85 protein-coding genes, 4 tRNA genes and 2 pseudogenes (1 of these 91 running past the window's edge) are annotated in these 115,343 nt (G+C 65.4%); 31 read left to right on the forward strand and 60 right to left on the reverse strand.

What is annotated here, in order from left to right:
* From ACY34H_RS01835 to ACY34H_RS01895, 13 genes and pseudogenes are all read right to left on the reverse strand, one after another.
* Window positions 1-386, reverse strand: a pseudogene (locus tag ACY34H_RS01835) (group II intron reverse transcriptase/maturase); the annotation flags it as partial.
* A gap of 454 nt (window positions 387-840) precedes the next feature.
* Window positions 841-2,775 carry a SurA N-terminal domain-containing protein gene (locus tag ACY34H_RS01840; RefSeq protein WP_464975782.1) on the reverse strand — a complete coding sequence of 645 codons (1,935 nt, stop codon included), beginning with the start codon at window positions 2,773-2,775 and terminating at the stop codon, window positions 841-843.
* 309 nt (window positions 2,776-3,084) lie between these two features.
* Window positions 3,085-3,161: transfer RNA gene (locus ACY34H_RS01845), tRNA-Asp, on the reverse strand.
* 46 nt (window positions 3,162-3,207) lie between these two features.
* Window positions 3,208-3,284 (reverse strand) — tRNA-Asp (locus ACY34H_RS01850).
* Window positions 3,285-3,374: 90 nt separating this feature from the next.
* A tRNA-Val gene (locus ACY34H_RS01855) sits at window positions 3,375-3,450 on the reverse strand.
* Between the two features lie 98 nt (window positions 3,451-3,548).
* Window positions 3,549-3,821 carry an HU family DNA-binding protein gene (locus ACY34H_RS01860; protein WP_107142294.1) on the reverse strand — a complete coding sequence of 91 codons (273 nt, stop codon included), beginning with the start codon at window positions 3,819-3,821 and terminating at the stop codon, window positions 3,549-3,551.
* Between the two features lie 243 nt (window positions 3,822-4,064).
* The gene (gene lon, locus ACY34H_RS01865; RefSeq protein WP_464975783.1) at window positions 4,065-6,476 is read right to left on the reverse strand and encodes an endopeptidase La; all 2,412 of its coding nucleotides are present in this window, start codon (window positions 6,474-6,476) and stop codon (window positions 4,065-4,067) included.
* 284 nt (window positions 6,477-6,760) lie between these two features.
* Window positions 6,761-8,029, reverse strand: a complete 1,269-nt coding sequence (gene clpX / locus ACY34H_RS01870; RefSeq protein WP_464975784.1) for an ATP-dependent Clp protease ATP-binding subunit ClpX — start codon at window positions 8,027-8,029, stop codon at window positions 6,761-6,763.
* A gap of 457 nt (window positions 8,030-8,486) precedes the next feature.
* Window positions 8,487-9,104 carry an ATP-dependent Clp endopeptidase proteolytic subunit ClpP gene (gene clpP / locus ACY34H_RS01875; RefSeq protein ID WP_371861255.1) on the reverse strand — a complete coding sequence of 206 codons (618 nt, stop codon included), beginning with the start codon at window positions 9,102-9,104 and terminating at the stop codon, window positions 8,487-8,489.
* Window positions 9,105-9,207: 103 nt separating this feature from the next.
* Complete coding sequence (gene tig / locus ACY34H_RS01880; protein ID WP_464975785.1) at window positions 9,208-10,548, reverse strand: trigger factor; 1,341 nt, start codon at window positions 10,546-10,548, stop codon at window positions 9,208-9,210.
* Window positions 10,549-10,580: 32 nt separating this feature from the next.
* Window positions 10,581-10,667: transfer RNA gene (locus ACY34H_RS01885), tRNA-Leu, on the reverse strand.
* A gap of 281 nt (window positions 10,668-10,948) precedes the next feature.
* On the reverse strand, window positions 10,949-14,038 hold the full coding sequence (locus tag ACY34H_RS01890) for an efflux RND transporter permease subunit (RefSeq protein ID WP_464975786.1): 3,090 nt from the start codon (window positions 14,036-14,038) through the stop codon (window positions 10,949-10,951).
* Complete coding sequence (locus ACY34H_RS01895) at window positions 14,035-15,138, reverse strand: efflux RND transporter periplasmic adaptor subunit (RefSeq protein ID WP_464975787.1); 1,104 nt, start codon at window positions 15,136-15,138, stop codon at window positions 14,035-14,037. The genes ACY34H_RS01890 and ACY34H_RS01895 overlap by 4 nt, the downstream gene beginning before the upstream one ends.
* A gap of 214 nt (window positions 15,139-15,352) precedes the next feature.
* Between ACY34H_RS01895 and hpnC the strand changes: the two genes are divergently transcribed.
* From hpnC to ACY34H_RS01920, 5 genes are all read left to right on the forward strand, one after another.
* Window positions 15,353-16,174, forward strand: a complete 822-nt coding sequence (gene hpnC, locus ACY34H_RS01900) for a squalene synthase HpnC (RefSeq protein ID WP_464975788.1) — start codon at window positions 15,353-15,355, stop codon at window positions 16,172-16,174.
* Between the two features lie 34 nt (window positions 16,175-16,208).
* Window positions 16,209-17,042: a presqualene diphosphate synthase HpnD gene (hpnD, locus tag ACY34H_RS01905; RefSeq protein ID WP_464975789.1), complete on the forward strand. Its 834-nt coding sequence runs from the start codon at window positions 16,209-16,211 to the stop codon at window positions 17,040-17,042.
* Window positions 17,043-17,055: 13 nt separating this feature from the next.
* Window positions 17,056-18,351 carry a hydroxysqualene dehydroxylase HpnE gene (hpnE, locus tag ACY34H_RS01910; protein ID WP_464975790.1) on the forward strand — a complete coding sequence of 432 codons (1,296 nt, stop codon included), beginning with the start codon at window positions 17,056-17,058 and terminating at the stop codon, window positions 18,349-18,351.
* 253 nt (window positions 18,352-18,604) lie between these two features.
* Window positions 18,605-19,378 (forward strand): DUF1700 domain-containing protein, encoded by a 774-nt coding sequence (locus tag ACY34H_RS01915; RefSeq protein ID WP_464975791.1) that lies wholly within the window; start codon window positions 18,605-18,607, stop codon window positions 19,376-19,378.
* Window positions 19,378-20,190, forward strand: a complete 813-nt coding sequence (locus ACY34H_RS01920) for a head GIN domain-containing protein (protein WP_464975792.1) — start codon at window positions 19,378-19,380, stop codon at window positions 20,188-20,190. Before ACY34H_RS01915 ends, ACY34H_RS01920 begins: the two co-directional genes overlap by 1 nt.
* A gap of 114 nt (window positions 20,191-20,304) precedes the next feature.
* Here ACY34H_RS01920 and ACY34H_RS01925 read toward each other — a convergent pair whose 3' ends face one another.
* The 9 genes from ACY34H_RS01925 to tssF all read right to left on the reverse strand — a co-directional run bounded on the left by ACY34H_RS01925 (window position 20,305) and on the right by tssF (window position 33,002).
* The gene (locus ACY34H_RS01925; RefSeq protein ID WP_464975793.1) at window positions 20,305-20,583 is read right to left on the reverse strand and encodes a PAAR domain-containing protein; all 279 of its coding nucleotides are present in this window, start codon (window positions 20,581-20,583) and stop codon (window positions 20,305-20,307) included.
* 117 nt (window positions 20,584-20,700) lie between these two features.
* Window positions 20,701-23,394 carry a type VI secretion system Vgr family protein gene (locus ACY34H_RS01930; RefSeq protein WP_464975794.1) on the reverse strand — a complete coding sequence of 898 codons (2,694 nt, stop codon included), beginning with the start codon at window positions 23,392-23,394 and terminating at the stop codon, window positions 20,701-20,703.
* 156 nt (window positions 23,395-23,550) lie between these two features.
* A complete protein-coding gene (locus ACY34H_RS01935; RefSeq protein WP_464975795.1) occupies window positions 23,551-24,402 on the reverse strand; it encodes an SEL1-like repeat protein in 852 nt (283 codons plus the stop codon).
* Window positions 24,403-24,575: 173 nt separating this feature from the next.
* Window positions 24,576-25,760, reverse strand: coding sequence for a phospholipase D-like domain-containing protein (locus ACY34H_RS01940; RefSeq protein ID WP_464975796.1), 1,185 nt, complete (start codon window positions 25,758-25,760; stop codon window positions 24,576-24,578).
* Between the two features lie 127 nt (window positions 25,761-25,887).
* Window positions 25,888-26,919: a tetratricopeptide repeat protein gene (locus tag ACY34H_RS01945; RefSeq protein ID WP_464975797.1), complete on the reverse strand. Its 1,032-nt coding sequence runs from the start codon at window positions 26,917-26,919 to the stop codon at window positions 25,888-25,890.
* Entirely contained in the window at window positions 26,916-28,880 is a 1,965-nt protein-coding gene (locus ACY34H_RS01950; protein WP_464975798.1) for a phospholipase D-like domain-containing protein, read from the reverse strand. The genes ACY34H_RS01945 and ACY34H_RS01950 overlap by 4 nt, the downstream gene beginning before the upstream one ends.
* Before the next feature lie 96 nt (window positions 28,881-28,976).
* Window positions 28,977-30,119, reverse strand: coding sequence for a hypothetical protein (locus tag ACY34H_RS01955; RefSeq protein WP_464975799.1), 1,143 nt, complete (start codon window positions 30,117-30,119; stop codon window positions 28,977-28,979).
* Between the two features lies 1 nt (window position 30,120).
* The gene (gene tssG / locus ACY34H_RS01960) at window positions 30,121-31,221 is read right to left on the reverse strand and encodes a type VI secretion system baseplate subunit TssG (RefSeq protein ID WP_464975800.1); all 1,101 of its coding nucleotides are present in this window, start codon (window positions 31,219-31,221) and stop codon (window positions 30,121-30,123) included.
* Window positions 31,185-33,002: a type VI secretion system baseplate subunit TssF gene (gene tssF / locus ACY34H_RS01965; RefSeq protein WP_464975801.1), complete on the reverse strand. Its 1,818-nt coding sequence runs from the start codon at window positions 33,000-33,002 to the stop codon at window positions 31,185-31,187. Before tssF ends, tssG begins: the two co-directional genes overlap by 37 nt.
* A 187-nt stretch (window positions 33,003-33,189) precedes the next feature.
* Here tssF and tssK point away from each other — a divergent pair, with 187 nt between their 5' ends.
* Complete coding sequence (gene tssK, locus ACY34H_RS01970) at window positions 33,190-34,557, forward strand: type VI secretion system baseplate subunit TssK (RefSeq protein ID WP_464975802.1); 1,368 nt, start codon at window positions 33,190-33,192, stop codon at window positions 34,555-34,557.
* Window positions 34,558-34,572: 15 nt separating this feature from the next.
* Here the strand turns inward: tssK and ACY34H_RS01975 are convergent, their stop codons facing one another.
* Window positions 34,573-35,832, reverse strand: a complete 1,260-nt coding sequence (locus tag ACY34H_RS01975) for a TIGR03862 family flavoprotein (protein ID WP_464975803.1) — start codon at window positions 35,830-35,832, stop codon at window positions 34,573-34,575.
* Window positions 35,833-35,903: 71 nt separating this feature from the next.
* Here ACY34H_RS01975 and ACY34H_RS01980 point away from each other — a divergent pair, with 71 nt between their 5' ends.
* Window positions 35,904-36,155, forward strand: a complete 252-nt coding sequence (locus ACY34H_RS01980; RefSeq protein WP_464975804.1) for a hypothetical protein — start codon at window positions 35,904-35,906, stop codon at window positions 36,153-36,155.
* A gap of 4 nt (window positions 36,156-36,159) precedes the next feature.
* Here the strand turns inward: ACY34H_RS01980 and moaD are convergent, their stop codons facing one another.
* The 6 genes and pseudogenes from moaD to kbl form a co-directional block, all read right to left on the reverse strand.
* The gene (moaD, locus tag ACY34H_RS01985; RefSeq protein ID WP_464975805.1) at window positions 36,160-36,417 is read right to left on the reverse strand and encodes a molybdopterin converting factor subunit 1; all 258 of its coding nucleotides are present in this window, start codon (window positions 36,415-36,417) and stop codon (window positions 36,160-36,162) included.
* Between the two features lies 1 nt (window position 36,418).
* Window positions 36,419-37,639 carry a molybdopterin molybdotransferase MoeA gene (locus ACY34H_RS01990; RefSeq protein WP_464976068.1) on the reverse strand — a complete coding sequence of 407 codons (1,221 nt, stop codon included), beginning with the start codon at window positions 37,637-37,639 and terminating at the stop codon, window positions 36,419-36,421.
* Window positions 37,640-37,760: 121 nt separating this feature from the next.
* Window positions 37,761-39,242 (reverse strand): annotated as a pseudogene (thrC, locus tag ACY34H_RS01995) (threonine synthase); the annotation flags it as partial.
* A gap of 273 nt (window positions 39,243-39,515) precedes the next feature.
* Complete coding sequence (locus tag ACY34H_RS02000) at window positions 39,516-40,892, reverse strand: L-serine ammonia-lyase (protein WP_464975806.1); 1,377 nt, start codon at window positions 40,890-40,892, stop codon at window positions 39,516-39,518.
* A gap of 45 nt (window positions 40,893-40,937) precedes the next feature.
* Window positions 40,938-41,900, reverse strand: a complete 963-nt coding sequence (locus ACY34H_RS02005) for an NAD-dependent epimerase/dehydratase family protein (RefSeq protein WP_464975807.1) — start codon at window positions 41,898-41,900, stop codon at window positions 40,938-40,940.
* Window positions 41,900-43,105, reverse strand: coding sequence for a glycine C-acetyltransferase (gene kbl / locus ACY34H_RS02010; RefSeq protein WP_464975808.1), 1,206 nt, complete (start codon window positions 43,103-43,105; stop codon window positions 41,900-41,902). Before kbl ends, ACY34H_RS02005 begins: the two co-directional genes overlap by 1 nt.
* 208 nt (window positions 43,106-43,313) lie before the next feature.
* On the opposite strand from kbl, the gene ACY34H_RS02015 reads away from it, so the two are divergent.
* The 3 genes from ACY34H_RS02015 to ACY34H_RS02025 all read left to right on the forward strand — a co-directional run bounded on the left by ACY34H_RS02015 (window position 43,314) and on the right by ACY34H_RS02025 (window position 50,700).
* Window positions 43,314-43,895 (forward strand): helix-turn-helix domain-containing protein, encoded by a 582-nt coding sequence (locus tag ACY34H_RS02015; protein WP_464976069.1) that lies wholly within the window; start codon window positions 43,314-43,316, stop codon window positions 43,893-43,895.
* 72 nt (window positions 43,896-43,967) lie between these two features.
* Window positions 43,968-44,555 carry a hypothetical protein gene (locus tag ACY34H_RS02020; protein WP_464975809.1) on the forward strand — a complete coding sequence of 196 codons (588 nt, stop codon included), beginning with the start codon at window positions 43,968-43,970 and terminating at the stop codon, window positions 44,553-44,555.
* 76 nt (window positions 44,556-44,631) lie between these two features.
* On the forward strand, window positions 44,632-50,700 hold the full coding sequence (locus ACY34H_RS02025; RefSeq protein ID WP_464975810.1) for a DUF3320 domain-containing protein: 6,069 nt from the start codon (window positions 44,632-44,634) through the stop codon (window positions 50,698-50,700).
* Window positions 50,701-50,747: 47 nt separating this feature from the next.
* Here ACY34H_RS02025 and ACY34H_RS02030 read toward each other — a convergent pair whose 3' ends face one another.
* The 7 genes from ACY34H_RS02030 to ACY34H_RS02060 form a co-directional block, all read right to left on the reverse strand.
* Window positions 50,748-51,002: a hypothetical protein gene (locus tag ACY34H_RS02030; RefSeq protein WP_464975811.1), complete on the reverse strand. Its 255-nt coding sequence runs from the start codon at window positions 51,000-51,002 to the stop codon at window positions 50,748-50,750.
* A 15-nt stretch (window positions 51,003-51,017) separates the two neighbouring features.
* The gene (locus ACY34H_RS02035; protein ID WP_464975812.1) at window positions 51,018-51,812 is read right to left on the reverse strand and encodes a DNA/RNA non-specific endonuclease; all 795 of its coding nucleotides are present in this window, start codon (window positions 51,810-51,812) and stop codon (window positions 51,018-51,020) included.
* A gap of 223 nt (window positions 51,813-52,035) precedes the next feature.
* On the reverse strand, window positions 52,036-52,380 hold the full coding sequence (locus ACY34H_RS02040) for a hypothetical protein (RefSeq protein ID WP_130189302.1): 345 nt from the start codon (window positions 52,378-52,380) through the stop codon (window positions 52,036-52,038).
* Between the two features lie 102 nt (window positions 52,381-52,482).
* Entirely contained in the window at window positions 52,483-53,460 is a 978-nt protein-coding gene (locus ACY34H_RS02045; protein ID WP_464975813.1) for a response regulator, read from the reverse strand.
* On the reverse strand, window positions 53,457-54,650 hold the full coding sequence (locus tag ACY34H_RS02050) for a hybrid sensor histidine kinase/response regulator (protein WP_464975814.1): 1,194 nt from the start codon (window positions 54,648-54,650) through the stop codon (window positions 53,457-53,459). Before ACY34H_RS02050 ends, ACY34H_RS02045 begins: the two co-directional genes overlap by 4 nt.
* Complete coding sequence (locus ACY34H_RS02055; RefSeq protein WP_464975815.1) at window positions 54,650-55,990, reverse strand: sensor histidine kinase; 1,341 nt, start codon at window positions 55,988-55,990, stop codon at window positions 54,650-54,652. The genes ACY34H_RS02050 and ACY34H_RS02055 overlap by 1 nt, the downstream gene beginning before the upstream one ends.
* Window positions 55,990-57,387 carry a class I SAM-dependent methyltransferase gene (locus ACY34H_RS02060; RefSeq protein WP_464975816.1) on the reverse strand — a complete coding sequence of 466 codons (1,398 nt, stop codon included), beginning with the start codon at window positions 57,385-57,387 and terminating at the stop codon, window positions 55,990-55,992. Before ACY34H_RS02060 ends, ACY34H_RS02055 begins: the two co-directional genes overlap by 1 nt.
* A 227-nt stretch (window positions 57,388-57,614) precedes the next feature.
* Here ACY34H_RS02060 and ACY34H_RS02065 point away from each other — a divergent pair, with 227 nt between their 5' ends.
* Complete coding sequence (locus ACY34H_RS02065) at window positions 57,615-58,685, forward strand: flavodoxin family protein (RefSeq protein WP_464975817.1); 1,071 nt, start codon at window positions 57,615-57,617, stop codon at window positions 58,683-58,685.
* Window positions 58,686-58,881: 196 nt separating this feature from the next.
* Window positions 58,882-59,259, forward strand: a complete 378-nt coding sequence (locus ACY34H_RS02070) for a hypothetical protein (protein WP_464975818.1) — start codon at window positions 58,882-58,884, stop codon at window positions 59,257-59,259.
* A gap of 18 nt (window positions 59,260-59,277) precedes the next feature.
* Here the strand turns inward: ACY34H_RS02070 and ACY34H_RS02075 are convergent, their stop codons facing one another.
* On the reverse strand, window positions 59,278-60,483 hold the full coding sequence (locus ACY34H_RS02075) for a glycosyltransferase (protein ID WP_464975819.1): 1,206 nt from the start codon (window positions 60,481-60,483) through the stop codon (window positions 59,278-59,280).
* 317 nt (window positions 60,484-60,800) lie between these two features.
* On the opposite strand from ACY34H_RS02075, the gene ACY34H_RS02080 reads away from it, so the two are divergent.
* The 5 genes from ACY34H_RS02080 to cphA all read left to right on the forward strand — a co-directional run bounded on the left by ACY34H_RS02080 (window position 60,801) and on the right by cphA (window position 67,829).
* Window positions 60,801-62,243: an iron-containing redox enzyme family protein gene (locus ACY34H_RS02080; protein WP_464975820.1), complete on the forward strand. Its 1,443-nt coding sequence runs from the start codon at window positions 60,801-60,803 to the stop codon at window positions 62,241-62,243.
* Between the two features lie 77 nt (window positions 62,244-62,320).
* A complete protein-coding gene (locus ACY34H_RS02085) occupies window positions 62,321-63,370 on the forward strand; it encodes a methyltransferase (protein ID WP_464975821.1) in 1,050 nt (349 codons plus the stop codon).
* A 21-nt stretch (window positions 63,371-63,391) separates the two neighbouring features.
* The gene (locus ACY34H_RS02090; RefSeq protein ID WP_464975822.1) at window positions 63,392-64,288 is read left to right on the forward strand and encodes an isoaspartyl peptidase/L-asparaginase; all 897 of its coding nucleotides are present in this window, start codon (window positions 63,392-63,394) and stop codon (window positions 64,286-64,288) included.
* The gene (locus ACY34H_RS02095) at window positions 64,285-65,187 is read left to right on the forward strand and encodes a cyanophycinase (RefSeq protein ID WP_464975823.1); all 903 of its coding nucleotides are present in this window, start codon (window positions 64,285-64,287) and stop codon (window positions 65,185-65,187) included. The genes ACY34H_RS02090 and ACY34H_RS02095 overlap by 4 nt, the downstream gene beginning before the upstream one ends.
* Window positions 65,184-67,829: a cyanophycin synthetase gene (gene cphA / locus ACY34H_RS02100; protein WP_464975824.1), complete on the forward strand. Its 2,646-nt coding sequence runs from the start codon at window positions 65,184-65,186 to the stop codon at window positions 67,827-67,829. Before ACY34H_RS02095 ends, cphA begins: the two co-directional genes overlap by 4 nt.
* 17 nt (window positions 67,830-67,846) lie before the next feature.
* Here cphA and ACY34H_RS02105 read toward each other — a convergent pair whose 3' ends face one another.
* Window positions 67,847-68,854, reverse strand: coding sequence for an AraC family transcriptional regulator (locus tag ACY34H_RS02105; RefSeq protein WP_464976070.1), 1,008 nt, complete (start codon window positions 68,852-68,854; stop codon window positions 67,847-67,849).
* The gene (locus tag ACY34H_RS02110) at window positions 68,854-69,720 is read right to left on the reverse strand and encodes a GGDEF domain-containing protein (protein ID WP_464975825.1); all 867 of its coding nucleotides are present in this window, start codon (window positions 69,718-69,720) and stop codon (window positions 68,854-68,856) included. The genes ACY34H_RS02105 and ACY34H_RS02110 overlap by 1 nt, the downstream gene beginning before the upstream one ends.
* A 297-nt stretch (window positions 69,721-70,017) precedes the next feature.
* Between ACY34H_RS02110 and ACY34H_RS02115 the strand changes: the two genes are divergently transcribed.
* The 6 genes from ACY34H_RS02115 (at window position 70,018) to ACY34H_RS02140 (ending at window position 81,351) form a co-directional block, all read left to right on the forward strand.
* Complete coding sequence (locus ACY34H_RS02115; protein ID WP_464975826.1) at window positions 70,018-72,519, forward strand: TonB-dependent receptor; 2,502 nt, start codon at window positions 70,018-70,020, stop codon at window positions 72,517-72,519.
* Complete coding sequence (locus tag ACY34H_RS02120; protein ID WP_464975827.1) at window positions 72,519-74,327, forward strand: phytase; 1,809 nt, start codon at window positions 72,519-72,521, stop codon at window positions 74,325-74,327. The genes ACY34H_RS02115 and ACY34H_RS02120 overlap by 1 nt, the downstream gene beginning before the upstream one ends.
* A 151-nt stretch (window positions 74,328-74,478) precedes the next feature.
* Complete coding sequence (locus ACY34H_RS02125) at window positions 74,479-76,200, forward strand: ATP-binding cassette domain-containing protein (protein WP_464975828.1); 1,722 nt, start codon at window positions 74,479-74,481, stop codon at window positions 76,198-76,200.
* Window positions 76,201-76,298: 98 nt separating this feature from the next.
* Entirely contained in the window at window positions 76,299-77,597 is a 1,299-nt protein-coding gene (locus tag ACY34H_RS02130; RefSeq protein WP_464975829.1) for an NCS2 family permease, read from the forward strand.
* A gap of 576 nt (window positions 77,598-78,173) precedes the next feature.
* Entirely contained in the window at window positions 78,174-79,961 is a 1,788-nt protein-coding gene (locus tag ACY34H_RS02135) for a glycoside hydrolase family 2 protein (RefSeq protein ID WP_464975830.1), read from the forward strand.
* A 100-nt stretch (window positions 79,962-80,061) separates the two neighbouring features.
* Window positions 80,062-81,351, forward strand: a complete 1,290-nt coding sequence (locus ACY34H_RS02140; RefSeq protein WP_464975831.1) for a glycosyltransferase — start codon at window positions 80,062-80,064, stop codon at window positions 81,349-81,351.
* A gap of 157 nt (window positions 81,352-81,508) precedes the next feature.
* On the opposite strand, the gene ACY34H_RS02145 is transcribed toward ACY34H_RS02140, so the two are convergent.
* From ACY34H_RS02145 to ACY34H_RS02155, 3 genes are all read right to left on the reverse strand, one after another.
* Complete coding sequence (locus ACY34H_RS02145) at window positions 81,509-82,432, reverse strand: NAD(P)/FAD-dependent oxidoreductase (protein WP_464975832.1); 924 nt, start codon at window positions 82,430-82,432, stop codon at window positions 81,509-81,511.
* Between the two features lie 9 nt (window positions 82,433-82,441).
* Window positions 82,442-83,233 (reverse strand): hypothetical protein, encoded by a 792-nt coding sequence (locus tag ACY34H_RS02150; protein ID WP_464975833.1) that lies wholly within the window; start codon window positions 83,231-83,233, stop codon window positions 82,442-82,444.
* Window positions 83,234-83,358: 125 nt separating this feature from the next.
* Window positions 83,359-84,519: a DNA topoisomerase IB gene (locus tag ACY34H_RS02155; protein ID WP_464975834.1), complete on the reverse strand. Its 1,161-nt coding sequence runs from the start codon at window positions 84,517-84,519 to the stop codon at window positions 83,359-83,361.
* Window positions 84,520-84,676: 157 nt separating this feature from the next.
* Between ACY34H_RS02155 and ACY34H_RS02160 the strand changes: the two genes are divergently transcribed.
* Window positions 84,677-85,423, forward strand: a complete 747-nt coding sequence (locus ACY34H_RS02160) for a DUF481 domain-containing protein (protein WP_464975835.1) — start codon at window positions 84,677-84,679, stop codon at window positions 85,421-85,423.
* 7 nt (window positions 85,424-85,430) lie between these two features.
* Here the strand turns inward: ACY34H_RS02160 and ACY34H_RS02165 are convergent, their stop codons facing one another.
* From ACY34H_RS02165 to ACY34H_RS02180, 4 genes are read right to left on the reverse strand one after another with little or no spacing between them, the layout of a single operon-like run.
* Window positions 85,431-85,733, reverse strand: coding sequence for a hypothetical protein (locus tag ACY34H_RS02165; RefSeq protein ID WP_464975836.1), 303 nt, complete (start codon window positions 85,731-85,733; stop codon window positions 85,431-85,433).
* Window positions 85,734-85,747: 14 nt separating this feature from the next.
* Entirely contained in the window at window positions 85,748-88,303 is a 2,556-nt protein-coding gene (locus ACY34H_RS02170; RefSeq protein ID WP_464975837.1) for a cbb3-type cytochrome c oxidase subunit I, read from the reverse strand.
* Complete coding sequence (locus tag ACY34H_RS02175; RefSeq protein ID WP_464975838.1) at window positions 88,300-89,322, reverse strand: cytochrome c oxidase subunit II; 1,023 nt, start codon at window positions 89,320-89,322, stop codon at window positions 88,300-88,302. Before ACY34H_RS02175 ends, ACY34H_RS02170 begins: the two co-directional genes overlap by 4 nt.
* Window positions 89,319-89,708, reverse strand: coding sequence for a c-type cytochrome (locus ACY34H_RS02180; protein WP_464975839.1), 390 nt, complete (start codon window positions 89,706-89,708; stop codon window positions 89,319-89,321). The genes ACY34H_RS02175 and ACY34H_RS02180 overlap by 4 nt, the downstream gene beginning before the upstream one ends.
* A gap of 82 nt (window positions 89,709-89,790) precedes the next feature.
* Here ACY34H_RS02180 and ACY34H_RS02185 point away from each other — a divergent pair, with 82 nt between their 5' ends.
* On the forward strand, window positions 89,791-90,651 hold the full coding sequence (locus ACY34H_RS02185; protein WP_464975840.1) for a c-type cytochrome: 861 nt from the start codon (window positions 89,791-89,793) through the stop codon (window positions 90,649-90,651).
* A gap of 32 nt (window positions 90,652-90,683) precedes the next feature.
* Entirely contained in the window at window positions 90,684-91,772 is a 1,089-nt protein-coding gene (locus ACY34H_RS02190) for an AI-2E family transporter (RefSeq protein ID WP_464975841.1), read from the forward strand.
* Window positions 91,773-91,855: 83 nt separating this feature from the next.
* Here ACY34H_RS02190 and msbA read toward each other — a convergent pair whose 3' ends face one another.
* The gene (gene msbA, locus ACY34H_RS02195; protein WP_464975842.1) at window positions 91,856-93,679 is read right to left on the reverse strand and encodes a lipid A export permease/ATP-binding protein MsbA; all 1,824 of its coding nucleotides are present in this window, start codon (window positions 93,677-93,679) and stop codon (window positions 91,856-91,858) included.
* Window positions 93,680-94,040: 361 nt separating this feature from the next.
* On the opposite strand from msbA, the gene ACY34H_RS02200 reads away from it, so the two are divergent.
* Together ACY34H_RS02200 and ACY34H_RS02205 are read left to right on the forward strand one after the other, a co-directional pair.
* Entirely contained in the window at window positions 94,041-95,072 is a 1,032-nt protein-coding gene (locus ACY34H_RS02200; RefSeq protein WP_464975843.1) for a choice-of-anchor J domain-containing protein, read from the forward strand.
* Window positions 95,059-96,489 carry a PA domain-containing protein gene (locus ACY34H_RS02205; RefSeq protein WP_464975844.1) on the forward strand — a complete coding sequence of 477 codons (1,431 nt, stop codon included), beginning with the start codon at window positions 95,059-95,061 and terminating at the stop codon, window positions 96,487-96,489. The genes ACY34H_RS02200 and ACY34H_RS02205 overlap by 14 nt, the downstream gene beginning before the upstream one ends.
* Before the next feature lie 73 nt (window positions 96,490-96,562).
* Here the strand turns inward: ACY34H_RS02205 and ACY34H_RS02210 are convergent, their stop codons facing one another.
* The 10 genes from ACY34H_RS02210 to cyoA form a co-directional block, all read right to left on the reverse strand.
* Window positions 96,563-96,961: a hypothetical protein gene (locus tag ACY34H_RS02210; RefSeq protein WP_464975845.1), complete on the reverse strand. Its 399-nt coding sequence runs from the start codon at window positions 96,959-96,961 to the stop codon at window positions 96,563-96,565.
* 123 nt (window positions 96,962-97,084) lie between these two features.
* Entirely contained in the window at window positions 97,085-98,074 is a 990-nt protein-coding gene (locus ACY34H_RS02215; RefSeq protein WP_464976071.1) for a 2-hydroxyacid dehydrogenase, read from the reverse strand.
* A gap of 143 nt (window positions 98,075-98,217) precedes the next feature.
* On the reverse strand, window positions 98,218-99,966 hold the full coding sequence (locus tag ACY34H_RS02220; RefSeq protein ID WP_464975846.1) for a putative bifunctional diguanylate cyclase/phosphodiesterase: 1,749 nt from the start codon (window positions 99,964-99,966) through the stop codon (window positions 98,218-98,220).
* A gap of 195 nt (window positions 99,967-100,161) precedes the next feature.
* Window positions 100,162-100,701: a response regulator transcription factor gene (locus tag ACY34H_RS02225; RefSeq protein ID WP_464975847.1), complete on the reverse strand. Its 540-nt coding sequence runs from the start codon at window positions 100,699-100,701 to the stop codon at window positions 100,162-100,164.
* A complete protein-coding gene (locus tag ACY34H_RS02230) occupies window positions 100,698-102,137 on the reverse strand; it encodes an ATP-binding protein (RefSeq protein ID WP_464975848.1) in 1,440 nt (479 codons plus the stop codon). Before ACY34H_RS02230 ends, ACY34H_RS02225 begins: the two co-directional genes overlap by 4 nt.
* The gene (locus tag ACY34H_RS02235) at window positions 102,121-102,954 is read right to left on the reverse strand and encodes an SURF1 family protein (protein ID WP_464975849.1); all 834 of its coding nucleotides are present in this window, start codon (window positions 102,952-102,954) and stop codon (window positions 102,121-102,123) included. Before ACY34H_RS02235 ends, ACY34H_RS02230 begins: the two co-directional genes overlap by 17 nt.
* Complete coding sequence (gene cyoD, locus ACY34H_RS02240; protein WP_464975850.1) at window positions 102,951-103,364, reverse strand: cytochrome o ubiquinol oxidase subunit IV; 414 nt, start codon at window positions 103,362-103,364, stop codon at window positions 102,951-102,953. Before cyoD ends, ACY34H_RS02235 begins: the two co-directional genes overlap by 4 nt.
* Window positions 103,361-103,996 carry a cytochrome o ubiquinol oxidase subunit III gene (gene cyoC, locus ACY34H_RS02245; RefSeq protein WP_464975851.1) on the reverse strand — a complete coding sequence of 212 codons (636 nt, stop codon included), beginning with the start codon at window positions 103,994-103,996 and terminating at the stop codon, window positions 103,361-103,363. The genes cyoD and cyoC overlap by 4 nt, the downstream gene beginning before the upstream one ends.
* On the reverse strand, window positions 103,989-105,992 hold the full coding sequence (gene cyoB / locus ACY34H_RS02250) for a cytochrome o ubiquinol oxidase subunit I (protein ID WP_464975852.1): 2,004 nt from the start codon (window positions 105,990-105,992) through the stop codon (window positions 103,989-103,991). Before cyoB ends, cyoC begins: the two co-directional genes overlap by 8 nt.
* Entirely contained in the window at window positions 105,973-107,028 is a 1,056-nt protein-coding gene (gene cyoA, locus ACY34H_RS02255; RefSeq protein WP_464975853.1) for a ubiquinol oxidase subunit II, read from the reverse strand. Before cyoA ends, cyoB begins: the two co-directional genes overlap by 20 nt.
* 329 nt (window positions 107,029-107,357) lie before the next feature.
* Between cyoA and ACY34H_RS02260 the strand changes: the two genes are divergently transcribed.
* Window positions 107,358-108,707 (forward strand): MFS transporter, encoded by a 1,350-nt coding sequence (locus ACY34H_RS02260; RefSeq protein WP_464975854.1) that lies wholly within the window; start codon window positions 107,358-107,360, stop codon window positions 108,705-108,707.
* A gap of 119 nt (window positions 108,708-108,826) precedes the next feature.
* Here ACY34H_RS02260 and ACY34H_RS02265 read toward each other — a convergent pair whose 3' ends face one another.
* Window positions 108,827-111,340 (reverse strand): sensor domain-containing protein, encoded by a 2,514-nt coding sequence (locus ACY34H_RS02265; protein WP_464975855.1) that lies wholly within the window; start codon window positions 111,338-111,340, stop codon window positions 108,827-108,829.
* A 150-nt stretch (window positions 111,341-111,490) separates the two neighbouring features.
* Here ACY34H_RS02265 and ACY34H_RS02270 point away from each other — a divergent pair, with 150 nt between their 5' ends.
* Window positions 111,491-112,078, forward strand: a complete 588-nt coding sequence (locus tag ACY34H_RS02270; protein WP_464975856.1) for a hemerythrin domain-containing protein — start codon at window positions 111,491-111,493, stop codon at window positions 112,076-112,078.
* Between the two features lie 4 nt (window positions 112,079-112,082).
* Here ACY34H_RS02270 and ACY34H_RS02275 read toward each other — a convergent pair whose 3' ends face one another.
* Window positions 112,083-113,471, reverse strand: a complete 1,389-nt coding sequence (locus ACY34H_RS02275; RefSeq protein WP_464975857.1) for an MFS transporter — start codon at window positions 113,469-113,471, stop codon at window positions 112,083-112,085.
* A 159-nt stretch (window positions 113,472-113,630) separates the two neighbouring features.
* Window positions 113,631-114,482 (reverse strand): class I SAM-dependent methyltransferase, encoded by an 852-nt coding sequence (locus ACY34H_RS02280; RefSeq protein WP_464975858.1) that lies wholly within the window; start codon window positions 114,480-114,482, stop codon window positions 113,631-113,633.
* 156 nt (window positions 114,483-114,638) lie between these two features.
* On the opposite strand from ACY34H_RS02280, the gene ACY34H_RS02285 reads away from it, so the two are divergent.
* Window positions 114,639-115,343, forward strand: the 5' portion of a protein-coding gene (locus ACY34H_RS02285; RefSeq protein WP_464975859.1) for an AraC family transcriptional regulator. 288 nt of this gene lie beyond the right edge of the window; 705 of the gene's 993 nt are visible here — the first part of the coding sequence; it begins with the start codon at window positions 114,639-114,641; its stop codon lies off the right edge, out of view.

Here is a 115,343-nt window from a genome sequence, read left to right on the forward strand (position 1 = left end):
CGATCCGTCACCGTCGGGATGCCGAGCTCACGCTCGCCACCGTCGGGCTTCGGGATCGTCACCCTTCGTACCGGGCTGGGCCGGTACGTCCCTGCCAGCAGTTGTTCGCGTATTTCCGGCCAGGCGACGGCCAGATAGCGCGAGGTTTCGTCAATGTCCCGACCATCCACCCCGGCTGCGCCCTTGTTGGCACGCACACGCTTGAACGCCTGCAGCAGATTTTCCCTTCTCGGCGCTGCTTGCAGCAGCGCCGATCCTGCGTTTCCTGACACATGTCGCGGACCACAGGCTTCGTCGCTGGAAGTTGCAGCCAAGGCTTCACCCTGACCTACGGCCTCCCGCCCCGCTGACGCGGGCATCTGACGCATTGCCTGTTGTATCGACATGCCGGAAAAAAGACACTCCTACTCGTTCGGTCCTTCGTTGGCGGAGTCGAGCCTTCCCGGCGCTACCTCCAACTACTATGACCTCTGCTGAGACCCTGCTACGGCAACGCCGCCGTCCTTTCAGACGTGAGGCAGGGCGTCCCCAGGTAAGGGCCGCATTCCTTCATCACACAACCGCCGCATCTACGCCGCTTCGCCTTGACCACAAGAGCTTCGCGGTCTTGGGCCCGCTCGCCCTGCTTGGCAGCGCCTTCTATGCGATTCGTGTTCCTCGGCTCATGATTTACGCTCCACGCTTCCTTCCCACGGTCGATTACTCTTCCGCAGTTGCGCTTCACTTCGCTCGCTGTGGTCAGCTCGCGGCGAGACTTTCACCCACAGGAGTGCGCCCATGCTGGGCGCACGCAATGAAAAAAGCCACCTCGCGGTGGCTTTTTTACGGGCTGTGCGGCACTTACTCCGCGCCGTTCGCTTTCGCGTCGGCCAGCGGACGCATGACCTTGACCTTCGCCTTGTCCTTCAACACCTCGACATAGTTCAGCATGTCCTGCTGGGCGACGATATTGCCGATCTGCTCGCGGGCCGATGCAAGGCGTGCCTCATCGGTCGCGGCTGGCTGGTGCACCTTGCCGATGCGGTAGATGCCATAGCCCATGCCCGGCAGTTCCACGCCCACGTAGGCCGGCAGCTTCGACGTGTCGGCTTTCAGCACGGCGCGCGCGACCAGTGGCGGCATGCCGTCGGCCTTGGCGCGCGACACGGTCTGCACGGGGCTGAAGCCGGTGGCGTCATCGGCCTTCTTCAGCGCGGCCAGCTTCGCCTCGCCGGCAGCCTTCGCGGCCTTCATCGCTTCCTCGAGCGTGACGCGCTGGCGGATCTCGGCGCTCACGTCGGCGAGTGGCTTCTGCGACGCCGGCTTGAACTCGACGATGCGGCCGGATACCAGCGTGCTCGGTGCGACTTCGACGGCTTCGGTATTGCGCTTGTTCTTGACGGCGTCGTCGGCGAACAGCGCAGCCAGGAACTTGGCGTTGTTGTACGGCGCGGGCGCGGCGCCCTGGGCCGGGGTCCGCGTGACGTTCTCGGCGGTCTCGATCTTCAGGGCCAGCTTGTCCGCCACCGGCTTCAGGCTGTCGGACTGTTCATACACGGTATTGGTGAAGGTCTCCACCACTTCCGAGTACTTCTTGCCGGCCTTCTGCTTGCGCAGGTCGGCGGCGATCTCCGTCTTCACGTCATCCAGCGGCTTGACGACGGCAGGCTTGACCGACGTGACGGTGATGACGTGATAACCGAATTCCGATTCGACCACGTTGCTGATCTCGCCCTGTTTCAGCGCGAAGATCGACTGCTCGACCGACGGTACCAGCGAGCCTTTCTCGATCACACCAAGGTCGCCGCCCTGCTCGGCCGAACCCGGATCTTCCGACTTGGCCTTGGCGACCTGGGCGAACGTGCCCGGCGCTTTCTTCAGGTCGGCCAGGATCGCCTCTGCCTTGGCCTTGGCGGCAGCCTTGTCGGCCGCTTTCGCATCCTTGTTGACGGCGACCAGGATATGGCTGGCGCGCCGCTCTTCCGGCGCGGTGTAGCGCGCCTGGTTGCCCTTGTAGAACGCGGCCACTTCCTCGTCGCTCACGCTGACCTGGCCTTCGATGGCCTTGGCATCGAGCACCACGTACTCGATGCGGGCCTGCGCCGGCACCGCGTACTGCTTGGCGTTCCTGTCGTAGTACGCCTTGATCATGTCGTCGGTGACTTTCACGTTGGCCACGAACTGCTGCAGCGGCATGGCCAGTTCCTGCACGTCGCGTTCCTGTTCGGTGAGGTCGGTGACCAGCTTGGTGACGGTGCGCGGCGCGAAAGCGGTTGCCTGGATGCCGCTGACCAGCTGCTGCACGGCCATGTCGTGGCGCATCGTCTGCTCGAAGCCTTCCGGCGTCAGGCCGCTGTTATTGGCCAGCATCGCGCGGTAGCGCTCGATGTCCACCTTGCCTTCCGGCGTGATCATGCCCGGAATGTCCTGGATGCTGTCGAGGATCGCCTTCTGCAGTGCCGCGTCGCTCACCGTGAGGTGGCCGCGCACGACTTCGGACGTAACCGCGCGCTGCGCGATCAGGTTGTCCAGCACGCTCTGGCGGAACTCGGGGGTGTCGAACATCTTCTGGTCGAACTGCTCGCCGAAACGCTGGCGGTACTGGTCCAGCTGGCGGCGCAACGCGTTATCGAACTCCTGCTGGGTCACCGGTTTGCCGTCGACCTTGGCGAGCGTGGTTGCGCTGTCGCCCATGCTGTCGTAGCCCTGCACGCCAACGAATACGAACGATGGAACGATCACGATCGCCAGCAAAATCTGCATCAGTTTCTGATGCGTACGTATGAATTCAAACATGGCCAATTTATCAGGTTATGCATTACAAAAAAAAGGCGAACGTTAGCGTTCGCCCCTTTCGCTGCTCACGCGATTATAGGGGGCACATTCCGCTATAGCAAGGTGAGCATTTGAAAAAACGGCAAGGGTGAGTGGAGCGAGGGAATGGAGGCGTCATGTTTCGCAGAGCGCGAGCTCGGCAAAGGGGGGAATGGCGAAGCAGGTGGCAAACTGGCGAGTGCCCGTCGCGCCGCCGGCAGGGAAAGCACTCCATGGCACCGGAATCAGGACGAAAAAAAGCCCGGCAAGCCGGGCTTTTTTTGCTGATTCTGGCGGAGCGGACGGGGCTCGAACCCGCGACCCCCGGCGTGACAGGCCGGTATTCTAACCAACTGAACTACCGCTCCCGGTAGCGATTCAAAAGAATCGGATCATCAGTATTCGCGCTTTTGCTGGCGGAGCGGACGGGGCTCGAACCCGCGACCCCCGGCGTGACAGGCCGGTATTCTAACCAACTGAACTACCGCTCCTGCAAAAACGCACATACTGTTTACTACGTTACTGCCACTACCTTTTTTTCACTGCTCTACTTCCAGCACATCCGCTTGCAGCAAGCTGGCTGGTGGGCGCTGAGAGGCTCGAACTCCCGACCTAATCCTTGTAAGGGATCCGCTCTACCAACTGAGCTAAGCGCCCCGCTTTGCAGCAACGGGATGCAGCAACCGCCTGCAGAAATTGCAGGCAGCGATCGCATGCAACGATCGGTGAACAGCCGGGCCGCTCACCGAAGGCCATTAGTTTACTGCATCCTTCAGGGCTTTACCAGCCTTAAATTTCGGCACCTTTGCTGCATCGATCGTGATCTCTTCCTTCGTGCGCGGGTTGCGGCCGGTACGGGCAGCGCGCTCGCTGACCATGAAGGTGCCGAAGCCGACCAGGGTAACGCTGTCGTTCTTGGCCAGGGTGGTGGTTACGCCATCGATCATCGCGTCCAGGGCACGCGCCGCGGCCGCTTTGGAGATATCGGCGGAAGTGGCGATATGGTCGATCAGTTCAGTCTTGTTCACAGCTAGTTCCCCGTCACAAAGGTTTAAATCGTTTATACCGTTTACTTCGTTTGTTTGCGAATGCACACGGTAATTTCAGGCAGAGAAAAATCTCAGGCCGTATTAAACAAGCCGGGCTTGCCCTGTGTCAAGGCGTCAACATGTAAAAAACACCCTCTGAAACGCAAAACGGGCACCTCAAGTGCCCGTTTTTCACAAACCGGGCGCCCGAAGGCGCCCTTTCTCAACTTGCTGAGCGAAACGTCAGTGCTTGACCACCTCGGTCGGCCCGTCCGCCTTCTGCGCGGCGGCCGCCACCGGCTCCACCGCCGGCACATCGGCAAGCGCTTCCGGCTGACGTTCCAGCGCGATTTCGAGCACCTTGTCGATCCAGCGTACCGGCACGATCTCGAGCTTGTTCTTGACGTTGTCCGGGATCTCGGCCAGGTCCTTCACGTTCTGCTCGGGGATCAGGACCGTCTTGATGCCACCTCGATGCGCCGCCAGCAGCTTCTCCTTCAGGCCGCCGATCGGCAGCACTTCGCCGCGCAGCGTGATCTCGCCCGTCATCGCGACATCCGCTCGGACAGGAATGCCGGTGAACACCGATACCATCGCCGTCGTCATCGCGATACCGGCGGACGGTCCGTCCTTCGGCGTCGCGCCTTCCGGCACGTGGATGTGGATATCCTGCTTCTCGAACACCTCCGCCTTGATACCCAGGCGCTGCGCCCGGCTGCGTACCACCGTGCGCGCCGCCTCGATGGACTCCTTCATCACATCGCCCAGCGTACCGGTGCGGATGACGGCACCCTTGCCCGGCACGGCGACCGATTCGATCGTCAGCAGGTCGCCGCCGACTTCGGTCCAGGCAAGGCCGACCACCTGGCCCACCTGGTTTTCCTTTTCGGCCACGCCGAAGTCGTAACGACGCACACCCAGGAACTTGTCCAGGTTCTTCGGCGTAACAGCGACCTTCTTCTCGGTCTTCTTCAGGAGCAGCAGCTTGACTACCTTGCGGCAGATCTTCGACACCTCGCGTTCCAGCGAACGCACGCCGGCTTCGCGGGTGTAGTAGCGGATCACGTCGCGGATGGCTGCTTCGCTGACCGTGACTTCGCCTTCCTTCAGGCCGTTGTTCTTGATTTGCTTCGGCAGCAGATAGCGCAGCGCGATGCTGGTCTTTTCATCTTCGGTGTAACCCGACAGGCGGATCACCTCCATCCGGTCCAGCAATGCCGGGGGGATGTTGTACGAGTTCGACGTGGCCACGAACATCACATCGGACAGGTCAAAGTCCACCTCGATGTAGTGGTCCGAGAACGTGTGGTTCTGTTCCGGGTCCAGCACTTCGAGCAGGGCCGACGACGGGTCGCCGCGGAAGTCCGCACCCATCTTGTCGATCTCGTCCAGCAGGAACAGCGGATTGCGCACGCCCACCTTCGACAGCGACTGCAGCACCTTGCCCGGCATCGAGCCGATATAGGTACGGCGGTGGCCGCGGATCTCGGCTTCGTCGCGCACGCCGCCCAGCGCCATCCGCACGTACTTGCGGTTGGTGGCGCGGGCGATCGACTGCCCGAGCGATGTCTTGCCGACGCCCGGAGGACCGACGAAGCACAGGATCGGCGCTTTCAGCTTGTCGACGCGCTGCTGCACCGCGAGGTATTCCAGGATGCGTTCCTTGACCTTGTCGAGACCGTAATGATCCGTTTCCAGCACTTTCTCGGCATTCGACAGATCGCTGGTGACCTTCGACTTCTTCTTCCACGGCAGCGACACCAGCGTATCGATGTAGTTGCGCACGACGGTCGCCTCGGCGGACATCGGCGACATCAGCTTCAGCTTCTTCAGTTCGGCATTGGCCTTGTCCAGTGCCTCCTTCGGCATCTTGGCGGCCAGCACCTTCTTCTCGAGCTCGTCGAAATCGGCACCGTCCTCGCCCTCGCCCAGTTCCTTCTGGATCGCCTTTACCTGTTCATTCAGGTAGTACTCGCGCTGCGACTTTTCCATCTGGCGCTTGACGCGGCCGCGAATGCGTTTCTCGACCTGAAGGATGTCCAGCTCGCCTTCCAGCTGGCCCAGCAGGTGCTCGAGGCGCTTGGCGACGTTGAAGATCTCCAGGATGACCTGCTTCTGCTCGAGTTTCAGCGGCAGGTGCGCGGCCACGGTATCGGCCAGGCGGCCGGCATCATCGATGCCCGACAGCGACGCCAGGATCTCGGGCGGGATTTTCTTGTTCAGTTTGACGTACTGGTCGAACTGCTGCACGATCGCGCGGCGCATCGCCTCGATTTCGGAATCGTCGCCGATTTCGGAATCCAGAGGCTGCAGCTCGGCCACGAAGTGCGTGGGAGTATCGGTAATCTTGCGGATGCGCGCGCGCTGCGCGCCTTCGACGAGCACCTTCACGGTACCGTCAGGCAGCTTCAGCATTTGAAGGATATTGGCGACGCAGCCGATTTCATAGATATCGGTAGGGGAAGGCTCGTCCTTGGCGGCGGCCTTTTGTGCGGCAAGCATAATGCTCTTGCCTTGCTCCATTGCCGCTTCCAGCGCCTTGATCGATTTTGGACGCCCTACGAACAGGGGTATCACCATATGCGGGAAAACGACGACATCCCGTAAAGGCAACAACGGCAGTTGGGTCTGCTCAGTTAATTTGGAAGTTGTCATGGCGTACCTTATGTAAAAGCATGTTTATGATGTAGGCACTCGCAGCCGAATCACAAGACCCGCCGCCAGAATAATTCTTCTCAACACATAATCTTGTTGGAAATATTGGCAGCGCTGCTCTAAAAGTCAGCAGCTACAAATAGAAAAAGCCACGCGCGACGAGCGCCGCGAGTGGCTTTCCGAATGAAGCCTGCTTCTCTTATTGGTTTCGATTGTACTGCGTTGCTCTACGGATGCAAAACGCTTTTTTCGACCGGTGTGCAGACTTCAATTGCACGCACCGATCAGTTTTCGCCGGATGCTTTCGGCGACTCCTGATAAATCAACAACGGCTTTGCACCCTGGGTAATGGTGTTTTCATCGATAACCACTTTGGTGACATTCTGCTGGTTCGGCAGGTCATACATGATATCAAGCAGCGCATGTTCCAGGATCGAACGCAGGCCCCGCGCGCCGGTCTTGCGTGCCAGCGCCTTGCGGGCAATGGCGTGCAATGCAGCCGGGCGGATTTCGAGTTCCGCGCCTTCCATTTCCAGCAGCTTGCCGTACTGCTTGATCAGCGCGTTCTTCGGCTCGACCAGGATCTGGATCAGTGCTTCTTCGGTCAGCTCCGCCAGCGTGGCGACCACCGGCAGGCGGCCGACCAGCTCGGGAATCAGGCCGAACTTGATCAGGTCTTCCGGTTCCGCTTCCAGCAGGATGTCGCTGTTGGAACGCTGTTCCTTGCTCTTCACGGTGGCCGAGAAGCCGATGCCGCTCTTTTCCGACCGGTTCGAGATGATCTTCGCCAGGCCATCGAAAGCGCCGCCGCAAATGAACATGATGTTCGTGGTGTCGATCTGCACGAAATCCTGGTTCGGATGCTTGCGGCCACCTTGCGGCGGCACCGATGCCATCGTGCCTTCGATAAGCTTCAGCAAGGCCTGCTGCACGCCTTCGCCGGACACGTCGCGGGTGATCGACGGGTTGTCGGACTTGCGCGAAATCTTGTCGATCTCGTCGATGTAGACGATGCCGCGCTGGGCCTTTTCCACATCGTAGTTGCAGCTCTGCAGCAGCTTCTGGATGATGTTTTCAACGTCCTCACCCACGTAGCCCGCCTCGGTCAGCGTGGTGGCGTCGGCGATCACGAACGGAACGTTCAGCATGCGTGCCAGCGTTTGCGCCAGCAGCGTCTTGCCGGAGCCGGTCGGGCCGACGAGCAGGATATTGCTCTTGGCCAGTTCGACGTCGTCTTTCTTGCCCAAGTGCTTCAGGCGCTTGTAGTGGTTGTACACGGCCACCGACAGGATGCGCTTGGCCGTTTGCTGGCCGATCACATACTGGTTCAGCAGCTCGGCGATCTCGTGGGGCGTCGGCAAGTCCGATTTGGCGCCCGTAACGGATTCGATGCTGGACGTCTCGTCGCGGATGATGTCATTGCACAAATCAATGCACTCGTCGCAGATGAAGACGGAGGGCCCGGCGATCAGCTTCTTGACCTCGTGCTGGCTCTTGCCGCAGAAGGAGCAGTACAGAAGTTTTTCGCCGCTGGAAGATTTTTTGTCGGACATGGGACGTTTTCTTTAGTTACAAGAATAGTGTTGCACAGGTTGCTGAACTGCCGCTGAATGTGTCGCTGGATGCATTACCGATCTAATCGATGAACCAAGTCAATGAGCAACCTGGTGAGCAAACTGCCACGCGGGTGAATCAATCATTACGCAGGCTATTACAAAATACACTACATAACACACTGCATGACGCATTACTCGAACCGCTGCATTACCCTGCAGGCCAACTTTCATATATCAGCATGCATGAATCCAGCCGTGCGGTCATCGAGACTCATGGATACCGATGGATCCAGCAGTACAACCCAACCGTGCAGACAGGGCGTGTGATGAGGCAAGAAGTCCTGCACACAACCACATGCTACCCGAAATAAAAATAAAACGCCCGGAACGGTGTGGCGTCCGGGCGTAATTTTCGCGTTTTCGCTGCGATGCGCTGGCCACCGCTTGGGTTAAATCAAGCGCGGGTCGTCAACACCTTGTCGATCAGGCCATACTCGGCGGCCTCGTCGCCCGACATGAAGCGGTCGCGGTCCGTGTCCTTGGCGATCTGGTCGATGGTCTGGCCGGTGCGCTCGGCCAGGATGCTGTTCAGGCGATGGCGCAGGTACAGGATTTCCTTGGCCTGGATTTCGATATCCGATGCCTGGCCCTGCGAGCCGCCGGACGGCTGGTGGATCATGATGCGCGAGTTCGGCAGCGAGAAACGCTTGCCCTTCGCGCCCGCGGCCAGCAGGAACGCGCCCATCGAGGCAGCCATGCCCGTGCACAGCGTCGAGACATCGGGCTTGATGAACTGCATCGTGTCGAAGATCGCCAGGCCGGCCGAAACGGAACCACCGGGCGAATTGATGTACAGCGAAATATCCTTGTCGGGATTTTCGCTTTCCAGGAACAGCAGCTGCGCCACGATCAGGTTGGCCATCTGGTCGTTGACCGGGCCGACCATGAAGATCACGCGTTCCTTCAGGAGGCGCGAGTAGATGTCATACGAGCGCTCGCCGCGGCCGCTCTGTTCGATGACCATCGGCACCAGGCCGAGCATTTCCGTGTCCAGTGCCGGATTGCGGTTCATTCCGATCATTCCTTTTCCTTGTGAAGCGCACCGGCCGGCTGCAGTATGCATTTTCACGCAACCGTCAGCCGGCCGGCGCCGGATGTTTTTACGACAGGGAGACTTAGCCCTGCGCTGCGCTTCCCATCAATTCGTCGAACGGCACTTCCTTCGCCGACGTCTTGGACAGGCCCAGGACATAAGTGACGACGTTTTCTTCCAATACAAGAGCTTCCACTTCGGCCAGGCGGCGGCGATCGCTGTAGTAGTACTTCAGCACTTCGCGCGGATCTTCATAGCTCTGTGCGAAGTCCTCGATCTGCGCCTTCACCTGTTCAGGCGTGGCTTGCAGTTCGTTGTCGCCGACCAGCTTCGACAGGATCAGGCCCAGGCGCACGCGGCGCTCGGCCTTGTCCTTGAACAGCTCCGGCGGGAATGGTACATCTTTTACGTTCATGCCGCGGGCGGCCATGTCCTGGCGGGTCATCTCGGCCAGGCGCTCGGTGTCCTGGTCGATCAGCGCTTGCGGCACATCCAGCGTGGCGGTATTGACCAGCGCGTCCATCACTGCTTCCTTGTTGCGCGCCTTGACGCGGCCGTTCACTTCGCGCTCCAGGTTGACCTTGATGTCATCGCGCATCTTGGCCAGGTCGCCGTCGGCTACGCCCAGCGATTTCGCGAACTCGGCATCCACCTCGGGCAGGTGCGCCCATTCCAGCTTCTTCAGCGTGATCGTGAACTCGGCGGTCTTGCCGGCCACGTCCTTGCCATGGTAATCCTCGGGGAAAGCCAGCGGGAACGTCTTGGCTTCGCCCACTTTCAGGCCGACCGTGGCTGCTTCGAATTCCGGCAGCATGCGGCCTTCGCCCAGTACGAACACGTAGTCCTCGGCCTTGCCGCCGGCGAATTCCTCGCCATCGATCTTGCCGACGAAGTCCACGGTCACGCGGTCGCCGTTGGCGGCAACGGCTTCGCCGCCGTCGCCATGCTCGCCGGCCTCACCCTTGGTGTGGAAGTGGACACGCTGCTTGCGCAGGATGTCGATGGTCTTGTCGATCTCGACGTCGGTCACGGACGATTTCACGGTCTCGATCTCGGCCTGGGACAGGTCGCCGACTTCCACTTCCGGGTACACCTCGAAGGTGGCATCGAAGGTCAGCTGGCCTTCCGGCGAACCTTCTTTTGGTTCGATCTTCGGGAAACCGGCAACGCGCAGGTTGTTTTCGTTGGCGGCGTCGTTGAACGCGCGGCCGACCTTGTCGTTCAGGACTTCGGTTTCGATCTGGTAGCCGTACTGGGCCGCCACCATCTTCATCGGCACCTTGCCCGGACGGAAGCCGGGAGCGCGCGCGGACTTGGCCTGGACTTTCAGGCGCTTTTCCACTTCGGAGCGGACGTCCGACAGCGGGAAGGAAATCGTGAGTCGGCGTTCGAGTTTGCCCAAGTTTTCGACAGCAGTTGCCATGTAAAAATCGTCCAAAAAATTGTGAATACTGTTGGTGCGAGGAGGGGGACTCGAACCCCCACACCATTGCTGGCGTCAGGACCTAAACCTGGTGCGTCTACCAATTTCGCCATCCTCGCGCTATGGGAAACCTCGCAAAGCGCCGCCGCGTATTACCACACTGCGCGGCGCTTTCCGGGATCTCCAGCTTTCCCATTGCTACTTTGCACAAAAGCAAAGGGCGACCATTAAGTGAAAACGGGTCGCCCTACCCTGCAATTGACAGGGGCTTTCAACTTCAACACGGCATTTTACTGGTTTTTCCCGAGAATGGGGATGATTTTTGACCTTTAGCCAACTGATCAATTAATAAGCTGGCCGCCGCGTCAATTACATCGCCATTGCACTCCCCGATTCAAACTCACCGCACCGGCTTCTTAACCCGGAACCACGCCGCATACAAGGCCGGCAGGAACAATAACGTCAGTGCCGTCGCCAGCACCAGCCCGCCCATGATCGCCACCGCCATTGGCCCCCAGAATACCGAGCGCGACAAAGGAATCATCGCCAGCGCGGCGGCGGCGGCCGTCAGCAGGATCGGCCGGCAGCGCCGCACCGCCGATTCCACGATCGCATCCCACGGCGCCGCGCCGGCCTTGATGTCCTGCTCGATCTGGTCGACCAGGATCACCGAATTGCGGATGATCATGCCGAACAGCGCAATGATGCCGAGGTTGGCGACAAAGCCCAGCGGCCGGCCCAGCAGCAGCAGGGCGAACGCGGCGCCCGCGACACCCAGCGGCCCGGTCAGGAACACCAGCAGGGATCGGGAAAAGCTGTGCAGCTGCAGCATCAGCAGGGTAAAGATGAGGAACAGCGCCAGCGGCAGGTTGGCCGCGATCGACTGCTCGGCCTCGCCGCTATCGGCGGCCGCGCCCTTCTCCTCGATCTTGTAGCCGGCCGGCAGGCGCGCACGCAAGTCAGCCAGGCGCGGGTTGATCTGGCCCGACACGGTCGGCCCCTGGATCCCCTCGACGACGTCGGCCTGCACCGTGATCGCCCATTCGCGGCCCAGCCGCCACACCACCCCCGGCTCCCACACGAACTGCACGCGCGCCAGCTGGGAGATGGGCACCGAGCGGCCGCTGGCCGTGGGCACGTTGGTATTGTTCAGGACCTCGATCGTCTGCCGCTCCGCCAGCGGCTGGCGCACCTGGATATCGATCAGCCGGATGCCTTCGCGGAACTGCCCGATCACCGTGCCGGACAGGATCGTGTTCGCGGCCCGCATCACGGTCTGCGTCGTCACGCCGAGCGCGCGCATGCGCTCCTGGTCCAGGTCGAGGCGCAGCACCTTCACCGATTCGTTCCAGTTGTCGTTGGTGCCGACCGCGTTCGGATTGGCCCGCACGATGTCCTTCACCTGGTCGGCAATCGCGCGCACCTTGTCGACCTCGGTGCCGGTCACGCGGAACTGCACCGGATACGGCACCGGAGGACCGTTCGGCAGCAGCTTCACGCGGCCTCGCACTTCCGGGAAGTCGTCATGGAAGACCTGCGTGATCTTCCTGTGCAGCTCCGCGCGTGCCTCCAGGTCCTTCGGCAGCACGACGATCTGCGACACGTTCGTCTGCGGGAAGATCTGGTCCAGCGGCAGGTAGAAGCGCGGGCTGCCGGTACCGACATAGCTGGTCACGGAGACCACGCCCGGCTGCTTGCGGATGAACTCCTCGAACTTCCTGACCTGCGCCTCGTTGGCGGAAAACGCGGTGCCTTCGGGGGACCACATTTCCACCATCAGCTCGGGCCGCGAAGAATCCGGGAAGAACTGCTTCTCGATGAACTCGAAGCCGTACACGCCGAGCGCGAAGATCACCAGGGTGGCGCCGATGGTCGTCTTGCGCCACTCCACGCACCAGGTCACCACGCGCCGGAAGCGCTGGAAACCGGGCGAGTCGAATACGTCGTGCCCGTGCTCGCCCGGCGCATGCGGCTGCACCTTGAGCAGCAGGTAGCCGATATAAGGAGTGAACACCACCGCGATCACCCACGACATGATCAGCGCGATCGCATTCACCGAGAACAGCGAGAACGTGTACTCGCCCGCCGTCGATTGCGCCAGTCCGATCGGCAGGAAGCCCGCCACGGTGATCAGCGTGCCGGTCAGCATCGGCAAGGCCGTGGACGTGTACGCGAATGTGGCCGCTTCCAGGCGCGACAGACCCTCCTCCATCTTCCGCACCATCATTTCGACGGCGATGATGGCGTCGTCCACCAGCAGCCCCAGCGCGATGATCAGCGCGCCCAGCGAGATCTTGTGCAGGTCGATGTTCAGCATGCGCATGAACAGGAACGTCACGGCCAGCACCAGCGGGATGGTCAGCGCCACCACCAGTCCGGGCCGCACGTCGAGCCGCAACTTCGGCTTCGTGTGCAGGCCCAGCGCGACGAAGCTGACAGCCAGCACGATCAGCACGGCTTCGACCAGCGTGTGGACGAACTCGCCGACGGAAGCCGTGACGGCCTGCGGCTGGTCCGACACACGCGCCAGCTCGATGCCGACCGGCAGCTTGCCTTTCAGGTCGCCCACGGTCTGCTCGAGCGCCTTGCCCATCTCGATGATGTTGCCGCCCTTTTCCATCGATACGCCCAGGCCGATCACCTCCTTGCCGTTGAAGCGCATCTTGTCGCGCGGCGGGTCCTGGTAGCCGCGCCGGATCGTGGCGAAATCGCCCAGCCGGAACGTGGTGCCGTTGGCGCGCAGTACTAGCTCCTCCAGGTCCTTCACCGTGGCCAGCGCGCCGGTCACGCGCACCTGCAGGTTGTCGGTCGGCGTGACCAGCGTGCCGGTCGCCTCGATCGTGTTCTGCGTGGCGATCTGGTCGACGATCTGCTCGAACGGAATACCCAGCTGGGCGAACTTCTGGTGCGAGAACTCGATGTCGATCTTTTCATCCTGCACGCCGAACAGTTCGACCTTCGAGACTTTCGATACGCGCAGCAGCTGCTGGCGCACGAAGTCGGCGTAATCCTTCATCTCGGCATAGGTGAAGCCATCGCCCGACAGCGCGAAGATCGAGCCGTACGTGTCGCCGAATTCGTCGTTGAAGGTGGGTCCGATCACTCCCTGCGGCAGCGTGCCGGCGATATCGCCCACCTTCTTGCGCACCTGGTACCAGGCGTTGCCGGTTTCCTTCGGCGGCGTCGATTCGCGCAGGCTCAGCATGATCAGCGTCTGGCCCGGCTTCGAATAACTGCTGATCTCGTCGATATACGGCGTTTCCTGCAGCTTCTTTTCCAGTTTGTCGGTGACCTGGTTGGCCATCTGCAGCGCGGTGGCACCCGGCCAGAAGGCCTGCACCACCATGATGCGGAAAGTAAATGGCGGATCCTCGTCCTGGCCCAGGTTCTGGTAGCTGAGCATGCCACCGATCAGCATCACGGCGATCAGGTAGCGTGTCAGCGGAATGTGTTCGAGGGCCCACCGCGACAGGTTGAAGCCTCGCATCATGCCCCCTTGGCGGCCGGCGCGGCGGGCGCCTTCGGAACATCGTCACCAAGGATGCGCACCTTCTGCCCGGGCTTGAGCAGGTGCACGCCGGCGGTGACGACGGTCTGGCCGGCCTTGACGCCGCTGCCCAGCACCAGGTCGTTGCCGTCGGCGGCCACAACGGTGACCGGCACGAGCTTGACGGCGCCGTTCTCGACGACCCACACGGAGGTGGCATTCCGGTCGTGGAACAGTGCCGACAGCGGCACCTTGATCTTCGGCTCGCCTTTCGATGCGAACTGCACCACCGCCGTCATGCCCAGCTTCGCCTGGGTGAGCGCCGGCGGCAGCGCCACCTTGAATGCGTAGGTGCGCGTGGCCGGATCGGCCACCGGCGACACTTCACGGATCTTTGCCGCCACGGCCCGATCCGGCGCGGCCCACAGGCGAACATGCACGTCGGTCACCTGGCGCAGTGCGTCGACGCGGTCTTCCGGCACGCCGAACACCACTTCCTTTTCGTCCGTGCGGGCCACCGTGACGACCGGCGTACCCGCGGCCACCACCTGGCCCGTCTCGGCCGCCACCTGCGTGACGACGCCGTCCATGTCGGCCACCAGTGCCGCATAGCCGGCCTGGTTCGACTGCTCGCGATAGCCGGCGCGTGCCGCGTCCACCTGCGCCTCGGCCGCGCGTAGCGCCGATTCCTTTTCATCGAGGACGGCCTGGGCGACGAAGTTCTGCGCACGCAGTTCGCGGTAGCGCTTCACGTCCGCCGCCGCCAGGTCGCGGCTGGTCTCCGCGGCGCGCAGCGTGGCCAGCGACTGCGCCTGGCCCAGGCGCAGGTCTTGCGGATCGAGCTGCATCAGGGCCTGGCCCTTGCGCACGACCGTCCCGACATCGACCTTGCGGGAAACGATCTTGCCGGGAACGCGGAAACCCAGCTGCGACTGGTAACGGGCCCGCACTTCGCCGGAGAACTCCGCATTCACATCCACATCGGAACTTTGCAGCACCATGGCGCGCACGGGCCGTACATCGGCACTCTGCTCCGGCGGCTTCGAACAGGCGGCCAGCAGCACGGCGGCAACCGCGATCACACAGGACTTCAGGACTTGCACGGTACTTTCCTTCACTCTTATATAGATGACTGCAATTCCGGCTGCAATGCCATCCTCGCTTGCGACCTCAATTGCGGCGGCCACGCTTAAGCACTATGATTGCGGGCTGAATTGATGACTTTCCATTAATAAATTTACAAAATGAGATGAAAATTATAGACGTGGCGAATGACTTTGAAAATGACTTTCGCGTCAGTTAGCCGCGCCAACACCCATGGCAGTCGATCACTATGAAAACTTTCCCGTCGCGTCGCTGCTGCTGCCGCGCCGGCTCGTCCCTGCCGTGCAGGCCATCTATGCGTTCGCCCGCGGCGCCGACGATGTCGCCGACGAAGGCGACGCGACTCCCGCCGAGCGACTTGCCGCCCTGGCCGAATACGAAGCAGCGCTGGTGCACATCGAGCTGGGCGCACCGCCGGCCGGCCCGGTGTTCCAGCGCCTGGCCGCCACCGTCGCGCAACATGACCTGCCACTGAAGCCCTTCCATGACCTGCTGTCCGCCTTCCGGCAGGACGTCACGGTAACCCGCTACCAGTCCTACGGCGAACTGCTGGACTACTGCCGCCGTTCGGCCAACCCGGTCGGGGTCCTGATGCTGCACCTCTACGGCGCCGCCACGCCGGACAATGTGCGCGATTCGGATGCGATCTGCACCGCCCTCCAGCTGATCAACTTCTGGCAGGACGTCGCGGTGGACCAGCACAAGGAACGCATCTACATCCCCATGGAAGACCTGGCCCGCTTCGCGATCTCGCCGGCGCACCTGGACAACCCGGCCGCCCATGGCAAATGGCGCGCGCTGATGCGCTTCGAGGTCGAACGCACGCGCGCCCTGATGCTGGCCGGCGCGCCGCTGGCGTGGCGCCTGCCCGGCCGCATCGGCCTGGAACTGCGCCTGGTGGTGCATGGCGGCTTGCGCATCCTGGAAGCGATCGAGGAAGTCGATTACGACGTCTTCCGGCGCCGTCCCATGCTGCGGCGTACCGACTGGCTGAAAGTTTTCTGGCGCGCGCTGCGGCCGGTGCCATTAGAATAGCGCCTTCGAACGCGCAATATTGCAAAATAATTACATGTCTCCCGACGATTACTGCCAGCAGAAAGCCGCCGCCAGCGGTTCGAGTTTCTATTACAGCTTCCTGTTCCTCCCGCCCGACCGCCGGCGCGCGATCACGGCGCTGTACGCGTTCTGCCGCGAAGTGGACGACACGGTCGACGAGTGCACCGACGAATCGCTGGCGCGCATCAAGCTGGCCTGGTGGCGCACCGAAATGGCGGCCATGTACGAGGGCAAGCCCAGCCACCCGGTCACCAAGGCCCTGCAGCCGCACGTGGTGCCGTACGGCCTGCAGCAGGAACACATGCAGGCCATCATCGACGGCATGGAAATGGACCTGAACCAGACCCGCTACCTCGATTACGCCGGCCTGTCGAAATACTGCTGGCACGTGGCCGGCGTGGTCGGCATCCTGTCGGCGAGCATCTTCGGCGCCACGCGCCCGGAAACCTTGCGCTACGCAGAGAAGCTGGGGCACGCGTTCCAGCTCACGAACATCATCCGCGACGTGGGCGAAGATGCCCGCAAGGGCCGCATCTACCTGCCGATCAACGAACTGCAGCAGTTCGGCGTCACCGCCGCGGATCTGCTGAACGCCCGGCATACGGAGAATTTCACGAAACTGATGGCCTTCCAGGCCGAACGCGCGCAGCGCTCCTACGAAGAGGCGTTTGCCCTGCTGCCGAAGGAAGACCGGCGCGCCCAGCGGCCCGGCCTGATCATGGCGGCGATCTACCGCACGGTGCTCGACGAGATCGAGCGCGACGGCTTCCACGTGCTGACCCAGCGCATCTCGCTGACACCGATCCGCAAGCTGTGGCTGGCCTGGAAGACCTGGGTTCGCGGTTGAAGGCGTTCGCCGAATGCTGAAGGCTGCGGTGATCGGCGGCGGCTGGGCCGGCTGCGCCGCCGCCGTCGAACTGGCCAGCCGCGGCGCCGCCGTGACGCTGTTCGAAGCGGCCCGCACGCTGGGCGGCCGGGCCCGCCGCATCGAAGCGGGCGGCAAGACGCTCGACAACGGCCAGCACATCCTGCTGGGCGCCTATTCCGCATCGCTGAAGCTGATGCGCACCGTCGGCGTCGACTTCGGCCGGGCAGTGCTGCCCCTGCCCCTGCAGATGTGCTATCCGCCGGGCGGCATGCGCTTCGTGGCGCCACGGCTGCCGGCACCGCTGCACCTGGCGTTCGCCCTGCTGCGCGCTACCGGCCTGGAGCGCGCGGACAAGCTGGCCATGGCCCGCTTCTCGACCACCGCGCGCTGGATGGACTGGCGCCTCGACAATGACTGTTCGGTGGCCGAACTGCTGGTGCGCTTCGACCAGACGCCTCGCCTCGTCAACCTGATGTGGCGGCCGCTTTGCCTGGCCGCGTTGAACACGCCGCTGGAGACCGCATCCGCGCAGGTCTTCCTCGCCGTGCTGCGCGACAGCCTGGGCGCGCGCCGCAAGGCTTCGGACATGCTGCTGCCCCGGCACGACCTGTCCGCCCTGTTCCCCGATGCCGCCGCGCAGTGGTTGCAGCAACATGGCGGCACCATTCGGTTAGGTGCAAAAATCTCGCGGCTGGAACCGTGCGACGGCGCCTGGCTGCTCGACGGCGAGGCGTTCGACAAGGTCGTGCTGGCTGCCTCGCCGGTGGCCAGCGCCGCGCTGCTGGCGCCGCTGCCCGAGGCGGCACCGGTCGTGTCGCAACTGTCGGCTTTCACCTACGAGCCGATCACCACCTGCTACCTGCAATACCAGCCGGGCGTTGCCCTGACGCAGCCGTTCTTCGCGCTGGAAGACGCGCCAGTCGCAGGCCTGTGGGGCCAGTTCGTCTTCGACCGCGGGCAGCTCGATGCGGCACAGGCCGGGTTGCTGGCGGTCGTCGTCAGCGCGTCGGGCGACGCGGCCGCCCTGCCCCAGCCGGAACTGGCGCAAGCCGTGGCCGCGCAGCTGGCGCAGGCATTCGGCCGGCCGGAACTGGCCAATCCCGGCTGGACCCGGGTCGTCACCGAAAAGCGTGCCACCTATGCCTGCACGGCCGGCCTGTCCCGCCCCGCCAATGCCACGCCGCTGGCCGGCCTGGTGCTGGCCGGCGACTATACGGCCGGCGCGTATCCGGCCACGCTGGAAATGGCGGTGCGCAGCGGGCTGACGGCCGCCAGGCTGCTGTGCTGAGCCGCTCTGCCCCGTTGCGTCCTGTCCCCTTCCCGTGCCGCCTGCGCCCCCGTTTATGCAGCCTGTCGCAGTGCGTTGGCATGTTCCTTGCCAGAAGCATACAGTGGGCACATCGGAGGACTGGATATGCGACTCACTTTGACAACTATTGCCGTTCTGGCCATCGTGCTGCTAAGCGCAGCGGCGATCGTGCAGATCGACGCGCACGGCCATCCCGTCGCGCTGCAGCTGGCAATGAACTAGGAAACACCCGATGGGCAAGCAGGACTATCTCGACGCGCTCAGGAAGGCCATGACCGGCCTGCCGCCGGAAACGGCGGCCAGGACGCTGGCCTACTATGAGCAGCGCTTCATCGACGGCCTCGTGGCGGGGCGCAGCGAAACCGAGATCGCGGCCGACCTGGACGAACCGCGCAAGATCGCGATGACCCTGCGCGCCAACGTGCACCTGCAGTCATTCGAGCAGAAGCGCAGCCCGGCCAGCTTCGGCCGGATGCTGGCCTCGTTTGCCGGCCTGGCGGTGTTCAACCTGTTCATGGTGGTGCCTGCGGCCGTGTTCACGGCGCTGCTGCTCGCCGTGTACGGCTGCGCGTTCGCGTTCTATGTCAGCGGCATCGCCGTCGCCGCCAGCGGCCTGGCCGGCGCCAACGAGATGATCCTTGCCGGTCCGCTGCGCCACATCGCCGATATCGACGACGATGGCGACCGCTTGCAGACACGCGTCTCGATCGGCGAGCGCGGCATCGAAGTGAGCCAGCAGCGCTCGCCCGGCCTGCAGCAGGAGCTCGACGAGGAAGTCAGCCGCTCCGGCCGCCTGCTGGACAATGCCGAAGCGATGGCCGACGGCAGCGTGCGCATCTCCGTCGATCCCGAAGGCGCCTCGCGCGCCACGCAGACGATGATCGGCTTCGGCCTGGTATTCGGCGGCATCGCGCTGTTCCTGCTGTCGCTGGTGGTCACACGCTACAGCGCCATCGGCCTGCGCCGCTACGTGCAGATGAACCACTCGCTGCTGCGGGGGCGGTGATGCGTATCCGCACCCTGGTCAAGGTAGGCCTGTCGCTGTTCGTCCTCGCGCTGGGGCTGATCGGTGTGTCCTACACCATGCTGCGCGCGCAGGGCGTCGCCAATCCATCGACGACCGCCGGCCGCGTCACCCGCACCGAGGTACGCGACATCGGCCACGGCATCACGGCGATCGACCTGCAAGGCCCGATCGACCTGACGCTGCGCCAGGGCAGCACGCCATCGCTGAAGGTGGTCGGCGAACAGCGCCTGCTCGGCAACGTCGCCACCTCCCAGGAAGACGGCACGCTGCGCATCGCCACCACCGGCATGCTGTTCCACCACAAGCGCCCGCTGCAGGTGGAAGCCGTATTGCCGTCGCTGCAGGAGGTGGAGATCCGCGGCAGCGGCGACAGTGCCATTTCCGGCTTTTCCGGTGAACGGCTGACCATTACGCTGAACGGCTCCGGCAACCTGTCGTTCTCCGGCCGCTACCGCCACGTGACGGCGGCGGTGCATGGCAACGGCGGGCTCGACCTGAAATCCGGCAGCGGCGAAGACATGCAACTGGCCCTGTACGGCTCCGGTTCGATCAGCGCTTCGGGCACGTGCAAGGAACTGGAAGCGGAACTGACCGGCTCGGGAACGATCGATGCCCAGCACATGGCATCGAATACCGTTTCGGTGGAAGTCAAGGGCTCGGGCACCACGGAAGTCTTCGCCCGCGAAACGGCCGCGATCACCATCGCGGGCAGCGGGGATGTGACGGTGTACGGCAATCCGGACCAGCGCAGCGTGAGCCGGACGGGGTCGGGGAATGTGTCGTTCGAATGAGTCGGCGAAAGGTCCTGTTCCTGAATACCGTCAATTCTCACTTGCCAGCAAGCCTTTGTCGCCCACTCCATTAATCATAACCAAGCGATCGCAAGTGAATTGGCGTGCGGTGATTCACCGTACGTCCGCACGCCCCTTGCCCTGAAGACTACAGCCGCACTCTGTCTTGCACCCGTCTACGGCCACAGGAATGCCACCCGCCGTCACCGTCTGGTGGGCAGTCACAATCTTGTTGACGCCATGCGGCTTACCTCCGGGATAGAACAAGGGACACGACACCTGATCGCCCAGCCGAGCTATCGGCTTTCCGTCAATGTCATGCAGCGGTGATCCGCTGATCACTTTTCCACCATGGTCGGTCGAATCGCCGACCGTGATAATTCTCAGAGACATGCTCGCTCCCCAATCACTTGGCACTGCGCTCTTATTTCACCTTTGATTCACTGTCCCGCCGTTTGCCCGCATACCGCGGTGCTCTCTCGTTAGCTGCACTTGGCCAAATGGACGGAGTCAACGCTTGCCGCGGAGCGAAGGATTTGAAAGTACCCGATCCTTTTCGAGGGCGGCGTGCTCCGCGCTGATGGAGCCGCCGGGATTCTCATAACCGTGGTAGCCGATACCGGAACTGACTTCGTGATCATCGACATGATCTCCGGAGTCGATGACATAGCGGTTACCGTTGGCCATCTCCAGTTCGTAATTCGCCAGCACGTCCAGGTCATGCTTGAATGTCATATTTCCGTCGTCGTCAAACTCGCCGTTTTCGACGACCGCTCCATCCTTGTACAGCTTGTATGGCATACCGGCGTTCGGCTTCCCGCCGGCAGCGGCGTGGCTGCCAAGATGGAACGCCCCCTTTCCTTGCAGCGTCCCCGATGGCAGTGCGACCTCAGACATCGACATGTTCTTCGGTTCGATCAGGCTATGTTTTGCAGCATGCACCACGAAGTTTCCGGTAGTTCCTTGCTCGATGCCTCCAGCGCTGAATTTCGCATAGCTTCCACCACCATTGATGACAATTTCTTCCTTGGCGTTGATGGTAATCCGTTCCGCCGTATGCGTTATATTGAGCTTGGCCAGCAGATTGATACTGTCTGACAGTGCTTTCACGTCGATGTCGCCACCGGCTGCAATCATCCGTACGCCAGCTTTATGCACGAACATCCGTATGGCCTGGCGCACGCTCGCGAACAGGCTGCCTCCAGCCGCAAGCGAGATATCCTGCCCGGTCGTCAGTGCCGTATGATCATCGCTCGCCACATGGGTACTCCCGGCAGTCGTGGTCTCGATGCCTGCCGGGCTTGCCAGAACGAGATGCGGGGCCGCCAGCCCGGGAGTCCCGCCTTCGCGGCTGGCTTCCCCCTTGATTCCGAGGTTTTGAGCCTTGATCGTGGCCGACGGGCGCGTTTGCTCGTTCGCTTCCTGGGCGCCACATTGCGCGGCGAGCCTGGCCAGATCGTCATGCCGTTGTTGCGCCGAGTTGAGTCTGAGCACCGTTTCGCTCATGGCCTTTGCTTGCCCAGCAGCATTGGGACGCGATTCAGTCGTGATCAACATGCCGCGGTTTGCCCGCGCGACGCCCCACGCATTCGTTGCCAACTCCCACCCCTCGCCCCGCGCATCCGCGCGTCCATCCGAGGTCTCGATGCGATGAATGCTGCCGAGCGATAGCTGGCTGCACTGGTAGTCGCTCTTGAGCTGGACCTGCATGGCATCCTTCGTGTCGTCCAGGATCAGATGGTTGCTGGAGCCGTTGCTATTGCCCAGCTCACGGCTGCGCAATCCTGCCAGCGCTTTCTGCGCCGGAAGATGCCATGGCGGCATATTGTCGCGGTTGTAGACCACACCCACGACGATGGGCCGATCGATATTGCCATCCAAAAATTGCACGACGACTTCCTGCCCGATGCGAGGCAGACACATTTGCCCGAAGTACTGGCCCGCCATCGGCATCATGACTCTTATCCATGGCGAACTGGCCTGGTCGAACTGCCCCATGCGGTCCCAGTGAAACTGCAGCTTTATGCGGCCAAGTTCGTCCGTGTAGGTGTCTTCACCTGGCGGCCCGACGACGATGGCGGTCTGCACGCCGGGGTTCGCACATTCTTTACTGTTGTATCGCCTGCCTGGACGCCAACGAATGTCGCGCCGGATGCACGTCAACGTGTTGCCGTACTCCGATTTGCCCTGCGGCCCCGCCGGATAGTTATTGCTGGCCGTATGAACGACTGCCAGGATAAGATAATCACGCAGCCCCTTGCTCGGCTTGCGCTCCTCGCCCGGCGCACGCGCTCTCTGTATCGCGCTGAAATGCCCGGAGAGCTTGAAGGTCCGGCCGGGATGCGCTGCGCGGTCATTTCCACTTGCCTCGAAATATTGCGCCACGCAGTCTCGCTCCTCCATTCGGCGCTGCGCCAGCGACTCGCCGTCGCGAACGTCCGCATACCCATAGGCACCGGCATTTTCATACAGCTCGTAACCGTCGACGTCACCCTGCTCGTTCAGCGAAAAACCTGTTGCGCGCACTGCCCGGGCGCTCTTGTAGTCAAAGCTTGCGAGGGTTGTCGTGCCGGCGCCGAGGTTACGGACGGCCTGCCACTTCCGAATGCCGTCAGCCTCATCGGAACCCGCTCCGCCACGAAAAATCATCTGGCCGCTCACGCTGTCGAGCCCGACTCCATCAATCGGCTCCGCTTGCGTGGAATTGTCCGCGAGGATCAGGGTGTGCCCATCCGCCCGGTGTTCGTACCAATAATAAAGACCTGCATCCTCCCAGCGACGATGCAAATGATTGTAATCCGTCTCGTTATGCTGGTTTGCGCAAGTCAGTTTTTTGTCCTCGTAGTCGAGGCTCATCCGGACTGTCCAGTCGCGCTGACGATAATGGGCAAATGTCGACTCGGTCAACTCCACGACACTGCGATGATGGAACGACACATTGTCCTTGCGCAGTCGGCTGAACGCCAGCCAGGGCTCCAGCACCATCGTGTAGAAGGCAAAGCCACCGTCGGCCCGGACAAAGGCGAAAGTGCTGACATATCCATTCAGGTAGCGGATTGTGCCATCGTGCCGGACGAGCATGATCGTCACCATCCGCCCCATCATGCTCTTCAGCGATATGCCGGCATCATCGGACAAGACTTCACCCTCTACCCGGAAATCGCGTGACAACTCCTCGCTCATGCGAACTGAGTTGATCAGCATTGTTGCTCCCGGTGGCCCGTCGTCATGCGGAAAACTCATCCTTAATAGGCGATTATTCTGCGACGTGCCATTGAAAGCGGACAGTGCCGCTAGGCCGGCGTCAAATGTAGTTTTCATCACATCATCATCCCATTTAATTGTCGCTAACAACTGCTATCAATAGGCCGGGACGCTCATATTCTCCCTCTCCGCCACATCTGCGAAACCATGCCATTCAGGAAGTTGCGCCGGCGGCAATGGCAGTATTTGATCCAGTCGACTTAGCTTCATGTCCGGATTTACCTCGAGCGCATGAAAGATGGCGTTATAACGTTTCTTCCGTTCTGGATCCACGACTATTTTTAGTTTCTGCATCGCGCCCAGCTCGGCCTCTGTGGGGTTGGACCAATGGCCCCAAGTGAATAGCAATTGAAGTGCCGCTGCTGCCTCAGCGTCGCCTAATTTGATTGCCTCGTGGTACAGGCGGATAGATACCTCATATCGGTCTAATACCCGCTCACGCATCGCAAGCGCGGCCGCTGCAGCTCCATGTCCCTGTTCGTATGCACACCGCAACATGTGCTCTTCATCATTTTCTTTTCCAGCTGCACCATAAGTCTCTGCTACCACCATTTGTGCCTCGGGACTACCAAGCTCAGCGGCTCTTCTGTAATATGCCCAAGCAATTTCATGATTTGCGTCAGTGCCCGCATGCCCATGCTCATAGGCCACGCCAAGGTCGTACAGCCCCCATGGCTGACCTTTTGCCACAGCCATACGTACGATTTCTAGTGCCTTTTCTGGTGCCGCATCGAGAACACGGTTCGAGGGCAGTGAACCTAGTCCATGGCGATAGAAGTGCGCCATTAGCGACCGAGCACCCCAGTCGCCGAGGTCCGCTGCTTTCTTGACATTTGCAAGTATGTACGTCCCCTCGGAATGGCTTAGCTGCCAAACTGGCTTACTTCGCCAGACCCTGCGTGCTTGGATATATAAATTAAATGCTGTCGCATCGCGAAGCGCAGGCATGTGGCGTCTCCACTGGTCACATTTCGGAGCGGGTTCGGATACCTCGAATCGTTTCAAATCGGTAGGTAGTGGCCTCATTTTTTTCTCCGGAATTCCACCTTTTATACTAGTCCAAAAAATTGAAAAGACGGCCATTATCAATACCGCTCGGTATCGGCAAATATTATTCATGATTAGATGAGAGACGAACCGGGCTTACGGTCGACATGAAAGGGCAGCAACTGACTGCTCAGCTTCTTTCCCATTTCTTTACTCTTCATATTTTTCTTAGCCTCGTCACCCCAAGCAAGGAATAACTCCTCCATACATCCAAATTGATCAGGCCCAGAACTTCCGCTGCATTGACGAAACAGCTCACGGCGTAGTTCATAGGCGACTTCAGAAGCATTGCTTAGGACGTTTAATTCGCTATCTAGTGCCATACTGCGAAGGTTGAGGTTCGTCGAACCAATCGTAAACGCAGCATCATCAACGATTGTCACTTTCGTATGAATATAGATTTCCTCATAATCACTACGCAACATCTTTTCTTTAGAAGCATCGCAACACCATAGTGATCCAATAAAAACATTAATTCCGGCAATAGCGAGTTCTTCCGCACTAATAGGGGCTCGTGTTCCGCCTGTATTAGCGCTGTTGATTTCTTCCTTCTGAACCACTGGCATAGAATCACCTTGTCCAATTCTCCCCACTACCTCATGGGTTGGACGATCCATTCCATCTCTCTCTGGGGTCGAAGTGAGCAAAAATGCATAAACTGGCCTCATATACCCCGCCGCTCGAAGGTTATGTACACACGCACGAAGATGCTCCGCCCAGGCACCATACTGCACGTACTGATTCTGAATGAAGATATAATGTGTCATCTGCCTGGTCAGATTCGCATAGCATTCCTTCGCGCCTTTTTCGCCGTGCAGCGGTTGTGTCCGCACTAACTGAGCCGCATGTTCCTCCTTCTGCCGAGGGAATGCGCCAATAGGTACCCGATTCCTTCGGCCTATGAACTCGCTATCCATTTCGCCATGGAGCCTGTCACCGGCGTAACGAATGATTTTCCGCACGGCTTGCACACCGGCTAGCGGTAGAAACCACAAACCATCCAGGAATGCTGAACTGGGTCGATCCGATTCGGACCATCCCTGGAAAAAATTATGGTTCAGGTCATGCAATATAGGGCCACGCAGCCGGCATGAAACGTCCTGGTATGGCTTGACGATACGGCTGTGCCTGTCAATATACGCTTGGACTGCAAGCTCTTTTTGCTTGACCAGATATTCTGGCGGCGCGTAACCCGGCGATGCGCCATCGAACGAAGGCCCTTCACGCCATGCCCGCTTCATAAGTTCGGCGTGTTCCATGTCGAATACGCGCTCGTCGAGCTCCGATATCAACCATTGTCCTTAAGCAATAAAATTCACAAAAAGCAGGCGGCACCAATTAAACCGCACTGAGATCAACATCCGAAAACAGTGTAAATAAACATTCTTAATAGGTAGGTTCGCCGTCCAGCTCTTTTTGCAATGCGTCATGAATGCTGCTCCATGGAGGAAGATCAGCTGGCGGCAAAGGCAAAACATCCTTAAGACGCGTAAATCTGATATCTGGATTTACCTCCAGTGCCGCGGCAATCTCTTGATATCTGCAGCTCCGTTCACGATCAGGTAGTATACCTAGAGCCTCAAGCTTGGCCTTTGTCTGAATTCCCATGTGGGGCCAGTACCCTTCTGCAAATAGTCGAGAAAGAGCTTGGGCAGACTCCCTATTGCCAAACTCCACCCCCTTCTGAAAAAACGTTATCGCTGCCAAAAAATCCTGCTGAACAGCTCGGCGATTCCCGCCCAGCAACGCCGCTGCTGCACCATATCCTTGATTGTATGCACACATCCGCATTGCCTCTTGCTTGTCAAGCTGCCGGTCGTTACCATATGCCTCAGCTAATGCCAACTGTCCCTCAGGGCTTCCCAACCGTGCAGCCTTGGCAAAATGCGCCCATGCGATTCGATCGTCTTGCGCGATCCCTCCGTAGCCATGCTGATAAGCCACACCGAGATCGTAATAGGCCCACGGTTGATTCGCCTCCACACCCGCTTGAATGATTTCGATTGCCTTCTGGGGTGCGGGTGCCAAGATCTGATTCGATTCGAGCACCCCAAAACCTTGCAGATAAAATCTCGCCAGCAATGCCCGAGCCCCCCAATCTCCTTTTTCCGCGCTCACGCGAACACCATTTAGTATTCGACTTATCTCGTCACGCGTGAGCTGCCATTCAGCCTTGCTGCGCCACAACTTCCTCGCTTCAATGTATATTTGGTACGCGGCGCGGTCTCGGGTTTTTGGCATATACATTCGCCAGCTTGCGCAATCAGGAGGCGCATCTAACAGGCTAAATTCGGGCAAACTAGAGGGTATATTACTCACATTATTTTCCTTTACCTGATAATTTACAGGAAAACAAACCGTCGCCATCGTGACAATTACCAGAACGGAACAAGCTAACGTTAAGTTCTTGCATTTCATATCAGCGATGTACCCGGTTGACGGCTCACGTGGAAGGGCAGCAATTGCGAGAGAAGTGGGGCTCCGGCATTCTTCAAATCAAGGTTATCGTTTTGAGCCGAAGTCCAATCTAGAAACGTGCTCTCCATACTTCCAAAAATCGATGGACCGGCTAGTCCGAAGCACTGTTCAAATAGCCTGCGGCGAAGCGCATACGCAATGTCCGATGCGTTGCTCAAGACATTCAACTCGCTATCTATCGCCATGCTTCTCAAATTTAGATTTGTAGATCCTACGGTGAATGCCGCGTCATCAACTATTGCCACTTTTGAGTGAATGTAAATTTCTTCGTAATCACTCGCCGACAGCTTCTCTCGAATCGTTGCCCAGGTCCATAGTGAGCTCATTATTACATTGATACCGGAACGTTCCATCTCGCCTTTGGAAATCGGAGCCTTGATGCCACCTTCCACAGCAACTTCAACGGCTTCTTTATGAACTATTGGCATTGACTCACTTTTCCCAATCCGGCCCGCAACCTCATGGGTAGGTCGATCCATTCCATCTCGTTCCGGCGTAGACGTAACCACGAATACAAACACTGGCTTCATATACCCCGCGGCTCGAAGATTATGTACACACGTACGAAGATGCTCTGCCCAAGCACCATACTGCACGTACTGATTCTGAATGAAGATATAATGTGTCATCTGCCTGGTCAGATTCGCATAGCATTCCTTCGCGCCTTTTTCGCCGTGCAGCGGTTGTGTCCGCACTAACTGAGCCGCATGTTCCTCCTTCTGCCGAGGGAATGCGCCGATAGGTACCCGATTCCTGCGACCGATGAATTCGCTATCCATTTCTCCATGGAGCCTGTCACCGGCGTAACGAATGATTTTCCGCACAACTTGCACACCGGCTAGCGGTAGAAACCACAAACCATCCAGGAATGCTGAACTGGGTCGATCCGATTCGGACCATCCCTGGCAAAAATTATGGTTCAGGTCATGCAATATAGGGCCACGCAGCCGGCATGAAACGTCCTGGTATGGCTTGACGATACGGCTGTGCCTGTCGATATACGCTTGGACTGCAAGCTCTTTTTGCTTGACCAGATATTCTGGCGGCGCGTAACCCGGCGATGCGCCATCGAACGAAGGCCCTTCACGCCATGCCCGCTTCATAAGTTCAGCGTGTTCCATGTCGAATACACGCTCGCGCCGCTTATCGCCGAATTTGTGCTCTGCCGTATCCCAGTATTCGGTCGTTGAATTGTGGCCCATCACGTATCCGACTGCGACCTGAGGCCGCTCAAAGTCGATCAGCACCATCTTCTGATGATGCGCCGCGTATAGCACCGCGATTTTTCCTACTGGCCCTATGCCTTTCGGCGGAATTTCGCCTTGCATCGATCGATCCAGAAGGTCGGCCGGGACACTTCTTACATGGAGATGGATATTCTCATAGACATGTTCTGTCACTTTCCTGAACCACTCGGCACTATAGTTCTGGTGCTGTTCGTTGTAGTACCCTACCTCGCCATTTGATCCAATTCTCGGGAGCGAAGGGCCGTAATAGCCAGGGGTGTTATTCATTTGAAGCTGGGATGCCAGATCATCATGCCAGATGAGCAAACGGACTTTCACGGGGTCCTTCTTCCGCGTAGCAATTTCGATGAGCAAATCGCCATACCGCTGTTCCTTTTTGCCATTCTCGCTTCTATCCAGTTCCATGCCTGGATCAAAACCCCATGTAATGATATCCACGCTGTGCGTTGCGTTCTTCAGATCCTGCGCAATTTTGTTAAAAACCTCCTCGCCGCATATCAGCGGCTCGATCGAGCAGCCGTAGCGTGGGTAATACACTTCCTTGGACATTCGGACGAACCATGGCTGTGCCAGAAATTGATTTGGCGCCGAGTTTTTCCTGTAAGATAATCTCTGTTTATAGAGCTCTGCGTTGTCATCCATTGCTGATTTCATCGCTTGTTCCTCCTATCGGATCAATTTTCAGAGCCCATACCCGACCCCGCGCGGATCAGCATGGCCAGCGCCGTAGTCGCTTCGGTGCAAATCGGGCTAGGATTCGTTTAGCCGGTCCGCCCGCACCATGGTTGGCGCAATAAAAATTACCTTGCGCAGTATCGATTGCGGCCCATGCGCCTGCATCCGGAAATGCCCACGTCGCCAATGCGGTGAAATATCCCCGCGGCTACCCTGCAGTTGCACCGGCAAACTCGCGGGGCCAAGCACGATACGGTCATAATGCACAGCCGCCTGCCGGCGCAGCTTGGCGGCCTTCTTTGGGCCGACGGCACGCAGCCGTACCATCGCATCGCTGTAGGACATTTCCTCGACTCGCCGTGCATGTTCCATGGTCCAGTACAGGAAAACTTTGGTGCATAGCAGTGCAATAGCTTGCTGCTGCCTCAGAAATGTTGGCCGAAGCTCCACTTCGGCACACGTGCGGTGAATAATCTCGAGCAGACTGTCGCCCTCGTCCTCGATGCGAATCTCAAGGTGGCCGACGAAGCGCTCCGGATTTGAGTTCAGTGCCGAAACGGGGCAAATCGAGATCTTCCTCCCGCAATGAGCGGGTGATTCGAACACATAGGCCCCAACGATGCGATGGCCGTCATATTCGTCATCCGCCTCCGGCACGGCGACCGCCGCCTGCATCGTTCCTCCGAAGCTTATGAAGCACGCTGGAACAGGCGGCCGCATCAGGCTTGCTGGAATATCCTGGCTGATGTCCGACGATGCCAGCAACCGGTCCAGCGCTGGCGTCGGTTCGATCAGCGCATGCTGCCGCTGCCAGAACATGACCGCGGCAGCTACCAGGATGGACGAGTATTTGAACTCTTCTTCCAGACCGTCTCGCTTGACCCTGGCAAGTACCGGATCCAGATCGAGCGACCTGGCAAAGAGGTGTTCGTTTTCGCCAAAGCAAAAGGCCGGATCCCTCATCCGATACTCCAGTTCCGGGCCGGGATCAAGGACGTAAGCGCCCGGCCACCGGTTCCACGCTTCGAGTAGCCCGGAGTTTCGGGCATGAACAGGTTGCAGGCATTTGCTGTGCTCACGGCTCTTGTCTATCGCTGCGATCAATACCCGCGTGGCGGCGTAATATTGATCCACCAAGGCGAGATTTTTCTTATCGCCCCTGCTGATCATTCCTGCCAATGCCATAACGAACGACTGCGTAGGATCGGGATGCAGCATGTCAACGGTCTCCGGATGCGTGGGCTTTCCTGCCGCGCGAGGCCAGCCCGGGCCGTAACATATACCCCGTCGCGGTCCGCTCGACCTTGCCCGTTCCGCCGCCGACATAAGCATCCCAGCCCAGCCGTCCCGCAGTCTCCGGCTTACGCGTGGTCAGTACCACGCGCCTGGCGGCGCATGGCTTCAGGTGCAACCGGACCTCGAACTCCAGGGCCGGCAGGCCGAACAGTGCCAAGAGCTTTTCAAGTGCCGCAGCACCTGCCGCGCCTGGCAGGAATCGCGCGTAGTCCGCCCTGCCAACGGGACCGATGTGGATGTTTACCCGGCGATCGCGCCGCCACAGCCGGTGACCCAGCATCGCGCCATTACCCAGCCTGGCTCCCGTCCCGGTGTGGCTGCCAAGTCGGCTGCGCTTGTTTTCGGGCAGATAGTCCCAGCTGCCAACAAACGGCTCGAGCTGGAACGGCAGCGCAAAATAGTCACTCAGCACCTGTGCCACTGCGTTCACCGACACCGGGCGCGAACGCAGCAACCCAGCGTAGTACGCCATTACCTCCTCAGCGATCTCGCCGGGACTGGCATGCGCACCCGACAGCGCCGTGAGCAGTCGCAGGCGCATATCGGTGCCTTGGGTATCGATCGTCTGTTCCAGCCTGTACTTGCCTACGGCTTCGAGGAACTGCCCCGTGAGCCTCTGCATGAAAATGTCGATGAACGCTCGTCCGCTATCGTCGTCGCTCCAGCTCCGCCCTGCGGCGACTCGCTCGGTGATCGCGTGCGGCAAGGCGCCCTGCAGGCCCAGCAAGCCCAAAAACGCCGGTGTCAGCACTATTCGGGCTGCATCATCATTTTTCAGTGCATGCAACAGCGACTCGGCACCAGCGGGCCGCGCCGGTTCAATGTGCAACGCTTCGATCTCGCTGGCGGGGAACGTCAATGCCAGGCTATTACGGAACTGCAGCGCTGCGCGGTCGACGGGAATGCCGTTCATACGCAGCCAGCGCGACAGCAGTCGCATCGCCTGCACGAACTGGAATCGATGGGGCTCGGCCAGCAATTGTTCGATCACACTGGTCTCAGATAGCCGTTGCGTGGTTTGCATCGCACCAGTTCCTTTCCTGATTGTTTGGAGAACACCACCAGTTCGATGAAGCTGTTGACCTGCACATACAGGCCCAGGAACTGATCGATAACCTCGATGAACAAATGGGCCGAACTGCCCACGAACGCGTCTTCGTCGATCGTCAGCCGGACTTCGATGCCATGAACCAGCGACGTGCCGTATTTGTGCCGCAGCCATGCCACGGTATCCGCCTGGCCGAGCGCGACGATGCCGTCGATCTGTCGACGCGAGATCGCCGATTGCGCAGGGTCGTAGAGAGACAGCAGTTCCCGGAACGCCGGCAAGCGATCCTGGGATAGCGCATGGTGATTGAGCGTCAGATGGGAAATGAGCCGCCAGTGCCGCGCCGGTTCAGCCCCGAAACGAAACTGACTGGTGGGCTTGCGCAGGAAGCGGAACCTGCAGGTGCCGGGATCGCGCAATGACACCATTTCCCCACCATGGCCCAAGGAGGCTGGCAAGTCCCTGTTCGTGCATGTGAGCCTGATCGACAGGCTGCTTTGTTCCACGGCCATCGGATCGAATCCGGCATCGACCAGGGTGATGCGTTTCTCGTGGCCGGGGCTTGCGGCAGCAACCATGCCATCGATGCGCGCCACCCAATAGTGCTGATTCTGATCGCTTTTTTCACCGTGGCGCAACGCGTAGAATGGCCTGAACTCGGCGCTGGTTTCACTACTGCCCTGCCGGCGGATCATCCGCACCGAGTCGATCGAATACACTTCGAATGCGGCAGGACGCGTGGCATCTGCAACGACGCCGTATTCGGAAGAGAGGTGCGTAACAGCGATCGGCATGCCTGGGCGCGGGAACAGGTTGACTGCCGGGCTGCAGCCCAACAGCAGGTTTTCTGCACACAAGCTGGCCAGCATGCGGGCCGTGTCGGAATCGGACCGGAAACCTGACATGCCCAGATGCAGAGTGACTTCGCGCACGCCAGGCGGCAGGGAGGACTGTATCGCGGCGAGGTCGATATCGAAGAAACTGAATTTTTCAGGAAATGCAAAGAACTCGGTGAGTCCACGATACGCGGGGTGCGAACGTGCCCCGAAGGGAATCAGCGCATCTTCCTCGGCGAACCCCACCTGCGTCAATGGAATCCCGGACAACCGTTTCCAGCGCCCATCCGGGATCTCGACATACGCACAGATGGTTCGCATGAACAGAGCGTCGCGCAGGCATGCGCAGAACGATGGTTCGCCATCGATGTAAGCACGTACGCGGCCTGGCTGAGCCAGCCCTTCGCCTTCCAGCGTAATACTGATCAGGGACCCCAACGCCGCCGGCAATACCGTTCCGGCCGGCGCACGAATTGCCGAGTCGAAGCAGGCCCTGGACAGAGTGACCGGAGCTAGCGTGATGTCATACGCTGTCCTGAACTGGCACCGTATTCCATTCACGGCTTCCGATTCCAACTCGGTACCACGAGGAATTCTCAGTTCCGGCAAACGACCGGCGGCGGTAATTGCAGGAAAAGTGGCGCGTACGATCGTACAAGAGGGAAATGGCAGTAGATAGTGTGGAAAGAGCGACTCCAGTACCCCTTCGGTGAATTGCGGATAGCCGTCGTCCAGGAGCTTTGCCACGCGGGCAGCAATCAGCGCAACGGACTCGACAAGCTGTTCAACATGCGGATCAGGGCAGACATCGGCGCCAAGTTGCAGCCGGCCGCCAACTTTCGGGTACCGCTCGGTGAACTCGCGACACAGGCGGCGCAAAGACACAAGTTCACGTTCGTAATACGGCAACAGACTTTCCATCGACCTCTCCCTGCGGCATGTTGCCGGGAGGCCAGTATCGGCAAGCTGCCCCGATCTCAATTTGATCTCGCGCAAGCCCAGTCGAATTGCCACCCTTTCGCCACAGGTCCCCAAGCACATTGAGAAATATCAAAGGCTTTCCGCACGACAAACCCATACTGCCCCATTCAACTCCGTGGAGAAGAGCATGACGTTGCCATCGAAAATTCTCTGGTCCGAGGGACTCGCATTGGATGCCCAGCATCTGCAGCAGCTCGACCGGTATCACGAAGGACGCGTGCGTCACCTCGTCAGCGCACTGAATCCGGATGCATGGGGTGTTCAGTCGGCCCGCTGGAGTCCCGAAGATGTCGAAAGAGGCAAACTGCGCGCGGAGTCGCTGACCCTGCTCTTCCAGGACGGCGAGATATACCAGGCTCCGTATTCGGACCCGTTGCCACTGGAGGTCGACCTGTCAGAGCTACCCGCTGATGAATCCAGCTTCCTGTTCTACGCGGCAATGCCAGCTTTGAAATCACGGGGCGGCAACGTGGCTCCCGCCGATGCGGTCGAGCAGCCCGTGCGGGACGATACCGCCAGGTTTATCCAGCTCGAGCTGAATACGATCGACCTTTTCACCGATGCTCTCGCCAGCAAGCTCCGCTATCTGAAAAAATCGCTGCGCCTTCTGTCCCACCTGGAAAAGCGCGATGCATACGAGTGCGTTCCCGTCGTGAAGATTCGCCGCAAAGCCGACTGCACTTTTGAGATCGATCCCGGCTTCATTCCCCCGGCACTGTCGGTGGAAGGCGCACCGGCGTTACAAAACCTGTTGCGCAGCCTGCTCGCGAAGATGAGTGCCAAGGCGAATGCACTGTATCTCCTGCAGCGGCAGCCGAAGGGCAGCGTCGTGGAAGCACATGTTGGCAACGTAACGTCATTCTGGATGCTCAGCACCATCACGACGGCCAGTGCTGCGCTCAACCCCTGTGCGGGCGCGGCTCACGCGCACCCGGTTCAAGTGTTCGACAAATTACTGACGCTGGCCGGTGCGCTGATGGCATTTTCAAGGAAATTCGCCCTCGGTGACTTGCCCAGGTACGACCATCAAACGCCAACGGATTCTTTCGAGGCCCTTGCAGCGATCATTGGGGAATTGCTTGAAACCGTCGTCTCGTCGAAATATGTGGTGCTTCCCCTGGTGCGCAAGAGCGAAACCAGCCCATATCAAACCGCAAGGCTCGATGCTTCGATCGTCGATGCCAAGGCCCGTTTGTATCTCGCCGTGAGCGCGAGCATACCCGCGCTGAACCTGGTGGCCGACATCCCGCGGCAATTGAAGGTCGGCTCGCCGCACGACGTGGAGCAGATGGTACAAATGTCCGTGTCAGGCGTACCGTTGATACACATGGCGCAGGTACCGATGGAAGTGCCGGTTCGCCCCGATACCTACTATTTTTCAATCGAGAATCGGGGCGAACGGTATGAGTCCATGACGAAGGCGCAGGCGGTGACGGTTTACGCCCCGTCCACCATCAAGGACCTGAAACTGGAATTGTTTGCGTTGATGGACTAAGCGCTGGGGATGGCCTCAACGTGCCACTTGCCGCTGGAGCCATTCGGCCACATCTTTACCCACCGCCACCCCACCCGCCAGGCAAGCCGTCAGCAGATACCCCCCGGTCGGCGCCTCCCAGTCGACCATTTCGCCGGCCACGAACACCCCCGGCAGCGCGCGCAGCATGCTGCCCTCCAGCGCCTCGAACGCCACGCCGCCGGCGCTGCTGATGGCTTCGTCGATCGGCCGCGGCGCCCGTAGCGTCAGCGGCAAGGCTTTCAGGGCACGGGCCAGCATGGCGGGATCGGCGAACTGCTCCCTCGCCAGGCATTCGTGCAGCAGCCCCGACTTCACGCCCTTGATGCCGAGCCGTCCCTGCAGGTGGCTGGACATCGAACGCGAACCGCGCGGCCGCGTCACCTCGGCCAGCACGCGGTCGGCCGGCAAGTCGGGCAGCAGGTCCAGTTCGACGACGGCGCTGCCATGCGCGGCGATCCGGTCGCGGACGGGCGCCGACAGCGCATAGATCAGGCTGCCCTCGACACCGCTTGCCGTCACCACGAACTGCCCCTGCTTGCGCACCCGCTGGCCGTTGCCGTCGGTCCAGCTTGCCGCGACGGTGGTGAGCGGCTGGCCGGCATGGCGTTCCGCGAACAGCGGGCTCCAGTCCACGTCGAAGCCGCAATTGGATGGCCGCAGCGGGGCGACGGCAATGCCGCGTTCCGCCAGCAGCGGCAGCCAGGCGCCGTCGGACCCCAGCCGCGCCCAGCTTGCACCGCCCAGCGCCAGCACCGTGGCATCGGCCTGCACCAGCAGTTCGCCGGCCGGTGTCGCGAAGCGCAGCGCATCGTCCGACCAGCCCATCCAGCGATGGCGCTGGTGGAACTGCACGCCCGCTTCGCGCAGGCGGTGCAGCCAGGCGCGCAGCAAGGGCGCGGCCTTCATTTCGGTCGGGAATACCCGGCCGGAAGTGCCGACGAACGTTTCGATGCCCAGGCCGTGTACCCAGTCGCGCACCGCGCCGGGACCGAACGCATCGAGCATCGGCCGCAGCGCGGCGGCGCGGGCGCCGTAACGCGTCACGAACTGCTCGTACGCTTCGGCGTGGGTGATGTTCATGCCGCCGCGGCCGGCCAGCAGGAACTTGCGGCCGACGGACGGCATCGCATCGTACAGGTCGATGTCGAACATGCCGGCGCGCGACAGCGTTTCGGCGGCCATCAGGCCGGCCGGCCCGCCGCCGACGATGGCCACGCGCGGCCGGGAGTTTTCAGGGAGTGCTGGGGTCATCATGAGGAGCGAGATTGTAGTGCAAAACGCGCCCGGCCCCGGCATACTGGCGGAAATCTATCGCTGGAGACACCATGGGCCCGCTCTTCTGGATCAAACGCTACCTGCTCGCCGCCGTGCCGCTGTTCGCCATCCTGGCGGCGGTGGAATGGGCGAAGGGAACCACCGCGCCGGCGGATATCGCCAGTGCCGCCATCTGGGCCGCCGTGGCCGCCGCGATCTTTACCGGCGCGGCATGGAATCGCTACCGCAAGGCGCTTGCCTGCGCGGCATGCGACGCGGTGATGCCGAAGCCCACCGCGCCCCCGCGCCAGAAGAAAAAGTAAGGGTTCAGCCGCCCGTCACGGGCGGAAAGAACGCCACTTCGGCGTTGTCGCTCAGCGTTTCGGCGGCGTCGCACATTCGCTGGTTGCAGGCCATGCGCAGCGCACGGCCGTGGCCCAGCGCCTCGGCCCAGGCATCGCCGCGGGCCACCAGCAGGTCGCGCAGCGCGCCGACGGTGGTCACGCCGGCGGGCACGTCGATGCTCTCGCCGCCGGTGCCCAGCGCTTCACGCACGCTGGCAAAAAACTTCAGGTTGATTCGCATATCAGTACAGCAGTTCGGTAAACGGGATGAAACGCACGGTGTCGCCCGCGGCGATCGGCCGGTCCGGCGGATTGTCGATCACGCCATCGCCCCACACGGTCGACGTCAGCACGCCCGAGCCCTGGTTGGGGAACAGATCGAGCCCCCCCTGCGCATTGATGCGGGCGCGCAGGAACTCGTTGCGGCGGTCGCCCTTCCAGTCGAAGTCCGCGCGCAGCGGGAACGCCAGCGGCTCGCGCGCCGCGTCGCGGGCACCCTGCAGCTTGAGCAGGAACGGCCGCACGAACAGCAGGAACGTTACGAAGCTCGACACCGGATTGCCCGGCAACCCGATGAAGAAGGCGTTGCCCACCTCGCCGAACGCCAGCGGCTTGCCCGGCTTGATGGCGATCTGCCACATGGCCAGCTTGCCTTCCGCCTCCACGGCCGGCTTGACGTGATCTTCCTCGCCGACCGACACGCCGCCGGAAGTGATGATCAGGTCGCTGCAAGCGGCGGCCTGCCGCAACACGGCGCGGGTGGCGTCCAGGCTGTCCGGCACGATGCCGAAGTCGGTCACGTCGCAGCCCAGGTTCTCCAGCAGCGCGCGCAGGGTAAAACGGTTCGAATTGTAGATGCCGCCCGGTGCCAGGGGCTCGCCGGGCATCGTCAGCTCGTCGCCGGTGAAGAACACCGCAACGCGCGCTCGACGCAGCAGCGGCAGGCTGGCCAGCCCGATCGAGGCGGCCAGGCCCAGCTCCTGGCTGCGCAAGCGGGTGCCGGCCGGCAGGATGACGTTGCCGCTGCGGATATCCTCGCCGGCGCGCCGCACCCATTCGCCGGCACGCGGCGCGTGGCGGATCGTCACGGTATCGCCATGCGCCTCGCACTGCTCCTGCATCACCACCGCATCGGCCCCTTCCGGGATGAATGCGCCGGTAAAGATGCGGGCGGCAGTGCCGGCTTGCAGCGGTTCGCCGACATGGCCGGCGGGAATGCGCTGCGAAATACGAAAAACGCGCGCCAAAGTCGGCTCCGGCGTTTCGGCGCTACTGGCGAAATCGGCGGCACGCACCGCGTAGCCGTCCATCTGCGTGTTGTCCCGCGCCGGAACGTCGAGACCGGACACGCAGTCGGCACCCAGCACGCGGCCGTTGGCCTCGAGCGTGGGCACCGTTTCAACCTCGGCCAGGGGACGGCACGCCGCCAGCAGGAAGTCCAGCGCTTCCCGCCGCGACAGCATCGGCTTGCGCGCGCCCGTCATGTCACAGCGCCGCGCCAGCGTTGGCAGCACCGGCGTTGGCCGCACCGGCGTTGGCAGCACCGGCGTTAGCTGCACTGACGTTAGCTGCACTGACGTTAGCTGCAATATACGCCTTCATCTTGTCGACGTCCGGCGGCATCACCGTGTACTTCTGCGGCAGCGATTCGATATCCTCGAAGCCGGCCGGGCGCTCGGCATCCTCGCCCAGCGCTTCCAGGATCGTTTCGTTGAATTTTGCCGCCAGCGCGGTTTCCAGCACGATCATCGGCACGCCCTCTTCCAGGTTTTCCTTGGCCACCTTGATGCCGTCGGCGGTATGCGTATCGATGACGATGCCGTAGTCGTCGGCCACGTCACGGATCGTCTGCAGGCGGTCGGCATGGGTCGACTTGCCGGACTTGAAGCCGTATTGCGCCACCTTGGCGAACTCGTCGCCATCACTGCCAGGACCGCCGGAAAGGTCGAAGCCGCCGTCGCTTTCCACCTTCGTGAACAGCGCCTTGACGCGCGCCGGATCGCGGCCCACCAGGTCGTAGATGAAGCGTTCGAAGTTCGAGGCCTTGCTGATGTCCATCGACGGGCTGCTGGTGTGGTACGTCTCGGCCGACTTGCGCACGCGGTAGATCCCGGTGCGGAAGAATTCGTCGAGCACGTCGTTCTCGTTGGTAGCCACCACCAGCTTGTCGATCGGCAGGCCCATCATGCGGGCGATATGGCCAGCGCAGATATTGCCGAAGTTCCCCGACGGTACCGTGAACGACACTTTCTGGTCGTTCGACGTGGTCGCCGCCAGGTAGCCGCGGAAGTAGTACACCACCTGCGCGACCACGCGTGCCCAGTTGATCGAGTTGACGGTGCCGATCTTGTAGCGGGCCTTGAATTCAAGGTCGTTCGATACGGCCTTCACCATGTCCTGGCAATCGTCGAACACGCCTTCGACGGCGATGTTCAGGATGTTCGGGTCCTGCAGGCTGAACATCTGCGCGGTCTGGAACGCGCTCATCTTCTTGTGCGGCGACAGCATGAACACGCGGATGCCACGCTTGCCGCGCATCGCGTATTCGGCCGCGCTGCCGGTATCGCCCGACGTGGCGCCGAAGATGTTCAGCTGCGCATCCTGCTTCGCCAGCGCATATTCGAACAGGTTGCCGAGCAGTTGCATGGCCATGTCCTTGAAGGCCAGCGTGGGGCCGTTCGACAGCGCCTGCAGCAACAGCTTCTTGCCGCCGTTTTCTTCCAGCACGCGCAGCGGCGTGATGTCGGCCGCGTTCTCGCCCTCGCGGGCGTTGCGGTACACATCGGCCGTGTAGGTCTTGTGCGCCAGTGCCTTCAGGTCGGCTTCCGGAATGTCGGTCGCGAACTTGGACAGGATCGCAAACGCGAGATCGGCATACGGCAGCTTGCGCCACGCATCGAGTTCGGCACCGGTCACCTGCGGGTACTCGCCCGGCAGGTACAGGCCGCCGTCAGGGGCCAGGCCGCCCAGCAGGATGTCGCTGAATTGAGCGGAAGGGTTCGCGGAAGTTTGCTGGGAAGACGCTGCGGCGGCCGACACGTCGGCGCGGGTGGACACATATTGCATGATTCAGGAGATCCGGTTGTGCACAGAAGAGGGATAACTATTATAGTGCGGCCGCAGTTTCTTTGCGAAATTTGCCAGCTTTTCGAATTTTATGTTGCATTTGGCCGAGGTTCGGGGTCGCAGGGCCTTAGGTTCAGTCCCTGATTGTTGCCAGCATTCCGATTGTGTGGGTGAACACCGGGGTCAGTCCCCTGGTGCCAGGCCTGTGGCTGGCGCTCGATGACAACGACTGGCGGGGACAGACCCCTGCGGCGCCGGCTGATCCACCGCCAGCTAGCAAGCCGCGTGATTCACCGTCACCACGTGCACGGCCAGTCCGCCCAGCGAGGTTTCCTTGTACTTCGCGCCCATGTCGGCGCCGGTCTGGCGCATCGTCTCGATCACCTCGTCGAGGCTGACGAAGTGCGTACCGTCGCCCTTCAGCGCCAGCGAAGCGGCGGTGATGGCCTTCACGGCGCCCATGCCGTTGCGCTCGATGCAGGGAATCTGCACCAGCCCGCCGATCGGATCGCAGGTCATGCCCAGGTGGTGCTCGATGCCGATTTCCGCGGCGTTCTCGATCTGCGCGTTCGAACCGCCCAGGGCGGCAACCAGGCCCGCGGCGGCCATCGCGCAGGCCACGCCGACTTCGCCCTGGCAGCCGATCTCCGCGCCCGAGATCGACGCATTGCGCTTGCACAGCATGCCGATCGCAGCGGCACTCAGCAGGAAGTCGCGTACCCCATTCACCGGATCGAGCGGCTTGCAATCCTCGGCATAGTATTTCAGCACCGCGGGAATGATGCCGGCCGCGCCATTGGTCGGCGCCGTCACCACGCGACCGCCCGCGGCATTTTCCTCGTTCACGGCCATCGCATACAGCGACACGCCATTGAGCGCATCGTGCGGCAGTTCGTTGGCGCGGTCCGCGCCCTGCGCCTGCTGCCACAGCTTGGCGGCGCGGCGTTTCACGTTCAGGCCGCCCGGCAGCTGGCCCGAGGTTTCCAGCCCGTGCGCGATGCAGGAACGCATGACCCGCCAGATCCGGTCGAGCCCCGCGTCGAGCCGTTCGGCCGGCATGCGCGCCAGTTCGTTCGCGCGCAGCATGCGCGGGATCGACAGGCCGCTGCGGGCACCGTGCGCCAGCAGGTCGGCCATCGTGTCGAACGGATACGGCACCGGCGCCGCCGGCGCGCCATCCGGCGCAGCGCCCTCGCCTTCGGCGCGGATGAAGCCGCCGCCGATGGAGTAGTAAACCCGGCTGGCGTCGCCGCCCGCGCGGTGCAGCGTGAAACGCATGCCGTTCGGATGCTCGGGCAGGTTCTCGGTCTTGTGGAAGACCAGGTGCCGCGCGCGCACGAATGGCACTGCTTTCGCGCCCAACAGCTTCAGTTCTCCGCGCAGCTGCGCCTCCGCCAGCAGCGCATCGACCCGGCCGGGATCGACGTCCTGCGGCGTTTCGCCCATCAGGCCAAGGATCACCGCCTTGTCGGTCGCGTGACCCACGCCGGTCAGCGCCAGCGAGCCATACAGCTCGGCCGTCACGCCGGTCGCGTCATCGAGCGGCCCGTGGTCCAGCAGGAAGCGGCGCGCCGCCACCATCGGCCCCACCGTGTGGGAACTGGAGGGGCCGATGCCGATCTTGAACAGATCGAATACGCTCATGTCCATCTTTGTCTCTCGAATATTGTAGTAATGAAGATGGCGTGTCGCGTCTCACGCGGCCTGGCTGACTTTGGCATCGACGTTGGCCAGCATGTCGCGCACGATGTCCTCCACGCCGATGCGGGCCTGCCAGCCCCAGTCGGCGCGCGCCGCGCCGTCGTCCAGGCTTTTCGGCCATGTGTCGGCGATGCCCTGGCGGCTGTCCGGCTTGTACTCGATCGCGAAGCGCGGCACGCGCGCCTTGATGGCGGCGGCCAGCTCTTCCGGCGAGAACGACACGCCCGCCACGTTGTACGAGGACCGAATCCTGACCTTTTCCGCCGGCGCCTCCATCAGTTCGAGCGTGGCGCGGATCGCATCGGACATGTAGATCATCGGCAGCGTGGTTTGCGGGCCGAGGAAGCATTCGTAGCGTTCGCCCCGCAGCGCCGCATGGAAGATCGCGATCGCGTAGTCGGTGGTGCCGCCACCCGGCGGCGACTTGTAGCTGATGATGCCGGGGTAGCGGATGCTGCGCACGTCCACGCCATATTTCAGGTGGTAGTACTCGCACAGCCGTTCGCCGGCCAGCTTGCTGATGCCGTAGATCGACGTGGGGTCCATCACCGCCATCTGCGGCGTGGCATCCTGCGGCGTGTTCGGGCCGAACGCGGCGATCGACGAAGGCCAGAACACCTTCAACGGCTTGCCGGCTTCGCCGCGCTCGCGGGCCACCTCGAGGATGTTCAGCAAGCCATCCATGTTCAGCTTCCAGGCCTTCAGCGGCGCCGCTTCGCCGGTGGCCGACAGCATCGCGGCCAGCTGGTAGACCTGCGTGATGTCCTGCGACGAAACCAGCTGCGCCAGCGCTTCGTCGTCCAGCACGTTCAATACCTGGTATTGGGCGGCGCCGTACAGGTTCTTCGGCGAAATGTCGGTGGCGAAGACATTGTCCGCGCCGTACCTGGCCGACAGGGCTTCCACCAGTTCGCTGCCGATCTGGCCGTTGGCGCCGATGACGAGAATACGTTCCATTATTGTTGTTCCTTGAGAATGCCGAGTTCCTTGCCGGCCTGCGCGAACGCGGCCAGTACCTTGTCCAGCTGCTCCCGGGTGTGCGCGGCGGAGAGCTGCACGCGCACGCGCGCCTGGCCCATCGGCACCACCGGATAGAAGAAGCCGGACAGCAGCACGCCCAGTTCATACATGCGCGCCGCGAACTTCTGCGCCACCGGTGCCTCGAACAGCATCACCGGCACGACCGGGTGGGTTCCTGGCTTGATGGTGAAGCCGAGACGCTCGATCTCGCGGCGGAAATACGCGGTGTTTTCGTGCAGCCTGTCGCGCAGCTCGGTCGATTCCGACAGCTTCTTCAGCACGGCCAGCGAAGCACCGGCGATCGACGGCGCCAGCGTGTTCGAGAACAGGTAGGGGCGCGATTTCTGCCGTAGCGTGTCGATGACTTCCTTGCGGCCGCTGGTAAAGCCGCCCATCGCGCCGCCCAGCGCCTTGCCCAGCGTACCGGTGATGATGTCGATCCTGCCCACCACGCCATGGTGCTCGTGCGTGCCGCGGCCGGTCTTGCCCATGAAGCCGGAGGCGTGGCATTCGTCGATCATCACCAGCGCGCCATACTGTTCGGCCAGCGCGACGATCCTGTCCAGCTGCGCGATCGTGCCATCCATCGAGAACACGCCGTCGGTCACGATGATCTTGTGGCGCTTGCCGGCGGCAGCCTGCAGCTGCGCTTCCAGGTCGGCCATGTCATTGTGGGCATAGCGGAAGCGCGCCGCCTTGCACAGGCGGATGCCGTCGATGATGGAAGCATGGTTCAGCGCGTCCGAAATGATCGCGTCGTTCTCGTCGAACAGCGGTTCGAACACGCCGCCGTTGGCGTCGAACGCGGCCGCGTACAGGATCGTGTCCTCGGTGCCGAGGAATGCGGAAATCGCCTGCTCGAGCTGCTTGTGCACCGTCTGCGTGCCGCAGATGAAGCGCACCGACGACAGGCCGTAGCCGTACTGCTCGGTGGCGTCGATCGATGCCCTGGCCACCCATTCCTCGCCGGACAGGCCCAGGTAGTTATTGGCGCACATATTGATCAGCGTCGTTCCATCGTCGCCCGTTACTTCCGCGCCCTGGCGCGAAGCCAGCACGCGCTCGGGCTTGTACAGGCCCTGTTCGCGCAACTGCTCCAGGTTGTGCCGCAGGCCGGCGTAGAAATTCGCTTGTGTGCTCATGGTGCTCCTTCGGGGTTGGGTTCGCGCTGCTTGCGGGCTGGCGGCCTTTGCTTGACCGGCATGTTGACCCTGTTGTACCGTGCATCGCGGAGAACAGGGTATCGAACTTCGCCCTGATTCCTGTATTTTCTCCGGTTTTCACTATCTTGAACTTCCGTTCGATATACTGAATCCTACATAAGCTTATTGAACTTTGCAACCACCAATGATGAAATCCCCCGCCGCACCCATCGCCAATGCCCCGCCCGAGGTGGGCGCCGCCCTGCAGCGCCTGCGCCTGGCGCGCGGCCTGACGCTGGAAGACCTGTCGCGCATCGCCGGCGTGTCGAAATCGATGCTGTCGCAGATCGAGCGCGAAAAAGCCAATCCGACGATCGCCATCACGTGGCGGCTGGCCAATGCGCTGGGCGTGGCGATCGGCGAACTGCTGGCCGACGAACAGCGCCCGGTCGACACGATCCGCGTCGTCGATGCGCACGAAACGCCGACACTGCCCGGCAACCATGCCGGCTACGTGCTGCGCATCCTCGGCCCGATGGAACTTGCCGGAAAGTACGAATGGTATGAACTGTCCCTGGCGCCGGGCGGCGAACTGGTCTCCCAGGCCCACGATCCCGGCACCACCGAACACGTCACGCTGCTGCACGGCGCCATCGAGATCGAGGTGGGGGCAAACAAGAAAAAGGTCAAGCTGGGCGGTACCGCACGCTATCCGGCGGACCAGCAGCATGCGCTGCGCAATATCGGCAAGACGGAAGCGAAGGCGCTGCTGGTGGTGATCCACCGCTGAGCATGAGCCCGGCGGCAGGCGCGCTAACGTGCTCTGCATTTCCACCGCGCCCCCTACAATGCCCTCCTGTCCATGACATTTACCAAGATGAACATCGTCTGCATTGCCTGGGGTTCGCTGCTGTGGAAACCCGGCCCGTTGAAACTGGCATCCGGCTGGCACCCGGGCGGCCCGCTGCTGCCGCTGGAATTCGCCCGCGACAGCGACGACAGCGATGAGCTGGCGCTCGTGCTGTGCCCCGGCGTGCCGCCGGTGCACACTTTCTGGGCCTACCTGGACTCGCCTGACCTCGAGGCGGCGCGCGCCATGCTGGCGGCGCGCGAAAAGATCGCGCCGGGCCATCCGGAATTCATCGGCAGCATCCCCGCCGCCGGCGACGCGCCGGTCCGGCAGGAAATCGCCGACTGGCTGCGCGGCCGCGGCATCGATGCCGCCGTCTGGACGGCCCTGCCGCCGAAGTTCGCGGGCAGCGGCGGGCGCATGCCCTCGGGCGAAGAATTACTCGGCTTCCTGTCGGGCCTCGAGGGGGCGACCCGCGACGCGGCCGAGTTCTACCTGCGCCGTATTCCGCCGCACATCGATACCCGCTACCGCCGCCTGGTCGAGGCACGGCTGGGCTGGCGGCCACTGCGCGACGCCGCCGTCACGCGCATGCGCTGAGCTCCGCACGGTCGTCCTTTCCGGCCCGACATCCTTCCTGATAACATTGGCAGGATAGCCAGCCTTCCTCGAGCCAATGACACCAGACTCCCCTGCCGTTTCCGATCTGCCGGTCCAGTCCGACCTGCCGGATCAGCTGCCCCTGCCGCCCCTGCCGCTGACCGTGGCGTTCACGGCCGATGCCGCCACCGGCTACGCTGCCATGCAGAACGACGTGCCCGTGGTGCGCGGCATCACGCTGACCAATGCCGGCACGGCCGCGCTGACGAATGTCGAGGTGTCGATCGTTTGCCGGCCGGCTTTTGCCGCCGGCGTGCAGCTGCGTTTCGAACGCCTGGCGGCGGGCGAGACGCGCACGATCGCGCCGGTCGACCTGCAGCCCGACCACGCCTGGCTGGCCGGCCTGGACGAAGCCCAGCGCGCCAGCGTGGTGCTGGCCGCCAGTGCCGACGGCCATGCGCCGCTCGAGACAAGCCACGGCGTGGTAGTCCTGGCCTACGACCAGTGGGCCGGCACGCGCCTGCTGCCGGAATTGCTGGCGGCGTTCTGCATGCCGAACTCGCGCGTGGTCGACCACCTGATTGCGGCCGGCGCGGCGCTGCTGCGCGCGGCGCCCGGCAATCCGTCGATGAACGGCTACCAGTCGCGCAACCGGGAAAAAGTGTGGCAGCAGGTCTCGGCGCTGTACGCCGCGGTGCTGGCGCAGGATCTGCATTATTCCAGTCCGCCGGCGTCGTTCGGCACCGATGGCCAGAAGATCCGCACGCCCGAACGCATCCTCGACACCAGGATCGCCACCTGCCTGGACCTCGCCATGCTGTTCGCCGCATGCCTGGAACAGGCCGGCCTGCACCCGGTCGTTCTGCTAAAGGAAGGCCACGCCTGGGTCGGCGTCTGGCTGGTCGATGCCTGTTTCCCTACCGCGCTGGTGGACGATGCGCAGTCGGTGCGCAAGCGCGTGCGCTCCGGCGAACTGATGGTGTTCGAGACCACCGGCGTGGCGGACGGCCGCCGGCAGCCGCTGCGCCTGGCCTGCGTGGCCGGCGAAGATCACCTGGCGGACGACGGCGCGTTCGCGTGCGCGGTCGACATCCGCCGGGCGCGCGAGCTGCACATCCGCCCGCTGCCGTCGCATTGCTCCGCCAGCGCGGCCGAACCGCCGATCGAGCAGGATGCGCCCGCCATCGAAGCGATGCCGCCCCTGCCGCCGCTCGACCCCGCGCTGCTGCCGGCCGCCGAACAGGACGCCGACAGCCCGGAAGGCCGGCTGGCGCGCTGGAAGAGCCGCCTGCTCGACCTCACCCTGCGCAACCGGCTGCTGAACTTCAAGCCCTCGAAGACGACGCTGCGGGTGATCTGCCCGGACCCGGCGGCCCTCGAGGACACGCTGGCCGACGGCCGGGATTTCCGCGTGCGCGCGGCGCCACCCCTGATGAGCGGCGGCGATCCGCGCGATGCGTCCGTGTTCGCGGCGCGCAGCGGGCACGCGCCGCTCGATGCGCTGGCGGCCGATGCGCTGGGCCGCAACGAAATCCTCGCCGACGTTCCCGAAGAGGCACTGGACGGTCGGCTGCTAGACATCCACCGCGCCGCCGGCACCAGCCTCGAGGAAGGCGGCGCCAACACGCTGTTCCTCGTGTTTGGTTTGCTCGAGTGGCGCGAAGAGCAGGACGCGGAAGCGTCGCACCTGGCGCCGATCCTGCTCGTCCCTGTCACGCTCACGCGCCAGTCCGTGCGCAGCGGCTTCCGGCTGCTGCGGCACGATGACGACGCGCTCGTCAACCCGACGCTGATGCAGAAGCTGGCCCAGGACTTCCAGCTGAAGCTGCCGGCCTTCGACGTGCTGCCCACGGACGACAAGGGAATCGACGTGGCCGGCATCCTGCAGTCGTTCCGGCTGCATGTGGGCGAGCTGAAAGGCTGGGAAGTGCACGAGCAGGTCCACCTTGGCATCTTCTCGTTCACCAAGTACCTGATGTGGAAGGACTTGCAGGACCGCCACCGGCAGCTGCAGGAAAACCCGGTCGTCGCCCAGCTGATCGAGCATCCCGGCGAAGCCTTCGCGCCAGCCGGGCTGGGTTTCGAGCCGCGCACGCTCGACGCCAGCCACCGGCCCGAGCAACTGTTCGCGCCGCTGCTGTCCGATTCCTCGCAACTGCGCGCGATCTGCGTGGCCGGCAGCGGCACCAGCCTGGTCATCGAAGGCCCGCCCGGAACGGGCAAGAGCCAGACCATCACGAACATGATCGCCCACCTGCTGGCCACCGGCAAGTCGGTGCTGTTCGTGTCGGAAAAGATGGCCGCGCTGGAAGTCGTGCAGCGCCGCCTCGCGGCGATCGGCCTGGGGCCGTTCAGCCTGGAGCTGCACTCGTCGAAGGCGAAGAAGGCCGACGTCATCCGCCAGCTCGGCATCGCGCTCGACGCCGCCGGCACCCGCAGCGTCAAGGAATGGGAGATCGAAGCGGCACGCCTGGCCGCGTTGCGCGCGCAACTGAACGACGTCGCCGTGGCGCTGCACCGGCTGCACCCGAACGACCTGACGGTGTTCGAGGCCATCGGCACCTGCATCGCGCACGCCGGCGAGCGCCCGGCGCCGTTCGCGTGGCCCGATCCCGATGCGCACACCCGCAGCGAGCTCGAGGCGTGGCGCGAGACCAGTCGCCAGATCGGCGCACTGGCCAGCCAGCTGACGACCCTGGCGGGCCATGCGCTGGCCCGCATCGGTACGGCGGCCTGGTCGCCGTCATGGGAACAGGAGCTGGAGAGCAGCGCCGCGGCGCTCGCCGCGCGCAGCACGGCGCTGGACAGTGCCGCCGGCGCCGTGCTGGCGTTGCTGGACGCAGCGCCCGACGGCCTGTCGCTGGCCGACCTGGCCACCCTCGACCGGCTTGCCGATGCCCTGCTGCAGGCACCGCGCATGCCGGCCGGCGTTGCCGGCGCGGCGCATGACGAAGCGGCACGGGCACGGCTGGCGGTCCTGCGCGAGCATGGCCTGGCGCGCAACCGCGCCTGGGACACGCTGGGAGGCTGCTATGCCGACGCCTTCGCACAACTGTCCGCTGCCGGCCTGCGCCAGGAATGGACCGCGGCGCAGAGCGCGTGGTGGCCGAAAAGCTGGTTTGCCCGGCGCAGCCTGCTCAAACGCCTGCAAACCTACCGCACCGATGGGCAGCAGCCGGTCGACGGCGACATGCCGGCATTGCTCGACAGCCTGGCCAGGATCAACGACAAGGATGCCGCCATCGCGGCCATGGCGGCGGATGCCGGCACCCTGCTGCAGGCCGGCTTTGCCGGGCACCGCACCGACTGGGAAGCGGTGGCACGCGCCGAACGCTGGGCCAGGGACTATGCCGACGCCGTGATCCGGCTGGCCGGCGGCGATCCCGCAGTGGTCACCGCCCTGCGCGCCAGCCTGCTGCCCCATGTCACCGAACACCGCGCGCTGCTGGCCGCCGATGCGCCGGCCGGCGCCCGGCTGGCAGCCTATCGCGATGCCTGGCGCGAGTTTTCCACGCAGTTGCGCAATACGTCGAACCTAGGGGGCTGCGGCGACAACCTGGGCCTCGACACGGCGGCCGACGGCGCGCTGGCGCGCATTGCGGCAATCCTGCAGGGCTGGCAGCAGCACGCCCGGCAATTGCGGCCATGGTGCCAGTGGCAGGGCGTGCGCGCCCGGGCCGTGAACGGCGGCCTGCAGGGCATCGTCGCCGCGCTGGAAGCAGGGTCGGTCGCGCTGGAGCGGGTGCCGGCGTATTTCGAGTACAGCTACCGCAACTGGTGGGTGCGCAAGGCGATCGACCGCGAACCGGTGCTGTGCGGTTTTTCCAGCGCCGACCACGAGCGCAAGATCCGCGAGTTCCGCCAGGCCGACGCCCGCTTCCAGCAGCTTACCCAGCAATACGTGGTTGCCGCGCTGGCGGCGCGCGTTCCCGCCGCCGCCCCGGCGGCACTGGCGGCCGGGTCCGATTCCGAGCTGGGCCGCCTGCGCCGCGAGCTGCAGAAACAGCGCCGCCACATGCCGATCCGCCAGCTGATCGCCGGCCTGCCGACCCTGCTGCCGCGACTGAAGCCGTGCCTGCTGATGTCGCCGCTGTCGGTGGCGCAGTACCTCGACGCCGGCCATGCGCCGTTCGACGTCGTGATTTTCGACGAAGCGTCGCAGATTCCCGTCTGGGACGCGGTGGGCGCCATCGCCCGTGGCCGGCAGCTGGTCTGCGTGGGCGACCCGAAGCAGTTGCCGCCGACCAGCTTCTTCAGCCGTGCCGACGATGGCGACGACAGCGACAGCGACGCCGCAGTGCAGGACCTGGAAAGCATCCTGGACGAATGCCTCGGCATCGGCCTGCCGCAACTGACGTTGAACTGGCACTACCGCAGCCGCCACGAAAACCTGATCGCGTTCAGCAACGCCGCCTATTACGGCAACGAACTCGTCACGTTCCCGTCACCCTTCACCGCGGACACCGCCGTGCGCTTCCAGCACGTGCCGGGCGTCTACGACCGCGGCGCCACCAAGACCAACCGGGCCGAAGCCGATGCCATCGTGGCCGCCGTCGAGCAGCACTACCTCGGCCCGGCGGGCGGCCGGCACACGCTGGGCGTGGTCACGTTCAACGGCGCCCAGCAACACCTGATCGAGCGGCTGCTGGAAGCACGGCGCCGCGCCAACCCGGCGCTGGATGCGGCCATTGCCCAGCAGGCCGGGGAAGCGCTGTTCATCAAGAACCTGGAGAACGTGCAGGGTGACGAACGCGACATCATCCTGTTCTCCGTCACCTACGGGCCGGACGCGCAGGGCAAGGTCAGCCTGAACTTCGGTCCGCTGAACCTGGAAGGCGGCCAGCGCCGGCTGAACGTGGCAATTTCCCGCGCGCGGCAGGCTGTCGTCATCTTCAGCACGCTGCTGCCGGAGCAGATCGACCTGGCGCGCGTGCGTGCCGCCGGCGTACGCGACCTGCGCAATTACCTCGAGTTCGCGATCCGCGGCACCGCCGCACTGGCCACGCGCCCGGCCGGCGTCGCGACCGGGGCCACGGCCGGGACCGAGACCGGCGCGGGTACGGTGGCGGACGGCGGCTTCGAACAACAGGTTGCCGCCGCGCTGCGCGCCCAGGGCTGGACCGTGCACGCGCAGGTCGGCGTATCGGGCTACCGGGTCGACCTCGGCGTGGTGGACCCGCGCGCGCCGGACCGCTACCTGCTGGGCATCGAGTGCGACGGCCCCTCGTACCATTCCGCCGCCACCGCGCGCGACCGCGACCGGCTGCGCCAGCATGTGCTGGAAGACCTGGGCTGGAACCTGGCCCGGGTCTGGTCCATCGACTGGTGGCTGGACCGGGAACTGCCGCTCCAGGGCCTGCTGGCACGGCTCGATGCGCTGCTGAAGCAGGACCGGCCGGCGCCAGACGCCCCCTCCACGCCCGTCACGCCAGCGCCTGCCGCGCCGTCAGGGCCGGCCCGGGAAGCGGGCCAGGACGTGGGCCAGGATGCGGCTCGGAACGCGGCCGAGAATCAGGCCGGGAATCAGGCCGGGAATCACGCCGAGAATCAGGCCGAACCGGTCCATGGGCAGGCGCCGGCATCATCCACCCTGTATTTACCGGTGACGCTGCCGAAAGGCGATCCCGAACGTTTCTACGAACCGGCCGCCGCGGCCGACCTGCGGCACCAGTTGCACCGCATCGTTCACGAGGAAGGCCCGGTGGCGCAGGCCGCGCTGTTCCGCAGGATCACCCGGGCCTGGGGCCTGGCGCGCACCGGCGCGCGCATCGAAAAACACCTGGCGGCGCTGCTGCCGGCAGCGGTGCGCACGACGGGCGAGGATGGTGTGTTCTACTGGCCGGAGCACCTCGACCCGGCCACGTGGGATGGCTACCGGCTGCCGGGCGCGGAGCCCGAGGCGAAACGGGCGATCGATGAAATCTGCCTGGAAGAGCTGGGCAATATCGCGCTGTACGTGCTGGGCCAGCAAGGCGCCACGACGCAGGCGGGCCTGGCCCGCGCGGTATGCCGGCTGCTGGGCATGGCGCGCACCGGCGCCGAGGCGGAAGGCAGGATCGGCCGCGCACTGGCGCATGGCCGGCTGGCGGGCCTGGTGGCCGTCGTCGACGGCGTCGTGTCCAGGCTGGATACGGGCGCGGACTGAGCAAGGACCGGAGCGCGTCCCGGCACGCGGCCGGACGCGCTCCACGTTCAGTCGAACGGGTTGGCGACTTTCTTCACGGCCGGCGGCGGCAGCGCTGCCGGCAATGCCTTGTTGCCCTCCAGCTTGTCGACAATCGCGCCCAGCAACTGGTGCAGCGCCCGCGCATGCTCCAGGCCCTGCCTGTCCATGGTCAGGTCCAGGTCGCCATCGATCGTGATCCGGTCCAGCCGGTTCTCGATCGCCAGGCCGCCGATCGTCAGCACGTCGGATTCGTTCGCGTAGGGCGCGAATTTCTTGCTCATCTGTGAGGTCCTTTCTTAACCTTTGCGTTTCGTCGTCTTCGGCAGCTTCAGCATGACGGCCTTCTGCCGTGCCGTCAGCGACGGTATCAGATCGATGCCGATCCTGCTTTCCAGTTGGGCGATGGTCATGGTCTGCGGCTTCGCTTCGGCCTCGTTGGCCACGAACCAGGCGCCGCCTGCACGCTGGCGCGGGCTGTACACCACCTTGTAGAGATGGCTCGGCACCAGCACATTGCCCACCTTGCGCAGGTCGCTGCCCAGGAAGGCCGGGCCGGTGATCACGTACAGGTCGCCCTCCTTCTTGACCATGGCGCGCACGGCGCTCTCGATACCGGCCCACACGTGCCGGTTGTTGTCGGCATCCTGGGGCACCATATTGGCCAGCGTGAAGCTCTGGTACTGGCTGGTTTCGTCCGGCATGTTGCCGCTCGGCGCCATGTGGCCGCGGTCGAAACCGCTGCGCGCGTAATCGGCCAGTTCGGCGCGCTGCGCCTTCGGCAGGCGCTTCTCGGCGTGGAAGGCGTTATCGCGCGACATGTCCTCGGCCGCGGCGATGCGGCGCGGCGTCAGGTGTTCGGCCGACCACAGCGGCGTGCGCGTGACGCCGGAATGCATGATGCCGAACACCTTGTAGCACAGCGGGCGCGTGGCGCGCGCGAGCTTGTCGTTGAGGATGCGCGGCGCCTGGCCTTCAAGGTAGTGCTGGGGGCAGGTTTCAGCGGCAGCGGCGGACGAAACAAGGGATGGAACGAACGGTGAAACCAGGAACACCGCCGCGAGGGCGGCGGCGTAAAGCGGGCGGATGGGCATTGGAGCGACAGCGATCAGGGAGAATGCGAGACGGGCATTCTAACGGACCGCGATTCGACGCAGCAAGCGCCGCAGAAATGGTCTCGGCAATGGTCACGGCAACGAAGCGGCGCAAGGCCGGCAACGGCCCGCCCGTCCACTTCGACGCCGCCGCTTCGATGCAATCGCTGAAATGCAGCCCCTTCAATGCGGCAGCCCCGACCCGGCCGCCCGGCGCGGCATCTCAGTGGAGCCTGTCCAGCGCCTCCAGCACGCCCTTGCGGTTCTTGTGCTTCACTTCGTAGGTACGCACCTTGCGGCGCTGCGCGGCCGTCAGCTCGGCCAGGGCGCCCTTTACCTGCGGCACCGTCAGGTGCTCGTAGTTGGCGATCGGCACGCTGCGATCGGGCGATGCGCCGGCGCGATCCTTCGCCTTGGCACCCTGGGTTTCACCGAACTGCTTGCGCTGCTTGTTGACGATGCGCGCCGCCACTTCTTCCTCGCGCCCCTTGTAGCGGCCTTCCTTCTCGAACTGCTTTTCGAGTTTCTCGTATTCGTGTTCCCGTTTCGGGCTGGCACCTCGCGGCATGATGTCCTCCTTGTCGATGATTGGCACCATGGTAGCGAAACCGCCGGCGTGCGGGCGCACGAACGCGGCGCACCGGGGTGGCGCCCCGGGTGGAGACGATCGTCAGAACTGCTCGATCCAGCCTGCCAGCTGCTGCGGCGTCGGCGCGGCATCGGCCATTGCCAGCCGCACCCGCACGCCATCCGGTCCGCCGGACATCTGCAGCGTGTGGCCATGCCGGCCCAGCCACAGCAGCACCGCCAGCCAGGACGCGTGCAGGCCCGACACCGCGCTGGCGGTCGGCGTTTCCAGGAACTCGGTGAGGTGCGCGGTGTGCACGACGGTGCCGCCCTCGTCGGCGCGCTCGAAGCCATCGCCGAACGCCTCGGCCAGCAGGCCGGGCACGTCGGCCGGCTGGGCGCCGCTGGCCGCCAGCGCATCGAGCCTGGCGCGCACCAGGCACCCGAATGCGGCACTGCGGAATGACTCGGAACCGATCAGGTCCGAGTAATCCATCATCAGCCAGTCCGGCTCCGGCGGCGTCAGTCCGGCGCACAGCGCCGCCGACAGATAGGCGTCGATCGGTACCGCGCCGGCATCGCCGGTCACGCCGGCGCACAGCGCATAGAGCGTACCGATACGGTTGGCGACTGCCTGCTTCTGGCGGATCAGGAGTTTTTCCCGCAGCAGCTGGGCATGCTCGCGCCGCAGCCGGGCCAGTTCGACCGCCTGCTTCATTTCCATGCGCAGCGCGGCGATGTCCCAGGGCTTCTGGATGTAGCGGTGGATCTGCCCCTGGTTGACCGCTTCCACGGTGTGCGCCATTTCGGAATAGGCCGTGGTCAGGATGCGCACGATGTGCGGATACCTGTCCCACGCATGGAACAGCAGCTCGTTGCCATACGCGCCGGGCATGCGCTGGTCGGACACCAGCACGGAAATGGTATCGGCATGCTGGTCCAGCATGCGTTTGCCTTCCTCGACCGATTCCGCCGTCAATACCGTGGCTTGCGCGCCCAGCGCGCGTTGGAAATACTTCAGTGCCGTCGGTTCATCATCGACGTACAGGATGGCTGGCAATGATTTGGCAGCGTCGCTCATGCTTGTTCCTTTTGCGGTTCTGGAAAATTCATCGTGGCGGTCGTTCCCTGCTGGTGCGCTGGAGCCCGTATTGCATCCTGTGCCGCATCCTGCGCAGCAGGGTGCGCCGGATACTGCCTCGACTGGACGCGCAGGTGCCCGCCGAAGGACTGCATCACGCGATTGCAGAATATCAGGCTCCAGCCGTCGTCCTCGCGCCCCGGCATCGGCACGGGATCGAGCAGCAGCCGGTGCAGGATCTCGGGCGCAATGCCCGGACCGTTGTCGCCGACGGCGATCGTGCGCCGCGCGCCGCCCCCCACCGTCACGCGCAGGATCGGGTCCGGACTGCCGCGCAGCGCGTCCAGCGCATTGCCGAGCAAGCTCGACAATACCAGCGCCACGCAGTTCGGTGCCGCGCGAATCGCGAAGTCGTGCTGCACGTCGACGGTGATGACGGCGCGCTCGGCGCCGCTCATCGGGTAGGAAGCCAGCAGCGCCGTCACCATGTCATGGGCGCTGCCGCTGGCCACGCGGGCCGCGGGCACCACGGCCACGCGCTTGACGGAGTCGACCAGGGCGTCGAGCACCGACCGGCAATAGCGGGCATTGTCGTCCACGTGCGCCACGGCGTTACCGATCTGGGCGCGCAGGGGCAGGCCGCCATCCTGCTCCGCCGGATCCTCGCGCACGCTCCGCGCCAGCGCGCTGGCAAACCCGGCGATCGAGGCCAGCGGCGCGCCCAGTTCGTGCGACAGGAACGCCACCGTCTCTTCCACCGCCAGCAGGCCATGGTCGCGCGCCGCACGGTCGCGCCCGCGCCGGTCAGCCTCGGCTGCGGCCAGCCGCAGCACTTCCCGCAGCATGTCCTGGCGCAAGGGCTTTTCCAGCACGCGGAACACGTCGCCACCATTCACCGTTTCCAGCAGCACGTCCTTGTCGGCGTAGGCGGTGACGAGGATGCGCACCAGCCCTGGCCAGGCACGCTCCACCTCGCGCAGCAGTTCGCCGCCGGCCTTGCCCGGCATCCGGTAGTCGGTGACCAGCACATCGACCTCGTGGTCGGCCAGCAGCGCCAGCGCCGCATCCACTCCGGGGGCGGTCAGCACCCGGTATTCGTTGCCGAAGGCACGCCCAAAATACTTGCGGGCCATGTCCTCGTCGTCCACGTACAGCACGGTCGGCGTGCTCCGTTCGGCGATCTGTTCCATCAACGCTCCTCGCCCGCCCGTGGCAGGTCGAATGTGAACCTGGTCCATTCTCCAGGCTTGCTCTCGGCGGCCAGGTGACCGCCGTGCCGCTGTACCACGCTGTAGCAGATCGACAGTCCCAGCCCCAGGCCCTGCCCCACTTCGCGGGTGGTGAAAAACGGTTCGAAGACGCGGCTCAGGAATTCGGCCTCGATGCCGGGGCCGTTGTCCTCGACGGTGATGCGCAGCCTCTCGCCCTCGTCGCGGGCACCGATCACGATTTCCGGCGCCGCCGTGCTGCCATTTCGCAGCGCCAGCGCGGCATTGCCGAGCAGGTTGATCAGCACCCCGATGATGGCCGCCTCGTCGCCCAGCACCAGTGTCGATCCGGCGATGTCGCGCCGGATCGCGATCCCCTTTGTTTCGTGGCCGACCAGGCGCACCGCCGCGTCGAGCGCGCGCTCGAGCAGGAAGGCGCCGCCCTCGACATTCTCCTTGCGGTAGGCGAACGTCTTCAGGTCGGACACGATGTACTGCACCCGCTGCATGCCCTGCTTGGCATCCTCGAGGCATTCGCGCAGCAGCGCGCTGCCCTGCGCGGCGGGGTCTTCCAGCGCCACGTCGATCGCCATCATGCAGAAATTGACCGGGTTGTTTACTTCATGCAGCAAGCCGGCCGACAGCGTGCCCAGCGCGGCCATCTTTTCCTGCTGCATCATCTGGCCCTTGATGTCGCCGAGATCGCGGTTGGTGCGTTCCAGTTCGTCATTCTTCAACGAAAGCTCTTCCTTCAGTTCATACAGCTGGCGCCGCCCGCGTTCGTTATAGAACGTGTACACGGTGCTGGCCGCCACGGCAAACAGGATGATCGTCGTATGGAACAGCAGCGCTGCGTGGTCGAGCACGCCCTCGGGCCGGGTCACGCAGGCCGCCCAGTACACCACCAGCGTCAGCACGCCGAACCCCAGCGTGTACATGTAGCCCACCGGAAACAGCGTGCCGACCGCGAAGATCGTCAGGATGATGCCGGCATAGAACAGCGACGCCTCGCCCTGCGTCACGTGGATCATCCACGCGATCATCAGTTGCGGAAACGTGAGCCACACGAACGTCACCGCGTGCACGTGCCGCTTGCCGAACCCCGTGTACAGGAAGCCGAGTCCGGCAAGCACGCCGAGGCTGGTGACCAGCCGGAACAGGGCAAAGCGCGCCATCTGCTCCGGGTAGACCGCGAAATCAAGCACGATCCCCAGCAGCACCAGCACGATCACGGTGACTGCGCAGGCCCGGCTCTGCATCAGGTGGAATCCGGACAGCTCCCTGGCATAGCTGCCGCGCACCGGCGTGGCGGCGGCGGTCATCAAGGTCCGACCGTGGTTTCGGCGAACACGTTCACGCCGGTGGGATCGGTGTACACATGGGTTTCTCCGCGCCGTGCCGGAAGGATGGCGGCCATCCTCGCCTCGTCTCGGTAGATCAGGTACCACTCCAGCACATGTTCCATGCTGAACCGTTCCGGGTTCGCGCTGTGCACGTTGGTGACGAGCAGCCGGCCGCCCGGCCGGGTACGCGAGGCGAAGTAGCCGTTCAGCCTTGCGCAGACCTTGTCCGACAGGTAGTCGAACAGGCCGGCGCAGTACACCGCATCGAACTCGCCCTGCCCGGCGCCATCCGTATCGCGGCGCTTGAGCAGCTGGTGCACCGAGTCGTGCACGAACTCGATCGCGGTGCGGCGGCCGGTGGCGCGCTGCACCGTCTCGAGCCGCTCGCGTGTCCAGTCCAGCGTTTCGGCGGAGAAGTCGACCAGCTGGAACGACAGCAGTTCCGGCTGGTCGAACTTCTGCAGGAAGCGGGCGATTTCCTCGGCCGGTCCGCAGCCCACGTTCAGCACGCGGAACGGCCGCCCGGCGGCGCGCGCCTGCTGTGCCAGCCCGACCAGGTACTGCACCAGGATATCGATGCGGTGGCGGTGCGCCGTGGCCACGGCCGTCTGCAGGAAGGCGGCGTTGACCACCTGGAAATAGGTGCTCGGCCCTTCGCGCGGGTCGCCCAGGATCTGGTTCACCATCTGGTAGTCGCCGGCATAGCCGAGCGGCTTGGTATAAGTGCGGAACACGAACGGCGCGCGCAGGATCAGCGGATGCAGCGCGGCCTGGGCAAAGGCGCGATGCGCCGGCGCCAGCTCTTCCTCGACCAGCGAGGCTTCGTGGTTCAGCAGGTCGAAGCAGGCCTTCATCTTGATCATCAGCGGCACGGCCAGCTCATGGAAGTACTCGGCCGGCAGTTTCGCCGCGGCCCTGGTACCCGGCGCCGCGTCGGCCAGGTCGACCTGCTCCAGCCAGCGCGAGGCATCGGCCAGGAAGGCGCGCGTTTCATTGACGACGATCTGGTAGTCGCGCCGGATGCGGAAGCGTTCGCCCCACTCGTCGACGAAGGCCTGGGCCTTCCGGCCCATCACGCCCGGCGCCAGCGCCACCTCCGTGAGCTCGCGCCATTCGTCGGTCAGGCTGACGGACACGATCGCCGTCAGGCCGGTGTTCACCATGCTGATGACGACCGCCTTGCCGATATAAGCACTGCGGGTGCCCATGCGTACCGTCAGCTCGCTGAGCACCTCGCTGACCTGGACGATCGACCAGGGATTGTAGACTTCCATCACCAGCGAGCGGCGCTGCAGGTTGACGATCGTGGCGCGAACCGCCTCGCCTTGGGTATTGTAGAAGCTGACGACGGGATCGATGTGCGTTGGTGAGTACACGAGTGGGCTTATGCTTGCAATATTAATGCCGAGTGTACATGGATGCCGGGCACCCTGCAACGAACTCCCCTGCGCCGCCGAGGGATAAAAAATATCGTGTTATCAAGGACTTTTGACATCCGTACAAGAACGGCGCCACGGTTTCCGGTCCTGTCCAGGACGGTACGCTACCGTACAGAGGCGCCAGCCGGCGGATGACACAGTACCGGTACTGGAGGAAAGTACACATGACCCATGTCCGCACCGGCCAGGCGCCAGGCAAACTGGACCGCGAAGCGTTCCACCGCAAGTTTATCCAGTCGTTCTACGATCCGCGCTTCGATCCGCTGCGCGACGACATCGCCAGGCTGGAGGAAATCGCCTGGCGCAACTACTGCGAAGGCCGCAAGGCGCCCATCACCGTCAAGGCCGGCCCCGGCTTTGCCGACCCGGACTACGATCTCTCCGCCGAATGGAAGGCAGCGCGCGACCGCCTGCTGGACGCCGAGCGGCGCCAGAAGGACCCGGCCACGCCGTCCCGCGTGCTGCTGATCTGCGGCAGCTCGCGCAATGACGGTTCCTGTCCGAGCGAAATGTCGAAGACCTTCCGCATGGTGCAGTGGGCACGCACCGCGCTGGAAACGGAAGGCATCGAAGCCGACGTGCTCGACCTGTCGCAGCTCACTTCCACGTACGACCACCACATCCATCCGTGCAAGGGCTGCGTGTCGACGGCAATGCCGCTGTGCCACTGGCCCTGCAGCTGCTATCCGAACCACAGCCTGAACCAGGTAAACGACTGGATGAACGAGATCTACGAGCGCTGGGTGCTGGCGCACGGCGTGCTGATCGTGGCGTCCACCTACTGGTACCAGTCGCCGTCGCCGTTGAAACTGATGATCGACCGGCTGGTCTGTGCGGACGGCGGCAATCCCGACCCTTCCAGCACCGGTGGCAAGGACGCGGACAAGGCGAAGGAGCTGGAACTGCGCGGCTGGGACTATCCGAAGCACCTGGCTGGGCGGGCCTATGGCGTGTTCGTGCACGGCGACGTGGCCGGCGTGGAAAGCCAGCGCAGGAACCTGGCCGACTGGCTCGACTGGATGGGCCTGATCGGCGCCGGCCAGCAGGCCGTGCTGGACCGGTACATCGGCTATTACGAATCGTACGCCGACAGCCACGACGTGCTGGACCGGGATGCGCCGCTGCAGGAGGAAGTGCGCAACAGCGCACGGGCGGTCGCCGAGGCGGTGCGCCAGATCCGCGCCGGCAAGCTGGTGCCGCCGGATGCGCGCTTGCGCAAGCCGCGGCCGAAATAAGGCGGGCGCCGGCCACCCGGAGCGAAGGCGCGACCGCCGGCTTGCATTGGCAGCGAATTTCCATTAAGTTCTCGCGGCAGCCATGGAGCATGCGTGACATGCATCCGCTGGCGAAGTGCCCACCTTCCGGATAGCGCGCGTGGCGGCAGTTTCGGCCGGGACGCGCGGTCCTTCATCATCGCCAGCATAGCCGACCATGCGAAAACCGACCTACAAGAACCTCGAAAATGCGCACTGGGAAGGCAAGCCGGGCATCCGATATGCCAGCGGTTCGCCCGCTCCGCAGGGAAACCCGCGCTTCTACAAGTACCTGTGGCGCGTATTCAGTCTGCAGTCGCCATGGGAAGGCGAGGACTTCTTCGCCCATGCGCCGGTACTCTGCAATGCTGACTTCGAACGGGAAGTGCAGCGGCTGGTGGAACAGGACCTGTCCTGCCTGGTCTATGGATTTCGCCGTCCACGCAAGGATCCCGCCAATCCTTGGGATCTGGCCAGCCCCCGGTGGCAAGGCGTCGAGTTCGCCATGTCGTGGGACGAGGACACCGACCCGATCGTCATGGGCGGGCACAAATAGCCGTCGCCGGCAGGGTGTTCACGGCCGCGCCGCGATCTGCCGCTCGAACAGGTCAACCACCCGCTCGGCCCGCTCCAGCGCGGTCCGTTCGCCGCGCCGGTGCGCCAACGCCGCGGCCGCCGCGCGGAAGCGGCTGTCGTCCAGCAACAGCCGCACCACGGCGCGCCAGTCGCCATCCGGCTTGACCCGCGCGCCATTGACGCCGCCGCCCCAGCTCTCGACCCGCCGCGCCATCAGGTACTGCTCCAGCTGCATCGGCAGCATCAGCACAGGCACGCCGGCCAGCGCGGCTTGCACCACCGTGGCTTCGCCGGCATGGCACACGCACAGCGCGGCGCCGCTCAGCGCCGCTTCCATGGCCACCGGCTGCGCCGAATAGGCGATCGACGGCGAGCGCAACGGCGCGGCCCGTCCGGCCGCCACCTCGGGCAGGTAGCACAGCACGCGGCAGCCCTCGTCCACCAGTGCCTGCAGCACGGCGGCATGGCCCGCATGATCGTGCTTCAGGTAGGCGAACACGCGCGGGCCGCTGCCGGGCGGCCAGGCCGGCACGGCGCCGCCCACCGGCATCGTCACGGGCCCCAGCCATTCGGCGCCGCCCGCCGGGCGGCCGTAGTGATCGAACTCCGGCCACGTGCACAGCAGTGGCGTGTCGCCCACCAGCAGGCGCGACGCATGCAGCAGCTCCGGGGCACCATGCATCTCCAGCACGGCGTTCGCGACATTGAGCAGGTGCGCCTCGGCCCTGGCCAGGCGCTGCGGCGCCACGCCTTCCCAGTCACGCAGGCAGGGCAAGGCGCTGTCCGAGGGCGGGCTGTAGAAACCGATGCCGACGGAAGCCGTCGGCACCTGCAGCGTGCGCGCGGCCAGCAGCGCCGTGGGCGCGTAGTCGGCCACCACCAGGTCGGGTTCCAGCAAGTCGAACAGGGTGCGCCAGCCGCCCGCCAGCCCGGCCAGGCCGGGCACTTCCAGGTAGCCGGCGGCAAGCAGGATTTCAGCCAGGCTCGCGTGGTTGGGCGGCATGCCGTCGGTACGATGCAGCCACACGGGAGCCTGGAAGCGCGGCACGGGCAGGTCGGCCAGCACGCGCTGGGTATAGCCCAGGTCGCGCAGCGACAGGCTTACGCGGTGGCCGCGCGCCAGCAGCACGCGCGCCAGCGTCTTCAGGCGGGCCGCATGGCCCAGTCCTCCGCCGATTTCCCAGGCCAGGTGTATGTGTGCCATGTTGTACCATACGCTCCAGAGTCCAGGCGCCCAATGGGCGATGCAGGGCCGCCGGTCGGCGGTGCGGTGAGCCGGCAATGCGTGGCGCAACCATTATACGAGAGCCGCGGGTGAGTGGAAATCTCATTCCTGTAATCCGTCTCTTACACGGGCACGGGATGCTAGCTGCTACTCAGCGCAGCAGTGGCACCGCATACTCGTTATACAGATGACAACGCTATTAATGGCAGTCAACGCAAAGCAGCCACCAAGGTGCAACGAATTCAGCGCGAATCCGCCAGGCATCTGCCACGACAAGCCCGCATAAAGAGACACGAATGACCAACACCGCCCTCGCCCAACGTCCCGCAACCGGCATCGACCTCGACCTCGACGATGCCAGGTCCGTCTATCATTCCCTGTACGACGGCGCCGATCCCGCCCTGGCGGCAAGCTTCCTGGAAGAGCGCCTGGCCGAAGCGGCGCAACTGCCGTGCGACCTGCCGGCCACGATCGACGAGATGGCGGCCTGGATCACGCGCCATACCGATGCCGTCGGTACCGAGTACCGCGCGTACCTGGCGGCTCGCAAGAACGGTGCGCCACGGCGCTTCTTCAAGACCCGCTCGCAGGCGCTGTATTTCCTGAAAGCCGTAGCCCCCACCAAGCTGGTCGATGGCGCATGGCTGTATGGTGTGCTCGACCGTTGGCAGGATCCCGACTACCAGGCGCTGATCCGCATCTACCTGGAAGAACTGGGCAACGGCGTGCCGGACAAGAACCACGTCACCATCTACCGCAAACTGCTCGAACAGCATGGCTGCGAGCACTGGCAGGATCTGCCGGAACCGCATTTCGTGCAGGGAGCGATCCAGCTCGCGCTGGCGGCCTCCGCGGATGACTTCCTGCCGGAACTCGCCGGCTACAACCTGGGCTACGAGCAGCTGCCCCTGCACCTGCTGATCACGTCCTACGAATTGAACGAGCTCGGCATCGATCCTTATTACTTCACGCTTCACGTCACCGTCGACAACGCCGATACCGGCCACGCCCACACGGCGCTGGAAGGCGTAAAACGGCTGCTGCCGCGGGTCGGCGACAGCGCCGCGTTCCTGCGCCGCGTGGCGGCCGGCTTCCGCCTCAACGACCTCGGTATCGGCACCGTCGAGGCGATCGCCTCGTTCGACCTGGAGCGTGAAACCGTGGCGATGCTGGCCGCCAAGGCCGCGGTAGGCAAGAACATGCACTCGGATTACTGCCGCGTTGCGGGCCGCACCATCAACGACTGGCTGGCCGATCCGGCCCAGATCCCGCAATTCCTGGAAAAACTCGAGCAGCAGGGCTGGATTCGCCGCGGCGAGCCGGCCGGGAACAGCCGGTTCTGGAAGCTGATCCACGGCGAACGGGCCGAGATGTTCGGCGTCTTCAGCGCCTACGAGCAGCAGTTGCTGGAAGACTGGATCGTGACCCCGCGCGACGGCAGCGAGCCGACGATTGCCCGCGTGCCGAGCCATCGCGCGCTGCGCCGCAGCCTCGACACGCTGGAATCGCCACCCGTCCGCAACCATGCACCGCGCAGCGTAATCCGCCACACCTTCCCTGCCGACGAGCATGCGTGGCAGACCATCGGCTGCGAACTGCGCCTGCTCGAAGCCCAGCTGGCTGCCACGGCAAGCAAGGACGAGGCAATGGCGCTGCTGATCGGCCTGATGGCGCCGAACCAGCACCATACGTCCGCCGGCCTGATGGCCACGCGCGTATTCACCCGCCTGGTTCAGTGACCCGGACACGCCAGCGCCGGCAACGCTCCGGTACGGCATCAGCAGCCTATAACTATTAATACAACCGAGGGGATCCGATGATGAATGCCATTGCCAGCGGGGGCGTGCCCGTCCTGGAGACCGCCGCCGCGGCGCCTGTCGATGCGGGCGCCCATGCGATCGCGGTCCCGCGCGCCCAGGTGCTGCCGGATCCGGCCGCGCTGGAAGAACTGGGCCGGGCGCTGCGCGCCGCGGGCTACCGCTTTACCACGGTGACGCCGGCCACGCACAGCCGCGTGAAGGCGCGCAGCGACCACGTGTGGGCTCGCGACGTCGCCGACATTTTCGGCTGGAGCCGGCCATTCCTGGCCGATGCCCTGCCGGCCGAGCTGCTGGCGCTGATGATCCGTGCCGGCATCGCGCAGCCGCACCGCGACGGCTGGCGTTCCACGCTGCGCGCGTCCACGCTCGACGGCGAGCTGTATTTTCATTCCGCCTATCCGACCAGCGAAGCCGATGCCGTATTCTTCGGCCCTGACACCTACCGCTTCGCGCGCGCACTGCGGGCGGAACTGGCCGTGATCGCCGCCGCCGGCCGCCCCGTGCGACGCGCGGCCGACGTGGGCGCAGGCGGCGGTCCGGGTGCCCTGACCATAGCGCGCCGGTGCCCGGACGCGGAAGTGCTGGCGCTGGACATCAACGAGCGCGCCATGCACCTGTGCCGCGTCAACGCGCAGTTGGCCGGCCTGGCGAACGTCGCCGTCCGGCACAGCAACCTGCTGTCGGACGTGCCCGGAGAATTCGACCTGATCGTCTCGAACCCGCCCTACCTGCTGGACAAGTCCGAACGCGCGTACCGCCACGGCGGCGGCGAGCTCGGTGCCGGCCTGTCGCTGTCCCTGACGAAGCAGGCGCTGACGCGGCTGGCGCCGGGTGGCAGCCTGCTGCTGTACACCGGCGTGGTCATGCTCAACAACGACGACCCGTTCCTGCGCCGCATCGAGCCGCTGCTGGCGCAGGCCGGCATGCACTGGCACTACGAGGAAATCGATCCCGACGTGTTCGGCGAAGAACTCGACACCCCGGCCTACGCCGAGGCGGACCGCATCGCGGCCGTATGGCTGAAGGCCTCCAGACCCCTGCATTGATCCCATCCGCCGAGTGACCCCATGAATCAACCATTTCAAGCGACCGTCGTGACCCACGGCGGCGCAGGCGGCAGCCGTGACCAGGACGACGGCTGCCAGTTCGCCGCCAGCGCGGCACTCGACCGGCTCGCCGGCGGCGGCGGCGCGCTCGACGGCGCTATCGCCGCCGTGGTGGCGCTGGAAGACGACGGCCGCTACAACGCCGGCAGCGGTTCCGTGCTGTGCCTCGACGGCCGCACCGTCGAGATGGACGCCGCCGTGATGGATTCGCAGGGCGCGCTGGGCGCCGTCGCCTGCCTCCAGAGGGTCAAGAACCCGGTGCTGGTGGCCCGGGCGGTGTCGCGCACACCGCACTGGCTGCTGGCCGGCGAAGGCGCCGAGCGATTTGCCCGCACGGCCGGTTTTGCGGTCCACCACGCGATCAGCGAACGGCAACGCGCGAAACACGCGCGCCTGATGGCCACGCTGGGCGGCGGTACACCGGCCACGCCGGGCATTGCCAACCGCGCCTTCAGGGATTACTGGAACTACGATACGCCACCCGAATTCACGCCCTGCGACACGGTCGGTTCGGTAGTGCGCGATGCCGCGGGCAACTTTGCCGTGGCCTGCTCCACCGGCGGTTCGGCGCCGTCGCTGCTGGGCCGGGTCGGCGACACCCCGATCATCGGCAGCGGCTTCTATGCCGGCGCGGAAGGCGCGGTGGCCGTCACCGGCATCGGCGAGCACATCGTGCGCCACCTGCTGGCCTACACCGTATACGGCTGGATCGCCGGCGGCATGCCCGTTACCGAGGCAGTACAGCGCGGCGTCGCGCTGCTGCCCGAGGAAATCGATGTCGGCGTCATCGCGGTCAACCGGACCGCGGCAGGCATGCACAGCAACCGCGAGATGCCGTGCGCGGAGGTCCGCGCATGACCGGGCATTTCGACCGCAGCCAGCATGGCCATCTCGTCATCGTCGGCGGCCATGAAGACCGCGAGAACAGCAAGGAAATCCTGTCCCGCTTCGTGCAGCTGTGCGGCGGCACGCAGGCCACCATCGCCGTGATCACGGCGGCGAGCCGCGTGCCGGACGTGATGTGGGAGCGCTACGACAGCGTGTTCCGCGAAATCGGCGTGCGCGACGTGGTCCGTGTCGATCTGCCGGACCGCGCCACCGCGAACGATGCAGCCCTGGCCGCGCGCGTACGCGGCTGCGACGGCATCTGGATGACCGGCGGCGACCAGAAGCGGCTGCTGGCCATGATCGGCGGCACGCTGCTCGACGAGGCGATGCACCGCGCGCTGAAGGAATCGGGCGCCTGCATTGGCGGTACCAGTGCCGGGGCGTCGGCGATGTGCGGCCACATGCTGGCCGACGGCAAGGCCGACCTGCTGCCCGAGAAGGGTTCCGTCAGCCTGGGCGCCGGCCTCGGCTTCGTGCAGCGGGTCGTGATCGACCAGCACTTCAGCGAGCGGCACCGGCTGGCGCGGCTGCTGACGATCGTGGCGCAGAACCCTTACCTGCTCGGCATCGGCATCGACGAGGACACGGCGCTGGTGGTCGAGCGCGGCGTCGGCATCGAAGTGATCGGCGCCGGCAGCGTGACCGTGGTCGACGGCCGCACCATGATCTCGAACGTGGCCGACATTCCTTCGGGCGGCACGCCACAGCTGATCGACGTGCGCCTGCACCTGCTGCCGGCCGGCAGCAGCTTCGCGCTGCCCGAGGAAATCAATCACCCGCACGGCCTGCCGCCGGACGCCACCCGCGACACGCCGGCCGCGCTTACCGACTTCGTCCGCAACGTCACCAAGAGGAATCCACTTTCATGAACATCCTGGACCAGCGCGTGCTGCGCGGCCCCAACCTCTACGCCGCGCGGCCCTGCCTGCTGACGATCCTCGATCTCGGCGACCTGCATGAAGTGGCGTCGACCGACGTTGCCGGCTTTTCCGACGCCCTGCTGCGCCTGCTGCCGAGCCTGATGGCGCACCGCTGCTCGCCCGGCCACTACGGCGGCTTTGCCGAGCGGCTGCGCGACGGCACCTACATGGGCCACATCATCGAGCACGTCGCGCTCGAGCTGCAATGCCTGGCCGGCACGCCGGTCGGCTTCGGCCGCACGCGCCGCGTGCGCGGCCAGCCCGGCGTGTTCCGCGTAGTGTGCGCGTACAAGGTTGAAGAGGTAGCCGAAGAGGCGTTCGATATCGCCATGGCGCTGGTGGACGCGCTGGCCCGGGGCGAACCCTTCGACCTCGACGAACCGCTGGCGGCGCTGCGCCGCACGGCCGAACGCCATGCGGTCGGCACCAGCACCGCGGCGATCCTGAAGGCGGCGCGCCGGCGCCGCATTCCCTATTTCCGCATCACCGAGACCGGCAACCTGTTCCAGCTGGGCTGGGGCAGCCGGCAAAAGCGGCTGCAGGCCACGATGACGGGCGACGCCAGCAATATCGCCTGCCGCATCGCCAGCGACAAGGCATTGACGAAGGCGCTGCTGAAGGAAGCCGGCGTGCCGGTGCCGGGCGGCGCCGTGGTGGCGACGGCCGACGAGGCGCTGCGCGCCGCGCGCAAACTGCGCGGCACGGTCACCGTGAAACCGCTCGATGCCAACCAAGGCAAGGGCGTCAGTACCCAGTGCGGCACGCCGGACGAAGTGGCGGCGGCATTCGAGGCGGCCCGCAACTTCTCGCGCAGCGTCATCGTCGAGCGCTTCATCGAGGGCCAGGATTACCGCGTGCTCGTTGCCGGCGACGTCGTCGCGGCCGCTTCGCTGCGGCGCCCGCCGGCCGTCACCGGCGATGGCCACCGCACGATCCGCGAACTGGTCGCCATCGAGAATGGCAATCCGGCGCGCGGCAAGGGCCATGCCAATATCCTGACGCAGATCCCGCTCGACGACCATGCCCTGCAGGCCCTCCAGAAACAGGGCTACGGCTTCGACAGCGTGCCGCCGGTCGGCGTCCCCGTCACGCTGCGCGGCAATGCCAACCTGTCCACCGGAGGCACCGCCGAGGACGTGACGGACCGCCTGCCGGACGAGACCCGCGCCGCCTGCGTGAGTGCGGCGAAGAAGATCGGGCTGGACGTCGCCGGCATCGACCTGGTCTGCCGCGATATCGCCCGGCCGCTGGCCGAACAGGGCGGCGCGATCATCGAAGTCAATGCCGCGCCGGGCATCCGCATGCACCAGTACCCGGCCGCCGGCACGCCGCGCGACGCGGGCGACGCCATCGTCGAGGCGATGTATGGCGGCGACAATGGCCGCATCCCCGTGATCGCCATCACCGGTACCAACGGCAAGACCACCACCACGCTGATGGCGGCCCACTGCGTGCGCATGGCCGGCCTGCGCACCGGCGTGACGACCACTGAAGGCGTGTACATCGACGGCCGCCGCATCGTCAGCGGCGACTGCAGCGGCTACTGGTCGGCGCGCACCGTGCTGACCGATCCGACCGTCGATTTCGCCGTGCTGGAGACGGCGCGCGGCGGCATCCTCAAGCGCGGACTGGCATTCGACCGCTGCGACGTGGCCGTGGTGCTGAACATCAGCGCCGACCACCTGGGCCTGGACGGCGTCAATACCGTCGAGGACCTGGCGCGCGTGAAAGGCGTGGTCGCCAATGCCGCTTCGCGCTGCGTGGTCCTCAACGCCGAGGACCGCCATTGCGTGCGCATGGCCGACCGGCTGATGGAGCGGCTCGAGGTGCTGTTCTTCGCGCTCGATCCGGACAACCCAGTGCTGCTCAAGCACCTGCACAACGGCGGCCGCGGCGCCTACCTGCGGGATGGCCAGTTGGTGATCGCCGACGGCATGCGCCACCAGGTACTGCTGGCGGCGGCCGACATGCCGTCCACGCTGGGCGGCCATGCACGCTACAACATCGCCAACGGGCTGGCGGCCGCCGCCGCGCTGCTCGCCTCGGGCTTCACGCCGGAGCGCATCGCCGCCGGGCTGGCAGGCTTCGTCTCGGATGGCCGCAGCAACCCGCTGCGCAGCAACGTGTTCGACGTGCGCGGCGTCACCGTGGTGGTCGACTACGCGCACAATCCGGCCGCCTATGCGGCGCTGTCGTGCATGGCGCGCGGCCTGGCGACAGGCCGCACGGTGGGCGTGATCACCGCGCCGGGCGACCGCCGCGACCAGGATCTCGAAGCGGTCGGCGACACCTGCGCGCGCGGCTTCGACGCGATCGTCGTCTACGAATCGAACAACCGCGGGCGCGGCGCCGGCGACTGCGCGCGCCTGATGCTGGCCGGCGCGGGCGCCAGCGGCAAGGCGCCGGAAACGATCCACAACCGGCTGCATGGTCACGAGGCGCTGCGGTACGGCCTGTCGCTGTGCCAGCCGGGCGACGTGATGGTGTTTGCCTGCGGCTCGTCGCTGAACGAGGTGGTCGAAGCGCTGCGCGAAAGCGATCCGGACAGCGCGCGCAGGATTGCCGAGCAGGCGGCCTTATTGACCACCTGATTTGACCACCTGATCCCTCACCCCGCCATTCCGGCCCGCAGCAGCCACGGCGTTACCCCGGTCCAGCGCTTGAAGGAGCGCCGGAAGTTCGCCGCATCGTGGAACCCCAGGTAGCGCGCCACGGCCTCGTTGTCGGCTCCCTGCGCATGGAACATCCACAGCGCCACATGGGTGCGCACCTGGTCCAGTTCGGCCTGGAAATGCGTGCCGTGGCGCGCCAGCTGCCGCTTCAGCGTGGCCGGGCTGACGCCGAAGTCGGCGGCGGCGCGGTCCAGCGAAGGCGCGGTGCGCACCCGCTCCAGCAGATAGTCGTACAGCGCCGCCAGCAGCCCGGCGGGCCGCTCTGCTTCGCCCTCGGCGGCGCGCAGCGCCAGGGCGGCGGCCAGCGCGCTGCCGCGCGGCCAGGGCCGGTCCAGCCAGTCGCCGTCGATCAGCATTGCGTCGAACTGGCAGTCGAAGCGCAGCGCGCTGCCCAGGTGCACATGGTGCTGTTCCACGTGCCGGGGTGCGGCGCGGTTGAAGCAGAAGCGCCACGGCAGCCGCTCGCCGCCCAGCCAGCGGCATAGGGCCACCACGGCCGTCATGTACATTTCGACCAGGGCCGGCCGCAGGCTGGGCGCACCGTGGCTGTCGATCCAGTACAGCGCCGCCATGCCGTCCCATGTTTCCAGGCGCGGCCGCAGCAGCGGTGTCAGCCGTGCGTGCCAGCGGCACAGGATGGCCAGCGCGTCACGCAGCGTCGGCGCCTGCACCAGGGCGTTGCTGGGCGCGCCGTCGTGGCCTGGCAGCAGTTGCTGGCCCAGCATGAAGCTGGTGTCGGGGCTGTCCAGCGCGCGCAGGGCGTTCGACAGCAGCTGCAGGTACTGGGCCGGCGCCACCAGCGTGCCGGGCGCGGTTGCCGCAGCCATTCCGGTGCCGCGCAGCAGCGCGGCTTCATCGATGTCGCGCGAAGCGGCGTACGCCAGCACCAGCGACGGCTGCTGGTGCGCCGGGATCGACGGGTCGGCGGCGCCGCGCCAGGCCATCACGCGTCCACCTGGCGGCACAGGTCGGCCAGTACCATGTCCGGTGTGCGGCCGGCGACGCCGTTGGCCTGCGCGCAGCTGTGGCGCAGCGTCAGGGGCACCGGCTGGCTGCCGGCATTGCTGGTGAAGTGCCGCATCATCGCCACCATCACGCACAGGTGGCGCGCGACATCGCGCGCCGCGGCGTCGCCCAGGCCCGGCATCAGCACCGCGAACCGGTCGCCGGCATAGCGGCACAGCAGGTCGTCGTTGCGGAGGTTCAGCAGCAGCATGTGGCTGACGGCCTGCAGCACGCGGTCGCCTTCCGCCTGGCCATGTTCGCGGTTGATGCGGTGAAAGCCGTCGATATCGAGCAGCACCAGCGCGCAGCTGCCGGTCTGCCTTTCAAGCTGGGCGCGCAGGTAGCGCGCGTCGGCCAGTTGCGTCACCCGGTCGAAGGCGCGGTGGTCGCGGAACAGCCGCTCGCGCTTCTTCAGGTGCTCGGTCAGACTGGCCTGCTCCTGGCGCCAGGTCACCATGCCAGCGGTCAGCACGACCATGCCCAGCGGGACCAGCGCCTCCAGCGCGTGATCCCACAGCGCCGCCTTGTCGATAATGAAAACCTCGTCCATGCAGTCGGCCCAGGACCCGAGCATGATGGCGGCGAAGCCGGCCGCCAGCAGGCGCGTCACGTGGCCGTCCGGCCGGGCACCCAGCACGATCAGGCACCAGGCAGCGGCGACCAGCGCGGTGCCGCCCTCGCTGGCGATATCGAACCACTTCCAGGCGGCGAAGGGTTTCGTGGTACCGGCACCGGCATACAGCAGGGCGACCGATGTGCCGGAAAAGCCGGCGGCGATGAGTGCGTGGCGCTGGATCGTGTTCATGACCGGCGAGCCTAGCGTGCCGTTGTGACAAGGTGATGACGGCGCGCGCCCGGAAGGGCAACGGCGTTGCGCCGCCGCCCGGGGTGCGATCGGCTCACCGCCGGCCGTCATTTTTTACGCCGCAGTCCTCGCCTGCCCTCCTCCGCCCTGCTCCGCCATCGCCGGCTGCACCGGGCAACGGGTCAATTCAGCTCAATTCGCCTGCCATCGCACAGGGATGCGGCGGGCTGTCACCGATCCGTCACATGGGCTGCCTAGAATCCGCCCCACTTCAACTACAAGCCACGCCAACAACCCATGCGACACCTTGCCCTACCCGCCCTCGGCCTGCTGGCCGTCACCGGCGCCCATGCCGCCGGCGATCCGACGGTCGTCATCGCCGGCCAGCGCGTCAGCCTCGCCAATGCCATCGCCGCCCAGGAAAAGGCCGACAACATCGTCAGCGTCGTCTCCAGCGACGGCATCGGCGGCCTGCCCGACAAGAACGCCGCCGAGGCGCTGGCGCGGCTGCCCGGCGTAGCCGTGCAGCGCGACCAGGGCGAAGGCCGCTACGTCACCGTGCGCGGCCTCGGCCCGGACCTGAACGCCGTCACGATCAACGGCGCACTGGTACCGTCGCCCGAGGCCGGCACGCGCGCCGTGGCGCTCGACGTACTGCCGGCGGGCCTGATCCGCACGCTGGAAGTGTCGAAAACCCTGACGCCCGACCAGGATGCCAACTCGCTGGGCGGCACGGTGGAAGTGAAGACGCTGTCCGCCTTCGACCTGCCCGGCGCCCTGCTGACGGTCGGCGCCGGCGCCAGCCATGACACCAATACCGGCAAGAACAGCCCGAATGCCAACCTGTTGTGGGCGCAGCGCTTCGCCGGCGGCAAGCTGGGCGTGGCGGCCGGCCTGTCCGGCGAAAAGCGCAAGTTCGGCTCGGACAACGTGGAAACCGGCGGCGCCTGGAGCGGCGACCGGCTGGAAGGCTTCGAACTGCGCGACTACCTGCCGGTGCGCGAGCGCTACGCCGCCGCGCTGAACCTCGACTGGCGGCCCGATGCCGCGTCCAGCTATGCGCTGCGCGGCTTCGTCAGCCGGTTCTCCGACGATGAAGTACGCGACCGGCTCACCGTGAGCAACGTGGAGAACGACGACCTGGCCGAGGGCGAGACCGACGACGCGCGCCTGGAACGCCGCCTGCGCCAGCGCAAGTACACGCAGGAGATCCGCTCGCTGACGGCCAGTGCCGACCGCCGCTTCGACGGCTGGCGCGTACATGCCGAGGCGACCGCCAGCCGCGCCACCGACGACGCGCCGGAATCGGTCAACGATGCCCGCTTCCGCGGCAGTTTCAAGGGCATCGGTTTTACCACTACCATGGCGCCGCGCCTGGTCGCGCCGGCCGCCGCGTTCGATCCGGCCAGCTACATCCTGAACGCGATCACGCTCCAGCAAAGCTATGCCGAAGACCGCGCCAGGGCGCTGCGGCTAGACCTGACGCGCGAGTTCGACGACGGCTTCGCCATCAAGTCCGGCGTCAAGTCCAGCCGGCGCAACAAGGAAAACGACACCGACCAGTGGGCCTATGACAGCAGCAGCGCCGCCAGCCCGAACTACTGGGGCGCCGGCTCGCGCTCGATGAGCGGCTTCACCGGCACGCACCAGCTGGACTACGCGTTCGGCCCGATCGGCACCGCGCTGGACCCGGCCAGGATCCGCGCGCGCGTCGCCAGCCTGCCGCGCGCCGGTGCCCGGCAGGCCGCCGAATCGGCGCTGGACGATTTTTCGATCGGCGAAGACATCGACGCCGCCTACGTGCAGGGCACGCTGGCACGCGGCGCATGGTCGCTGCTGGCCGGCGTACGCGCCGAGCGCACCCGTTTCAAGGCGCTGGGCCAGCAGATCGCCGTCGTCGAAGACGAAGACGGCGAAGAAACGCAAACGATCACGCCGCGCCGCGCCGGCCGTTCGTACACCAACTGGCTGCCGACGCTGCAGGCCCGCTACGACCTCGATCGCGCCACCAGCGTGCGCGCCGCCTGGAGCAACTCGGTGGTGCGCGCCAACTTCAGCCAGCTCGCTCCCGGCGTCAGCCTGGACAGCGCAACCGAAGCCACCATCGGCAATCCCGACCTGGCGCCGCTGAAATCGCACAATCTCGACCTGGGCATCGAACGGGTGCTGGGCAACGACGGCACGATGTCGGCCTATGTGTTCCACAAGGACATCAGCAATTTCACCTACGCGACCAACCTGGCCGGCAGCGGCCAATGGGCCGGCTATACCACCGCCACGTCCTACGCGAATGGCGACAGCGCGAAGGTGAAAGGCATCGAACTGGCGTGGCAGCAGCCGCTGCGCATGCTGCCGGCGCCGTTCAACGGCCTGCTCGTCGGCCTGAACGGCGCCATCACGCATTCGCGCGCCGGCATCGACAGCTTCGACGAGGATGCCGGTACCCGCGTGGGCCGCACGATCCGCATGCCTGGCCAGTCGAACCGCATGGCCAACGCGATGATCGGCTACGAGCACGGTCCGATCAGCACCCGTCTCGCCGTCAACTACAAGTCGCCGTACCTGCTGGAACTGGGCGAGAACGTGCTCGATGCCGGCGCCGACCGGATCGTCGATGCGCAGACCCAGCTCGACTTCTCGCTGGCCTGGCAGATCGACCGCCGCTGGCAGCTGTCGTTCGAGGCCAGCAACCTGAATAACGAAAAATACTATGTGTACCAGGGCGTGAAGTCGCACAACGTCCAGTACGAACAATATGGCCGCACCTATAAAATCGGCCTGAAAGCGAGCCTGTTCTGATGAAGCCTGTCGTCATGATGTCGCTGCTGGCCACCGCGCTGGCAGCCCACGCCCAGCCAGTCCCTCCTGCCGTGGCAAAGGCGCGCGATCTCGCCGCGCTGCCGCAAGGCTGGCTGGCGCTGGACAAGAACGCCCTGCGCCTGGTCGATGCGGCCGGCGCGGAACGCGCCAGCCTGCCGGTCCGCGGCCGCCAGGTCGACGTGCGCACCGGCACCGATGGCGCATCGCTGGCCATCGTCACCGACGCCAACGCCGAGCGCGTCATTCCCGTACGCGCCGATGCGCGCGCCGGGACGCTGGCTGCCTTTCCGCCGTTGCCCGACACCGGCTACGGCATCGAGGCGGCCTGCCTGTACCGCGACGCCCAGCGCCTGACCTACGCCTTCCTGGTCGGCAAGGATGGCCAGGCCGAACAATGGCTGCTGGACGGCGATGCGCCGCGCCGCGTTCGCCGGCTGGCATTGCCCCCGCATGTGCAGGCTTGCCGTGTGGACGATGCCACCGGCACGCTGTACGTGGCCGAGGAAGGCATCGGCGTGTGGGCCTACCGGGCCGACGCAGAAGGCGCGCCGGCGCGCCGCGCCGTAGCCCTGGCGCCGCCGTTCGGCAAGCTGGCCGGCGGCGCGCAGGCGCTGGCCGTGGTGCCGGGCGGCGTGGCGGCCGTCGACGGCAAGGGCACGCTGCATGCGTGGCGCCGCAGCGGCGACGCCTGGACACCAACCGCGCTTGCCGGCAAGGCGATGGAGAATGTGGCGGTCGATGCCGGCGGACGCCTGCTGGCGCGTGGCGAAAAAGAATGGCGCAGCGTGCCGCTGGCGCTGAAAGCGGCGACGCCGGCCGCGCCGCTGCCGGTCGTGATGCCCCGGGCGCAAACGGAGCCGGTGGCGCGCAACGGCGATGCCGCCGACGATCCCGCCATCTGGCTGCATCCGACCGACCCGGCGGCGTCGCGCGTGCTGGGCACCAACAAGAAACAGGGCCTGCTGGTGTACGACCTGCAGGGCCGCCAGCGGCAGTTGCTGGAAGCGGGCCGGCTGAACAACGTCGACGTGCGCCAGGACGTGGCGTTCGGCGCCGAACGCTTCGACCTGGCGCTGGCCACGCAGCGTGACGACAACCTGATGGTGCTGTTCGCGATTGCCGCCGATGGCACCGTGAGCGAAGCGGCGCGGCTGCCGACCGAGCTTGCCGAGATCTATGGCGCGTGCGTGTACCGCCCCGCCGCCGGCGGCCTCGATGCGTTCGTCAACGACAAGGATGGCCGCTACCTGCATTACCGGATCGGCCGCGACGGCGGCAGGTTCACCGCGCAGGTGGTGCGGCGCTTCCGCACGGCCAGCCAGCCGGAAGGCTGCGTGGCCGACGAAGCCAGCGGCCAGCTGTTCGTCGGCGAGGAGCGTCGCGGGCTGTGGGTGACCAGCGCCGACGCGGCACGCGAAGCGACCTTGACAATGGCGCTGCCGGCCGGCGGCGTGCTGAAGGCGGACGTCGAAGGCGTCGGCATCTATCGCGCCGCGCAGCGCAGCTACGTGGTCGTGTCCAGCCAGGGCAACGACAGCTATGTGGTGCTGGACGCCGCCGCGCCGTACAAGGTGCGCGGCGCGTTCCGGATCGGCGTCAACGTGGCCGACGGCATCGACGGCGCATCCGAGACCGATGGCCTGGAAGTCACCTCGGCCAACCTTGGCGGGCCGTACGGACGCGGCATGCTGGTGGTGCAGGACGGCTACAAGCGCATGCCCGACGGACCACAGAACTTCAAGCTGGTGGCCTGGGACGACATCGCCCGCGCGCTCGGCCTGGATTGACATGGCGTGAAATTGGTTTAGACTTCTCCCTGCCCGCCGGTGTCGGCGGGCATTTTTTCCGGAGCACTCCCCCCAAATGACCATCTGAGCTTTCGCACCGTACTCCCGCGCCGTCACGGCCGGATCGTTCACGCGCTCGAAAGGCTCATCCATGGCTCATTCTCCCGCCACCACGCTGGCCGCCGCATCGGCATCGGCAACATCGGCATCGGCGACCGCATCGTCAACCGCCTCCATCGCACTGCACGGCATCACGTTGCGCCTGCCCGGCGGCCGCACGCTGTTCGACGACCTGACCTTCACTTTCGGCAACCGCCGCACCGGCCTGGTCGGCCGCAACGGCGCCGGCAAAAGCATGCTGGCGCGCCTGCTGGCCGGCCTGCTGGCGCCCGACCGGGGCCGCGCCGTTGCCCGGGGCACGGTGTGGTATCTGCCCCAGCACATCGATGTCGACGCCGATACCAGCGTGGCCGATGTCGCCGGCCTCGGCCATGTATTCGCCGCGGCGGACCGGCTGGCCGCCGGCCACGGCACGCCGGACGACCTGGTGCTGCTCGATGACCGCTGGACCCTGGCGGCGGACTTCTGCACCGCGCTCGCCGACGCCGGCCTGCCCGACCTGCATCCCGCCATGCCGGCCGCCGGGCTGTCGGGTGGCCAGCTGGGCCGCGTCGCACTGGCCGGCGCCTGCCTGTCCGCCTGCGCGACGCTGGTCCTCGACGAACCGAGCAACCATCTGGACCGTGCGGGCCGGGCCTGGCTGCTGGACCGGCTGGCTGCCTGGCCCGGCGCCGTCATCGCCGTCAGCCACGATCGCGCCCTGCTCGAGACGATGACGTCGATCGTTGAACTGGACGAACGCGGCCTGCACGCGCATGGCGGCAATTTCACGCATTACCAGGCCCAGTGCGACGCCAGGGCCGCGGCGGCGCAGGCGGCATTGCACCATGCACGCGCAGCGCGCCAGGCTGGCGCGAGGCAGTTGCGCGAGGAGCACGATGCCCGCCAGCAGCGCAACGCCCGCGCCAGCCGCGCCGCCAGGAGCGAGAACCAGGCCGCCATCCTGCTTGGCCGCCGCAAGGCCGGTGCCCAGGCCACCGCGGGCCGGCAGGCACGCCAGGCTGAGCAGATGCACGCCCGGCTCGACGATGCGGTTCGCATCGCCGCGCTGGCGCTCGACACCGCGCCGCTGCCGGCGCTGCTGCTGGACGCCGCCGCCGTGCCCACCGGGCGTACCGTCATCGCCTGCGAGGGCGCGCTGGCGCCGTGGCCGGCCGATGCCCGGCCGCTCGACCTCGTACTGGCCGGTCCCGTCCGGCTGGCGATCGCGGGTCCGAACGGCTGCGGCAAGAGCACGCTGCTGAAGATGCTGGCGGGCGACGTCGCGCCGCGCGCCGGCATATGCTCGGCACGCGTGCCGTGCGCCTGGCTGGACCAGCATGCCAGCCACCTGCTGCCACCGGAAGTCACGGTGCTGGAGCGGCTGCGGCAACTGGGCAGCGCGCTGCCCGAAGCGGCATTGCGCGGCCGGCTGGCACTGCTGGGGCTCGATGCGGCGCGGCTGGCAACGCCGGCCGCCGCCCTGTCGGGCGGCGAGCGCATCAAGGCGGCGCTGGCCTGTGCACTGTGGCGGCGCGATAGCGCGCGCCTGCTGCTGCTCGACGAACCGGGCAATCACCTCGACCTGCCGGCGCTGCGGGCCCTGGAAGAAGCGCTGGCCGCGTGGCCCGGTGCGTTCGCGATCGTCTCGCACGACGACCGGCTGCTGGACGCGCTGCGGCTGACCCATATGCTGCACTGGAGCGCGGCCGGCTGGCGGCTGGAAACATGCAGTCCGCAAGCCGATCCACAAAAACAGCGCAGAGTTATATGAATGCAATACTTATTACTATATCGCCCCGCGCATGGCTTCGCCATCGGAAGCGGATGGTATGCTTCGCCCGATAACACAACAATTGGGGAGAACACGCCGTGTCGATCGCTGAAAAATTGTTCAAACTGAAGGAAGCCGGGACCGACGTGCGCACCGAGGTGGTGGCCGGCGTAACGACCTTCCTGACGATGGCCTACATCATCTTCGTCAACCCGGCGATCCTGGCCGATGCCGGCGTGCCGAAGGATGCGGTGTTCGTCGCCACCTGTCTCGCGGCGGCGCTCGGTACGCTGATCATGGGGCTGTACGCGAACTATCCGATCGGCATGGCGCCCGGCATGGGGCTGAACGCCTATTTTGCCTACGCGGTGGTGCTCGGCATGGGCGTGCCGTGGCAGACGGCGCTGGGCGCCGTGTTCATCTCCGGCTGCCTGTTCCTGATCATTTCCATCTTCGGCCTGCGCGAGATGATCGTCAAGGGCATCCCCACCTCGCTGCGCACGGCGATCACCGTCGGCCTGGGCCTGTTCCTCGGCCTGATCGCACTGAAAAGCGCCGGCATCGTCACAGCGAACGCGGCCACGATGGTTACCGTCGGCGACCTGCACAAGGCGCCGGCCCTGCTGGCCATCGTCGGCTTCCTGATGATCGTGGCGCTCGACCGGCTGCGCGTCAAAGGCGCCATCCTGATCGGCATCGTGCTGGTCACCGTGCTGTCGTTCTTCTTTGGCGGCAATACCTTCAACGGCATCTTCTCGGCGCCGCCGTCACTGGCGCCCACCTTTGGCCAGCTCGATATCGGCGGCGCATTCGGCACCGGCATCCTCAACGTGGTCCTGGTGTTCTTCCTCGTCGAACTGTTCGATGCCACCGGCACGCTGATGGGCGTGGCGGCGCGCGCCGGCCTGCTGGTCGAAGGCAAGATGGAGCGGCTGAACAAAGCGCTGATGGCGGACAGCACGGCGATCGTGGCGGGTGCCGTGATGGGTACTTCCAGCACCACCGCCTACGTCGAAAGCGCGGCCGGGGTGCAGGCCGGCGGCCGCACCGGCCTCACGGCCGTGGTCGTGGCACTGCTGTTCTTGGCGGCGCTGTTCATCTCGCCGCTCGCCGGTGTCGTGCCCGCCTATGCCACCGCGCCGGCGCTGCTGTTCGTTTCCTGCCTGATGCTGCGCGACCTGGCCGATATCGAATGGAACGAAAGCACCGAGAGCATCCCGGCGGCTGTTACCGCGCTGCTGATTCCGTTTACGTATTCGATTGCCCACGGCATTGCGTTCGGCTTCATCACCTATGCTGCGCTGAAACTCCTGACGGGCAAAGTGCGCGAAGTCAAGGCCGTGGTGTGGATCATCGCCGTGGTCTTCCTCTTCAAGTACACCTGGCTGGGCGCGTGATTCCATCGCCGGCGGCCCCTGCCGCCGGCTGAAGGGTATTGCTGGCTGCGAAAAATTGCTTTCATGGTGTCAGCACTTGACCATGCCCATTGCAAGACTTCTCCTACATGGATTTAACCGTCGGTCAGCCTTCCTTCATAGCGGACGGCATTAGCCCCTCGAAGTAACCAATAGTTACGAACTGCTGAGCCGAAAACGCTGACTATTGCCGCGCGGAATTGCCTTAGGGCTGAATCAATACTTGATAGGATTGCCACTCGAAGCCATCGAGAACGGGAACCTTTCACATGCATCGCCACGCCTACTGTCAGTCAGCAACAGCACCACGCCGGCATCACGGTCCGGCTGGCGCTGGCGCCGGCGGCGCACGGGGCGGATGCATGACCACGGTTTGCGGCACGCCGCTGAAAGGTTCCCCCCACGACCAGCGCGGCGACGCACCAGCGATCGCCGTGCCCGGCCATCTGACCAGGTTGCCGCGCAACGCCTTCCACCGGCACGGTACCCGCCCATGGGCGCCGGCTTCGGCGGGGCTTGCGCAGCGTCGTGCCGCGCCAATAACTACAAGAGGATCCCATGAGTGATTTCGAATATCCGCGACCGCAGCTGGTCCGCGAACAATGGCAGAACCTGAATGGGACATGGCAGTTCGCGTACGACGACGAGCGGCGCTTCTGCCGCCCCGACGAGGGCATCGAGTGGACGCACCAGATCCAGGTGCCGTACGCCCCCGAGACGAAGCTTTCCGGCATCCACGACATGGGTTTCCATACCGTCGCCTGGTACCGCCTCGAATTCGACATGGAAGGGCGCGGCGAGCGCACGATCCTGCACTTCGGCGCGGTCGACTACGAAGCCAAGGTGTGGGTCAACGACCGCCTCGTGACGACCCACCAGGGCGGCCATACGTCGTTCTGCGTCGACGTCACCGACGCGCTGGTCGAAGGCCAGCGCCAGGTCATCGTGCTGCGCGCCGAAGACGATCCGCATGACCTGGCCAAGCCGCGGGGCAAGCAGGACTGGCAGCTGGAGCCGCATTCGATCTGGTATCCGCGCACCACCGGCATCTGGCAGACCGTCTGGCTGGAACAGGTTCCCGCCACCTACCTGAAGGGCATCAAGTGGACGCCGCACTTCGATGGCTTCGAGATCGGCTGCGACATCCTGGCCGCCGGCGACCGCCGCGAGAAGCTGACGGTGGAGGTGAAACTGTGGCATGGCGAGGTGCTGCTGGCCGACGACGAATACAAGCTGATGGGCCAGGAAGCGCATCGCAAGATCGCCATTTCCGACCCCGGCATCGACGATTCGCGCAACGACCTGCTGTGGAGCCCGGAAAAGCCCACCCTGCTCGATGTGGAGCTCACCCTGCGGTGCGACGGCGAAGAGCTGGAAACGGTACGATCCTATACAGCACTGCGTTCGGTGGCGATCAACCGGGACAGGTTCATGCTCAATGGGAGGCCGTATCCGCTGCGCCTGGTGCTGGACCAGGGCTACTGGCCGGACAGCGGCATCACGGCGCCTGACGATGCGGCGTTGAAGCGCGATGTCGAACTGGCCAAGCTGATGGGCTTCAACGGCGTGCGCAAGCACCAGAAGATCGAAGATCCGCGCTACCTGTACTGGGCGGACAAGCTGGGCCTGATGGTGTGGGAAGAGATGCCATCCGCGTACTCGTTCAGCCCGAAGTCGATGACGCGGCTGATCAAGGAATGGCAGGAAGCGATTGAACGCGACTACAGTCACCCGTGCGTGATCGTGTGGGTACCGTTCAACGAGTCGTGGGGTGTGCCGAACCTGACGTCGATGCAGGCGCACCGGAACGCCGTGGAAGCGCTGTATCACATGACGCGCATGATGGATTCGACGCGACCCGTGATCGGCAACGATGGATGGGAGGCTTCGGCCACCGACATCCTCGGCATCCACGATTACGACAGCGATCCGCAGCGCATCAAGGCGCGCTACGAGGTCAGCGATCCGGCACGCACGCTGTTCGACCAGCGCCGCCCCGGCGGCCGCATCCTGACGCTGGACGGGTTCCCGCACCGCGGCCAGCCGATCGTGCTGACGGAGTTCGGCGGCATCGCCTTCGACACGAAGGCACCGGACATCGACACATGGGGTTATTCGCGGGCAAACACGGCCGAGTCGTTCTACGAACACTACACCGCCTTGTTGAAGGTCGTGAACGAGACGCAAATGTTTTCCGGCTTCTGCTACACGCAGTTCGCCGACACGTATCAGGAAGCAAACGGGCTGCTCAACGCGGACCGCACACCGAAGATTCCGTTCGAAAAGATCAGCGCCGCTACCCGCAGCGTCCAGCTTGTCGCGCAGGATCCGCCTGAACCGGTATAGCGCAACGGGGCGCGCGCCCCCGCAGGCCCTGTCGCGCGGCATTAGCTTGACCAAATTTACGACCCACAATTAACGACCCATTATGGGCAAGGGAGAAACCATGTCGACCATTATCGTGTTCTGCCATCTGCGTTGGGACTTTGTCTTTCAGCGTCCCCAGCACCTGCTGACCCGCCTGGCCAAACATTACAAGATCGTGCTGGTGGAAGAGCCGATTCATCATGACGGCGAAAGCTTCATGAAGACCTGGCAGCCGGCACCGAACATCACTGTCTGCCAGCCGCACACGCCGGTGCAGCAGCATGGTTTCCATGACGACCAGATCCCGCTGGTACAGCCGATGGTCGCCAAGCTGGTGCCGGAAGGCGAAGATCCCATCGTGTGGTTCTACACGCCGATGGCGCTGCCGCTGCTGCCGCAACTGCATGCCAGCCTCGTCGTGTACGACTGCATGGACGAACTGTCCGCCTTCAAGAATCCGCCGCGCCAGCTGCTGCAGCGGGAAACCGCGCTGCTCAACATCGCCGACCTGGTGTTTACCGGCGGCCCGAGCCTGTACGAAGCCAAGAAAAACCGCCACGCGAACGCCCATTGCTTCTCCAGCTCGGTCGATGCGAAGCATTTCTCCCATGCGCTGGACCGCGCGGCCAGCCATCCCGACCAGGCCCACATCCCGCATCCGCGCCTGGGCTTCTATGGCGTGATCGACGAGCGCTTCGATACCGAACTGACAGCGAAGATCGCCGATGCCAACCCCGACTGGCAGATCGTGCTGGTGGGTCCGGTCGTGAAGATCGACCCGGCGCACCTGCCGCAGCGCCCGAACATCCACTACATGGGCCAGCGCGGCTATGACGACCTGCCGAAGTTCCTGGCTGGCTGGGACGTGTGCCTGATGCCGTTCGCGATCAACGAGGCAACCAAGTTCATCAGCCCAACCAAGGTGCTGGAGTACATGGCCGCCGAACTGCCGATCGTGTCGACCCCGATCCGCGACGTGGAACAGCCGTACTCGCATGTGGTCGCGATCGGCCATACGGCCGAGGAATTCGTCGCCCACGTCGAGGCGGCCCTGGCGCAGACGGCCGATCAAACCGCGGAGATGGAGCGCAAGATGCGCGACGTGGTCGCCAAGACGTCGTGGGAAAACACCGCGGCACGCATGCGCGACCTGATCGAATCGACGACGCCGGCCCGCAAGTTCACCCGCCTGACAGCGCCCGACATGTCGTACGGCGAAGCGCCGCACAATGCGCCCAACGTGAACCCGCTGCGCACCACCGCGACGAGCACCAAGGTCGGCTCCCTGATCGGCGGCCCTGCCGCCTACCAGGTGGCGCCGGCAGTGGCGGCCGCAGCCGGCGCGCAGCCGGCCGTGAAAGCGGAGTGAGCCGGTACGGGAGCGCATCGTTCCCGGCCATGAAAAACGGCGGCCATCGGCCGCCGTTTTTCCTTGGTACTCATTGATATTCAGTGATATCCAGTGATTTCCAGTCCGCTGCCTGGCGCCTTCGCTGCTCGACGGATCGCCGGGCGGCTGCTGAGGGCTACGCCCCGCGCCGCCGGAAGCGCCACGGCAGCGCATTGTGGATCGCGGTGGCGGCAACTGCAGCCTGCCCGGTCGCCACGCTGATCTGGTTCAGGCCCAGTACCACGTCGCCGATCGCATACAGGCCGGGCACGGTGGTGCGGCCGTGGTCGTCCACCACCAGCTTGTCGCACTCGCCGGCTTTCGCACCGAGCGCCCGCGCCAGGCCCGAGCGGGCCTTTTCGCCCAGCATCGGATAAAACACGTCGAAGCGGTGATCGGCGCCATCCTCGGTATGCAGTACCGGCTCCATGGCATCGGTCAGCGTCACGCCCTTCAGTGGCGAGTCGACGTAGCGCACCCCGGCAATGCGCAGCTGTTCCGCCTCCCGTGGGGACAGCGGCGCCTCGGGTTCCCGTTCGAACAGCGTCACGTCGCACGAGAACGTGCGCATGAACAGTGCATGGCCGGTGCGGTTATGCGGCTGCGACGCCACGGCAACGCGCTTGTCGAGGATGTCGTAGCCGTCGCAAACCGGGCACAGGCGGACGGCGCCGGCGGCCACCGCTTCCGGCCAACCGTCGACAGGCAGCCCGGCATCGGCGACACCGGTCGCCAGCAACACCACCGGCGTATGGATCTCTCCGCCATCGTGGCGCGCGACGAAGACGCCGTCCACCCGCTCCAGTGCGGTGATCTCGATATCGTCGACCTCCCCGCCATAGCATGCGAGCTGCTCGCGCAAACGGCCGAGCAGCTCGCGGCCCGGCACGCCGCCGGGGAAGCCGGGATAGTTATGGCTGAGCGGGATCAGCGACAGGCGGCTGTGGCCCTTGTCCGCGACGATCACGTCACGGCGGAAGCGCCGCAGGTACACCGCGGCGGTCAGGCCACCGGGCCCGCCGCCGACGATCAGTACTTCGCAAACACGTACTTCGCTCACCACAGGCAATTACCTCGTTGTGCCGCCCGTGGTGCCGGTGCCGGTGCCGGAGCTACCGCTGGCGGAACCGGAAGTTCCCGTCGCGGTACCCGACGTGCCCGTGGTAGTACCGCTGCTGCCGGCAGAAGTGCCGCTGGTGCCGCTGGTACCGGTGGTGGTGCCGCTGGTGCCGGTGCTGGTGCCGCTGGTGCCGGTCCCGGTCCCGCTGGTACCCGTCGTCATGCCGCTGCCGGCGGTGCCGGTAGCCGATGCGCCGGATGTCGTTCCGCCCGCCTGCGTTCCCAGCGCGCCGCGCGTCGTGGCGGAGCGGTTGGTGCCGGCCGGCGTGACGCTGTTATAGGTGCCGCCGGTCGTTGCCCCGGATGGCGTGCCGGTCGGATTGGCCGTGCCGGCCGGGCTCATTGTTGTAGAACCGCTCAGCGACCCGGGCCCGGTCGTCACGCTCGGCACGGTCGATGGAGCAATGGTGGGGGTGGACGAACCGGTCTGCGCTGGCAACAGCGAGGCGCCGCTGGTGGTATTGCCGAGCGTGCCCAGCGGCGTCGTCACGCCCGGCGTGCCGATGTCACCGCCGGTTTGCGATGCGGCGCCGTTCAGCGGCGCGGGAGCCGGCGCGCGGTTCGGGATTGCCGGGGCGTTGCCCCGATTCACGCCGGTATTGACACCGGTATTGACGCCCGTGTTCACCTGGCCGCCGGATGCCGGGGTGGCCGGCGTGGTAACAGTCTGCGCTGTCACGGCCGAGGCGGCCAGCAGGCCCGCCACCAAGAGTGCGGCATTTATTTTCGAATGAACCTTCATGGCATTCTCCTTTCGTTTCGTGGTGCGCCGATTCTGTCATGCCCGCCGCCGCCCGACCGTAGGAGCATGCCGCACCGGTCGGTCGGAACGGTTCCCGCGTCCTGCGCTTCCGTCATGCCGGGACGTCATGCCGCGGCCGCCAGCGCGCGCGCCGCCTTCCGGGAAGGATTGCGCCCGGGCTTGCGCCTGCTCTTCGCCTTGGCCGGCCTTGGCTCGTCCGCAGCCCTGGCCAGCCGTTCCTGCAGCAGCGCCAGCACGGCCGCCTCTTCCGGCTGCAGTGCGTGCAATTCGCTGGTGAACTCTTCCTCGGCGCGGGCGCGCAGCGCGGCCAGTTCGGCGCCGCTCATGTAGGCTTCCAGCACGGCCGGGTGCACATAGCACTTGCGGCACACCGACGGCGTATTGCCAAGTTTCTTCGCCACCGATTCGATTGCCCTCACGACGTTCTTCTTGGCCTGCGTCTCGGAATCGAACTTCTCGAACGCCTGCAGTGCCAGGGCCGCCAGCACGGTCCCCGACCAGGTGCGGAAATCCTTGGCCGTGTAATCCTCGCCGGTGATGGTGCGCAGGTAGTCGTTGACGTCGGACGAGTCGATCGCGTGGGTGGCGCCGTCGTCGTCCACGTACTGGAACAGTTCCTGGCCCGGCAGGTCGCGCATGCGCTCGATGATGCGCGCCAAGCGCCGGTCGGCCACTTTCACGTCGTGGAACACGCCGCTCTTGCCGCGGAAGCGGAATTCCACTTCGCGGCCGTCGATGCGCACGTGGCGGTTGCGCAGCGTCGTCAGGCCGAACGATTTGTTGTCGCGCGCGTACTCCTCGTTCCCGATGCGCATCATCGTGTGCTCCAGCAGGTAGACGATGGTGGCCAGCACCTTCTCGCGTGGCAGTCCGGGCAGCTTCAATGCCGCATCGACCGCCTGGCGGATGCCGGGAAGGGCCTGGCCGAACGCGATCATGCGCTCGTACTTCACCTCATCGCGCACGCTGCGCCATCGCGCGTGGTAACGGTATTGCTTGCGGCCACGCGCGTCGCGGCCGGTGGCCTGCAGGTGGCCGCTGGCCTGCGCGCAGATCCATACGTCGGTCCACGCCGGCGGAATCGCCAGCGCCCTGATGCGGGCCAGCGTGGCCTCGTCATCGACCGCGCTGCCGTCCGCGGCAAGGTAGCGGAAGCCGCCGGCGGCGGCGACGCGGGACAGGCCCGGCTTGCCGTCGGTGACATAGCGGAGCCCCGCCGCGCGGGCCGCGAGCGGGGGATCGGTGACCAGTTCTTCGGGTTTCATCGGCACACTCCTCAAGGTGAAGCCAGTGTGACAGCCGCCGCCATGGGGTTCCGTACGGTAGGCAACATGCATGCCTTATTTGCAATGTCGGGTTGGGCACGGTGCCGCATGCTGGGTTACAATGCGGGTCCACCGTTTTACCAGACGCAGACAGCCAATGATTCCACGCTCTGTACTCATCCTCGCGATGGCCTTCGGGCATGGCGCAGCGTTCGGCGCCGACACGATCGAAGAACGCACCTGGAACACGTCCGCCGAACTGGGCGCCATCACCACCTCCGGCAATACCACCGGTACTTCGGTCACCGGCAAGATCGATGCGCGGCAGGAGCTGGAGGACTGGAGCAACCAGTACATCCTGTCCGGCTTCTTCAAGGAAGACCAGACGCAGACCAGCGAAGGCAACAAGAAGTACGTGCGCTCGGCCGAACGTTTCTCGCTGTCCGCCCGTGCCGCCTACAAGCTGCTGGAAGAAGGCGAACGGCTGTTCGTGCTGGGTTCCCACGTGGATGACCGCTTCGGCGCCTATTCGCGCTACTCGTCACTCTCGGTCGGCCGCTCGACGCGACTGCTGAAGTCCGAGACCAAGATCGTCGAAGTCGAACTGGGTCCCGGTTATTTCTCCGGCGTGCGCGCCACCGGCGAGGAAGAAGATGGCCTCACCGTGCGCGGCGCCGCCAACATGCGCTGGCAGATCAGCGACGCGGCACTGTTCACGCAGACGCTGGCCGTGGAACGCGGCACGTCGAACACGCACTCGGTGGCCGAAACGGCGCTGTCGACCAAGATCAACGGCACCATGCAGATGAAGGCCGCGTTCAGCGCCCGCAACGATTCCAACGTGCCGATCGAGAAGAAGAACACCGATACGCAGACCTCGCTGACGCTGGTGTATTCGTTCTAGCGTCCGCTCAGGCACACCCTCCAAGGACCAGCAGCGGCATCGCGCCCCATGCGATCGCCGCCAGCGCCAGGATCGCGCCGCCCAGCCGCGCCATGTGCAGCACGCCGCGCGGCGCATCGCCGGCGCGCCATGCCACCCGCACCAGCCAGCCGGCGGCGCCCAGCGCCAGCACCGTGACGCCCAGCAGCACGGTCCACGTCTCCGGCCGGCAGCCGCTGGCCGCATACAGATAGCAGAAAAAGAAGTGCGCCGCCCACAGCACCAGCGGTGCCGTGCCCTGCCACAGCTTGCTCCAGAACCGGTCGCCCATGCTCGTCCCCGCGGTCATCCCATCAGTCGTGGCCAGATGTGCACGGCGATGCCGATGACGGCGCCCTGCACCACGGTGTAGTACCAGATCAGCGCCGTGTTATCGAGCGAGCCGCGGCTGTGCGGCGTCAGGTGCCGGCACGCCGAGCGGGCAATCACGTACCCGCCCGTAATCAGGCACAGCAGCACGTGCAGCCCCTGGTACGCAAGCATTGCCGACACCGCCGCGCTCCAGGCATGGCTGGTCGGGCTCAGCCCGCTATTCAGTTGGCCGGCCAGTTCCAGGCCGAAGCCTGCCGCCATCGCGACCGTCGCCGCGCCGAACAGCCAGCGCAACGCGCCCTGCCGTACCGCCAGCGGGCGCCGCCGGGCCAGCGCGGCCAGCAGCCCGCCGCCCGCCATCAGCGCGAACGACAGCGCGGCCAGCCAAGGCGCCGGCAGCCGGGCGCCGGGCGGCGGGCAGACGTCGAGACGCATCGATACGTGCACATACGCGAACAGGAAGGACAGGAACACGCCGGCATCGACGATCAGCATGATGATGGTGGCCCACCACGAATGGCTTGCGGTACCGGTGGCGCCGACCGGCAGTACGACGTCGTTGCCGGCCCTGTCGCTGCCGATCTTCGCTTCGCGGCATGGCGCCGGGCGATCCTGCTCCCACAGCCATGCCAGCAGCGTGGCGATGGCAACGACGCCGCAGATCCACGCCACCATCGTCTGCTTCGCCGTCAGCAGCAGGAAGAAGCCGGCCGTGCCGGCCGCTGACAGGAATGGCAGCCAGCTGTCCGTCGGCAGCACCAGCAGGTAGCGCAGCCGCGCGCCGACCGGCGTGGTGACGATCGTTTCGCGCTTGCCGGTCACGGTGCCGGGCAGCCAGTGCCGGCCCTGCTCCACCTCGCGCGCCAGGTCCGGACTGCTCCACAGCGGATCGGCCGAATCCACCTGCGGAATGCTGCGGGTTGCGTACGATTCGGACGGCAGCCATTCCAGCGTGCCGGCGTTCCACGGATTGCCGGGGTCCTTTTCGGGTTTCAGCAACGCACGCACCATGCCGCCGAAGAACAGCAGCACGCCGGCGGCGAACACGAATGCCCCCACGGTCGACAGCATGTTCAGCAGTTCCCAGCCCAGCCCCGACGGGTAGGTGTAGACGCGCCGCGGCATGCCCAGCAAGCCGGTGATGTGCATCGGGAAGAATGCCAGGTTGAAGCCGCCGAACATCAGGCCGAACGACCAGCGCGCCACAGGCGCCGGCACCGCGTGGCCGTTGACCAGCGGCAGCCAGTAGCACAGCGCGGCAAACAGCGGGAACACCATGCCGCCAATGAGTACGTAATGGAAGTGGGCGACGATGAAGTAACTGTCGTGCACCTGCCAGTCGTAGGGCACGACGGCGACCATCACGCCGGTCAGTCCGCCCAGCACGAAGATGAACAGGAAGCCCAGGATGAACAAGGCCGGCGGCGACATGGCCAGCCGGCCGCGCCGCGCGGTGCCGTTCCACAGCGTGCCGATCCAGGCAAACAGCTGGATCGCTGTGGGCACCGCCACCGCCATGCTGGCCGCCGACGCGAAGCCGGCCTCGAGGTGCCCGAGCCCGGTGGTGAACATGTGGTGGGCCCACAGGCCGAAGCTGAAGAAGCCCACGCCCACCAGCGCCACGATGACGGCGCGCCGCCCGACCAGCGCGGTACCGGCGATCGTCGGGATCATTGTCGACACCATGCCGGCCGCCGGCAGGAAGATGATGTACACCTCCGGGTGGCCGAAGAACCAGAACAGGTGCTGCCACAGGATCGGGTCGCCGCCACGCTCGGCGATGAAGAACGGCCAGTCCCATGCCCGCTCCAGCTCCAGCAGCGCGGTGCAGGCGATCACGGCCGGGAAGGCGAACACGATCATCACGCCCACCACCAGCATCGCCCAGGCATAGACGGGCATGCGCTGCAAAGTCATGCCGGGCGCGCGGGTGAACAGGATGCCGATGATCAGCTCGATGGCGCCGGCAATCGCCGAGATCTCGATGAAGCCGATGCCCAGCAGCCAGAAGTCGGCGTTCAGGCCGGGAGAATAGGCCTTGCCGGTGAGCGGCGGGTACATGAACCAGCCGCCATCCGGCGCCAGGCCGACGAACAGCGTGCAGAAGAAGCCCAGCCCGCCGAACGCGTAGGCCCAGAAGGCATACGCCGACAGCCGGGGGAACGGCAGGTCGCGCGCGCCCAGCATCCCCGGCAGCAGGTAGACGGCAATGGCCTCCACCACCGGAATCGCGAACAGGAACATCATCACGGTACCGTGCATGGTAAAGATCTGGTTGTAGGTACCAGGCCCGAACAGGTCGTTTTCCGGTACCGCCAGCTGCATGCGGATCAGCAGGCCCAGCACCCCTGCCAGCAGGAAGAACAGCAGCGAAGTGCCGATGTACAGCAGGCCGATGACGGTGTTGTTGACGGAACTGAGCAGGCGCCAGCCGCGCGGCGTGCGCCAGATTTCCTCGAGGCGTTCGAGCTCCTCCGGCGGGCGTGGCAGCGGGTTCGGCAACATGTCCGGTCGCTTGTCCTGGCTCATTTCAGCGACTCCAGCCAGGCCGCCAGCGCGCGCAGTTCGGCACCTTCGAGGCCGCTGGCGGCGGGCATCCTTACGCCCGGCTTGAGCGACTGCGGGTCGGCGATCCAGCCGGCCAGCGTGCCCTGGTGAACGGGCAGCGTGCCCGCCGCCAGGTACAGGCGGCTGCCGACGTGGGTCAGGTCAGGCCCCGCGCTGGCATCCCGCCCGGCTTCGCCGGCGCCTTCGGTCACGCCGCGCACGACGTGGCAGGCGGCGCAGCGCCGTTCCAGGAACGCCTGCCGGCCGCGTGCCAGTTGCGCGCTGGCCGGGGCCGCGGCCGGCCGCGCCTGGCCCGCCAGCCAGGCGTCGAATTCGCCCTGCGGCTGTGCCACCACATGCAGCGCCATTTTCGCGTGCTGCGTGCCGCAGAACTCGGCGCACTGGCCGCGCCAGGTACCGGGCCGGTCCGCGCGCAGCGTCAGGCCATGCACGCGGCCGGGCACCATGTCGACCTTGCCGGCCAGCGCCGGTACCCAGAACGAGTGGATCACATCGCTGGTGGTCAGCGCCAGGTAGACCGGGCGGCCGGCCGGAATGCGTATTTCGTTGGCCAGCACGACGTCGCGTCCCGTCGCCGGATCGATGTAGCGCACTTCCCACCACCACATCTTCGCGGTGACCGCCACGCGCAGCGGCGTCAGCGAGGAAGGCCGCGACAGGCTTGCCGTGCTGGCCAGGCTCCATGCCAGCAGCGCCGTCAGCACGACCAGCGGCAACAGCAGGCCGCCGCCGATGATCCACGCGCGTGAACCCACCGTACCGCGGGCGCGCAGCGCGCGCACCACCAGGTACATCACACCGGCCAGTATCACAAAGGCGCCCACCGTCATCGTCCAGCCCAGCTGGTCGATCAGCGCCGCATCCGGGCCGGCCGGATCGAGCGCCGACTGTTGTGGCGCCCGCGCAGCACGCACGGCCATCGGCGGCACCGCCAGCGAAGCCGCCGTGGTCCGGGCCGCTGTTACCTGGGCCGCCGTCATCGAAGGGTATACAGGTAGGCCGCCATGTGGCGCGCATCCTCGGGCGATACGCCCAGGTTCGGCATCAGCGTGCCGGGCTTGACGCCGGGCGGATCGACGATCCACCGCACCAGCGGTTCGGGCATGTTCGGCAGGCGTCCGGCCACGTAGCTCTGGCGGCCAAAGGTATCGAGCGGCGGACCGGCCGTGCTGCGGGCCGCCTCCACGCCGGGAATCGAATGGCAGGCACCGCACTGGAACTGCATCAGCAGCGCCTTGCCGCGTGCCGCGTCGCCGCCGGCCACGCGCTGGATGCGCGGCGCGTCGTCACCGCAGCCGGCCAGCGAGCCAGCCATCGCGGCGGCCAGCAAGGCGGCGGTGATCGGGCATCGTAGTGTTTCGCGCACGTACTGTTCCTGCAGAAAACGGAAGAATCCATATAATAAAACAAACACATCATGGATTTTTTTCAACGGTGCGCACCCCTGCATGGCTTCCAACCGACTCCGACTGATCGTCAAGACCGCCCTCGCGACCACGCTTTCACTGGCCGCCGCCGCCGCCCTTGGCGGCTGGATCGTGCTGGAGGCCGGCTGGTACAACGTGGCCGCCACGCAGCAGCATTTCCAGCCGGTGTATTCAGTGCTGGAGAAAGGCATGCGCGAATCGGTGCGCTTCCATTCCCGCAACGTGACCGCGCCGCCGCTCGCGGACCAGGCGCGCGTGGTGCGCGGCGCGCACCTGTACCACCAGCATTGCGTCCAATGCCACGGCGCCCCTGGCGTTGCCCAGACGCCGGTCGGCAAGAGCATGCAGCCGATACCGGGTCCGCTGGTCGACGCGGTGCGGCGCTGGCAGCCGCGCGAACTGTACTGGATCACGCGGCACGGCATCCGCATGGCCGGCATGCCGGCCTGGGAGTATCACCTGCGTGACGAGCAGCTGTGGGACCTGGTGGCCTTCCTGCAGCGCTTCCCGGCGCAGACGCGCGGCAGCTACCGCGCGCTGGTCGAGGCCACCGCCCCGCCCGCCGCCGCCGGCCAGTCGGATGCCGCCGCCGTGCCGGCATATCCCGACGCGAAGCGCGGCCGCATGGCGCTCACCCAGTATGCCTGCCAGGCCTGCCACGCGATCCCCGGCGTGACCGGTCCGGACACCTTCGTCGGTCCCCCGCTGGCCGGCCTGTCGCAGCGCAAGTACGTGGCCGGCGTGCTGCCCAACACCGCCGACAACCTGGCGCGCTGGATCCGGGTGCCGCACGAAATCGACCCGCACACCACCATGCCCACGCTCGGCGTGACCGAACGCGATGCGCGCGACATGGCTGCCTACCTGCTCAGCCGGGATTAGCGAGAAGGCTCACCAACAAGAAGGAGCAAGGCTTGGAACGACACCAGGAACCCGATTCAGGCAAACCCGCGGAACGCCGCTTCACCCGCCGCGTGGCACTCGTCAACGGCATCACGATACTGACGATCCTCGCCCTGGCCGGCGCATGGTTTGCCCGTGACGCCCTGCTGCTGGTATTTGCCTGCATCCTGTTCGCCATCCTGCTCTACGAGCTGGCTGGCATCGTGCACCGCCGGCTGCACATCGGCCGCAATGCCGCGCTGGCGGTGGTGGTGCTGGCCCTGCTGCTGGTGTTCGGCATCGGCGGCTACCTGATGGCGCCGCAGATCGGCGAGCAGGCCGACAAGCTCGGCGCCGCCGTGCCCGAGGCGCTGCAGCGCTTCCGCGCCGCGATGGAAGCGCAGCCGCTGCTGAAGCGCCTGATGGCCAGCGTACCGTCGCCGGAACAGATGCAGAAGCAGCTGGGGCAGCTGGTACCCAACGCCGGGCTGTTCTTTTCCGGCCTGCTGGGCGCGGTCGGCAATGCCGTCATCATCCTGTTCGTGGGCATCTATTTCGCGGCCCAGCCGCACATCTATATCAACGGGCTGGTCACGCTGGTACCGCCGCGCAAGCGCGAGCGGGCGCGCGAAGTGATGGATGAACTGGGCCTCACGCTGTCGCGCTGGCTGCTGGGCAAGGCCGCATCGATGCTGGTGGTGACGATCCTGTCGGCCACCGGCCTGGCACTGCTGGATGTGCCGCTGGCCCTGATCCTCGGACTGATCGCCGGCCTGCTCGATTTCATTCCCTACCTGGGGCCGCTGATGGCCGGCGTGCCGGCCATGCTGATCGCCTTCTCCGACAGCCCGCAGCAGGCGCTGTACGTGGTGCTGCTGTTCGGCGCCATCCAGCTGGCCGAAGGCTACCTGCTGTCGCCGCTGATCGAAAAGCGCACGGTATCGCTGCCGCCGGCGCTGACGATCGTCATGCAGCTGCTGTTCGGCGCGCTGTTCGGCATGGCCGGCGTGGCATTGGCCACGCCGCTGGCCGCCGTGCTGGCGGTGCTGGTGACGATGCTGTACGTGCAGGACGTGCTGAAGGACCCGGTACGCACGCCTTCACAGAAGCACGACGACTAGCCACGGCAAAACCGGGGACGTACCCCTGTTTAAAGGAAATTTCCTTTAAACAGGGGTACGTCCCCGGTTTGTCTGGGCGGCAATCAGCTGGTCAGCTGCTTCTGCGTCTGGTACAGCCGCGCGTAGGCGCCGCCCTGCGCCAGCAGCGCTTCGTGCGTGCCGGTTTCGGCGATCGTGCCGGCATGCATGACGACGATCCGGTCGGCGTTCTCGATGGTCGACAGCCGATGTGCGATGACGACGGTGGTGCGGCCTTCCATCAGCCGCTCCAGCGCCGCCTGTACCTGGCGTTCCGATTCCGTGTCGAGCGCGCTGGTGGCTTCGTCCAGGATCAGGATCGGCGCGTCCTTGTACAGCGCGCGGGCGATGGCCAGGCGTTGCCGCTGGCCGCCCGACAGGCGCAGGCCGTTCTCGCCTACCTCGGTGGCATAGCCCTGCGGCTGGCGCACGATGAACTCGTGCGCATACGCCGCCTGCGCGGCCGCCTCGATACGGGCCTGGTCCGGCGCCGGATCGCCGTAGGCGATGTTGGCGGCCAGCGTGTCGTTGAACAGCACCACGTCCTGGCTGACCAGCGCGATCTGCGCGCGCAGGTCGGCCAGCCGGTAATCGCGCAGGTCGACGCCGTCGAGCAGGATGCGCCCGGCGCTGACGTCGTAGAAACGCGGCAGCAGGCTGGCCAGCGTGGTCTTGCCGCTGCCGGAACCGCCCACCAGCGCGACGGTCTCGCCAGCCGGGATGTCCAGCGACACGCCGGACAGTGCCGGCGCGCCATCCGCATCGGCGGCGCCGTAGCGGAAGCTGACCGACGCCAGTTCGATGCGGCCGGCGGCGCGCGCCACGGTGCGCGTGCCGTCGTCCATCTCGACCGGCGCGTCGATCACGCCGAACACGGATTTCGCCGCCGCCAGGCCGCGCTGCAGCGGTTCGTTGATCTTGGTGAGGTTCTTGATCGGCGACTGCATCGCCAGCAGCGCCACCATGAACGTCACGAAGTCGCCCGCCGTCAGCGCATTGGCCTGCGCGCGCAGCAGGGCAAAATAGATCACGGCCGACAGCATGGCGCCGATCAGCATCATGATGATGCCCGAGTTCATGCCCGCCGTGGCCGCCTGCTTCACGGCCAGCCGGCGGTTCAGCTTGACGACTTCGTCGAAGCGGCGCTGCTCGTACTGCTGGCCACCGAAGATTTTCACGACGCGCTGGCCGCCGATGCTCTCGTCGAGCACGCGTGTCAGCTCGCCCATCGCATGCTGCCCCCTTTCGGAAAGACGGCGCATCCGCCGCCCCGCGAACGTCACCACGGCCGCCACCAGCGGCAGCAGGGTCAGGCAGAACACGGCCAGTTGCCAGTCGTACACGAGCATCGTCACGAGGTAGCCGATGGCGAGAACGGAATCGCGTACCGCCACGTTGAGCACGTTCAGCCCCGCCTGCGACACCTGGTTCGCATCGAAGGTCACGCGCGACAGCGTGGTGCCGGTCGACGACTGGTCGAAATATCCGTTCGGCAGGCGCAGGATGCGGGCGAACATCTTCTCGCGCAGGTCGGCCTGCACCTGGTTGCTGAGCCATGCGGCACCGTAATCGCCGGCAAAGCTGCTGACCATGCGCAGGATGGCAAGCGCCATGATGATCGCGGGGATCGTCCACAGCGCTGCCTGCCCCGCGCTGACCGGCAGCACCTGGCTGATCCAGCCTTTCACGACCGAGGCCACGCCGCCGCCCGCCCCGGCACCCTGCACGACACCCGGCGCGCCGAAGGCGTCGATCACGTTCTGCAACTGCCCGATCAGCAGCACGTCGGTCAGCGAAGCGATGCCCACCGCGAGCAGGGTGACGACCAGCACGCCAGTGTAGGGACGGAATTGCAGCAGCAGGCGGGAATACAGTTGACGACTCGACACGTGGCGGCAGGGCGAAAGATAAAGGCAGCATTGTACCCTCGTTCGATGCCCCGATGAAATTCCGCAAAGGCAGCCCGACGCAGTAACATTATTTACATCTTTTTACAACGCATAGACGGATCGACAAGTCAACCGTGCACGGACTCGGTCATGCTCGTGCAGGACTACCCCGCCGAAAGCCGCATGAACGCTGGCTCTCCGCCGACGCATCGAACAGTGCGTTGCATTTTCGATACGAATCAAAAAAACATCTCGAATTGTAAGCAGCTGCCGCTGAACTCGGCAGTTCATCGCCTTATACTCGAATTGCAATTTGCAAAACATTTTGCTTCCTCTTCCACAAGTCAATGAAAGTGAATCAATGAAAACCTTCCTCACTCTCTTTGCATCAGCGGCGCTGACACTATCGGCAGCTGCGCATGCGGAAACGCCGCCCACCTCTCTTACCCAAGGGTTCGACGATATCGCCGCCCCGGGCGGCTGGGTGCTGGACGCCGGCACCACCGGCTGGTTCCAGGGCAACGCGCAATACGGCTCCCAATCGGGCGCCGCGGGTTCTTATATCGCCGCCAGCTACAACAGTGCCGATCTTGACACCGGCCTGATCGACAGCTGGCTGATCTCGCCGGAGTTTACGTACAGCGGCGCAACGCGCCTGACGTTCTACACCCGCGACAGCGCCGAGGAAGGCTGGGACGACAGTCTCGAGGTCCTGTTCAGTGCCGGCAGCGGCACGGCGACCGGCGGTTTCACCACCTCGCTCTTTTCTATCAGCGGTGAAGCCTATCCCGATGGCTGGACCCGTTATACCTATGATTTCACCGGCGCCGGCACCGGCCGCATCGGCTTCCACTACACCGGCGACCACGATAACGCCAGCTATATCGGCATCGACAGCGTGGCGATCGCCGCCGTGCCGGAACCGTCGACCTGGATGATGCTCGGCCTGGGCCTGGGCGCCGTCGGCTTCGCCGCGCGCCGCAGCCGCCGCGCCGCGGCCGGGGCCGGCCTGGCACTGGCCGCGCTCGGCATCTCGCAGGGCGCGATGGCCCACGATGTCGCGAAAGACCAGGGCCTGGTCGTGGTGCGCGACGCGGAAACAGGTGCGCTGCGCGCGCCCACCGCGGCAGAATACCGGGCGCTGGTGCCTTCGGCGGCGGCGGCGCACGAGCGCAAGCACGCGCGCGGCATCGTCACGGAACCGCAGGTGCAGGTCACGAAGAACGGCGCACGCAAGATCAACGTGGAACACAAGGCCGTGTACTCGGTCATCACGAAAAATGCCGACGGCAGCATCACCGAAGCATGCGTCACCGGCGCGGAAGCCGCCGATGCACTGGTCAACAACACGCGCACCGCGCAAGCCAAGGGACACCGCCATGAAGCGCAATAAGTTCATCGTGAAGCACATCGCCGCCGCCCTCGCCGTCACGTTCGGCACCATCGCCGCCGCGCAGGCCGCCGATATCGTCATCGTCAATGCCAACGGCCCCGGCGTGGGCTTCAACGACATGACGCCGGTCGCGCCGGTCGGCGGCAACGCCGGCACGACGCTGGGCGAACAGCGCCTGATCGCCTTCACCTACGCGGCCAACCTGTGGGGCGCCAAGCTGGAAAGCTCGGTGCCGATCCGCATCCAGGCAAGCTTCGAACCGTTGACCTGCACGGCGAACAGCGCCGTGCTGGGCTCGGCCGGCACGCTCGAAGTGTTCGACAACTTCGAGAACGCGCCGAAAAAGGACACGTGGTATCCCACGGCACTGGCCAACAAGCTGTCCGGCGAAGACCAGAGCCCGACCGTTCCCGACATCCGTGCCCGCTTCAATTCGCGCCTCGGCCTGTTCGCCAACTGCATGCCCGACTCGGGGTTCTACCTGGGCCTGGACGGCAACCAGGGCACGGCAACCGATTTCGTGACCGTGCTGCTGCATGAAATGGGCCATGGCCTGGGCTTCCAGAGCTTCACCGACGAGGAAAGCGGCGAATACCTGGCGGGCACCCCGGCGATATGGGACCATTTCATGACCGATAACCGCACCAACCGGAAGTGGACCGAGCTCTCCGAGGAAGAGCGCGTTGCCAACGCGATCAGCGGCGACGGCCTGTCGTGGGATGGTCCGAACGTGAATGCCGCGGCGCCGGACGTGCTGGGCGCACGCGGCGTGGTCGCGATCGCCGGCCCTGCCGCCGGCAACGCGGCCGGCCCGAAAGCGTTCGGCGAAGCCAGCTTCGGCCCAAGCATCACCGAAGCCAACGTGACCGGCCAGATCATGCCGGTCGTGGAAGACCGCGCCGCCAACACCGGCTTCGCCTGCGAGCCGCTGTCGACAGCCAATGCCAGGGCCGTCAAGGGCAACGTCGCGCTGGTCGATCGGGGCACCTGTACCTTCGCCGTCAAGGCTGCCATCGTGCAGGCCGCCGGCGCGACCGCGATGATCGTGGCCGACAACGCGCCCGGCGACCCGGCGGGCATGAGCGGCAGCGACCCGAGCATCACGATACCGTCCGTGCGCATCTCTCAGGCAGATGGACTGGCGCTGAAGGCCGCCCTGGCGGCGCGCAGCCGCACCGCGTCCGGCGTGGTCGCCACCCTCGGCAGCGACCCGACCCGTCTGGCCGGCACCGACGACCAGAAGCGCATCCTGATGTACACCCCGACCGTGTTCGAGCCGGGTTCCTCGGTGTCGCACTACACCACGTCCGCGTCGCCGAACCAGTTGATGGAGCCGTCGATCAACAGCGACCTGACGCATGAACTGGTGCCGCCGAAGGACCTGACGCTGCCACTGCTGAAGGATATCGGCTGGTAAGAACGCAGGCTGGCTGGACAAAGGCCGGGCTGTGCCCGGCCTTTTTCATGTACGGCTCGCGATCACGTCCGGCTCACTCGGCCTGCGGCACTTTCCCCAGTGCCTGCCGCAGCACGCCATGCGCGATCGCCACCTCGGGCGCATCGTGCAGCAGCGCCAGGTAGCGCCTGCGGAAATCCTCGTCGATCGGCGGGCGCGGCCCGACCAGGCCTTCGAACGCCAGGCGGTATTGGGCCGCCTCACCTGGCTCGATGACTTCTTCTTCGTCGAGCCGCTCATCCAGCTCCGCCATCAGGCCGGACAGTTTCAGCAACCACGCGAAGTGCGGATGGTTGGTCACCAGCTGCAGGTGCTCCAGCACGCCGCCGACGGCGCCGAAGTACTGGGTTTCGACGTCCAGCATGGCCTTGTGCAGTCCGCGGGCAGCGCGGGCCAGGCCGCGCAGGTCCGCGCGCAGCGATTCGTCGGTCATGGAAATTCCCTTCGTGGTGTGCTCGAAGCGGCCATCATAGCCGGTCGGCAATGACCCTGCAGGAAACCGGGCCCTGCGGCAGCGGCCCGCGCATGCCGGTGCCCTGCCGCGGGCGCCGCCGCATCACCCCGCCGGCAACAGGTTCGCGCAGGGCCCGCCGGCCTGCCAGCAGCGCAGGTTGTCGTACGTGATCGCGGCGATCTCGCGCAGCGCCTCGATGGTGAAGAATCCCTGGTGTCCGGTCACCAGCACGTTCGGGAACGTGGTCAGCCGGCCGAACACGTCGTCGGCGATGATGTCGGACGAATGATCGCGGAAGAACAGCGCGCTTTCCTGCTCGTACACGTCGATCGCCAGCGCGCCCAGCCGGCGCGACTTCAGCGCTTCGATGACGGCGGCCGTGTCCACCAGCGCGCCGCGCGAAGTATTGACGAGCATGGCGCCCTCCTTCATGCGCCCCAGCGTCGCGTGGCCGATCAGGTGGCGCGTGGCCTCCGTCAGCGGGCAGTGCAGCGACACGATGTCCGATTCGGCCAGCAGGTCGTCCAGCGGCACCATGCTGCCCAGCTCCGAGAAGGCGGGCGCCGGATACGGATCGTGGCCCAGTACCCGGCAACCGAAGCCGCGCAGGATGCGCGCCGTCGCCAGGCCGATCTTGCCGGTGCCGACGATGCCGGCCGTCTTGCCGTGGAGTGTGAAGCCGAGCAGGCCATCGAGCGCGAAATTGCCTTCGCGAACCCGGTTGAACGCCCGGTGCGTGCGGCGGTTCAGCGTGAGGATCATCGCCAGCGCGTGCTCCGCCACCGCTTCGGGCGAGTAGGCCGGCACCCGGGCGGCAAACATGCCCAGCCGCGCCAGCGCCGCCAGGTCCACGTTGTTGAAGCCGGCGCAGCGCAGCAGGACCGCGCGCACGCCGAGCGCGTGCAGGCGTTCCAGCACGGCGGCGTCGAGGATGTCGTTGACGAATACGCAAACGGCATCGCATCCCTGCGCCAGCACGGCCGTGCCGGTGTCGAGCGCGGTGTCGTGGTAGCCGATCGTCACGCCCGCCGGGCGCGCTTCCTCGAAGAAACGGCGATCGTAAGGCTGGGCACTGAACATCGCCAGCCGGATGGTGTTCGGATCGGTCATCGTGCGCTTCCTCGCCGGTGAGCGGCGTGCGCCGCGATGGCGCCAGTATCGTCCAGATGCGTGCCCGATGCCAGTGCGCATTGCGCCACCCGCCCCGCCGGCGCGCCGGGGTCAGGACGACGCCATCACCGCTGCGCGTACCAAAGCGCGAACTGCGCCGGTTCCAGGGCCTGCGCATACAGCCAGCCCTGCGCCTCGTCGCAGCCGGCAGCACGCACCAGCGCGGCCGCCTGCGCCGTTTCGACGCCTTCGGCCACGACCCGGTACCCCAGATCGTGCGACAGCGACACCATGGCCCCCACCAGTGCGCGCTTGCGCTCGTCGGCCTCGATGCCGCGCACGAAGCCCTGGTCGATCTTCACGACGTGGGCGGGAATGCTCTGCAGGTAAGCCAGGCTGCTGTAGCCGGTACCGAAGTCGTCGATCGCGATGCGCACGCCGGCCGCATGCAGCGCGGCAAGCGTCCGCTCTGCCGCGGCCTGGTTGCCCATGGCCGCGCTTTCCGTGATCTCCAGTTCCAGCCGTTCGGGCGCCACGCCATGCGCCTGCAGCCGCGCCACGATGGACAGCGCGAAATCCGCTTCCAGCAGGTTTGGCGCGGCGACGTTGACGGACAAGGTCAAGGCGATATTGTCGTCCTGCCAGGCGCGCAGCTGCCGCAGTGCGGCATCGACCACCCACGCGGTGGCCGGGCGGGCCATCGATGTCTGCTCCACGATCGGCATGAACTCGCCTGGCGACACACCGCCCAGCTCGGGGTGGCACCAGCGCAGCAGTGCCTCGGCGCCGACGCAGGCGCCGGTGGCCAGGTCGATGCGCGGCTGGTAGACCAGCCGGAGCTGGTTTCCCGCCTCGAGCGCGTTGCCGAATTCGGTCAACAGTGTGAACCGCCTCTGGTAGGCGGCATCCTGGGCGGACGAATACACCGCCACCGTCGCCCCGGCGGCATAGGCGTCGTGCACGGCGCCCTGCGCGATGCGCAGCACGTCCAGCGCATCGGCACGTCCGACCGTGAACGGGGCGATGCCGACCGCGGGCGTCGTCACGAAGCGCGACGTCGACCAGGCGCCGCGGCCCTGGACCCAGCGCTCGATCCGCACGCGGCAGTCGCCGATCGACAACTCGGGCGCCATCACGACGATGAACTGGGTGGCCGCGACGTGATACATCCTTGCCGCCGCGCCGAACTCGGCCCGGAACGAACGCACGGCCTCGGTGACCAGGCCATCGACGTAGTGAGAACCCATCACGCGCGCCGCGTCGGCCAGCTGTTCGGGGCTGGCCAGGTGCACCAGCATGGCCAGCCGCGCTTCGCCGGCCGGACGGTCCTTCGCCAGGTCGCCCATGTCGTCGATGTACTGGTTGCGGTTCGGCAGGCCGCTGATCGGGTCGATGCGGCCCAGCGCATGCTGCAGCTCGATCTGCGACATCACCATCGCCGCCAGGTCCGTGAGCACATCGCGCTCGGCCGCCGTGATCTGGCGCGGCACCGTGCCCAGCACGCACATCGCGCCGAGCGCATGGCCGTCGCGCGTCGTCAACGGCGCGCCGGCGTAGAAACGCACGCCGTTGCGGGCCAGGTGGCTGTCGCGGAAGTACGGGTCGTCGAGCAGGTCGGGAATGACGAGGAAGCCGTCCGTGTCGGCCACCGTGGCGCACGGCGCCTGCAGCCGCGGGATCGTCCAGTGCCCGATGCCCACCCGCGACTTGAACCACTGGCGGTCGGTATCGGTCAGCGACACGGCGGCGATGGGCAGGCCGAACACCTGCGCGGCCATGCGGGTGATGCGGTCGAACGCCTCGGATGGGGGCGTGTCGAGCAGGTCGAGTTTGCGCAGCGCGTCCAGGCGCGCCGCTTCGGCATGGCAGATCATAGTGTCGGGTCGGGACCGGGCGCCCGAGTGGGGTGTGGACTGGCGATGCGTGGATTGGGCACCAGGGACGCCCATGCAGGAATTCTAATTGGCTATAGGCAACATCATTGTACAGCGATTCCGCTCCGCCAGCCCGGCATCGCCGCAATGCGGCGTGCCACTGTCGCGTGGTTGCCGCAGATGCCGCCCGCAATGCTATTTGACGCGCTGCTTTTCCAGCTTGCGCGCCAGCGTGCGCCGGTGCATGCCGAGGCGGCGCGCCGCTTCCGAGATATTGAACTCCGTTTCGGCCAGCACTGCGTGGATGTGTTCCCATTCCAGTGTCTTGACCGATGTGGCGCGCCCTGTCAGCTCCACGTCGGCGCCGCCCGCCACATGGGCGAAGGCGGCCTCGATATCGTCGGTATTGGACGGCTTGGCAAGGTACTGGGCAGCGCCGAGCTTGACGGCCTCCACGGCCGTGTTGATGCTGGCATAGCCGGTCAGCACGACGATCAGCATGTCCGGGTCGTGCTGGTGCAGCATCTGCACGCAGGCCAGGCCGGAGGAGTTGCCCTTCAGCTTCAGGTCGACCACGGCATAGCCGGGCGCGTGCTCGCCCAGCAGCGCGGCGGCCTCGTCCACGTTCGCGGCATGCAGCACGTGGTAGCCGCGGCGCTCGAAAGAGCGGCCCAGCGTACGGGCAAAGGCTTCGTCGTCCTCGACGATCAGCAGGCAGCGTTGTTCTTCGGTCATTTCAGGTGCGGGTCGGGTGCGGGTGAGGTGAAATCCGTTTCGGGGCCGGCAAAGCCGGACGACGCGTCGTCGAGGGCGATCGAGGACAGCGGCAGGCGGATCACCACTTCGGCGCCGCCTTCCTCCCGGTTGCGCGCGCCGACGGTGCCGCCCAGCGTGCGGGCCACGTTCACCACCAGGAACAGGCCCAGCCCGCTGCCGGGCCTGCCCTTGGTGGAATTATACGGTTTGCCGATCTGCGCCAGCACCGCCGGGTCGAAACCGGGGCCGGCGTCCAGCACGCGCAGGATCAGGTGGCCGTCGTCGCGCGTGGCTTCCATCTCTACCCGCGCCGGCGACGCCTCCAGTGCATTGTCGAGCACGTTGCAGATCATCTGCTTGAGCGTCTCGTCGAACACCACCGGCAGGTCGCCCTTGAGGCGGTTGAAGTAAAAGAAATGCTGCACCGGCCGGGTGCCGCGCCATTCCTGCGCCAGTTCGTCGAGGAAGGTTGCCAGCGTGGTCTTGGTCGACGATTCGCCGCGCGTCTCGCCGGCCGACAGCAGGATGCCCGAAACGATGGCCTTGCAGCGCTTGAGCTGCGTCTGCATCTCGCCGATTTCCTCAAGCAGTTCGGGATTGCGGGCAAACTCCGGCATGCGCTTCCAGTCGCCCAGGATCACCGACAGCGTGGCCAGCGGCGTACCGAGTTCGTGGGCCGCGCCGCTGGCAAGAAGGCCCATGCGCACCACATGCTCTTCCTCGGCGGCGCGCTGGCGCAGGTCGGCCAGCTGGGCATCGCCGGCGCGCAGGTTGGCGGTGATGCGGGTGATGAAGAACACCAGCAGCGCGGCGTTCAGCATGAAGCAGATCAGCATGCCCTGCACGTACAGCGACAGCACGCCGCCGGTGTGCTCGACGTCGAGTGGCAGCGGCAGGTGGTTGCGCGACAGGCCGGCCAGGCAGGCGGCGGTGATCAGCACGAACGTCCACGCATACGCCGGCGCGAGCAGCACGGCCGACAGGATCACCTGCAGCAGGTACAGGAAGGCAAACGGATTGGTCGCGCCGCCCGACAGGTACAGCTGCGAAGTCAGGATCGCCACGTCCACCAGCAGCGCCATGAACAGCTCGGTATTGCGCACGTAGCGCACTTCGTGCCAGCGCAGGTGGCTGGCCACGTTGAAGGCGATCAGGCAGGCCAGCACCTGCAGCATCGGCACCAGCGGCAGCACGATGCCGTAGAGATAGGTCGCGGCGGTGATCGTGGCCACCTGGCCGACCACGGCGATCCAGCGCAGCTGGATCAGCTGCATCATGTTCTTGTGGCCGGCCGCGTACTCGACGCCGGCCGCCGCGACCTGCTCGCGGCGGCCATCCGGCTTGCGGCGTTCCTCGGTGCGCCGCTCTTCGCGCCCGCTCGCGTCGCCCCGCTCTACTTCAGTCCGCTTCTTCATCCGCTCCCCTCATGCTGCGCCGGTCGTGGCGCAGCACGAGATAATAGCCGCCCGCGACCATCGCGGCCAGCCCGAACCACGTCAGTGCATAGACCAGGTGGTTGTTCGGGAACGCGATCACGGTCAGTCCGCCGGTCGGATGTTCGTCCGCGGCACGTGGATATTCCTGCCCTTTCGGCGCATCGATGAAGAACGGTGCCGCCTGCGGCATCCCCCTGGCCAGGGCCATCGGCCCGATGTCGCGGGTGTACCAGCGGTCGTTTGCCGGATCGTTCTCGCGCAGGATGCGGCCCTTCGGCTCGGGGAAACGCAGCAGGCCCGCGATCTCGACCGGCATGCCGCCGGCCGCGCAGGGATCGCGCCCCGCCTTCGGCGGCGCCGGCAGCTTCAGGTCGCCCGACTGCATCGGCACGAAGCCGCGGTTGACGAAGACGATGCCGTCCTCCGTGCACAGCGGCGTCATCAGCCAGAAGCCGATGCCGAGCGCGGTCGTGGTCTGCACGCGGGTGGTGTAATCGTAGAGGAAGGTGCCGCGGACCTTCACGCGCAGGTATTCGTGCGTGTCGACGGCCACGCGCGGCCAGTCGGCGGCGCGCGGCGCCGGTACCGGCTCGGCATGCACGCGCGCATCGACGCGGGCGATCAGGTCTTCCTTCCACTGCAGCCGCTTGACCTGCCAGCTGCCGAGGAAAGCAAAGGCGCAAAAGAAAAACGCCGCAGCGGCGGCGAGGGCGATGCGGGTTCCCCTGGAGGGACCCGCTGCCCGCGCGTTCTGCTGCGGCGTCGAACTTGCGCCACCGTGTGGCGCGTCGTTCATGGCATGTCGTGCGCTTGCTGCGGCGTCATGACGTGCGGCATGTTCGGCATCATGTTCTTGTTCATGTGGTACATGACCCACAGCGAACCGGCCAGCGTGATGACGACGATGATGATCGTGAAGATCAGGGCCAGCATGTTCCAGCCGCCTTCCGACTTCGCGTTCATGTGCAGGAAGTACACCATGTGCACGACCATCTGCACGGCGGCGAAGCCGAGGATCACGAAGCCGGTGGTGGCCGGATCGGTGATCACGTTGTTCATCACGAGCCAGAACGGGATCGCGGTGAGAATCACGGACAGCACGAAGCCGATCACGTAGTCCTTCATCGAGCCATGCACGGACGAGCCGTCGTGGTGATCGTCGTGGTGATCGTCGTGGCCGTGGCCGTGGTGATGTTGGCCGCTCATGGCAGAACTCCCATCAGGTAGACAAAGGTAAACACGCCGATCCAGATCACGTCCAGGAAGTGCCAGAACAGCGACAGGCAATTCAGGCGGCGCAGGTTTTCCGGAATCAGGCCGTGCTTGCTGATCTGGAACATCAGCGTGACCAGCCAGATGGCACCGAACGTCACGTGCAGGCCGTGGGTACCGACCAGCGCGAAGAACGCCGTCAGGAAGCCGCTGCGCTGCGGGCCCGCGCCCAGGTGGATCAGGTGGTGGAATTCATAGATTTCCACCGCCAGGAACAGCAGGCCGAAGACGCCCGTGATGCCCAGCCACAGCAGCGTGCCGGACTTGTTCCTTGCCTTGGCCTGCAGCATCGCAAAGCCGTACGTGATCGACGAGAACAGCAGGAACGCCGTGTTCAGGGCGATCAGCTTCAGGTCGAACAGCTCGGCGCCGCCCGGGCCGCCGGCGTAGTTGCGACCCAGTACGGCATAGGTCGCGAACAGGCAGGCGAAGATCAGGCAATCGCTCATCAGGTAGATCCAGAAACCCAGCATGGTGCCGTTTTCCGGATGGTGCTCGCGCACCAGGTAGCGCGAGCTCGGGTCGGCGCTAGCCGCGCCGGCGGAGGTTACGTAGGTATCAGACATGGCTTCCCAGCAAAGCGGTATGGCGTTCTTCGGTACGGGTCACTTCTTCCGCCGAAATGTAGTAATCGCGCTTGTAGTTGAACGTGTGGACGATGATCGCGACCATCATGGCGACGAAGCCGGCGATGACCAGCGGCCACATGTGCCAGATGATGCCGAAGCCGACCACGGCCGACAGCGCCGCGATGATGAAGCCCGCACCGGTATTGGCCGGCATGTGGATCTTCACGTAGTCCTTCAGCGGACGCTGGTAGCCGTTCTTCTTCATGTCGGCCCAGCTGTCGTTGTCGTGCACGACCGGGGTGAACGCGAAGTTGTAGTCAGGCGGCGGCGACGACGTCGACCACTCCAGCGTACGGCCTTCCCATGGGTCGCCCGTCACGTCGCGCAGCTGCTTGCGGCGCAGGAACGACACGAAGAACTGCATCAGCATCGCGCCGATACCGCCGGCGATCATCAGCACGCCGAGGAAGGCGACCACGAAGTACGGCTGCATGGCCGGATCTTCCAGCATGTTCAGGCGACGCGTGACGCCCATGAAGCCCAGTGCGTACACCGGCATCCAGGCAACATAGAAGCCGACCACCCACAGCCAGAACGATACCTTGCCCCAGAACACGTCGAGCTTGTAGCCGAACGCTTTCGGGAACCAGTAGTTGATACCTGCGAACAGGCCGAACAGCACGCCACCGATGATCACGTTGTGGAAGTGGGCGATCAGGAACAGCGAGTTGTGCAGCACGAAGTCGGCCGGCGGAATCGCCAGCATCACGCCGGTCATGCCGCCGATCGTGAAGGTGACCATGAAGGCCACGGTCCACATCATCGGCAGTTCGAAGCGGATACGGCCGCGGTACATCGTGAACAGCCAGTTGAACAGCTTGGCGCCGGTCGGGATCGAGATGATCATCGTGGTGATGCCGAAGAAGGCGTTCACCGACGCGCCGGAACCCATCGTGAAGAAGTGGTGCAGCCACACGAGGTAGGACAGGATCATGATCACGCAGGTCGCGTACACCATCGAGGTGTAGCCGAACAGGCGCTTCGAGCAGAACGTCGACACCACTTCCGAGAAGATGCCGAAGCACGGCAGGATCAGGATGTACACCTCGGGGTGGCCCCAGATCCAGATCAGGTTCACGTACATCATGGCGTTGCCGCCCATTTCGTTCGTGAAGAAGTGCGTGCCCAGCAGGCGGTCCATGCCCAGCATGGCCAGCACGGCGGTCAGCACCGGGAAGGCGGCCACGATCAGGATGTTGGTGCACAGCGCGGTCCACGTGAACACCGGCATCTTCATCAGGTCCATGCCCGGCGCGCGCATCTTGACGATGGTGACGATCAGGTTGACGCCGGACAGCAATGTGCCGACCCCGGCGATCTGCAATGACCAGATGTAGTAATCCACCCCCACGTCGGGCGAGGCAAGGATGCCGGACAGCGGCGGATAGGCCAGCCAGCCGGTACGGGCGAATTCGCCGACGAACAGCGACGCCATCACCAGCACGGCGCCCATCGCGGTCATCCAGAACGAGAAGTTGTTCAGGAACGGGAATGCCACGTCGCGCGCGCCGATCTGCAGCGGCACCACGTAGTTCATCAGGCCCGTGACCAGCGGCATCGCCACGAAGAAGATCATGATCACGCCATGGGCGGTGAAGACCTGGTCGTAGTGGTGCGGCGGCAGGAAGCCGGCATTGTCGCCGAAGGCGATGGCCTGCTGGGCGCGCATCATCAGCGCGTCGGCGAAGCCGCGCAGCAGCATGACCAGGCCGAGGATCATGTACATGATCCCGATCCGCTTATGGTCGATACTGGTAAACCAGTTACGCCACAGGTTGCCCCAGACGCGGAAATACGTCATCGCTCCCAGCAGCGCTCCGCCACCCAGGATGACGGCGGCGAAGGTGACGAGCAGGATCGGCTCGTGGAACGGGATCGCTTCCCAGCTCAGCCTGCCGAAGAAGGCATGGTTTTCAGTTGGATACGCTTGCATTGTTGCTCTTCATGGAAAGTTGGGTCTTGTCCGCGGGCGTCGTGCAGATTTCCGCGTCGGCTTGCGCCAGCTTGGCAACCTCGCTGGCACCCCGCCGGCGCGCTTCCTGGTGGGCCTTGTGCTTGGCGTTGCGGTTGGCATCGTCATGCATCTGGTGGGCCATACACGGCGTGCCCGGCTCGACGCACAGGTTCAGGATGGCGTCATACAGCGTGTTGTCGACGGTGGCCCAGCGGCGTACCGGATCCTTTTCGCTCGGCTTGGCCAGCTGCGAATACTCCGGACGCTGCAGCGAACCGCCTTCGGCTTTCACCTTCGCCACGTAGGCGTCGAAGTCGCCCTGGTTCATCGCGTGATACTTGAAGCGCATGTGCGTGAAGCCGGCGCCACTGTAGTTCGACGAGAAGCCGTCGTACGTGCCGACCTTGTTCATGACCGCGTTCAGCTGGGTTTCCATGGCGGGCATCGTGTAGATCATGCCTGCCATTGCCGGGATGTAGAACGCATTCATCACGGACGACGCAGTCATGCGGAACTTGATCGGACGGTCGATCGGCGTGGCCAGCTCATTCACGGTGGCGATGCCCTGCTCCGGGTAGATGAACAGCCACTTCCAGTCCAGCGCCACGACCTGCACTTCCATCGGCCGCACGTCGGCCGGCAGCGGGCGCTTCTCGTCGAGGCGCTGCAACGGGCGGTACGGATCCAGCAGGTGGGTGCTGATCCAGGTGATCAGGCCCAGTACGATGATCAGCAGCAGGGGCACGCCCCAGATCACGAGCTCCAGCTTGGTGGAGTGATCCCAGTCCGGATCGTACTTCGCGGACGTGTTGCTTTGACGATAACGCCAGGCGAACCAGAGCGTCAATGCAATGACAGGAACGACGATCAGGCACATCAGGAGGAACGATACGATTACCAGATGAGCCTGCTGCGCCGCGATATCACCGGACGGATTCAACACCACCGTATTGCAGCCGGTGAGCCACAACAGGGGGAGAAGACCCAGTCCACTGCGAACAATGGATGATTTCATTAAGTTATGTGCGCTACAGAGGATTGAGAACATGCTACTGTACCGTCACAGGCGTGCGAAATGGAATTGGACACTTTGTCCCACCCCCGACTTGCAGAGACTGGTAATTGGTAGCAGCTGGTTGTTCCAGGCAGGTTCCACCAGGCAGGTTCTGCCAGGCAGGTTCTGTAATGTGCACGCGGCGCCGGAAAAATCGCTTTAGTATGGATTTTTCATTTATGTAGTGCGGCGCACAGTCGAGCGAAGCACAGTCGAGGTAAGGTTTCATCGTGGATTTCAATTTGTCCAATCCGGTTCGCAAGAACCTGGTACAACCATGAGAGACGAATATGGCAACGACTACCTATGACGGAAGTAACCTCCCGGCGGATTATCAGCCAAGTCCCACCAGCAGCGGCGCACGCAACATTAATGCGCGCGACGGCGAAATACACCCCGGCGAGATTGCCGTTGGCGTGGTCATCGGCCGAGCGTCCGAATATTTCGACTTTTTCGTCTACGCGATCGCTTCGGTGCTGGTCTTCCCCTCCCTGTTCTTTCCGTTCGACGACCGGCTGACCGCCACCCTGTATTCCTTTGTCATCTTTTCGTTTGCCTTCATCGCGCGGCCGTTCGGCACCGTGTTCTTCATGTGGATACAGCGGCGTTTTTCCCGTGAAGGCAAGCTGACCGGCGCCCTCTTCCTGCTCGGCATTTCCACCGTCGGCATTGCTTTCCTGCCATCGTTCGCCAATGCCGGCACCACGGCCATCGTGCTGCTGGCGCTGTTCCGCATCGGCCAGGGCCTGGCCCAGGGTGGTTCGTGGGACGGTCTGCCGTCGCTGCTGGCGCTGAATGCGCCGCAGAACAAGCGCGGCTGGTACGCGATGCTGGGCCAGCTGGGCGCACCGGCCGGCTTCATGGTCGCCGCCGGTATCTTTGCCTACATGATTTCCAGCGTATCGGCACTGGACTTCCTCGACTGGGGCTGGCGCTTCCCGTTCTTCGTGGCCTTCGCCATCAACGTGGTCGCCCTGTTCGCCCGCCTGCGCCTGGTGTCCACACCCGAGTATTCCCGCCTGCTCGACGAACGCGAGCTGGAACCCGTCAGCCTGTCCGAGCTGTCGCATACCCAGGGCCGCAACGTGATCATTGGCGCCCTGGCCGCGCTCGCCAGCTATGCGCTGTTCCACCTGGTAACGGTGTTCCCGCTGTCGTGGGTGCAGCTGTACTCGACCCGCACGCTGGACGGTTTCCTGTGGCTGCAGTTCTGGGGCGCCGGCGTGGCGCTGATCGCCACCATCCTGTCAGGCCTGATCGCCGACCGTTTCGGCCGCCGTACCACGCTCGGCACGCTGGCCGCGCTGATCGCCGTGTTCTCCGGCTTCGTGCCGACCCTGATGCAGGGCGGCGACTCCGGCCAGAACATCTTCATCATCGTCGGCTTCGCCCTGCTGGGCCTGTCGTACGGCCAGGCTGCCGGCGCCGTGACCGCCAACTTCGCGCCGCGCCACCGCTATACCGGCGCCGCGCTGACGTCCGACCTGGCATGGCTGGTCGGCGCAGCGTTCGCACCGCTGGTCGCGCTGGGCCTGTCGGCGCACTACGGCCTGGGCTATGTCAGCCTGTACCTGCTGTCCGGTGCGGTTGCTTCGCTGGCGGCACTGTCGGTGAACCGCGCGCTGGAGATCAGGAACTGATCGGCCTGCACCGATGAACGGAAAACGGCGGGCATTGCCCGCCGTTTTACATTGCCTGCCGCCTTACATTCCCCGCCGCTTTATGTTGGCGCCGGAACAACTGCGTTGCCACGCAACCGTCAACGCTCGGCGTACAGCAACTCCCCCGCCTCGTTTCCCGGCACGGGCCGGCTGCACAGGAAGCCCTGGATCTCGTCGCAGCCCTGCTGCGTCAGGTAGCCGAGCTGGTCGCGCGTTTCCACGCCCTCGGCGATGATGCGGCAGCCCAGGCTGTGCCCCAGCGTGATCATCGAGCGCACGATCGCCGCGCCCGGGGCGTCGTGCAGCATGTCGCGCACGAAGCTGCGGTCGATCTTCAGGTAGTCCAGCGGAAAGCGGCGCAGGTAGGAAAGGCTGGAGTAGCCGGTGCCGAAATCGTCGATGGAAAGGCGCACCCCGCTCTCCTTCAGGTGCCGCATCGCACCGATGACGGCTTCGATGTTCTGCATCATCAGCGATTCCGTCAGTTCCAGCTCCAGGTATTCCGGGGCCAGTCCGCTGCTGGCGAGCGCATCGCGTACTTCCTGCACGAAACCGGCCTGGCGGAACTGCCGGACCGACACGTTGACCGCCACCGGAACGCGCGGCAGCCCGGCATCCTGCCATTCCTTGGCCTGGCGGCAGGCTTCGTACAGGACCCATTCGCCGATCTCCACGATGCGCCCGGTTTCCTCGGCCACGCCGATGAAGCGGTCCGGCTGCACCAGGCCCAGTTCCGGCTGGTGCCAGCGCAGCAGCGCCTCCAGGCCCGCCACGCGCCCGCTGGCGCAATCGATGCGCGGCTGGAAATACAGCACGAACTCGTGCCGCGTCAGCGCATTGCGCAGGTGTCCTTCGATCAGCGTACGCTCGGTCACGCGGGCGTTCATCTCGCTGGTATAGAACTGCAGCTGGTTGCGGCCGCCGTCCTTGGCGCGATAGAGCGCAATGTCGGCGTGCTTGAACAGCGAAGGCGCCGTATCGCCGTCGCGGGGATACACCGACACGCCCATGCTGCAGGTCAGCGCCAGGTCGTGCGCGCCCAGCCGCATCGGTGCGCTGACCGCGTCGAGCACCGCCTGCACGGTGCGCGGCGACAGCGTGCCGTCGCTCTGCCCTGGCTGGTCCGGCAACAGCAGGATGAATTCGTCGCCGCCCAGCCGCGCCACGGTATCGGAATCGCGCAGCGCGTGGCGCAGCCGGCCCGCCACCGTCTGCAACAGGCTGTCGCCGACGGCGTGGCCCAGCGTGTCGTTGATCAGCTTGAAGTTGTCCAGGTCCAGCACCACGACCCATAGCTGGTGCTCGTAGCGTGCCGCGTAGGCAATCGCCTGTTCCAGGCGGTCGTGGAACAGGTTGCGGTTCGGCAGCCCGGTCAGCGCATCGTGGGTGGACTGGTGCTCCAGTTCGGTCTGGTAGCGTTTCGCCGCCGTGATGTCGTTGATGACGCCGACCCAGTGCGTGGTCGCGCCGTGCATGTCCAGTACCGGCGCCACGTGCAGCTGGTTCCAGAACAGCGTGCCGTCCTTGCGGTAGTTGCGCAGCTCCACCGTCACCTCGCGGCCGGCGCGCAGCGCCTCGCGCAGCGCCGGCATGCCTTCCTGCTCGCGGTCGTCACCCTGCAGGAAGCGGCAATCCTTGCCGATCACCTCGGCCAGCTCGTAGCCGGAGATGCGCGCGAACGCCGGGTTGGCGTAATCGATCACGTCGTCGCCGCCCGAGCGGCGCGTGATCAGGATCGCGTTGACGCTGGCATCGATGGCCCGGCTTTGCAGGCGCAGCTTCGCGCCCGCCTCCCGGCTGGCGGTGATGTCCTCGATCGTGCCCAGCAGGCCGACGATCTCGCCGTGCTGGCCATGCAGCGGCAACTTGTTGACCACGTGCCAGTGCTGGCGGCCATCGGCGGCCGTCAGCGTCTGTTCGCGGCCGCGCACCGGGCGGCCCGTTTCGATCACGGCGCGGTCTTCCGCTTCCTGCGCGGCCTGCGCCGCCGCGCCATGCCAGCCCGCGATATCCTGGTCGCGCCTGCCGATCGTGCTGGCCGGATCGTCCAGGCCGAGGGCGCGTGCGAACAGCCGGTTGCAACCCGCGTAGCGCAGGTCGAGGTCTTTCCAGAAAACCTGCAGCGGCATCGTGTCGATCAGGCGCCGGTACAGCTGTTCGGACTTGTACAGCGCCCGTTCCGTGGCCATCTGCTGCGTCACGTCGAGCGCGAACACGAGGCGAGCGCGGCGTCCTTCGTAGATCAGCGCATGCGACGAGATGCGCACCAGGATCGGCCGCCCGTCGCGCTTCAGGTGCGTCCACACACCGGACGACTGTGGCAGCGCATGCGACGCGCCGGCAATGTCGGCGCTCAGCCGCGCCTGTTCGGATGGCGGCCGGATATCGCGGATCGTCATGTGCAGGAACTCGGCCTCGCCATAGCCATAGTGGCGGCAGGCCGCGGCGTTGACGCGCAGGAAGCGCAGCGTCACCAGGTTGTAGATCCACATCGGCTGCGGATGGTCCTGGAACAAGTCGTCGAAGCGCGTCAGCGGGCGCCGGCTGCGCCATCCCCGCCCCTGCATCGGGAGCGTGCTGCGCGTTGAGGCACGGTGCTGGAATCTCATCATCGGCTCCTGGCGCTGGTTCTGCAGTGAACTATAACCTGACCAGTCCGCTTTGTGCGCAGTGCGCCGACATTCGGCTGGGGGCTAATCCTACGCAAGCAACCAGCATCCTCGCCTAAGATGAGGTGTTGCCGGAACCTCAAGGAGAAGAAGATGTTTTCACTGAACAAGCTCAGCCCGACGATTACCGACATGATCCGCTTCGACCATTCGCATACGCTGGTGACCTTCCACCAGTACACGACGACGCAGAAGCCGAAAGTGAAGAAGGCACTGGCGGAGACCATCTGCACTGCCCTGGAAATTCACGCCACGCTGGAAGAAGAGGTCTTCTACCCGGTGATGCGCCAGCTCGAAGGTGCCGATCCCACCATGCTGAAGGCCGAGCCGGAGCACAACGAAATGCGTCGGCTGATCGCGCAATTGCGCGCCACCAAGCCCACCGAAGCCAGGCACGACGAGCTGGTGCACGAACTGATGCGCGATGTGATGCACCATGTGGCCGACGAGGAAACCGTGCTGCTGCCGGACGCGGAACGCAAGTTGAGCCGCGAGCGCCTGAGCGAACTGGGCGCCGAAATGAACCGCCGCCGCATGCAGCTGGTGGCACCGCAGGCCGGCAAGCTGGCCAGGGACCACGCGATCGGCTTCTCGGGCAGCACCGCCGCCGTGGTACTGGGCGTGGCGGGGGCTGCCTTCGCGGCGCTGAAGCTGTTGCCGCGCAAGCCGACGCACGCCTGAGCGCTCAGCGCGCGCCTGTCACCTGCGCCCCGGCATCGTCCGGCAGGCGCAGGCTGTCGATGACGGCGGCCAGCGCCACCGCGCCCATCGCCGCCAGTGCCAGCCGGAACACGGCCGCGTCGGAGGCCGCCCAGCCGGCCAGCACGCCGAGCTGCAACAGCAATGCCGCGCCGGCAATCCCCAGGCCTGTCGTTACCTGCGTCACGACCGAGAACAGCGTCGATGCGCCGCTCATCTGCGGCGCCGGCACATTGGCGAATGCCAGAGTGTTCAGCGCAGTGAACTGCATCGAACGGAAGATCCCGCAGAAAAACAGCACGCTTGCCACCACGGCGAACGGCGTGTCGGGCCGCAGCAGCGCGCAGGCCGGAAAGCTTGCCGCCAGCAGCGTACCGTTCCATACCAGCACGCGGCGCAAGCCGTACCGGCGCATGATCGGGCCGGTTGCCGGCTTGATGGCGAGGTTGCCGGCAAACAGCGCGAGCAGCAGCAGGCCCGCCGTGGTGCCCGGCAGGCCGAACGCTACCTGGAACATCAACGGCAACAGGAACGGCGCGCTGCCGATGGCGATGCGCGACAGCGACCCGCCGCGCAGCGTGGCCGCAAAAGTGCCGATACGCAGCGGCCGCAGGTCCATCAACGGCGCGGCGGCACGGCGAAAGTGCCGCGCGCACCACCACAGCAGCGCGCCGCCGGCCAGCAGCGCCAGCGCGGCGCCGGTCCAGCGGCCCTGCGCCGGCAGTTCGACGCCCACCACCAGCAGCGTGCAGGCCAGCGCGCTGCCGATGAAGCCCGGCAGGTCGAATGGGCGCGGCGCGGCGCCGGAGGCTGGAATCACCACCAGCGACGCGATCAACAGCAGCACGCCGAGAGGCACATTGAGGAGGAAGATCCATTGCCAGCCCCAGTGCGCCGTGATGAAACCGCCCAGTGCCGGACCGATAATGGGCGCCGCCAGGCCCGGCCATGTAATGGTGGCGATCGCCCGCACCAGCCCGGCCTTCGGCGTGGCGCGCAGCACCACCAGCCGGCCGACCGGCACCATCAGCGCCCCGCCCATGCCCTGCAGGATGCGCGCCGCCGTGAACGCCGCCAGCGATCCGGACAGGGCGCACAGCACGGATGCGGCGGTGAACACGGCGATCGCCATGCCGAATACGCGGCGCGGCCCGTAGCGGTCGGCCAGCCAGCCGCTGGCCGGGATGAAGGCCGCCAGCGCCACCAGGTAGGCCGACAGGCCCACGGACAGATGCGCGGGCTGCGTGCCGAAGCTGTGCGCCATCTGCGGCAGCGACGTGGTGATCGCTGTCGCATCCAGGTTCTCGATGAAAAAGGCGGCGGCGACAAGCCAGGGAACGGCGCGGGCGCGCCGCTTGGCGATGCGGTCGGACATGCAGCGTACTGTGGTATGAAAACAGCACTATAGCCGATGCCGGCCCTCCGGCGGCCCGGCTTCGCCGCCCGACCTTCAGCGCCCGACCTTCAGCGACTGACGGCCAGCGCCTGACGATCAACGGCTGAGAGTCATTGCCGGGCCATCGCTGCCTGACGATCACTGCCTGACGATCACCGCCTCCAGGTAGGCAGCCGGGGCCACCAGCGACGCGCCGCCGGAAATGTCGGCTTCGCGCGCCAGCGCTTCGAGGTCGCGCCGCAATCCGGCCTGCCTGTCGCCATCGAGCGCGGCAAATGCCTTCAGGACCGGGCCGTAGTAATCGCGGAACACCTGCATCATGTGCGCAGGCGAGCGGTAGCGAAAATGAAAGTCGCGCCGCGTGCAACGGATCTCGGCATCGCCAAAGATCTCACGCAGATGGGCTTCGGTGCCCCACAGCGGCGGCCCGGCCAAGCCAGCCGGCGGCGGCACGTAGCTGCCCACCACCTTGAACATCTTGCCGATGAAGCCATCGGGCGTCCAGCTGGCCACGCCGATGCGCCCGCCCGGCCGCGTCACGCGCAGCATCTCGGCCGCGGTACGGCGATGGTCCGGTGCGAACATCGAGCCGAAGGTGGACAGCACGCAGTCGAACTGCCCATCGCCGAACGGCAGCGCTTCGACGTCCGCCACCTGGAACGCCACGTCGAGGCCTTCGGCCAGCGCGCGGGCGCGGCCCTTCTCGAGCAGGTCCGGCACGTAATCGGTGGAAGTGACGCGGGCGAAGCGGCGCGCCGCCGCCAGCGTGGCGTTGCCATTGCCGGCGGCAACGTCGAGCACGCGTTCGTCGGCGCGCACGTCGGCCGCCTCGGCCAGCAGCTCGCCGACGATCTGCAGCGTGGTACCGACGATCGCGAAGTCGCCGCTGGCCCACGTGGCCTGCTGGCGAACCTTGATGGCGGCAAAGTCGGGGGTCGGGGGTGGCGTCACGGCATTGGCGGCGGCGGATAGGTCAGCCAGGTCGGTCATTCTGTTCTCCTTCGGTTTGTCATGGTTGAATGCGGCACGGAGGCTTCCCGCGTGGCCTTGCCATTATTGCCAGAGCGCCGCGCTTGACGCTTGTCCGGCCGTCGTTCATGCTTGACCAAACGTCCGCGATGTGGATAACGGTGCGGGGAGGCAGGCATGGCGGTCGACACGCTGTCCGAAGTGCTGCGCACCGTGCGCCTGCGCGGCGCCGTGTTCTATGCCGTTTCGGTGGGGCCGGAATGGGCCGTCGAGGCACCCGCCTCGGCCGAGGTCGCCGCAATGGTCGTGCCTGGCGCCGACCGCGTGATCGAATACCACGTACTGATCGAGGGCACCGCCTGGGCCTCCCTGCCCGGCCAGCCGCCGGTCCGCCTGGCCGCCGGCGACATCGTCATGTTCCCGCAGGGCGATGCGCACGTGATGGCCAGCGCGCCCGGCGTGCCGCCGCTGCCGTTCTCGATGGACTGGATGCGCGCCACCGACGCGTTACCGAAACCCCTGCCGCTGGCGATCGACGGCGCCGCGCTGACCTGGGGCGACGCGGCGCGCCGGCCGGACGGGCGCAGCGACCTCGTCTGCGGTTTCCTCGGCTGCGATCACGGCCCGTTCAATCCCCTGCTGGAAGCCCTGCCGCGCCTGCTGCACGTGCCGGCCGACGGCGATGGCGCCTGGCTGCGCCAGTCCATGCTGCAGGCCGCCTGCGGCGCCAGCGGGCCGGGCGGCGGCGCCCTTGCCGAGCGCATCAGCGAATCCATGTTCATCGATGCCGTGCGCAGGCATGCCGGCCGCCTGCCCGACCATGCGACCGGCTGGCTGGCCGCCCTGCGCGACCGCCAGGTGGGCCGCGCGCTGGCGCTGATC

This window comes from Pseudoduganella sp. jia 9 (assembly GCF_055502615.1).

What these genes read in the sequence shown, in the direction of transcription:
- ACY34H_RS01840 (WP_464975782.1), bottom strand. Translation starts at nt 2,775, where the DNA reads ATGTTTGAATTCATACGTACGCATCAGAAACTGATGCAGATTTTGCTG.
- lon (WP_464975783.1), bottom strand. Translation starts at nt 6,476, where the DNA reads ATGACAACTTCCAAATTAACTGAGCAGACCCAACTGCCGTTGTTGCCT.
- clpX (WP_464975784.1), bottom strand. Translation starts at nt 8,029, where the DNA reads ATGTCCGACAAAAAATCTTCCAGCGGCGAAAAACTTCTGTACTGCTCC.
- clpP (WP_371861255.1), bottom strand. Translation starts at nt 9,104, where the DNA reads ATGAACCGCAATCCGGCACTGGACACGGAAATGCTCGGCCTGGTGCCG.
- tig (WP_464975785.1), bottom strand. Translation starts at nt 10,548, where the DNA reads ATGGCAACTGCTGTCGAAAACTTGGGCAAACTCGAACGCCGACTCACG.
- ACY34H_RS01890 (WP_464975786.1), bottom strand. Translation starts at nt 14,038, where the DNA reads ATGATGCGAGGCTTCAACCTGTCGCGGTGGGCCCTCGAACACATTCCG.
- hpnC (WP_464975788.1), top strand. Translation starts at nt 15,353, where the DNA reads ATGGCAGTCGATCACTATGAAAACTTTCCCGTCGCGTCGCTGCTGCTG.
- hpnD (WP_464975789.1), top strand. Translation starts at nt 16,209, where the DNA reads ATGTCTCCCGACGATTACTGCCAGCAGAAAGCCGCCGCCAGCGGTTCG.
- hpnE (WP_464975790.1), top strand. Translation starts at nt 17,056, where the DNA reads ATGCTGAAGGCTGCGGTGATCGGCGGCGGCTGGGCCGGCTGCGCCGCC.
- ACY34H_RS01915 (WP_464975791.1), top strand. Translation starts at nt 18,605, where the DNA reads ATGGGCAAGCAGGACTATCTCGACGCGCTCAGGAAGGCCATGACCGGC.
- ACY34H_RS01920 (WP_464975792.1), top strand. Translation starts at nt 19,378, where the DNA reads ATGCGTATCCGCACCCTGGTCAAGGTAGGCCTGTCGCTGTTCGTCCTC.
- ACY34H_RS01925 (WP_464975793.1), bottom strand. Translation starts at nt 20,583, where the DNA reads ATGTCTCTGAGAATTATCACGGTCGGCGATTCGACCGACCATGGTGGA.
- ACY34H_RS01930 (WP_464975794.1), bottom strand. Translation starts at nt 23,394, where the DNA reads ATGCTGATCAACTCAGTTCGCATGAGCGAGGAGTTGTCACGCGATTTC.
- ACY34H_RS01935 (WP_464975795.1), bottom strand. Translation starts at nt 24,402, where the DNA reads ATGCCTGCGCTTCGCGATGCGACAGCATTTAATTTATATATCCAAGCA.
- ACY34H_RS01940 (WP_464975796.1), bottom strand. Translation starts at nt 25,760, where the DNA reads ATGGAACACGCCGAACTTATGAAGCGGGCATGGCGTGAAGGGCCTTCG.
- ACY34H_RS01945 (WP_464975797.1), bottom strand. Translation starts at nt 26,919, where the DNA reads ATGAAATGCAAGAACTTAACGTTAGCTTGTTCCGTTCTGGTAATTGTC.
- ACY34H_RS01950 (WP_464975798.1), bottom strand. Translation starts at nt 28,880, where the DNA reads ATGAAATCAGCAATGGATGACAACGCAGAGCTCTATAAACAGAGATTA.
- ACY34H_RS01955 (WP_464975799.1), bottom strand. Translation starts at nt 30,119, where the DNA reads ATGCTGCATCCCGATCCTACGCAGTCGTTCGTTATGGCATTGGCAGGA.
- tssG (WP_464975800.1), bottom strand. Translation starts at nt 31,221, where the DNA reads ATGCAAACCACGCAACGGCTATCTGAGACCAGTGTGATCGAACAATTG.
- tssF (WP_464975801.1), bottom strand. Translation starts at nt 33,002, where the DNA reads ATGGAAAGTCTGTTGCCGTATTACGAACGTGAACTTGTGTCTTTGCGC.
- tssK (WP_464975802.1), top strand. Translation starts at nt 33,190, where the DNA reads ATGACGTTGCCATCGAAAATTCTCTGGTCCGAGGGACTCGCATTGGAT.
- ACY34H_RS01975 (WP_464975803.1), bottom strand. Translation starts at nt 35,832, where the DNA reads ATGATGACCCCAGCACTCCCTGAAAACTCCCGGCCGCGCGTGGCCATC.
- ACY34H_RS01980 (WP_464975804.1), top strand. Translation starts at nt 35,904, where the DNA reads ATGGGCCCGCTCTTCTGGATCAAACGCTACCTGCTCGCCGCCGTGCCG.
- moaD (WP_464975805.1), bottom strand. Translation starts at nt 36,417, where the DNA reads ATGCGAATCAACCTGAAGTTTTTTGCCAGCGTGCGTGAAGCGCTGGGC.
- ACY34H_RS01990 (WP_464976068.1), bottom strand. Translation starts at nt 37,639, where the DNA reads ATGCTGTCGCGGCGGGAAGCGCTGGACTTCCTGCTGGCGGCGTGCCGT.
- ACY34H_RS02000 (WP_464975806.1), bottom strand. Translation starts at nt 40,892, where the DNA reads ATGGACATGAGCGTATTCGATCTGTTCAAGATCGGCATCGGCCCCTCC.
- ACY34H_RS02005 (WP_464975807.1), bottom strand. Translation starts at nt 41,900, where the DNA reads ATGGAACGTATTCTCGTCATCGGCGCCAACGGCCAGATCGGCAGCGAA.
- kbl (WP_464975808.1), bottom strand. Translation starts at nt 43,105, where the DNA reads ATGAGCACACAAGCGAATTTCTACGCCGGCCTGCGGCACAACCTGGAG.
- ACY34H_RS02015 (WP_464976069.1), top strand. Translation starts at nt 43,314, where the DNA reads ATGAAATCCCCCGCCGCACCCATCGCCAATGCCCCGCCCGAGGTGGGC.
- ACY34H_RS02020 (WP_464975809.1), top strand. Translation starts at nt 43,968, where the DNA reads ATGACATTTACCAAGATGAACATCGTCTGCATTGCCTGGGGTTCGCTG.
- ACY34H_RS02025 (WP_464975810.1), top strand. Translation starts at nt 44,632, where the DNA reads ATGACACCAGACTCCCCTGCCGTTTCCGATCTGCCGGTCCAGTCCGAC.
- ACY34H_RS02030 (WP_464975811.1), bottom strand. Translation starts at nt 51,002, where the DNA reads ATGAGCAAGAAATTCGCGCCCTACGCGAACGAATCCGACGTGCTGACG.
- ACY34H_RS02035 (WP_464975812.1), bottom strand. Translation starts at nt 51,812, where the DNA reads ATGCCCATCCGCCCGCTTTACGCCGCCGCCCTCGCGGCGGTGTTCCTG.
- ACY34H_RS02040 (WP_130189302.1), bottom strand. Translation starts at nt 52,380, where the DNA reads ATGCCGCGAGGTGCCAGCCCGAAACGGGAACACGAATACGAGAAACTC.
- ACY34H_RS02045 (WP_464975813.1), bottom strand. Translation starts at nt 53,460, where the DNA reads ATGAGCGACGCTGCCAAATCATTGCCAGCCATCCTGTACGTCGATGAT.
- ACY34H_RS02050 (WP_464975814.1), bottom strand. Translation starts at nt 54,650, where the DNA reads ATGGAACAGATCGCCGAACGGAGCACGCCGACCGTGCTGTACGTGGAC.
- ACY34H_RS02055 (WP_464975815.1), bottom strand. Translation starts at nt 55,990, where the DNA reads ATGACCGCCGCCGCCACGCCGGTGCGCGGCAGCTATGCCAGGGAGCTG.
- ACY34H_RS02065 (WP_464975817.1), top strand. Translation starts at nt 57,615, where the DNA reads ATGACCCATGTCCGCACCGGCCAGGCGCCAGGCAAACTGGACCGCGAA.
- ACY34H_RS02070 (WP_464975818.1), top strand. Translation starts at nt 58,882, where the DNA reads ATGCGAAAACCGACCTACAAGAACCTCGAAAATGCGCACTGGGAAGGC.
- ACY34H_RS02075 (WP_464975819.1), bottom strand. Translation starts at nt 60,483, where the DNA reads ATGGCACACATACACCTGGCCTGGGAAATCGGCGGAGGACTGGGCCAT.
- ACY34H_RS02080 (WP_464975820.1), top strand. Translation starts at nt 60,801, where the DNA reads ATGACCAACACCGCCCTCGCCCAACGTCCCGCAACCGGCATCGACCTC.
- ACY34H_RS02085 (WP_464975821.1), top strand. Translation starts at nt 62,321, where the DNA reads ATGATGAATGCCATTGCCAGCGGGGGCGTGCCCGTCCTGGAGACCGCC.
- ACY34H_RS02090 (WP_464975822.1), top strand. Translation starts at nt 63,392, where the DNA reads ATGAATCAACCATTTCAAGCGACCGTCGTGACCCACGGCGGCGCAGGC.
- ACY34H_RS02095 (WP_464975823.1), top strand. Translation starts at nt 64,285, where the DNA reads ATGACCGGGCATTTCGACCGCAGCCAGCATGGCCATCTCGTCATCGTC.
- cphA (WP_464975824.1), top strand. Translation starts at nt 65,184, where the DNA reads ATGAACATCCTGGACCAGCGCGTGCTGCGCGGCCCCAACCTCTACGCC.
- ACY34H_RS02105 (WP_464976070.1), bottom strand. Translation starts at nt 68,854, where the DNA reads ATGGCCTGGCGCGGCGCCGCCGACCCGTCGATCCCGGCGCACCAGCAG.
- ACY34H_RS02110 (WP_464975825.1), bottom strand. Translation starts at nt 69,720, where the DNA reads ATGAACACGATCCAGCGCCACGCACTCATCGCCGCCGGCTTTTCCGGC.
- ACY34H_RS02115 (WP_464975826.1), top strand. Translation starts at nt 70,018, where the DNA reads ATGCGACACCTTGCCCTACCCGCCCTCGGCCTGCTGGCCGTCACCGGC.
- ACY34H_RS02120 (WP_464975827.1), top strand. Translation starts at nt 72,519, where the DNA reads ATGAAGCCTGTCGTCATGATGTCGCTGCTGGCCACCGCGCTGGCAGCC.
- ACY34H_RS02125 (WP_464975828.1), top strand. Translation starts at nt 74,479, where the DNA reads ATGGCTCATTCTCCCGCCACCACGCTGGCCGCCGCATCGGCATCGGCA.
- ACY34H_RS02135 (WP_464975830.1), top strand. Translation starts at nt 78,174, where the DNA reads ATGAGTGATTTCGAATATCCGCGACCGCAGCTGGTCCGCGAACAATGG.
- ACY34H_RS02140 (WP_464975831.1), top strand. Translation starts at nt 80,062, where the DNA reads ATGTCGACCATTATCGTGTTCTGCCATCTGCGTTGGGACTTTGTCTTT.
- ACY34H_RS02150 (WP_464975833.1), bottom strand. Translation starts at nt 83,233, where the DNA reads ATGAAGGTTCATTCGAAAATAAATGCCGCACTCTTGGTGGCGGGCCTG.
- ACY34H_RS02155 (WP_464975834.1), bottom strand. Translation starts at nt 84,519, where the DNA reads ATGAAACCCGAAGAACTGGTCACCGATCCCCCGCTCGCGGCCCGCGCG.
- ACY34H_RS02160 (WP_464975835.1), top strand. Translation starts at nt 84,677, where the DNA reads ATGATTCCACGCTCTGTACTCATCCTCGCGATGGCCTTCGGGCATGGC.
- ACY34H_RS02165 (WP_464975836.1), bottom strand. Translation starts at nt 85,733, where the DNA reads ATGGGCGACCGGTTCTGGAGCAAGCTGTGGCAGGGCACGGCACCGCTG.
- ACY34H_RS02170 (WP_464975837.1), bottom strand. Translation starts at nt 88,303, where the DNA reads ATGAGCCAGGACAAGCGACCGGACATGTTGCCGAACCCGCTGCCACGC.
- ACY34H_RS02175 (WP_464975838.1), bottom strand. Translation starts at nt 89,322, where the DNA reads ATGACGGCGGCCCAGGTAACAGCGGCCCGGACCACGGCGGCTTCGCTG.
- ACY34H_RS02185 (WP_464975840.1), top strand. Translation starts at nt 89,791, where the DNA reads ATGGCTTCCAACCGACTCCGACTGATCGTCAAGACCGCCCTCGCGACC.
- ACY34H_RS02200 (WP_464975843.1), top strand. Translation starts at nt 94,041, where the DNA reads ATGAAAACCTTCCTCACTCTCTTTGCATCAGCGGCGCTGACACTATCG.
- ACY34H_RS02205 (WP_464975844.1), top strand. Translation starts at nt 95,059, where the DNA reads ATGAAGCGCAATAAGTTCATCGTGAAGCACATCGCCGCCGCCCTCGCC.
- ACY34H_RS02210 (WP_464975845.1), bottom strand. Translation starts at nt 96,961, where the DNA reads ATGACCGACGAATCGCTGCGCGCGGACCTGCGCGGCCTGGCCCGCGCT.
- ACY34H_RS02220 (WP_464975846.1), bottom strand. Translation starts at nt 99,966, where the DNA reads ATGATCTGCCATGCCGAAGCGGCGCGCCTGGACGCGCTGCGCAAACTC.
- ACY34H_RS02225 (WP_464975847.1), bottom strand. Translation starts at nt 100,701, where the DNA reads ATGACCGAAGAACAACGCTGCCTGCTGATCGTCGAGGACGACGAAGCC.
- ACY34H_RS02230 (WP_464975848.1), bottom strand. Translation starts at nt 102,137, where the DNA reads ATGAAGAAGCGGACTGAAGTAGAGCGGGGCGACGCGAGCGGGCGCGAA.
- ACY34H_RS02235 (WP_464975849.1), bottom strand. Translation starts at nt 102,954, where the DNA reads ATGAACGACGCGCCACACGGTGGCGCAAGTTCGACGCCGCAGCAGAAC.
- cyoD (WP_464975850.1), bottom strand. Translation starts at nt 103,364, where the DNA reads ATGAGCGGCCAACATCACCACGGCCACGGCCACGACGATCACCACGAC.
- cyoC (WP_464975851.1), bottom strand. Translation starts at nt 103,996, where the DNA reads ATGTCTGATACCTACGTAACCTCCGCCGGCGCGGCTAGCGCCGACCCG.
- cyoB (WP_464975852.1), bottom strand. Translation starts at nt 105,992, where the DNA reads ATGCAAGCGTATCCAACTGAAAACCATGCCTTCTTCGGCAGGCTGAGC.
- cyoA (WP_464975853.1), bottom strand. Translation starts at nt 107,028, where the DNA reads ATGAAATCATCCATTGTTCGCAGTGGACTGGGTCTTCTCCCCCTGTTG.
- ACY34H_RS02260 (WP_464975854.1), top strand. Translation starts at nt 107,358, where the DNA reads ATGGCAACGACTACCTATGACGGAAGTAACCTCCCGGCGGATTATCAG.
- ACY34H_RS02265 (WP_464975855.1), bottom strand. Translation starts at nt 111,340, where the DNA reads ATGATGAGATTCCAGCACCGTGCCTCAACGCGCAGCACGCTCCCGATG.
- ACY34H_RS02270 (WP_464975856.1), top strand. Translation starts at nt 111,491, where the DNA reads ATGTTTTCACTGAACAAGCTCAGCCCGACGATTACCGACATGATCCGC.
- ACY34H_RS02275 (WP_464975857.1), bottom strand. Translation starts at nt 113,471, where the DNA reads ATGTCCGACCGCATCGCCAAGCGGCGCGCCCGCGCCGTTCCCTGGCTT.
- ACY34H_RS02280 (WP_464975858.1), bottom strand. Translation starts at nt 114,482, where the DNA reads ATGACCGACCTGGCTGACCTATCCGCCGCCGCCAATGCCGTGACGCCA.